Here is a 115,343-nt window from a genome sequence, read left to right on the forward strand (position 1 = left end):
GATGAAAATCAGGAGCACGCCGAGGAAGAACATCGGGGAGCTCAGCCGCTGGATCGCGGTGAGCCCGGTGACAGCGACGAGGAAGAGGGTCGCCCCGGCGAGGAGAAGCTGGGAGAGGAAGACGGAACGGTCGAGGCGCGACAGATTCGACCTCACCGCTCGGTCCATCCCGGTCTCACTCATGGACTGAGACTATCGGTCAGGTCGCCGGGGCTGCAGCAGGAGTCTCTGCTCCAACGGTTGGACCGATCGGGAGGTCGCCAGCGGGGACGACCGCTGCGGCCCCATAGCGCTCGAGACGGGACAGGGTCTTCTCAAAGCTCTCCGGAACGCCGTAGTGGAAGCCCTGGGCGCTGCGGATGCCGATGGCAGCGAGATGCCTGACCATCGCCTCGTTCTCCACGCCCTCGACGATCATCGAGTATTCGAGGTTGTCGCCGAAGCCCTGCAGCGCGGTGAGCACCTCACGCTGGCGGATGTCATCGAGGTCATCGACGAGGCTGCGATCGATCTTCAGGATGTCCATGGGCATCCGCACGAGCGCGTCCACCGAGGAGTCCTGGGACCCGTAGTCGTCGAGGGCGATCAGCAGCCCCAGGTCGCGCAGCCGGTCGGCCTGCGAGCGGATGGCGGGGGTCACCCGGGCGACGGAACGCTCGTTGAGTTCGAGGCACAGCGAGATTCCCGGATACCGTCCGGCGAGGTCTTCCATGAAGGTGCCGACCCGGTCGGGCACGATCTGCCCGGCCTCGACGTTGATGGCCATGCAGGTGACCCGGGGTTCGACGAGGCGGAAGTCGGCGGCCGCGGCCATGGCCTTCACGGCGACCTGCCGGGTGAGGGCGTCCATCCGGCCGAGTCCCTTGGCCTTCTCCACGATGGACGGCGGCGAAAGCGGGCCGAGAACGGGGTCGTTGTAGCGGACAAGTGCCTCGAACGCCCAGATCTGGCCCGTGACGAGGCTGACGATCGGCTGGAACGCGAGTTCGAGGAGGTCCTCGTCGATGGCGTGCGCGATGATGTCGTTGATCTGGGAGGAGCGGTGGCTCGAGATGTTGATGCTGCTCTCGTTGGCCGGTCCGCCGCGGCGCCGCGACTTCTTGATCGCGAGCATGGCCCGGTCGGCGTCCTGCACGAGCTGGGAGACATCCGTCTCCCGGTGGGCCGAATAGGCGAGGCCGATGCTGAGCGTCGGGGTGTAGCTGCTCGAGCCGAGGGTGAGCGGCTGCACGGAGGTCTCGAGGATGCGTTCGGCGATCTCCTTCGCCTCGCCGAGAGAGGCCAGGTGAGTGAGGATCACGACGAATTCGTCACCGCCGACGCGAGCGACGACGTCGCTCGGTCGCACGACCATGCGCAGCCTGCGGCCGAGTTCCCTGAGCAGGTCGTCTCCGCTCTGGTGCCCGTGCCGGTCATTGAGGCGCTTGAAGTCATCGAGGTCCAGGAACAGGACGGCGAGGGCCTCCGAGTAGTCACGGTGGTCGTTGATGTTCGCGAGCGCCGTCTGGAAGGCCCGGTAGTTCGGCAGGCCGGTGAGGGGGTCGGTGTTGGCGCGGGCGGTGAGGCCGCCGATGTTGTAGTGGGCGCTCATCGCGAGTTCGGCCGCGCGGGCGAGGGCGTTGAGTGCGCTCCTGTCGTCGGCGGTGAAGACGCCACCCATCGGCTCGCGGCCCGCGACGACGAACCGGGTGTCGGACTCGGACAGCAGGATGGGGGCGCTGATCTCCCCGACGCGCGCCGCGTGGTCGCGCACGGCGACGTACTCGACGCCGATGGTCGTCCGCACGGCCTCGTGAAGCAGTGCGAGGACCCGGGAGGTCGCCTCGGCATCGTCCTCAGGCCCGGACTGGACACGGCCGGCGGAGATGTCCTCGCGCCCGGCGGCGCCGAGCGCCGCAGCGCCCGTGATGAGACCGGTGAGCCGGCTGCGCATCGTGACGACGCGGCCGATGAGCTTGATCCCGACGCCGGCGAGAGTGAAGGCGAGCAGGGTTGCGATCACGAACACGATCGGGTCCCGACTGACGGCCAGGCCTGCGTCGTGGAAGACCACGACGAGCGCGGACAGGAGTGCGCAGCCGAGCACCATCAGCGCCAGCCGCGCCGGCGCGATCAGGGGGCCGGTGCGGTTCGCGATCGGCCGGACCAACACCATCCGCAGGTATTCGATGATCGCCACGAGCGCGACATACGCGGCGCCGGCGCAACCGGCGGCGAGATAACTGGGGAGGCCGAAGGCGGTCGCGCCTGCGAGGACGGCGACGGCCGCGGCACTGCCGGTTCCCGCGAGTCCGGCACTGTAGAGGGCGACGTCGACGCGTCGGGAGCGCACCAGGACGATGAGCAGCACTCCGAGGACGATGGCGCCGGCCGCGGCCAGCGGGCTGACGACGGTGTAGAGCACGGGCAGCACCAGGATGGGCAGGCTCACGACGGGGCTGCGATGCCGTTCAGGGCCCAGGCGCACCCAGCAGACGTTGAGCGCTGCGGCGCAGAAGACACCAGTGGCGGCGACCCACCAGGCGGACCCCGGCTGACCGGTCAGCGACAGGATCGCGGAGACCACGACGACGCCGGCGATGGTCGCGAAGAGTGCGATGATCACGCGCCGCACGCCCTCTGAAACGCGATACCCGCCCATGGTGTTCCACAGTAGTGCACGCGGTCCGGCGGTCGCCTCCGCGACCGGAAAAGTCACCGTCGGTCAGGACGCGAGCAGGTCCGCGGCGACGAGTTCGGCGATCTGGACGGCGTTGAGCGCGGCGCCCTTGCGCAGGTTGTCGTTGGTGATGAACAGGGCCAGTCCACGCCCATCCGGCACTCCGGGGTCCTGGCGGACCCGACCGACGAAGCTCGGGTCCTTGCCCGCGGCCTCGAGCGGAGTGGGGACGTCCGTGAGCACGACGCCCGGAGCATCCTTGAGCAGCTCGAGCGCACGGGCGACCGAGAGCGGGTTCGCGAATTCGGCGTTGATGGACAGGGAGTGGCCCGTGAAGACCGGCACCCGCACGCAGGTACCCGAGACAAGCAGGTCGGGCAGTTCGAGGATCTTGCGGCTCTCGTTGCGCAGCTTCTTTTCCTCGTCCGTCTCGAAGAGTCCGTCGTCGACGATCGAACCGGCGAGCGGAACGACGTCGAAGGCGATCGGGCGCACGTACAGCACGGGTTCGGGCATCGGGACGGCGGACCCGTCGTGGACGAGCTGGAGGAGGTTGTCGCTGTGCGCGGCGGCGCGGATCTGGCTCGCCAGTTCCTGGGCACCGGCGAGCCCGCTGCCGGACACGGCCTGGTAGGTGCTCACGATCAGGCGCTGCAGCCCGGCTTCGTCGTGCAGGACCTTGAGCACCGGCATCGCGGCCATCGTGGTGCAGTTCGGGTTCGCGATGATGCCCTTGACCGCGTGGTGAATGGCTTCGGGGTTGACCTCGCTGACGACGAGGGGAACGTCGGGGTCCATCCGCCAGCCGGACGAGTTGTCGATCACGGTGACGCCGGCAGCGGCGAACCGGGGGGCCTGGACCTTGGACAGGGTCGCCCCGGCGGAGAAGATCGCGATGTCGAGCCCGGTCGGGTCGGCCGTCGCGGCGTCTTCGACGACGATCCGGTCGTCCTTCCACGGCAGGGTGGTTCCGGCCGAACGGGCAGAGGCGAAGTAGCGGATGCCCGCAACCGGGAAGTCCCGCTGCTCGAGCAGGTGCCGGACGACGGCGCCCACCTGGCCGGTTGCCCCGACGACTCCGATGTGGATTCCTGCTGTGCTGCTCACGGTTTCTTCCCTAGTATCTGTCTGTCGTGCTGTCTGACGGTCTGACTGCGGGTGACGCGGTGTGTGGCTCGGTTCCCGGCGATGCCGGGGCGGCGCGGCTCAGCGGCCGGTGCCGCCGTGCACGACGGCCTCGGCGTCGTCGTCGAGGTCGAACGCGGTGTGCACGACCCGGAGCGCCTCGTTGATGGTGTCCGCGCGGGTGACGACCGAGATGCGGATCTCGCTCGTCGAGATCATCTCGATGTTGATCCCGGCCTCGTAGAGTGCGGCGAACAGCTTCGCGGAGACACCGGTGTTGGTGCGCATGCCCGCGCCGACGAGGGCGAGCTTGCCGATCTGGTCGTCGTACTGCAGGCTCGCGAACCCGACGTTTCCGCGTTCGTTCGTCAGCGCGGTCAGGACCCGCTGTCCTTCCGACTTCGGAAGGGTGAAGGAGATGTCGGTCAGCCCGGTCGAGGCGGCGGACACGTTCTGGACGATCATGTCGACGTTGGCGTTGGTGTTCGCGACGATCTTGAAGATCTGCGCGGCCTTGCCGGGGATGTCGGGAACGCCGACGACGGTCACCTTCGCCTCGCTGAGGTCGGCGGCGATCCCGGCGATGATGGGCTCTTCCACTTTTTCTCCGATCAGGGATTCGGTCGTACTGGTAACGGGAGGCGTGCCGACGGTTCCATCCGGGAGCGCGGTCGCCGGGTCGGTCGTGTCGGGGTTGTACACGATCGTGCCGAGATTGTTGTTGAACGATGAGCGCACGTGCAGGGTCACCCCGTGCCTGCGGGCGTATTCCACCGCCCGGATGTAGAGGACCTTGGCGCCGGCGGCGGCGAGCTCGAGCATTTCCTCGCTCGAGATGCGGTCGAGCTTGTGCGCCCGGGGAACGACGCGCGGGTCCGCGGTGAACACGCCGTCGACATCCGTGTAGATCTCGCAAATGTCGGCGTTCAGGGCGGCGGCGAGGGCGACGGCCGTGGTGTCCGAGCCGCCGCGACCGAGGGTCGTGATGTCCATGGTGTCGCGATTGAAGCCCTGGAAGCCTGCGACGATCGCGACGGCGCCCTCGTCGAGAGCCGAGCGGATGCGACCGGGCGTGACGTCGACGATGCGCGCGGCGCCGTGGTGCGCGTCGGTGATCATGCCGGCCTGGCTGCCGGTGAAGGAGCGCGCGTCGTAGCCCATGCTCTTGATCGCCATGGCGAGAAGGGCCATGGAGATGCGTTCGCCTGCGGTGAGGAGCATGTCGAGCTCGCGCGGCGCCGGGATCGGGGTGACCTGGTGGGCGAGGTCGAGGAGCTCGTCCGTGGAGTCGCCCATCGCGGAGACGGCGACGACGACCTCGTTGCCGGCCTTGCGGGTGTCGACGATGCGCTTGGCGACGCGCTTGATGCTTTCGGCGTCTGCGACGGATGATCCGCCGAACTTCTGCACGATCAAGCTCACGTGGCGCTCCTGGGGGTTCGGGTCTGCGGGCATGGCGGGCATAGCCCCGTCTTCCATCCTAAATGCTGATGTATTCGGCACCGGCAATGTGACGCCGCGCACGCGGGCGTGGAGCCGGGGTCAGCTCGAGACGGTGCGGCGACCCTCGAAGGCACGGCCGAGGGTGACCTCGTCGGCGTACTCGAGGTCGCCACCGACGGGCAGGCCGGAGGCGAGCCGGGTGACCGTGATCTCGAGGGTCGTCAGCAGGCGCGACAGGTAGGCCGCCGTCGCCTCGCCCTCGAGGTTCGGGTCGGTCGCGATGATGACCTCCTGGACGGTGTTGTCGGAGAGGCGCTGCAGCAGCTGGCGGATGCGGAGCTGGTCTGGCCCGATGCCGTCGATGGGGCTGATCGCGCCACCGAGCACGTGGTAGAGCCCCTTGAACTCGCGGGTGCGCTCGATCGCCACGACGTCTTTGGCCTCTTCGACGACGCAGATCATCGCGGGATTGCGGCGCGGGTCGCGGCAGATCATGCACGTCGGCTGCTCGGAGACATTGCCGCAGATCTCGCAGAAGCGCACCTTGTCGCGCACCTCGAGGAGGACATTGGCGAGGTGGGTGACGTCGAAGCTCTCGGTCTGCAGAATGTGGAACGCGATACGCTGCGCGGACTTCGGCCCGATTCCGGGCAGGCGGCCGAGTTCGTCGATCAGTTCCTGGACGATTCCTTCGTACATGGGTCAGTCGCCTCTGGTTCGGGGTGCCGGTTCGTACGGCTGTTCTTCGAGGAAGGTCGCACCGAGGACCTCGCGGACGACGGATTCCCCGTAGCGCTGCTTCTCCTCGAAGGCCGGGCTGCGCCTGCCGTTCGGGCCGATGGTGTTCGGCCCGGTGTGGGTGACGTTGCGATCGACCGGTGCCGGCTGCGCCTGGGGTGCGGGAGGCACCTGGCGCGCGGGCGACCGGTTCTGACCCTGTCTGGCCGAGCCCGCGTTGCGGTCCGGTGGGGTGTCCTCGTCCGGCGGCACGTCGCTGTCGTCGTACGGCGGCGGTTCGTCGTCGTATGGCGGTTCACCCTGTCGGGCAGCGGATGCCTTGGGGCCGGGCGCTGCCGGAGCCGAGGGTGCCGGTGTTGCCGCGTTCGGTGCAGCGGCGGCAGGGGCAGCGGTCGCGGCAGGTGCGGTCGCGGGGGCCGTCGCCCCGGTGGACGCGTCGCCCGCGCCCGGAATCGCGACGGTCGCCCAGGCGGTGACGGAGCCGGTCGGCTCGACGGGGGTGGACCGCGGTGCCGATGCCGGCTGAGCGGATGCCCGGGTCGGGGCGTTGGACCCTGCGGTGGCCGAGGGTCCGGTCGGTGATGCTGACGCGTCCGGGCGTCCGAACGGTGTGTCGGCTGCGCCGTCGCTCACCGCAGCGGCCGGCGGTGCGGCCTGCGACGCGGCGGCGGCAGGGCTCGATGTCTGTGGCTCTGGCGCGGGCGACGCACTGGGCACAGCTGACGGGCCGGCGACGGGGGTTGATGCCCCGGGCTCGGTGACCTTGGCGATGAGGCGCGGCGTGAAGCCGAGGACCGAATTGACCGCCCGTTTGAGGTAGTCGCCGACGCCCTCCCCCGGCGCGGCTGACTGCTTGAGGCCGGCGACGTCCTTCTGGCTCGGGAACGACAGCACGAGGAGGTCGCCGTCGCGGAATTCGAGCACGTTCGCCGTGTAGAGCACGAGCCACGCGCTCGTCTTGGCGGTCTGGACGGCCTCGAGGACCTCTGGCCAGGCGTCCTTGACCTGCTGGAACGTGACCGGCCCGATCGGGCGGGCCGCGGCAACGACGGCCGGCGCGACGGATGCCTGACCTGCCGGAGGGCTCGTGGGAACAGTGGAGACCGCGGGGGTCACGGGGGCTTCGGGCGCAGGCGCACCGCGATCGGCGACCGGCACGGGGCGTGCATCGGGGGCGTGCGAAGCATCCGTCGGAGACGAAACGGCGGGCGTCGCGGAGCTGGGAGCCACCGATGCGGCCGAGCTCGTATCGGCACCGCTTGTACCGACATCGCTTGCACCCACAGCGCTCGTACCAACACCGATGCGGCGCTCGAGCCGTTCCACGCGGGCGAGCGCGCCGCGGGTGGAGTCGTCGCTCGCGGGGATCAGCACGCGGGCGATCATGAGTTCGAGGTGCAGCCGGGGCGAGGTCGCGCCGGTCATCTCGGTGAGTGCGGTGTTGAGGATGTCGGCGGTGCGGGAGAGCTCGGCCGGGCCGAACTTGGCGGCCTGAACGGCCATCCGCTCGATCTCGTCTTGCGGAACCCCGCGGAGCACGGCGGACGCGCCCGCTGCGGAGGTTGCGGCGACGACGATGAGATCGCGCATGCGCTCGAGGAGGTCTTCGACGAAGCGGCGCGGGTCCTGGCCGGTCTGGATGACCCGGTCGACCGCGTCGAAGGCTGCGGCGGGGTCGCGGGCGGCGATCGCGTCGATCGACTCGTCGAGCAGGGACGCGCTCGTGTAGCCGAGGAGGGCGACCGCGCGGTCGTACTCCACGGAGTGGTCGTCGGAACCGGCCATGAGCTGGTCGAGGAGCGAGAGGGTGTCGCGGGGCGACCCGCCGCCGGCGCGGACGACGAGCGGAAGCACGCCGGGTGCGACGGCGACCTTCTCGCTCTCGCAGAGCGTCTGCACGTATTCGAGCATCGGGCCCGGCGGGACGAGCCGGAACGGGTAGTGGTGGGTGCGCGAGCGGATCGTGCCGATGACCTTCTCGGGCTCGGTCGTCGCGAAGATGAACTTCACGTGTTCCGGCGGCTCTTCGACGATCTTGAGCAGAGCGTTGAAGCCCTGCGGCGTGACCATGTGCGCCTCGTCGAGGATGAAGATCTTGTAGCGGTCGCGGGCGGGCGCGAAGATGGCGCGCTCCCGGATGTCGCGGGCGTCGTCGACGCCGTTGTGGCTCGCGGCATCGATCTCGACGACGTCGAGCGAGCCGCCACCGTCGCGGGAGAGCTCGACGCAGCTCGGGCAGACACCGCACGGGGTGTCGGTCGGGCCCTCTGCACAGTTGAGGCAGCGGGCGAGGATGCGCGCACTCGTGGTCTTGCCGCAGCCGCGGGGGCCGCTGAACAGGTACGCGTGGTTCACCCGATTCGTGCGCAGGGCCGTCATCAGGGGTTCGGTCACCTGGGACTGGCCGATCATCTCGGCAAAGGTCTCTGGCCGGTAGCGGCGATACAGGGCGGTAACCACGGATCAATCGTAGCCGGGACCGCTGACAGTCCCGCCCGGGGGCCGGGGTCCCGGGCGGAGACCGCTAGAAATCGGTGTGGCCGAGGTCGGGGCGGGAGACGAAGCGGGCCCGGGTGCTTCCGGTTCCGTGCAGGAACAGCACGAGGAGCTCATTGCGCTCCCGCAGCACCGGGCCCGGAACGTACAGGGTGGTCTGCGGTCCGCGGTCCCAGAACCGCCCGAGGTTGAACCCGTTGATCCAGGCCTGGCCCTTGCCCCAGCCTGCCGTGCTGAGGAAGAGGTCGCGTCCCTGCTCTGTGTCGAACGAGCCGCGCGCGAACGCGGGTCCGCTCAGCGAGCCGACCGGGGCCTCCACGGCGACCGTGTCCGCGGCGGGCTCGGCGGCCCGGAGCGAGTCGAAGGCGAATGTCAGATCGACGTCCAGGTCGGGATCGAGATCGCGCTCGCCGCCCCCGTCGGAGCATCGCGGATGCTGGGCGAAGAGCCGGCTACCGGCTGCGGCGAATCCGTCCAGGTCGAGGGGCAGCACCTGCCAGTTCCCGAGAGGCGCCCCGTCGAGGGTCGCCGGGCCGATCAGGCCCTTGTCCTCCCCGATTCTCGGGCCGTAGTTGACCCGGCCCTGGTCCTCGACGAGGAGGTCGAGCGTGGACCCCTTCGGCAGGCTGATCGACCGGTCGTGGTGGTCGCGCTGCAGAACGCCGACGGGATTGCCGTCGACGAACACCTGGGCGCGATCGCGGATCGCGCCGAAGGAGAGCAGATGTGCGCCGGGGGCCAGCCTGCTGCGGTACAGCGCGAATCCGGTGTACTGGCCGAGGGCATCCATGCTCGGCAGCCCCGGCACGGGTTCGGCGGCCGGGTCCGCCAGCTCGCGCAGAGCGTCCCAGAGCGTCACCGACTCATCGAGCTCGACCTCGAAGGCGGGCGCCGCCGGAACGGCTTCGGGCAGTTCGGCCGGCACCGGCCCGTACCGGGCGAGCACCTCGCGGAAGGCGAGGTATTTCTCCGTCACCTCCCCGCTCTCGGAGAGCGGAGCGTCGTAGTCGTAGGACGTGACCGTCGGCTGGAACACGCCCTTGTCGTTGGCGCCGTTGGTGAAGCCGAAATTGGTGCCGCCGGTGAACATGTAGAGCGACACGGAAGCGCCGGTGGCGAGCAGGGCGTCGAGCTCACGGGCCGAGTCCTCCGCGGAGGTGGTGTGGTGGTGGGCTCCCCAGTGGTCGAACCAGCCGTTCCAGAATTCGGCGCACATGAGCGGCCCCGTCGGCTGGTGGCGGCGCAGGGTCGCCAGTCGTTCGGTGGCCCGCGACCCGAACGAGCCGGTCTTGTGCAGGCCGGGAAGGCTGCCGTCGGTCAGCATCTGGTCGGTGGGCTGGTCGATCGTGGTGAGCGGCACCGTGATGCCGCCGGCCCGGTTGAGGTCGACGAGCGCACGCAGGTAGTCCTTGTCGGCGCCGTATGCGCCGTATTCGTTCTCGATCTGCACGAGGATGACGGGCCCGCCCCTGTCGATCTGACGGGAGGCCACGATCGGCAGCAGCTGCCCGAAGTATTCGGCGACCGCCGCGAGGTAGAGCGGTTCGTTGCGCCGCACGCCGACGGCCGGGTCGCGGAAAAGCCAGCCGGGCAGGCCGCCGTTGTCCCACTCGGCGCAGATGAAGGGGCCCGGCCGCACGATGGCGTACATCCCCTCCGCCGCGATGAGGTCGAGAAACCTGGCCAGGTCGAGCCCGGCATCGGTGCGGAACTGCCCGCGAACCGGCGAATGCGCGTTCCACGCCACGTAGGTCTCGATCGTGTTGAGCCCCATCAGCCAAGCCTTGTGGATCCGGTCCGCCCAGTGGTCCGGATGAACCCGGAAATAGTGGATGGCGCCGGCGAGCACCCGGAACGGCGTGCCGTCCAGGAGGAAGTCGGTCTCGCCGATCGCGAAGTCGGCCACGGTCACTCCCCCGCCCGCGGCCGGCTCAGCACGGCGACCCCGGTCGCCGGGAGGGTGAGCGAGCCGGCGGCCAGGGTGCTTCCTCCGAGATCGACGGCCGTGAGGCATCCATCGAACGGGGTGAGTGCCACCGTGACCGCATGCGCGGAATGGTTGATGTAGAAGAGGTACTCGAGGATGTCCGTCTCACGCATGGCGAGCTGGACAGTGCCGCGCACGTCGGAGGGCAGCGGTGAGGCGATGCCGGCATCCGCGGCGAAGCGACCGACGAGGGCGACGAGGGCTTCCCTGTCGAGTACCGTCCCGACGAAGCTGGCCCGTCCGGCACCGACGGCACGGCCGGTGATGGCCGGCACGCCGGGGAACGGGCCGTCGTCGAAGCGCGCGAGCACGTCGACGTCGTTCCGCACGGTGACGTCGTGGGTGAGCAGCGTCCCTGTCGAGCCCGCGGGCAGGTCGCCGGACAGTCCGACGGCCTGGCCGGCGAGCAGGCCGCCGAATTCCTCTGCGCGCACGCCGAGCAGCTCACGGAAGGCACCGGGGTAGCCGCCGGGGTGGATGTGGTCGTCGGCGTCGGCGATGCCGGAGAAGACGCCGACCGTGAGGTGGCCACCACCGGTCACATAGCCGGTGAGCGCTTCCGCGAGGTCTGCCGTGACCACGTAGAGCATCGGGGCGATCACGAGGTCATAGCCGTCGAGGCCGGGTCCGTGCAGCACCGATCGGGCGGGAATGATGTCGGCCTGGAGCCCGTTCGCGAGCGCCGCGGTGTACCAGGTCATCGCCTCGGCCTTGTAGCGCAGCAGCTCGGTGGGGTGCGAGTCGAGCTCGGAGGCCCACCACGAGTCCCAGTCGAAGAGGATGCCGATGCGGGCCTGCCGGGTCCGGCTTCCCGCGACCTCGGCGAGGCCGGCGAGGTCGCCGCCGAAGCGGGCGACCCTGCGGAAGACGGTGCTGTCTTCACCCGCGTGCGGGAGCATCGCGGAATGGAACTTCTCGGCGCCGGCCAGCGACTGTCGCCACTGGAAGAAGCAGACCGCGTCCGCGCCTTGCGCGACGTGCGTGAGGCTGTCGCGGCGCAGCTGGCCGGGCGACTTCGCCTGGTTGACCGGCTGCCAGTTCACGGCGCTGGTGGAATGCTCCATCAGGAACCAGGGCGCACGATGCGCGATCTGGCCGGTCAGGTTGGCCGAGAACGACAGTTCCTCGAAGGCCTCCGGGTCTGCGACGAGCAGGTAGTGATCGTTGGAGACGATGTCGACCTCGTCGGCCCAGTCCGCGTAGTCCATGCCGCGGGTCTCCCCCATCACCATGAAGTTGGTGGTGATCGGAACCTCGGGAGTCGCCTGCCGCAGGATCTCGCGCTCGGCGACCAGGTAGTCCTTGAGTGCGTCGCTGGAGAACCGGGCGAAGTCGAGTTGCTGGGTGGGGTTCGGGTGGGTGGCGGCGAGGCGCGGCGGCAGGATCTGGCTCCAGCTCGAGTAGTTCTGGGACCAGAACGCGGTGCCCCAGGCCCGGTTGAGTTCGACGAGCGAGCCGTACCGGCCTGCGAGCCAGCCGCGGAAGGCCGCAGCAGCGTCGTCAGAGTAGTCGTAGACGTTGTGGCAGCCGAGTTCGTTGCTGATGTGCCACATGGCGAGGGCGGGATGGCCGGCGTAGCGCATGGCCATCTTCTCGACGAGGGCCAGGGCGTAGCGGCGGAAGACCGGTGAGGTCGGACGCCACTGCTGGCGGCCGCCGGGCCAGATGGTCTCGCCGAGCCGGTTCACGGGCAGCACCTCGGGGTGCGCCTCGGTCAGCCAGGGTGGCGGGCTCGCGGTTGCGGTGGCGAGGTCGACGGCGATGCCGTTGGCGTGCAGCAGGTCGAGGGCGCGGTCGAGCCAGCCGAAATCCCAGCTGTCGATGGTGGGCTGCAGCAGCGCCCAGGAGAAGATGCCGACGCTGACGATGTTCACGCCGGCCTCGCGCATCAGCCGCATGTCGTCGGCCCAGACCGCCTCCGGCCACTGTTCGGGGTTGTAGTCGGCGCCGTATGCGATACGTGCGGTTCCGGACGCCAGGCTCTCCGTTCCGTCGGCGAGGGTGTGCGCATCCGGCCAGCGCACCCAGCGGGTCGCTGTCGATGTTGCCGCGATGGTCGCGCTCATGGTGCTCATGACGCGCTCCGGGCGGCCAGGCGGACGATGGACCAGGACAGTGCCGGCAGCACCGCGGTGAGGCGGGCGCAGTCTTCCGACAGCGTCAGGCCCGTGAGCTCGACGGGTGCCACCGTCTCCTGATGATCGAGGGCATTCGTGCTGAACCGGTCGCCGCCGTCCGGGGCGCGCACGCTCCGCGCGGACCGGATCGCTCCGGCGGGTGCCCCGGCCAGGTCCACGTCCAGGGTGAGCGGGGTGGTGCTCGACCGGTTCACGAGATACAGCACGACCTCGTCGTCGGTGGCCGTCGCGGCGGCATCCGCTACGTCGACGGTGCCGTGGGCGACGGTTTCGTAGGTGTCGGAGTGGATCGCGGTGGCCAGCACGTCGCCGCGGGCTGCGCCCGCGGTCAACGCGAAGGGGAAGAACGTGGTCTGTCGCCAGGCCGGTCCGCCGGGTTCGGACCTGATCGGGGCGATCACATTCACGAGTTGGGCGAGGTTGGCCATCGAGACCCGGTCGCTGTTGCGCAGCAGGGAGATCAGCAGGGAACCGACGACGACGGCGTCGCTGACGTTGTACTCGTCTTCGATCAGGCGGGGGTGGGCGTTCCAGTCGCCGGTGAGCAGGTCCGCCTTGTCCACCTCGTTGAAGCGGGTCTGGTACCAGACGTTCCACTCGTCGACGCTGATGCCGATGAAGCGGTCGACGCCCCGTTCGGCCGCCACCTCGTCGACGATCGCGGCGACGTCTCCGATGAAGCGGTCCAGGCCGACGCCGGAGGCCAGGAAGCTGCCGAGGTCGCCGGGCTTCTCCTCGTAGTAGGCGTGCAGGGAGATGTGGTCGACGAGGTCGATGGTGTGCCCGAGCACCGTGCGTTCCCAGCTGCCGAAGGTGGGCATTTCGGCGTTGGAGCTGCCGGCGACGACGAGTTCGATGGTGGGGTCGACCCATTTCATCACCCGGGCGGTCTCGGCGGCGAGGCGCCCGTATTCCTCGGCGGTCTTGTGGCCGATCTGCCAGGGGCCGTCCATTTCGTTGCCGAGGCACCAGACGCGGATGCCGAACGGTTCCGTGCGACCGTTGGCCCTGCGCTCCTCGGAGCGGGTGGTGCCCCCCGGGTGGTTGGCGTATTCGAGCAGGGCCGCGGCTTCCGCGACGCCCCGGGTGCCCAGGTTCACGGCCTGCATCACCTCGACGCCCGCGGTCTCCGCCCAGGCCGCGAATTCGTGCAGGCCGACCTCGTTGGTCTCGATGCTGTGCCACGCCACGTCGAGGCGCACGGGGCGCGTGTCGCGGGGGCCGACGCTGTCTTCCCAGCGGAAGCCGGAGACGAAGTTGCCTCCGGGATAGCGGACGAGGCTCGGGTTCAGTTCCCGCACCAGGTCGAGCACGTCCTGGCGGAATCCCTCCGCATTCGCGGCGGGATGACCGGGCTCGTAGATGCCCGTGTACACGGCGCGGCCCATGTGTTCGACGAAGGAGCCGAAGATCCGGGGCGAAACGGGTGCCACAACGTTGTCGCGGGTGATGCTGAGCCGGGCGTGCAACACGGGAGAAGATCCTCTTTGTTCGGTACGACGGTGGTGAAGGCGACGGAAAAGGGTGGGCCTGGTCCAGGCCCACCCTTCTCCGACGGTGGCGCAGGATGCTACTTGCTGGTGACGGTGAAGCCCTGCTGGTTGCCGTAGTCCGCGGTGGCCTTCTGCCACGCGGTCAACCCGGCATTGAGGTCGGACTTGGCGGCATACGCCTGGCCGACCGTGTCCTTGAAGATGCTGTTCGAGTAGACCTGGAACGGGAGGTAGCTCCAGCCGGGAACGACGTCCTTCGCGGACTGCACGAGGACCTGGTTGATCTTCTGGCCGCCGAAGTAGTCGCTCGTGGCGTTCAGGAACGCGTCGGAGTTCAGGTCGGCGACGGTCGACGGGAATCCGCCGGCGTCGATCGAGATCTGGGTGCCCGCGCCCTCGTTCATGTACTGGAGGAAACCAGCTGCGACGAGCTTGTTCTTGCTCTGCTCGAGGATGGCATCTCCACCGCCGCCGTTCTCGGCGCTTGCCTTGTCGCCTGCCGTGTACGTCGGCAGCGGTGCGACCCGCCAGTCACCGGCGGCTTCCTTCACACCGGACTCGAGGTTGCCGGGCATCCAGGCACCGATGTTGAGGGTGGCGATGGTGCCGTCGCCGAGGCCCTTGTACCATTCGTCGCTCCAGCTGGGCGTTGCGGCGAGGAGGTCGTTGCTGAGCAGCGTGTTCCAGGTGTCTGCGAACTTCTTCGAGCCCGCGTCCTGGAGGTTGATGCTGACCTTGGTGGAGTCCGTCGTGGTGTACGGCTGGCCGCCGGCCTGCCAGATCATGCTCGTGGTGAAGCCGGCGTCGCCGGTGTCGTTGGTGATGTAGGCGTTCGGGTTGGCCTCGTGCAGCTTCTTGGCCGTTGCGACGTACTCGTCCAAGGTGGTGGGAACGGTGAGGCCGTACTTGTCGAAGACGGCCTTGTTGTAGAACATGGCCATGGGGCCGGAGTCCTGCGGGAGGGCGTAGATGCCGTCGCCGAGCTTGACCGATCCCCAGGTGCTGTCGGTGTATTCGGACGCGTACGAGTCGAAGCCGTATGCGCTGAGGTCGGCGAGCGACTTGGACAACGCGAACTGCGGAAGCGCGTAATACTCGATCTGGGCGATGTCCGGCGCGCCGGACCCTGCCTTGATCGCGTTCTGGAGCTTGATGTACTGATCGTTGCCGGTTCCCGCGTTGACGACCTTGACGGTCACATTCGGGTGTTCCTTCTCGAACGCCGCGGCGATCTTCTCCACGGCCGGGGCCCACGCCCAGACGGTGATGGTCGACTTCTCGTTCAGGGCCGCGGTGATGTCCGCGGCGCTGGCAGTCGACGATGCTGTCGATCCGGTTCCGGATCCGGAACACGCGGCGAGGGACATGCTGAGCGCGAGTCCGGTGGCGACGACGACCGCGGTGCGACGCAGTGCCTTCCTGGTGCTGTGTGGTGCTTTCATGAAATGCCTTTCACTTCCTTGTAAATGGATGAACTGCGATGCGGGACAGGTGGTGCGGTCGAATGGGTCGGGGGGGGTCACGCCTTGACGCTGCCGGCGGCGAGGCCGGACTGCCAGTAGCGCTGCAGGAACAGGAACGCGACGACGATCGGGATGATTGTGAGCATCGAACCGGTGATCACGAGGTTGTAGATCACGTCGCCGCCGACGGTCTGGGCCTGATTGCTCCACTGCTTGAGTCCGACGGTGAGCGGGTACCAGGTCGGTTCGCTCAGCATGATCAGGGGCAGGAAGTAGTTGTTCCAGGTGGCCACGAGGGTGAACAGGAGCACGGTCACGAGGCCTGGGGCGAGGAGCTTGAGGGAGATGGTGAAGAAGGTGCGGAATTCGCCTGCCCCGTCCATGCGTGCGGCCTCGAGCACCTCGGTCGGCACGGCATCGAGGGCGTAGGTCCAGATCAGGTACAGGCCGAACGGGCTGATCAACGAGGGCAGGATGACCGCCCAGGGCGTGTTCGTGAGGCCCATCTGGCTGAACATGAGGAAGGTCGGGACCGCGAGGGCCGTGCCGGGGATCGCCACGGCACCGAGCACGACGGCGAAGACGGCCTTCTTGCCCGGGAAGTTGAATTTGGCCAGCCCGTAGCCGCCGAGTGCCGCGAGGAAGGTGGCCCCTCCCGCCCCGACGACGACGTACATCAGGGTGTTCCCGAACCAGCGGACGAAGACTCCGTCGTTGTAGGTGACGGTTGCGACGATGTTGTCCCAGAGGGCGTTCGGGCCGCTGAACCAGAGGCCGAAGGAGTTGAGCAGCTCGGCCTGGGTCTTGGTCGAGTTCACGAAGAGCCAGAACAAGGGCAGCAGGCTGTAGAGGACCAGCGCGCCCATGATGATGGTGAGCAGGATCGACTTTTTGGTGTGCAGGCCCTGGTTGGACTTGTTCGTCCGGGTGTAGCGGGACATCCGTGGGGCCCTGGCCTGGCTTGCGGGCACGTTCACTCTGGCCTGGTCAGTGGTGGACATCTCAGACCTCCTTCCGCGAACCGGAGTTCTGCACGATGTAGGCGATGACGGCAGTGAAGAGGCCGACGATGATCGCGATGGTGGCCGAATAGTTGTACTGCTGGCCCGCGAACGACAGGTTGTACGCGTACATGTTCGGGGAGAAGTAGGTCGAGATGGTGTTGGGCGCCAGGGACTGCAGGATGCTCGGCTCGTTGAAGAGCTGGAAGCTGCCGATGACCGAGAAGATGCCGCCGATCACGATCGCGGGACGCAGCGCCGGCATCTTGATGCTGCGGATGATGCGGAAGGCGCCGGCGCCGTCGAGGGAGGCCGCCTCATAGAGGTCGGTCGGGATCACCCGGAGCGCCGCATAGAACAGGATCATGTTGTAGCCGATGAATTCCCAGGTGACGATGTTGCCGATGCTCGCGAGCACCCAGCTGCTCCCGAGCGGGTCAGGAATGGCGAGGTGGAAGAAGTCGTTGAGGTTGCCGACCAGGCCGAACTTCGTGCCGTACATGAAGCCCCACATCAGGGTGGCGACCACCGCGGGAACGGCGTACGGCAGGAAGATCGCGATGCGGAAGAAGCTGGACAGGTGCAGGCGCGCACTGTCGATCGCGAGGGCGGCGAAGAGTGCGATGCCGAGCATGATCGGAACCTGCACGACGAAGAACAGGGTCACCCGCCCCATCGACTCCCAGAACTGGGGATCCGTGAGCGCCTGGCCGTAGTTCGCGAAGCCGACGAAGGAGTTGCCCCCGACGAGCTGTTCCTTGAAGAAGCTCAGGTAGATCGAATACAGTACCGGAGCGATCAGGACGAGGGTGAAGACGACCATGAACGGGGCGATGAACTTCCAGCCGGTCCAGTCGCGCTTCTGCACGTGCGGCTTCCGTGGGCCGGAAAGCGCCTGGCCACTGGGGGTGAGCGTTGACAGCGTCGTCATTCCTGTTTCTCTGACTCGATAGTGTGGTGCGGCGGTTGATGGAGTTCGAGGTTCCTGGTCATGTTTGCGTAAACATGACGTGTAAGCACGCTAGCATGTTTACGTAAACATACGGAAGCATTTTCCGGGACCCGGGAGGGAACGTGGCAAAGATCAGCCCCGCTGAAGGCGCCGGCACCTCCGCGCCCTCGACTCCCCCGAGTCACCCGACTCACCCGACTCCCCAGAGTCCCCTGACCCGCGGTGTGCAGCGCCTGCCGTCGATGGCGGATGTCGCGGCCCTGGCCGGCGTCTCGTCCCAGACCGTTTCCCGAGTGGTGAACGCCCGCAGCAATGTCGACTCCGACACCCGGGACCGCGTGCTCGCGGCCATGGATGAGATCGGCTACCGCCCGAACAGCGCCGCCCGCGCCCTCAAGTCGGGCCGGTTCAGCACCATCGGCGTGATCATGTTCACCCTGTCGAGCTTCGGCAACATGCGCACGCTCGACGCGGTGGCGATGGCGGCCGCGGAGGCCGGGTACTCGATCACCCTCATCCCGGTGACGAGACCCACCCAGGGTGCGGTCACCGGCGCCGTGACCCGGCTGGCCGAGCAGGCCGTCGACGGCATCGTGATCATCATGGAAGCCCACATGCTCGACCGGATCGACGTGACCGTGCCGACCGGGCTTCCCGTCGTCATCGTCGACTCCGACGCCGGTTCCCGGTACACGGTCGTCGACACCGACCAGACCGAGGGCGCCCGCCTGGCCACCCAGCACCTGCTCGACCTCGGTCACCGCACGGTCTGGCACATCGCCGGCCCGGAGTCCTCCTTCTCGGCCGGTCGCCGCACGGCGTCGTGGCGCAACACCCTGAAGGCGGCCGGTGCCCCGGTGCCCCCCGTGCTCGAAGGGGACTGGAGTGCGCAGAGCGGCTACGTGCACGGGGTGACCCTCGCCGCCGACCCGCTCGTCACGGCCATCTTCGCGTCCAACGACCAGATGGCCCTCGGTGTGATGCGCGCGATGCATGAGGCCGGCCGGGCCCTGCCCGCCGACGTGAGCGTCGTCGGCTTCGACGACATGCGCGAGTCCGGTGAATTCTGGCCCCCACTGACGACGGTGCACCAGGACTTCGCCCAGGTCGGCCGGCTCTGCATCGAGAAGCTCCTGCGGCAGATCGATTCCCCCGGTGCGTCCGTTCCTGGCACCACGATCGTGCCCACGCACCTCGTGGTGCGCGGAAGCACAGCCCCCAGAACCGCCTGAGGTATCCGCCACGCCCCGTTCGCGAGAGTGCACTTTTGGCCCTTAAACCGCCGTTTTAAGGGCCAAAAGTGCACTCTCGCGAGCAGTAGCGGGGTGCGTTAACGCACGCGACGGCCGCCCCCGAAGGGAGCGGCCGTCGACTTCGGTGCTGCTAGATGACGGCGAGGGTCTGGCGAGCGATCTCCAGCTCCTCGTTCGTCGGGATGACGAGCACGGTGACCTTCGAGTCATCGGTCGAGATGACGCGGGCGACCCGGGAGAACGGGTCGTTCTTCGCCGGGTCGATCTCGATGCCGAGGAATTCGAGTCCGGCGAGGGCGCCGGCCCGGATGATTCCCGAATTCTCGCCGATACCGGCGGTGAAGACGATCACGTCGAGTCCACCGAGCTGGGCGATGTAGTTGCCCACGTAACCGCGGATGCGGTGGTAGTAGACGTCGAGGGCAGCCTGGGCGACCGCGTCCCCGGCTATCGCGGCGTCCTCGACGTCGCGCATGTCACCGTTGCCGGTCAGTCCGAGCATGCCGCTCTTCTTGTTCAGCAGGGTGTCGAGCTCTTCGATCGACATACCGGCCTTGCGGTGCAGGTGGAACAGCACGGCGGGGTCGATGTCGCCGGAGCGGGTACCCATGACGAGTCCCTGCAGCGGGGTGAGGCCCATCGAGGTGTCGATGGACTTTCCACCGTCGACCGCGCACGCCGACGCCCCGTTTCCGAGGTGCAGCACGATGGTCTTGAGCTCGGCGAGCGGGCGGCCGAGGAACTCCGCAGCGGCTTCGGACACGAACTTGTGCGAGCTGCCGTGTGCTCCATAACGACGGATGCCGTACTCGGCGGCCAGCGCGGTGTCGATCGCGTAGGTGTACGCCGGTGCCGGCATCGTCTGGTGGAACGACGTGTCGAAGACGGCGACGTGGGGCACGTCCGGGAACTGTGCCCTGGCCGCGTTGATGCCCTGAACGTGTGCCGGGTTGTGCAGCGGCGCGAGGTCGGAGAGCGCGCTGATCTGGGCGAGCACCTCGTCATCGATCACGGTCGGACCCTGGAAGATGCTGCCACCCTGCACGACCCGGTGGCCGACGGCCACAAGGTTCGCCGTGCTGAGCTGCGGGCCGCTGGCGGCGAACGCGGCGAGCATCACGGCGAATCCGGCGGTGTGGTCCGGGATCGGCAGCGTCTGCTCGACGCGGTCGGAACCGGCGGCGGTGTGACGGGCGTGCCCGCTCGCCTCACCGATGCGCTCGACGAGGCCGCTCGCGAGCTCGGTCTCCGTCTGCATGTCGATCAGCTGGTACTTGAACGACGAGGAACCGGAGTTGATGACCAGGACGGCGCTCATGCTGAGACCGTCGCAGTCGCGGCAGCAGCGGCGGCAGCGGAGTCGAGTGACGCCGCCTGGATTGCGGTGATCGCAACGGTGTTGACGATGTCCTGCACAAGTGCTCCTCGGGAAAGGTCGTTGATCGGTTTGCGCAAGCCCTGCAGGACAGGGCCGAGCGCTAGGGCGCCAGCACTGCGCTGGACGGCCTTGTAGGTGTTGTTGCCGGTGTTGAGGTCCGGGAAGATGAAGACGGTGGCCCGGCCGGCCACGGCCGAAGCCGGCATCTTCACAGCGGCGACAGCAGCATCCGCTGCCGCGTCGTACTGGATCGGGCCCTCGATGAGAAGGTCGGGGCGACGCTCGCGGACGAGCGCGGTCGCGGCGCGGACCTTGTCGACGTCCGCCCCCTTGCCCGACTCGCCTGTCGAGTACGACAGCATCGCGATGCGCGGCTCGATGCCGAACTCGACGGCCGTCTCCGAGGCGGAGATGGCGATGTCGGCGAGCTGCTCTGCGGTCGGGTCGGGGTTCACGGCGCAGTCACCGTAGACGAGGACCTTGTCCGCGAGGGCCATCAGGAACACGCTCGACACGACGGACGTGTTCGGGCGGGTCTTGATGATCTCGAAGCTCGGGCGGATCGTGTGCGCCGTGGTGTGCGTCGCACCGGAGACCATGCCGTCGGCCAGTCCCATCTGCACCATCATCGTGCCGAAGTAGGACACGTCGGTGACGACGTCCCTGGCCTGGTCGATGGTGACGCCCTTGTGGGCGCGCAGGCGGGCGTACTCTGTGGCGAACTTGGTGCGGAGCTCCTCGTTGAAGGGGCTGATCACCTGGGCCTTCCCGATGTCGATGCCGAGCCCGATCGCGCGGGAGCGGACCTCGACCTCTTCCCCGAGAATGATGATGTCTGCGACATCGCGGGCCAGCAGGGTCGCGGCGGCGCGCAGCACGCGGTCGTCCTCCCCCTCGGGCATCACGATGCGCTTGCGGTTCTTCCGGGCACGTTCGAGCAGCGTGTACTCGAACATGAGCGGCGTCACGACGTCGGCGCGGCTCACCTTGAGGCGATCGAGCAGAACGGATGCCTCGACGTGGCCTTCGAAGAGGGCGAGCGCGGTGTCGAGCTTGCGCTGCGAATCCGCGGCCATCCGGCCGGGGGTGTGCGTGATGCGCACCGCGGCCTCGTAGGACGCGAGTTCGGTACGGATGATCGGCACCGAAGAAGCGAGCCCCTCGACTAGCTGTTCGATCTCCGTCGGGAGGTCGAAGCCGCCGACGAGGATGATGCCCGCGATCGAGGGGAACGTCGCAGAGGAGTTCGCCATCAGCACGGCGAGGAGCACATCGGGACGGTCGCTCGGGATGAGCACGACGGCCCCGTCGAACAGGCGGGGCAACACGTTCACCATCGACATCGCCGCGACGACGACTCCGAGGGCCTCACGGGACAGGAGCGCGGGGTCCCCCTTGACGAGGGTTCCCTTCACGGCCTTGAGGATGCTCTTCATGCTCGGTGCGACGATGTACGGGTCCTCGGGAAGCGCCCAGACCGGCACGTTCGCGAGTTCGCTTCCGGGGGCGTCGACGACGTCGCGGACGGCGCCGATCACGTCGTCCAGGCGCGTCGGATCTGCCCGGTTGACGATGACGCCGAGCAGCGAGACGTGCTCGTTGCGCAGTTCGGCGATGGTGACATCCGTCAACTGGCGGATGTCGTCCGGCGTGCGCGGGTCGCTCTGGCCGAGCCTGTCATCCTGGTTGAGCGTCTCGCCCTGGCCGGAGCCCACGCGTCCACCGAGAACCAGCAGCACAGGGACGCCCAGGTTGGCGGCGATGCGGAGGTTGAAGGCGAGCTCGGTGGGGCTGCCGACGTCGGTGTAATCGCTTCCGATGACGACGACCGCGTCACACTGGGCCTCGACGGCCTTGTAACGCTGCACGATACGGCCGAGTGCCGCATCGGGGTCGAGGTGGACTTCGTCATAATGTACGCCTACGCATTCGTCGTAGGTGAGCGGGGTGCTCGTTGCAGCGGTCGCACTTGCGGCCTTGCCTGCGGAGAGGTGCTCGAGCAGGAGCTCGAGCACGTAGTCGGGATGGTTGGAAGAACGGGCGACGGGACGGAAAACGCCGACCCGTTCGACCGAACGAAGCAGGGTGTCCAGAACACCCAGCGCGATCGTAGATTTGCCTGTATAACCCTCGGCGGAGGTGATGTAGATACTGTCAGCCACGATTAGACGTTATCCCCACCTGTGGAAAGTCCCACATCGACCGGGGTGGCGCCGATGCCGTTCGCATCCCACACCCACTCGGTGACCGCGGGAATGTCCTCACCGAATGCACGCGTGTAGTCGCGGGCGCGGAGGCGGGCATCCTGCATTTCCTGGCGGAGAACACCGGCGCGCGCGCCGAGTCCGGGGACGCGGTCGATAACGTCCATCACCAGGTGATACCGGTCGAGGTCGTTGAGCATGACCATGTCGAACGGTGTCGTCGTGGTGCCGTTTTCCTTGTACCCGCGGGCGTGCAGGTTCGCGTGTCCGTGGCGCTTGTAGGTCAGGCGGTGGATCAGCCACGGGTACCCGTGGTATGCGAACACGATCGGCTTGTTCGCGGTGAAGTAGGCGTCGAACTCGGCGTCGCTGAGTCCGTGCGGGTGGTCCGCCTCGGACTGCAGGCGCATCAGGTCGACGACGTTGACGACGCGGACCTTGAGGTCGGGCATCGCTTCGCGCAGGATCGCGGCGGCGGCGAGGATCTCGAGGGTCGGGACCTCTCCGGCTGCGGCGAGGACGACATCCGGTTCGGTGCCGGCGATTTCGGTGCCTGCCCAGTCGAAGATGCCGAGGCCGCGGTCGCAGTGTGCGACGGCCTGGTCCATGGTGAGCCAGTTCGGCGCGGGCTGCTTGCCTGCGACGACGACGTTCACGTAGTCGACGCTGCGCAGGCAGTGGTCGTAGATCGAGAGCAGCGTGTTCGCGTCGAAGGGCAGGTAGACGCGCACAACATCCGCGCTCTTGTTCACGACGTGGTCGATGAAGCCCGGGTCCTGGTGGGAGAAGCCGTTGTGGTCCTGGCGCCAGACGTGCGAGGAGAGCAGGTAGTTGAGGCTCGAGATCGAGCGGCGCCACGGGATCTCGCGGGTGACCTTGAGCCACTTCGCGTGCTGATTGAACATCGAGTCGACGATGTGAATGAAGGCCTCGTAGCAGTTGAAGAGGCCATGGCGACCGGTGAGCAGGTAGCCCTCGAGCCAGCCCTGGCACTGGTGCTCGCTGAGCATCTCCATGATGCGGCCGGCGCGTTCGAGGTTGGTGTCGCCCTCGTGGTATTCGGCGTTCCAGGTCTTCTCCGTCGCAGCGAACACGGCGGGGGCGAGACGGTTGGATGCTGTCTCATCCGGCCCGAAGATCCGGAAGTTGTCTGGGTTGTCCCTGATGACATCCGCGAGCCAGGTTCCGAGGACCTTCGTGGCCTCATCCGTCGTGGCTCCAGGGGAGGGAACATCGACGGCATAGTCGTGGAAGTCGGGAAGGCGCAGCTCCTTGCGGAGCAGGCCGCCGTTGGAGACGGGGTTCGCGCTCATCCGCAGCTCACCGTCCGGGGCGAGCCCGGTGATCTTCGCGACCGGCGCACCGGACTCGTCGAACAGTTCTTCGGGACGGTAGGAGGCGAGCCAGCCCTCGAGGAGGCGGGTGTGCGCCTCGGTGTCGCGGGCGTTGCTGAGCGGCACCTGGTGCGAACGCCAGGAGTCGACGACCTTGAGGCCGTCGATCGTGGTCGGGCAGGTCCAGCCCTTGGGGGTGCGCAGGATGATCATGGGCCAGCGCGGACGCTCGGTGTCGCCGGCGAGGGCGCGGGCCTTGATGTCGGCGATCTCGTTGAGCACCTCGTCGAGGGTCTCGGCCATGCGCTGGTGGACGAGGAGCGGGTCTTCCTCGTTGAATCCGCCGGAAACGATGTACGGCTTGTGGCCGTAACCGCGCATCAGGTCGAGGAGTTCCTCCTCGGGGATGCGGGCGAGGATGGTCGGGTTGGCAATCTTGTACCCGTTGAGGTGCAGGATCGGCAGCACGACGCCGTCGACGAGCGGGTCGACGAACTTGTTGGAGTGCCAGCTGGTGGCGAGCGGTCCGGTCTCGGCCTCGCCGTCGCCGACGACGGCCGCGACGAGCAGGTCGGGGTTGTCGAACGCGGCGCCGTAAGCGTGGCTGAGCGCGTAGCCGAGCTCGCCGCCCTCGTGGATCGAACCGGGGGTCTCCGGTGAAGCGTGGCTCGGGATTCCGCCCGGGAAGGAGAACTGGCGGAACAGGGCCTTGACGCCGCGTTCGCTCTGCTCGACACCGGGGTAGATCTCGGTGTACGTGCCGTCGAGGTAGGCGTTGGCGACCATGCCGGGCCCACCGTGGCCGGGGCCGGTGACGTAAAGGGTGCTGATCTTGCGTTCCTGGATCGCGCGGTTCAGGTGGGCATAAATGAAGTTGAGTCCGGGGGTCGTTCCCCAGTGCCCGAGCAGGCGGGGCTTAATGTGGTCGCGGGTCAACGGTTCCCGCAATAACGGATTGTCGAGCAGGTAGATCTGCCCCACCGAAAGATAATTCGCGGCTCGCCACCAGGCGTCTACGCTCGCGAGCGCTTCATCGCTCAGCGGACGTGGCTGCTGGGTGGGCCACAAGAAGGTTTTATCGGACGTGTTGACCATGGGTGCCTCCGGCACTGTCGGGGCGCGATCCGCGCATAGCCCAGTCTATGAGTAGATATGGAATCGTTATCACGGAATTGTGCGCAGTATGCGACGCGCGCGTAGTGACTAGTGCGCGGCATGCCCAGACCTCGGCCCGGGTGGGCGTCAGAGTGCCCTGCGGAATCCGCTTTTCGAGGCCGCGGGGGCATGAAAAAACTCCTCGCGCACCCACCAGAGCCCAGTTACCCTTGCTACGTTTCCGTCCTGGGGGAGTTGGCTGAGATAGCGCCACGCGAGGAGCCGCTCCCAGTTTATGCGCAAAGCCGCACCGAGCCAAAAGCTGGTCCCTGCGCAGCGCGTTCTCAAGTGCCTTCAGAAACAGGTAAGATTCTTCGAGGTTGTTACCTTCGGGAAATGACCGGCCAGGAGAATTCGCCTAGTGGCCTATGGCGCACGCTTGGAAAGCGTGTTGGGTGAGAGCCCTCGGGGGTTCGAATCCCCCATTCTCCGCCAGTAAAGATCAGTCAGCGCCCGTAGAGACTCGTCAGTCGGCGAACGGATGCCGGGGCGCACGCGGCGCCGGCGGCGGCGGCACTTCCTTCGCGGCCACGATCTCGGCAAGCACGATCGTGACGAGACCGCGTTTCGTCTCGACCACGCAGTCGGCCGGACCGCACGCGCGGAGGTAGCCGACGGCATCCGTCACGCCGCCCTCGATGGTGCGGCGCACGACGACGCGGGTCCCGATCGCGGCCTCTGTCACGAAGCGGGCGGCGGCCACTGCTGCACTACTCATAGGGCGAGCCTACGCGGCGCCAACCTCTGCGCCGGCCTTAGCGCAGCCTGCTGAACGCCTCGACCCGCTCGGTCTCCCCCGCGACGAGGATCACATCGCCCGCCTCGAGAACCGTCTCGAGGGTCGTGTAGCTCCAGCCGGCCCCCTCGTGGAAGAACGCGGTCACGGTCACGCCGTGCACCGGACGCACCCGGGACTCGCCGAGTGAGACCCCCACGATCACGCGAGGGGGCGCCATCTTGACGAGGGCGAAGTTCTCGCCGATCTCGAGATAGTCCTGCATCACCCCGCGCACGAGGTGCGCGACCCGCTTGCCCATGTCCTTCTCCGGATAGATCACGTGGGTCACGCCGAGCTGGTCGAGGATCGCGCCGTGCGGTTCGCTCACCGCCTTGGCCCATATGTTGCCGATCCCGAGCTTGAGCAGCAGCGACGCCGTGAGGATGTTCGCCTGGATGTCGCCGCCGATCGCGACGACCGCTGTGCTGAAGTCGGCGACCGCGAGCTGGCGGAGGGTCTCCTCTTTCGTCGAGTCTGCGCGCACGACGTGGGTGAGCAGGCCGTTGTGCGCCTGGACGATATCGGCATCGCCGTCGATCCCGAGCACCTCGGTGCCGCTTTTCATCAGCTCGAGGGCGAGGGAGCTGCCGAACCGGCCGAGGCCGATCACGACAACGGCGTCCTCCTGGGTGAGACGGGAGGACGAGCGACGCCCGAAGAGGGAGAACTTAGCCAATGATCGGCCTTTCTATGGGGAGTTCGAAGGCGCTGGGCCGCTGCCGTAGTGCGAGGGCGGACGCGAAGGCGATCGGGCCGAGCCTGCCGATGAACATGAGCAGCATCAGCACGACCTGCCCGCCGGGAGGAATGGCCGCGGTGATGCCGGTCGAGAGCCCCACGGTAGCAAAGGCAGAGATCACCTCGAAGAGCAGCGCGTCGAGGCTGAAATCGGTCAGGAGCATCAGGATGACGGTGGAGAAGGCGATCACGGCCACGGCGATCAGCACGATCGTGATGGCCTGGCGTTGCACCGAGCGGGCGAGTTGCTTGCCGAACACGGTGACCGTCCCTTCGCCGCGAATCTCCGCGACGAGGACGAAGAACAGGACGGCGAAGGTCGTGATCTTGATGCCGCCCGCGGTTCCGGCGGGGCCGCCGCCGATCAGCATGAGCACGTCGGTGCCGAGCAGGCTCGCCGAGTCCATCTGGCCCCAGTCGATGCTGTTGAAGCCCGCCGTGCGCGCCTGGACCGACTGGAAGAATCCGACCAGGATCTTGTCCGACCAGCCCAACGGCCCGAGGGTCGACGGGTTCGACCACTCGACTGCTGTGAGGTACACGGCGCCTGCAACGAGGAGCACTACGGTGCCCGCGAGCACGAGCCGGGTGTTCATCACCCATTTCCGGGGCAGGCGCGGGTACCGGCGCAGCTGCACGAGCACGGGGAAGCCGAGACCGCCGAGGATGACCGCCGCGGCGAGCGGGAGGCAGACCCACGGGTCGGTCGCGTAGGAGATCATGTTGTCGCTGAACAGGGCGAACCCCGCGTTGTTGAACGAGGACACCGCGTGGAACAGCCCGAGCCAGAGCGCCCTCCCGAGCGGCTCGCCGTAGCCGAAGAGGAACCGCAGGCTCAGCACCACGGCGACGCAGAGCTCGATCAGCACGGATGTCCCCACGACGCCGAGCACCAGACCGCGCACGTCCTCGAGTCCGACGCTCTTGACCTCGGCAGCGGCAGTGATCCGGGAGCGGAGGCTCATCTTCCGCAGCACCGAGAGCCCGACGACGGACGCGAACGTCATGATGCCGAGGCCGCCCACCTGGATCAGGAGCATGATCACGACCTGCCCGAAGGGCGTCCAGTGCGTCGCGGTGTCGACGACGACGAGCCCGGTGACGCAGACCGCGCTCGTCGCGGTGAAGATCGCCTCGAGCAGGCTCGACCCACCGGGACCCACCCGCGCGATCGGCAGCATCAACAGCGCTGTGCCGACGAGGACCGCCAGCGCGAAGGCCGCGACGCCGGCCTGGGCCGGGTGCGCCCGGAATCTCGGTGGCTGCGCGCGGCGGTGCGCGCTGGGAGAGTCTGGCACGAGCCCACTCTACGGATTCCAATCCGCCTCGACGAGGGCTCCGGACTACTTGTGCGGCCCGGGGAATACCCGAGGCCGGACCAGAACTACGAAATGGAGCTCTCATGAACACCATCACGAAGCGTCTCACCGCATTCGGAATCACCGGAGTCGCGGCATCCGCACTCATCGTCTGCGGCTTCGTCGCCCCGGCGCAGGCAGCGGAAACCGGTACGGTCTCCCCCTCGGGCAGTGACGGCAGCAGCCTGGCCAACACGGTCGACTTCGGCCTGCTGAACGACGCGCTGCGCGGCATCGACGCGAACGGGTCCGGCCTGAACGGGTCCGGCGCGAACGGAACCAGCACGGATGCCCTCGGCGGCGGAGTGCTGAACGCCCCGCTGGTTTCCGGCCCGGTCGTCTCGGGCAACTCCGTCGGCAACGGCGCCTCGATCGGCAACGGCACCTCCGTCCCGGTCGCGTCCGGCAACGACGTCCCGGTCGCCTCCGGCAACGACACGGCCGTCACTGCTCCGGTGACCGCCCCGGTCACGGCTCCCTTGACCGCTCCGCTCACCACCGACACGACCGCGCCCGTCACCGCTCCTGTCACCGCTCCGGCCGGCAACGGCACCTCGGCGTCGGTCGATGACATCGGTGCGAGCGTCAGCGACATCGTCGACGGTGCCCTCAGCGGCTCCGGCAGCACCGGCGCCACGAACGGCACCGGCACCGGAATCGACCTCGGCGGCATCCTCGGCCGCTGACCCGGCCCGCACGACCGGCTGCACCGCAGCCTCCACCCGGAACCGGGCGGCACGATCCCCTCGTGCCGCCCGGTTCCGGCGTCTGCCCGCACGCACCCGGGCACCGGGGTGCGGCGTGCTGTCCCCTTTAAGGTGGCTATCCGGCACGCTCTCTCATTCGCGATAATCTGGGTACACCGGCTAGGGGGAACGCTTAAGGTGAAAGTCACTGGGGGACCGCTCATTCGGGCGCACGCTCTGAGACCGCACGGCCGGTTGCTCCGGCAGTCCGGTCTGTCCGTGCTCGCCCTCGTCGCCCCGGTTTCCGCCGTGCTCTACTGGCTCACGATCCCGACAGATTCCTGGCGACCGGTTTTCGTCGGCCAGATCATCCTCGTCGCCATCTGCGTTCTCGCCGCGATCGCGTTCTTCCGCACCGTGATCTGGGTCGACAGGGACGGCGTCTCCGAACGCGGCTTCCTGGGCAGGGTCACGAGCTACGACAAGTCCGTGATCGGGACCATCGTGCTGCTCGACCTCTACGAAAGCGGCGCGCTCGACACGCACCCGCAGCTGTTCATCACGGGACTCGACGGCCGGCTGCTGCTGCGGATGCGCGGCCAGTTCTATTCGCGCGGGGCGATGGAGATGATCGTCGAACAGCTCGACGCGCCGATCGTGCGGGTCGCCGAACCGATGACGCTGCAGGACCTCAACCGGTCCCGGCCCGAGCTGCTCTACTGGTTCGAGCGCCGCTACACCTCCCACACAAGCTGAGCGGATGCCGGGCGGCGGCTCAGCGCCGGCGGCGGGTTCCGAAGATGCCGGCAACGACCCCGGTCAGGATCGACTTCGTCACGGACGACCCGAGCACCTCCTCGAGCACGCTCTTCTGCGGCTTCGCGCTCGTGCGGGTGCGCGCCGGGCCCGCGGTCTGCCGCATCAGCCGGTCGTATTCGGCCTGCGCCTTCCGGTCGGCCTGCTCCCCGGCCCGCGCATCCTTCGCCTCCTGCGCGGCGGCGGCCTTGTCCGCCTTCTCGCGCTCCGCGGCCGCCTTCGCCGCATCGAGCGCCGCCTGCTCTGCCGCCTGCTGCTCGGCCGCGGCCCGGTTCGCCGCCTCGAGCTTGGTCGCGAGGATCTCCCGCGCAGACTCCCGGTCGATCGCGGCGCCGTATGTCGCCAGGAGCGGCGAGGCCGCGACGGCCGACTCGATCGCGGCATCCGCAGTCGGAGACATCGACCCCTGCGGCGCGCGCAGCCGCGTCCAGGCCACGGGGCTCGGGGCGCCCTTCTCGTTCATCACCGTCACGATCGCCTCGCCGGTTCCGAGCCCGGTGAGCACCTCTTCGAGGTCGTAACCGGAGTTCGGGAACGTCGAGACGGTCGCCCGCAACGCCTTGGCGTCGTCCGGGGTGAAGGCCCGCAGCTGGTGCTGCACACGGGAGCCGAGCTGGGCGAGCACATCGCCGGGCACGTCCTTGGGGGTCTGGGTGACGAAGAAGATGCCGACTCCCTTCGAGCGGATGAGCCGAACGGTCTGGGTGATCGACGCGAGGAAGTCCTTGGAGGCGTTCGCGAAGAGCAGGTGCGCCTCGTCGAAGAAGAACACGAGCTTGGGCTTGTCGAGGTCGCCGACCTCTGGCAGGTCGTTGTAGAGGTCGGCGAGGAGCCACATCAGGAACGTCGAGAAGAGCGCTGGCTGGTTCTGCACGCCGGGCACCTCGAGCAGGCTGATCACGCCGCGGCCGTCCGGCGCGGTGCGGAGGAACTCCCGGGTGTCGATCTCGGGCTCGCCGAAGAACACGTCGGCGCCCTGGTCGGCGAAGGTGATCAGCTCGCGGAGGATCACGCCGACGGTCGCCGGGGACAGTCCGCCGAGCCCGGCGAGCTCGGCTTTGCCTGCCGGGCTCGTCAGGAAGCTCAGGACCGCGCGCAGGTCGGTGAGGTCGAGCAGCGGCAGGCCGGCCTGGTCGGCGTAGTGGAAGACGAGGCCGAGGCTGGACTCCTGGGTGTCGTTGAGGCCGAGGACCTTGCTGAGGAGCAGCGGGCCGAACCCGGCGACGGTCGCGCGCACCGGTACACCGCGGCCGGTGCCGCCGAGGGAGAAGTACTCGGTCGGGGCGGCCTGGCCGGCCCAGTCCTGCCCGATGCCGCGGGTGCGGGCGAGCAGCTTGTCGTTCGGCACGCCCGCGGTCGCGACCCCGGACAGGTCGCCCTTGATGTCGGCGGCGAACACGGGCACGCCGTGCGCGGAGAGCTGCTCGGCGAGCACCTGCAGGGTGCGGGTCTTGCCGGTTCCGGTGGCGCCGGCGACGAGGCCGTGCCGGTTGGTCATCGCGAGCGGGATCCGGATCGGCACGTCGGCGAGGGCGTCGCCGTTGACGAGGGCCCCCATCTCGAGCGCCGGCCCGCTGAAGGCGTAGCCGGCCCGGATCACGTCGACCTGGGCGGCCGTGAGCGGTGTTGCGTGTGCCGCGGGCGCCGCGGGTGCCGCGGGTGCCGGCACCGGTGCCGCCGGGCCGGACCCGGTCTGGGCGGTCGCCGTCGCGGCATCCGCCTGCTCCTGAACGGCCGCAGCCTGCACTCTCGCGAGGGCGGCTTCGGCGTCGGCCTGCGCCTGGCGGGCCGCGGCGACCGCGGCCTCGGCTGCGGCCTGGAGTTCGGACAGGTGATCGGCGGCGTCGCTCGGATTCATGGCGCGATCCTAGTCCCACACGCGATCCGTGCGCCAAAATCCCGGCCGCGAGAGCGCACTTGTGGCCCTTAAACCTCGGGTTTAAGGGCCACAAGTGCGCTCTCGCGGAACACACGCGCACGAAGGGCGGCGTGTCGGGGGGAGATAGGGCGGGGCGAGGCGGGTCAGGCGGGGTCTGCGGGGCGGGAGGTGAACACCCAGGAGTCGCCGGCGAGTTCGGGCCGGAGGCCGCGGGAGAAGGCCTCGGCGAACACGACGCGGGAGTCGGTGCGTTGCCGGGCCGCGGCATCCGGTGCGTCGTCGCGGAGTCGCTCGAAGTCAGGGTCGAGCCGCAGGGGTTCTGGGGCGGGCAGCCCGTCGCGGGTCGGTTCGGCGCTGCTCCACTGCGGCCGCGGGGAACCGGCGAGCGCCGCACGCACCCGACGCGAGTCGAGGCGCCAGCGCACCTCGAACCGGTCGCTGCGGTCGCTGCCGCTGATCGCGTCGTCGAGTCGCCCGTAGAAGTCGGGGTGGAAGTCGGTCACCTCTGCCCCGAGTTTCACGAGGTTGAAGTGCGCGTTGCGGCGGATCAGCGGGTCGAAGGTCCAGCGCATCTCGTCGACGCCGTGCTCGAGGCAGACCGCGCGCTGGAAGAGCTTGAGCGCGTAGCCGACCCCGCCGCCGCGCAGCCCGGGGGCGACGGCCGTCATGTGCGAGTGCAGGTGGATGCCGCCCGTCCAGCCGAGGAAGCCGAGTGCGGCCCCGACGAACGCGGGTGCAGCATCGGCGTCACTCGTGGCGACGAGCACCGTGTTACCGGCGTGGTCGAGGGCGCGCAGGAGGGAGGCGTCCGGGCTGCGTCCGGCACCCCAGGTGCGCTCGAAGAGCGCGACGACCGCGGGCAGGTCTTCGGGGCGCGCCGCACGCACGCTCACCGCGGCCGCGTCGGCCGCGGCCAGCGCGACCCGGTATGCGGCCACGAGGGTCTCGGCGGAAGTTTCGGCGGGAGCATCGGGCGCACGGGGCGCCGGCGGAACGTTCATGCCTCGAGTAGACCACATCCGCGGCCGGCCCGACCCAGGGCGTCCGCCGCGACCGCGCTCCCACGCGTTCGACACCCAAGAACTCCGTCGAATCGGTTCAGTGGCCTCGGCCCGAGACGCGATCGGCGATCGTCGCGAGCGGCGAGGTCGTCGTGCGGCGGCCGCCGTGCTCGGCGCGGTCCGCGATCCCGTACGCGCGATACAGCCCGGTCACCGCAAGCCAGCGCAGCGGCTCGGGCTCCCAGTTCCGCACCCGATGGTTGACCCAGGGCAGCTCACTCAGCGCGGCCGCAGCACCGGCCGCACCACCGGCCGCACCGCCCGGTGCGTTCCCGGCGGCCCGCGCGAGGATCAGCTCGGTCAGCGTGCGCCCGGCCAGGTTCGTGGTCGCGACCCCGGTTCCGACGTACCCGCCCGCCCAGGCGAGCCCGGTCGCCGGGTCGAGGCCGACCGTCGCGGCCCAGTCCCGAGGAACCCCGAGCACGCCGGACCAGGCGTGGTCGATCGTCACCCCTGTCGTCGCGGGGAAGAACCGGTTGAGGATGCCGCGCAGCGCGTCAACCGTGCCCGCAGGGGTGTGCCCGTCGGAGTCCGTCCGCGACCCGAACCGGTACGGCACCCCGCGGCCGCCGATCGCGATGCGGTCGTCGGCGGTGCGCTGGGCGTACATGTAGGCGTGCGCCATATCGCCGAGGGTCTCGCAAGCGTCCCAGCCGATGCTCTCCCAGACCGCCGGCGCGAGCGGCGCCGTCGCGATCAGCGACGAGTTCATCGGCAGCCAGGCCCGGTGCAGGCCGCGCAGTCCCGCGGTGAAGCCTTCGGTCGCCCGCACGACGACGTCGGCGGCGACGACCCCGCGCGCCGTGACCGCGCGGTGCGGCGTGATCTCGGTCACGGTGGTGTCCTCGTAGATCTCGACGCCGAGTGCCTCGACGACCCCGGCGAGTCCGGCGGCGAGTTTCGCCGGGTGGATGCGAGCGCAGTGCGGGTGCCACATCGCTCCCGTGGCTCCGACGACGTTCACGCGAGCGGATGCCTCCGCAGCCGTCAGGAGCTCGACATCCGTTTCCGCCCACTCCTGTTCGGCCCGGGCGCTCGCCTCGAGCCGCCGCTGCTGGGGCACGTCGCACGCAACGGTGAACTCGCCGCCCTTGACGATGTCGGCGTCGATGCCCTCGGCGGCGGCGACCCGGATCACCTCGTCGACGGTGTCGTTCATCGCGGTCTGGAACCGGGCCGCGGAGTCCCGCCCGTGGGTGGCGACATACTGCTCGCGTCCTCCCGTGATCGAGTTCGTCAGCCAGCCGCCGTTCCGCCCGGAGGCCCCGTAACCGGCGAAACGCTGCTCGAGGATCACGATGCGCAGGCCGGGCGCCGCCTTCTTCAGGTAGTAGGCGGTCCAGAGTCCGGTGTAGCCGGCGCCGACGATGCAGACGTCGGCGCGGAGAGCACCGGGTAGCGGCGGACGCTGCGTCGGCCGGCCGAGCTGGTTCCACCAGAACGAGACCTCGCCGTTGATCATGCCGGGTCGGCCGCGGAAGCGGGCCGCACCAGCCGGTCTTCCAGCCCCCAGGGCTCGCCATATCCACCGGATTCCTCGCTCGCGCTCATCAGGTCGAGGAACGGTTTCGCGTCGAACGCCTCGGGACCGAGCACACCGAGTCCGCTCCAGGCGCCGGTCGCGAGCAGTTCGAGGGCGATCACCGGGTTGAGGGCGGTCTGCCAGACCACGCACTGGGCGTCGTACTCGCGCATCGTCCACTCGTTGTCGCTTACGTGGTACAGGTACACCTCGCGCGGCTCCCCGTCGACCCCTGTGCCCGTGACCCAGACCCCGGCGCAGGTCTTCCCGGTCATCCGGGGTCCGATCGTGGCCGGGTCGGGCAGGCTCGCCGCGACGACGTCGCGGGGCGCGACCCAGACGGGCCCGGACTCACTGCGCACCCGCACCGGGGTCACGCTGTCGAGGCCGAGGCGGTGCAGGGTCTGCAACACGCCGATGAACTCCTCACCGAGCCCGTACTTGAAGGTGACCCGCTTCGCGTCGAGCCAGCGCGGCATCAGCAACACCTCTTCGTGCTCGACGTTCACGCACTCGACCGGGCCGATCCCCTCCGGGAAGTCGAAGATCTCCGGTTCGCTGAACGGCTGCGTCGTGAACCAGCCGCGGTCCTTCTCGAAGATCACCGGCGGGTTCAGGCATTCCTCGATCGTGGTCCAGATGCTGAACGAGGGCGCGAAGATCTCGGCACCGGACTCGTCGCGCACGACGAGATTGGCGCCGTCGCGGGTGCCGAGCTCGTCGATCTCGCTGAACAGGTGGTCTGCGGCGTACCGGGCGAACACGTCGGACAGCCCCGGCTCGACGCCCATCCCGACGAGGGCGAGCCGCCCGGCGGTCTCCCAGTCTGCGGCGAGCGCGAACTGGTCGTCGCCGAGCTTGACGCCGGTCTCGTGGTACGGGTCGGTCGGGTGCGGTTCGGAAAGGCTCGCCGCCATGTCGAGGTAGTCGCAGCCTGCGGCGAGCGCCCCGGCGAACACGCTCGGCACGAACTTCGGCTCGACCGCGTTCATCACGTGCGTCGCGCCGTGTTCCCGGGCGACGGATGCGACGCGGTCCGGATCCCCCGCATCGATCTGGGCCGCTGTGAACCGGGCCGCGCTCTCGTCACCGTACTTCGCTGCGACGGCGGCGATCGTCCGTTCCGCCCGGCCGATGTCGTAGTCGCTCACGATCACCCGCTCGAAGAACGACCGGCGGGCGATGATCTTCGCGAACGCGTCTCCGACGCCGCCCGCCCCGACAAGGAGGATTCTCATTCGATGACGCTACCGCGCTCATCCGCCGTTGTCTGCCCCGCATCCCGACCAATTCGACGGAATTTTCGCCTCAAACGGCCCGAAACACCCGTCCCGGGTACACAAGCCTCACAAGGGGTGCCGAACCGGTTCTGGGGCGGGCGGATGCCGGCGGGCCAGCCGGCGCTCGCCGTCCAGTTTCGCGGCGAGGGGCGCCCAGAGCAGCACGGCGACGCCGATGCCGAGCAGCAGGCCGCCGATGGTGTCGGTGAGCCAGTGCGCGCCGAGGTAGGTGCGGCTGACCATCATCGCGACGGCCCAGACCGCGCCGGCCACCCAGACCCACACTTTCGGGAAGATCAGGGCGAGGCAGACGACCATCGTCGCCGCATTCGCTACATGCCCGGAGGGGAATGAACCGAAATCGCTGGTGACCAGCATGTCCTGAGGGCGGGCGCGGCCGAACAGGTTTTTGAGAAGTTGCACGAGCCCGGAACTGACGACCGTTGCCACCAGGAAGTAGCCCGCCGCCCAGGGACGTTTCAGCAGGAGCAGTCCCACCAGGATCAGGATCGGGATGATCACGACCCCGGCGATTCCCGCGCCGAGGAAGTTCATCACGAGCGAGGCGTACTCCCAGATCGGCGCCCGGTGCTCGATGATCTCGGCCATCCACTCGGTGTCGATAACGAGCGGATTCCCGTTGTCGCGAAAGACGATCAGGGCGCCGAGGCCCGCGGCAAGGAGTACCGCCACGAGACCGCTGAGGAGAGGCCAGCGCCGGGCGACGCGTCGCGCCGCCGGGGCCGCCGCGGTTTCCGGGGCGACGGCGGGTGCAGGGTCTGGCTCGGGTGCGCGGGCGCTGTCATCGTCCATCAGGCCATGTTAGGCCGACCTCGGGGCGGACCCCCGCACCCGTTCCCGCCACGGACACCTGTTTCCCGTGCACGAGCCACAGTCGTCCGCACCGGCCGCAGTTGTCCGCACCGGCCGCAGCTGCCCGGCGGGCGCGCTCAGTGGGCGAGGCGCGGGACCGTCCGCGGGCGCAACACGAACCACAGGGAGCACACCGATGCGAGCGCGGTCCCGAGCATGACCGCGGCCATCGGCACCGCGGTCGAGACCCCGAGCATCCCGACGACCGGCGAGACGAGACCCGCGAGCCCGTAGTTGCCCGCCCCGAGGAGGGACGCCGCCGTGCCCGCTTCGTGCGGATGCGCGTTGAGCGCGATCACCTGCACGGAGGGGAAGGTGAATCCGCACGCCGCGATGAAGAACCAGAGCGGCACGATCACGCCCCAGAGCCCGGCGTCGACGAGGCCGAGCACGAGCATCAGGGTCGCGAACACGGCGAGCGCGGCGGTCGAGCAGGCCAGGATCCACTGCGGGGCGACGTTGTGGCGGTGCATCAGCCGGGAGCTCGTCTGCACCCCGACGACGATGCCGAGGGAGTTCGCCGCGAACAGCACCCCGTATTGCTGCGGCGTGAACGCGTAGACCTGCTGGAACAGGAACGACGATGCCGACAGGTAGGAGAACAGCCCGGTGAAGGTCATCGCGCCGACGATCGCGACCCCGACGAAGGTGCGGTCGCCGAGCACCGCCCGGTAACGCTGGCCGAGGGTGCTGTGCCCGGCGTGGTGGCGCTCGTTCACCGGCCGGGTCTCGACGATCCAAATGGCGACCGCGGCGATCACGACAGCGCCGTACCCGGCGAGAACGATGAAGATGCCGCGCCAGTTCATCACGAGCAGCAGCTGCGAGCCGAGAACAGGCGCGACCACGGGCGCGAGTCCGCTGATCAGGGCCAGTCGGGACAGCATCCGCACGAGCGGCTTGCCGCCGAACAGGTCGCGCACCATGGCGAGGGCGACGACGACGCCCGCCGCGGCGCCGAAGCCCATCAGCACGCGGAAGACACCGAGCCAGACGATGTCGGGCGAGAGCGCGGCGCCGACGCTGCTCGCAATGTGGAAGCCGGCCGCGAGCATGAGCGGCAGTCGGCGGCCGACCTTGTCGCTCCACGGCCCGACGATGAGCTGGCCGAGCCCGAACCCGACCATGGTGCCGGTCAGGGTGAGCTGGATGGCGGCCGCCGAGACGCCGAGCTCGCTCTGCAGTGTCGGGAACGCGGGAAGGTACAGGTCGATCGTGAACGGGCCGAGCGCCGTGAGCGCGCCGAGAATGAGTACGTAGACGAGCCGCTGCCCGCGGGACAGCGCATCACCCGGGTGCCTCCCGGTCGCCCGCAGGTCTGCGGCGGTGATCACGGTCAGTGATTCGGTGGTCAGGGCGGGGTCCTTTGCTCGGTTTCCCGCGAGTCAGGATGCCGCGGGCCGGGTCCGGCTGCATCGAGAGTCCCCAGGGTGCCAGGTCGCACCTGCGTCCAGCCTACGTCGCGCCCGGCGCGGGCCGCGCGGTTCAGGCCGCGTCGAGCGTCCCGAGCGACCGCGGCCGCACGAGGGTCCACAGCACGACGATCGAGACAACGGCCGTCACGCCCATGACCGCGGACATCGGCACGGCGGTGCCCACCCCGAGCAGTCCGACGATCGGGGAGATCAGCCCCGCGACCCCGAAGTTGGCCGCGCCGAGCAGCGACGCGGCGGTCCCGGCCTCGTGACCGTGCGCATCCAGCGCGATCACCTGCGCCGACGGGAAGGTAAAGCCGCACGCGGCGATGAACACCCAGAGCGGAACGAGGGTGCCCCAGAGGCCGGCGCCGGCGCGGTCGAGCACGAGGATCGCCATCGCCGCCGTGAGCAGCACGATCGTCGATACGGCGATGATCCACTGCGGGGCGACGTTGAAACGGTGCATCAGCACAGAGGAGAGCTGCACGCCCGCGACGATGCCGAGCGAGTTCACCGCGAACAGCACCCCGTACTGCTGCGGGCTGAACGCGTACACCTGCTGGAACAGGAAGGGCGAGGCGGAGAGGTAGGAGAACAGCCCGGTGAAGGTCATCGCTCCGATGATCGCGACCCCGACGAAGGTGCGGTCGCCGAGCACGGCCCGGTAGCGCTGGGCGAGTGTGTTGTTCCCGGAGGCGTGGCGTTCCAGCGTCGGGAGGGTTTCGACGATCAGGAACGCGACCGCCACCACGACGACGACGCCGTAGCCGGCGAGCACCCAGAAGATGCCGCGCCAGCTCATCACGAGGAGGAGCTGCGACCCGATCACCGGGGCGAGCACGGGGGCGAGCCCGCTGACCAGGGCGAGCCGGGACAGCATCCGCACGAGCGGCTTGCCGCCGAACAAGTCACGCACCATCGCGAGGGCGACGACCGCGCCCGCCGCCGCGCCGAAGCCCATCAGCACCCGGAAGACGCCGAGCCAGACGATGTCCTGGGACAGTGCGGCGCCGACGCTGGCAAGGATATGGAACCCGGTCGCGAGGAGCAGAGGCAGGCGCCGACCGACCCGGTCGCTCCACGGCCCGACGACGAGCTGGCCGAAGCCGAAGCCGATCATGGTCCCGGTCAGGGTGAGCTGGATGGCCGCAGCGGAGACGCCGAGTTCGCTCTCGAGCGTGGGGAACGCGGGCAGGTAGAGGTCGATCGTGAACGGGCCGAGCGCGGTGAGGGCTCCGAGCACGAGCACGTAGACCAGGCGCTGCGGCCGGGTCAGGGCATCTCCGGGATGCCGGACGACGGAAATGGGGGCGGTGGCGGTGCTCACGGCGGACGTGTCCTCACTGTGGGTGCTGGGGGCTGGCGCTGGGACGCATGCTGGGTGCAGGCCGGACGGTCACCGCGCCTGTCGTGCGCCCGGGTGCACACGACGAAAGACACTCTCGCCCACTGGTGCCAAGGCGGGCGCCCCTCCGGCTATTCCCGCCGGACCGCGACACGCCGGACGGATCAGTCGGAGACGCCGAACCCGTTCGGGTCGGCGAGGATGCCCTCGAAGGCGAGCTCCGCTGCACCGATCATCAACAGGTTCGATCCCAGTTCCGCCGCGGTGATCCGCACGCTCCCGAAGGAGGACGGCAGCGACCAGGTACCGACGGCCGCGCGGAGGCGTTCGGGATCCGCGTTGAAGAGCGCGCCGAGGAAGCCGCCGAGTACGACGAGCTGCGGGTTGAGGATGTTGATCGCCCCGCCGAGCGCGACCGCGAGGAAGTCGAGCTGGCGGTGCACCTCGGCCTGGACCTCGGCGGATTCCGTCGAGAGCAGGGCGCGTTCGAGTTCGTCGGCGTCCGCGCCGGAGCCGGAGAGTCCGAGCACCGCGAGCAGTTCCTCCCGGCTCACTTCGGCCTCGAGCGTTCCCGTGATCCCCGCGGAGTCGACGCGGGAGCTTCCGCTCACGCGGGTGTGGCCGAACTCGCCCGCATAGCCGGCGACGCCGCCGACGGGCAGGCCGCCGACGATCATGCCGCCGCCGATGCCGCTTGCCCCGCCGTTCAGGTAGATCAGGTCGGTGATGCCCTTGCCCGCGCCGAAGTAGCGTTCGGCGAGCGCCCCGAGGCTCGCGTCGTTCGCGGCCACGACGGGAAACCCGGTGGCCTGCTCGAGCATGTCCGTGAGCGGTTCGTCGATCCAGCCGAGGTGCGGGGCGAGCCGGACGAGCCCGTCGTGGGCGCGCACGAGGCCCGGAACGGCGACACCGATGCCGACGACCCGGAACCGGGCCTCGAGCTCGCCGCGCATCCCGTCGATGACGGCTGCGGCGATGTTGACGGCCTCCGTCGGGCTCGGGGTGTGCTCGGTCGGGTAGCGGATGCGGCGGTGCACGGTGCCGTCGAGGCCCACGATCCCGATCGTGACCGCGTCGATCTCGGGGTTCACGGCGAGGGCGACGACCGCGGCGGCCACGTGCACGATGGGGCTCGGCCGGCCGACCTGGTTCGTCGAGTCCGGGTCCCGCTCCCCCGCGAGGCCGAGCTGGGCGAGCTCGCCGACGAGGGCGGCGATGGTCGACCGGTTCAGCCCGGTGAGGCGGGTCAGCTGGGCGCGGGAGGTGGGCCCGTTGCGGTGGACGAGGCGCAGAATGACCGACAGGTTGTGCCGACGGATGTCGTCGTGGTTGTTTCCCTGCACCTGGTACTCCTCCGTCCGCGCGTGTTGCACAAGGCTACCGCCCGCGCCCCGGGGTCAGCGTCCTCCGCTGCGCCGCTTGTTGAAGATGTCGAACGCGACCGCGAGCAGGAGGACGAGACCCTTGATGGCCATCTGCCACGCGGCATCCACCGAGAGGATCGACAGTCCCATGTTCAGGACACCCATCACGAGGCCACCGACGATGGCTCCGACGACCGTTCCCACGCCGCCCTGAACGGCTGCGCCGCCGATGAAGACCGCGGCGATGGCGTCCAGTTCGTAGTTCTGCCCTGCCGAAGCCACGGCGCCGCCTGCGCGGGCCGTGCTGTCCACGCCGGCGAGTCCGGCGAGCACGCCCATGTTGACGAAGACGTAGAAGTTGACCCACTTGGTCTTCACGCCGCTCATCATGGCGGCGAAGAGGTTGCCGCCGATCGCGTAGACGTGACGGCCGAAGACCGTCTGGTTCAGCATGAACGTGTAGCCGAGAATCAGGACGGCGAGGATGATCAGGATGATCGGGGTGCCGCGGTAGCCGGAGAGAAGCCAGGCCAGCCACATGATCGCGACGACCGCAATGCCGGACTTGACGGCCATCTGCACGACGGATTCCATGGGCAGCTCGAGGCGCCGCAGGGTCGCACGGGTGCGCAGCTGCTGCGCGACGAGGGCGATGCAGGTGATGGCGCCGAGGGCGAGAGTCAGGGTGTCCCGTCCGCCGAGCTCACCCAGCACTCCGGGCAACCAACCTGCGCCGATCGCCGTGAAGGAGTCCGGCAGCCCGCTGATTGTGCCACCGGTCAGCAGGACGAGCGTGAGGCCGCGGAAGATCAGCATGCCGGCGAGGGTCACGATGAAGGCGGGGATGCCGACGAAGGCGATCCAGAAGCCCTGCCAGGCGCCCACGACCGCACCCACGACGAGGGCGAGCAACACGGCCGCCCACCACGGGAAGCCCCATTGGTTCGTCGCGATGGCCGAGACCGCACCGACCATGGCGACGACGGAGCCGACCGAGAGGTCGATGTGGCCGGCGATGATCACGACGACCATGCCGATCGCGAGGATCAACACGTAGGCGTTCTGCTGGATGAGGTTGTTCACGTTGCCGGGCAGCAGCAGCCGGCCCTTCGTGAGCACTTCGAACAGAACGATGATGACGACGAGCGCGGCGAGAATGCCGTACTGGCGGAAGTTGATGGCCAGCCGGGGCTTGCGCGTGGCTGGGGTGGTGGTGGTCATTGCGGTCTAGTCCTTTCCCGCAGTCATGAGGTGCATGAGGCTTTCCTGGGTGGCATCCTTCGCGGCGACTTCGCCGGTGATGCGACCCTCGGAGATCGCGTAGATGCGATCGGAGATGCCGAGAAGCTCCGGTAGTTCGGAGGAGATGACGACGACGGCCTTTCCTGCCGCGGCGAGCTCGTTGATGATGCCGTAGATCTCGTACTTGGCGCCGACGTCGATGCCTCTGGTCGGTTCGTCGAGGAAGAGCACGTCGGGGCCGGTGAAGACCCACTTCGACAGCACGACCTTCTGCTGGTTGCCGCCGGAGAGCTGGCCGGTGATCGACGAGACGCTCGGCGCCTTGATGTTCATCCGCCTGCGGTAGTCGTCCGCGACCTTGTACTCGCGGTGGCGGTCGATCACGCCGAACCGGGCGAGGGTCGCCAGCGCCGCCGCCGAGACGTTCACGGTGATGTCGCCGATCAGGTTGAGCCCGTATTTCTTGCGGTCCTCCGTCGCGTACGCGATTCCGTTGCGGATGGCTTCGTCGACCGTGCGCACCGAGATCTCGGTGCCGTTCTTGAAGACCCGGCCGGTGATGTTGGTGCCGTACGAGCGTCCGAAGATGCTCATGGCCAGTTCGGTGCGGCCCGCGCCCATCAGCCCGGCGAAGCCGACGACCTCGCCCGCGTGCACGGTGAACGAGGCGTTGTCGACGACCTTCCTGCCGGTGTCCACCGGGTGGTACGCGTTCCAGTCCTCGACCCGGAGGATCTCTGCGCCGATCTTCGGGTCCCTGGGCGGGAACATGCTGTTGAGGTCGCGGCCGACCATCGAGCGGATGATGCGGGCCTGGGTCGCGTCGGGACCGTGCATGTCGATCGTCTCGATCGTCTTGCCGTCCCGGATCACGGTCACCGTGTCCGCGATCCGGCGGATCTCCTTGAGCTTGTGGGAGATGATGATGCTCGTGATGCCCTGGCCCCGCAGGTGCTCGATCAGGTCGAGCAGGTGGTCGGAGTCTTCGTCGTTGAGAGCCGCGGTCGGCTCGTCGAGGATCAGGAGCTTGACCCGCTTCGACAACGCCTTGGCGATCTCCACGAGCTGCTGCTTGCCGACGCCCAGCTCGAGCACCTTCGTGGCCGGGTTCTCGTCGAGACCGACCCGGGCGAGCAGGCTCGCGGCCTCGAGGTTGGTCTTGTTCCAGTCGATGACGCCGCGGGTGGCGTTCTCGTTGCCGAGGAAGATGTTCTCCGCGATCGAGAGGTACGGGCTGAGCGCGAGTTCCTGGTGGATGATGACGATCCCGACCGCTTCGCTGTCGTTGATCGATCTGAACTGGGCCTCTTCCCCCTCGAATTCGATCGTGCCGTCGTAGCTGCCGTGCGGGTAGACGCCGCTCAGCACCTTCATCAGCGTCGACTTGCCTGCGCCGTTCTCACCGCAGATGCCGTGCACCTTGCCGCGCTCGACTTCGAGGGTGACTGAGTCGAGGGCTTTGACCCCGCTGAAGTCTTTCCCGATGTCGATCATCCGAAGAATCGGACCGTTCATGTGTGTCGCTCCTGTCAGCGAATACGTCGTTCGGGTGCGTACCGACCACGGTGGTGGCGAAGCCCAGGGCCCCGCCACCACCGCAGTCGGTACGGAATTCGGTTTCTTCGGTACGGCTTAGAGGCCGACGTCCGATGCCTTGATGAACCCGGAATCGATGAGCTTCGTCTGCACGAGGTCCTTCGTGACGACCTCAGGGGCCAGCAGGTAAGACGGGACGACCTTCTTGCCGTTGTCGTACGTCTTGGTGTCGTTCACCTCGACCGTTGTGCCGGCCGCGATCGACTGGATCATCGTGAAGACCTGGGCGCCCAGGGTACGGGTGTCCTTCCAGACGGTCATCGACTGGGTGCCCGCGAGGATGGCCTTGACGTTCGCCTTGTCCGCGTCCTGGCCCGTGATGATCGGGTAGTCGGTGCCTGCGGTGTAGCCGGCCGACTTCAGGGAGGCTTCGATGCCGACCGCGAGGCTGTCGTTCGGGGAGAGCACGACGTTGACCTTGGCGCCGTTGCCGTAGAACGAGGAGAGCCGGTTGTCCATCTCGGCCTGTGCCTTGTCGGACGCCCAGCCCTGGATTCCGATCGTGGTCCACGCGTCGTTCGTCTTCGGAGCCTTGCCGCTCGGGACGACCAGCTGGCCGCTCGTCACGTAGGGCAGGAGCACGTCCCATGCGCCGGAGAAGAAGAACTTGGCGTTGTTGTCGTCGGGGCTGCCGGCGAAGGGCTCGAGGTTGAACGGACCCTTGCCGTCCTTGAGGCCGAGTTCCTTCTCGATGAACTGCCCCTGGAGCTGGCCGACCTTGTAGTTGTCGAACGTCGCGTAGTAGTCGACGTCGGCGGTCCCGTTGATCAGGCGGTCGTAGGCGATGACCGTGGCGTCCTGCTTCTTCGCGTCGGCGAGTGCCGGTGCGAGTACCTTGCCGTCGATCGCTGCGACGACGAGGATCTTGGCCCCGCCGGCGACCTGGTTCTGGATCTGGCTGATCTGCTGGTCGGTCTTGTTGTCGGCGTACTGAAGGTCGACGGTGCAGCCGGCCCCTTCGAGCTTGGTCTTGAGGCCTTCGCCGTCGTTGATCCAGCGCTCGAGGCTTCTCGTGGGCATCGAGATGCCGACGTTGCAGTCCGCGATTGCTGCCGTGGTGCTTCCGGTCCCTGATGTGGTGGCCGTTGAACACGCCGCGAGCGAGAGCGCAACGGCCCCCGTAGCGACAATCGTGAACAGCCTCTTGGTTTTCGTCATGATCTGCTTTCTGCTCTGAATGCTGTGATCGCACGAGGAGGCGGCAGGAAAACCACCATTACCCCCTTGTAACGCTGTCATCAACATGGCGACACGCGCTTATGTTGACGCATCCAACATATAACAGGATTCGGCCCCGAGTCACCCCCTCTTTTGGGCCAGGGACGCAGATCTGGCAATTACAACGTGAGAATTCAGGGCCGGAACCGAATTTGTTGCACCAAACCGCAAAACCGTGCGCGTGCACGGTTTTCCCGGCGCGCCAGAGTGACCCTTCCGGTCGAGAGCGACCGCGGAAACGGGCACTCTCGACCGGAAAGGTAGCGGGATCAGGCGGCGGGATCAGCCTCCGGGGATCAGGCGGCGGGGATGATTCCCGTGGCGACGAGCTTCGCGTACCAGAGGGCACTGTCCTTGGGGGTGCGCACCTCGGTGTCGTAGTCCACGTAGACGATGCCGAACCGCATCGAGTAGCCATAGGCCCACTCGAAGTTGTCCATGAACGACCAGACCTGGTACCCGCGCAGGTCGACGCCGCGCGCGAGGGCCCGGTGTGCGGCGGTGAAGTGCCGCTGCAGGTAGTCGGTGCGCAGCGGGTCGTGCACGGCGGGGCCGTCCGCTTCCTGCACGAGGGTGTCCGGAAAGGCTGCGCCGTTCTCGGTGATCATGAGCGGCTGGTCCGGGAATTCCTCGCTGAGCGACACGAGCAGTTCCTCGAGGCCCGCGGGCTCGATGTTCCAGCCCATATCGGTGTACGGGCCGGCCAGCTGCACGAATTCGACCCGGTCGGCGCCGGGCCAGGGAGAGCCGGCGGCGTCCTTGTGGCCGTCGGCGCTCTGGCGCGGGGCCTCGCCGTCCCAGAGCCGCACTCGCGTGGTCGAGTAGTAGTTGACGCCGAGCACGTCGATCGGCTGGTGGATGATCTCGGTGTCGCCGGGCCGCACGAAGGACCAGTCGGTGATCGCTGCGGTGTCGGCGAGGACATCCGCCGGGTACTCGCCCTTCAGCAACGGGCCGAGGAAGACCCGGTTGCCGAGGCCGTCGATCTGCCGAACGGCCTCTGGCCCACCGGGGCCCTCGCCTCGCACGACGTGCAGGTTGAGCGTGATCGAGAAGTCCGGGTCGTTCGTGACGACCTTCCGGAGTTCCATGATCGCGAGCCCGTGCGCGAGGTTGAGGTGGTGGACCGCGGTCAACGCCTCCGCACCGTCGGTTCGACCGGGCGCGTGCGCCCCGGAGCCGTAGCCCAGGTACGCGGAGCACCACGGCTCGTTGAGCGTCGTCCAGGTGTCGATCCGGTCGCCGAGAGCCGCGCCCATGATCCGCGCGTACTCGGCGAACGCGTACGCGGTCTCGCGGTTGGTCCAGCCGCCCTCGTCCTCCAGGGCCTGCGGGAGGTCCCAGTGGTAGAGCGTCGCGATCGGACGAATGCCGCGCTCGAGCAGCCCGTCGACGAGCCGCTCGTAGAACGCGAGGCCCTTCTCGTTGACCGGGCCGCGGCCGGTGGGCTGGATCCGGGACCACGAGATCGAGAACCGGTACGCGTGCAGGCCCAGCCGCTGCATCAGGTCGAGGTCTTCCTCGAGGTGGTGATAGTGGTCGCTCGCCTTGTCGCCGGTGTCACCGTTCAGGATCGCGCCGGGCGTGTGGCTGAAGGTGTCCCAGATCGACGGGCCGCGGCCATCCTCATCGAAGGCACCCTCGATCTGGTACGCGGCCGTCGCCGAACCGAACACGAATCCGGCGGGGAACTCCAGCCCCGAGTCGCGGTAGTCCGGGTTGCCCTGGCGGGAATCGGTCATGAGAGGGTGGCCTTTCGATTCGCGGATGCTGAGGTGTCGCCTCCCGCGCGCCTGGCGCGGAACGCGGCGTCCGAGTCACTCTGCACCGTGACCCCGTCGCCGTCTTCCACAATCGTAAAGGTCACGACGGAATCGCCGAGCGGATCCGACACGAGCACGGTCCTGGTGGCGTCGCCGCCGGGATAGACCGTGATCAGGACGTCATCGGTGTAGTCGTAGTCCGGCCGGTCGTCCCTGGCGCCCGTCGCGAGCACAGCACCCTCCCGCACCCACAACGGAATGCTGTCGAACGTGTGGGTCTCGCGGCGCCAGGCCGGTCCGGCCGCGGTCTCGCCGGTCAGGTAGTTCGTCCACGTCCCGGCGGGGAGGTAGTACGACACGTCGCCGGCCTCGCTGAAGACGGGAGCGACGAGCAGGTCGTGGCCGAGCAGGTACTGGCGGTCGAGATAGTCGACCGCGGGGTCGCCGGCGAATTCGATCTGCATCGGTCGCATGAAGGGGATGCCGGTGCGGTGCGCCTCGAGGCCGACCTGGTACAGGTAGGGCATCAGCGAGAGCTTGAGCTTCGTGAAGCGACGGGTGACGTCGACGGCGCTCTGGCCCGGTTCCTCCGTGCCGTCGTCGAAGAGCCACGGCACCCGGTAGCTCGTGGAGCCGTGCAGGCGGGAGTGGCTCGACATCAGGCCGAAGGCGAGCCAGCGCTTGAGCACGGCCGCATTGGGCATGCCCTCGAAGCCGCCGATGTCGTGGCTCCAGAACCCGAAGCCCGAGAGGGCGAGCGAGAGCCCGCCGCGCAGCGTCTCCGCCATCGACTCGTAGCTCGAGGAGTTGTCCCCGCCCCAGTGCACCGGCTGCTTCTGGCCGCCGACGGTCGCGGAGCGCGCGAACAGAACGGCGTCGCCGACGCCGTGGTGCTCCTGGAGCACCTCGAACACGGCGGCGTTGTAGAGCTGGGTGTACCAGTTGTGCATCCGCTCCGGGCTTGAACCGTCGTGCCAGACCACGTCGAGCGGGATCCGCTCGCCGAAGTCGGTCTTGATGGCGTCGACGCCCTGGTCGAGCAGGTGCCGCAGCTTGCCCTGGAACCAGGTGACGGCATCCGGGTTGGTGAAGTCGACGAGGCCCATGCCTGCCTGCCAGAAGTCCCACTGCCAGACGGAGCCGTCAGCCCTCTTCACGAGGTAGCCGGCCGCCTGGGCCTCGGCGAAGATCGGGGCGCGCTGGGCGATGTACGGGTTGATCCAGGCGCTCACGTGCAGGTTCTTGCCGTGCAGGCGGGCGAGCATCCCCTCGGGGTCCGGGAACACCCGCGGGTCCCACTCGAAGTCGGTCCAGTTGAATTCGCGCATCCAGAAGCAGTCGAAGTGGAAGACCGAGAGCGGCAGGTCGCGTTCGGCCATGCCGTCGATGAAGGAGTTGACCGTCGCCTCGTCGTACTGGGTCGTGAACGAGGTCGACAACCAGAGGCCGTACGACCAGGCCGGCACCTGGGCCGGGCGCCCGGTCAGCTCCGTGTAGCGGCCGAGCACGTCCTTGGGCGTCGGCCCGTAGATCACGAAGTATTCGAGGTACTCTCCGGCGACGGAGAACTGCACCTGTTCGACCGACTCGGTGCCGACCTCGAAGGAGACGTGCTCTGCGTGGTTGACGAGCACGCCGTAGCCCCGGTTGGTGAGGTAGAACGGGATGTTCTTGTAGGACTGCTCGCTCGAGGTGCCGCCGTCGGCGTTCCAGATGTCGATGGTCTGGCCGTTCTTCACGAGAGGGCCGAAGCGTTCGCCGAGACCGTAGACGAGTTCGCCGACGCCGAGCCCGAGCCGCGCGTGCACGTAAGCGGATGCGGGGGCGAGCCCGGTCTCCGTGACGCCGGAGACCCCGGTGGGTTCCGCCGCGATCGGCGCGCCGTCGGCGAGCTGCAGGTAGCCGATCGATTTCGGCCCGCTCTCGGTCAGGGTGCGCCCGTCGGCCTCGAAGCGGAGGCTCCAGGGGCTCCCCCTGTCGATGCGCGCGGTCAGGGGGCCGCTCGTGACCGTCCCACCGTCCGCGTCGACGGACACGATGCCGCTGCCGGTGACGGCGCCGTCGAGCTCGAACCCGGGCTCCGTGGCTCCGCCGGTGTTCTTGGCCACCCGCACCCGGATCACGCCGGGCAGCGGGGAGGACAGCGTCACCGAGAGCAGGGCACGGTTGAGCACGTCGCCGCGGTGGGCGATGACCTTGGTGGGGGCGTCGATCCGCAGTGCGTCGCCGTCACCCGTCGCGCAGGGCACGACCTCGAGGTCGTACGCCTCCTGCGCATAGAGCGGCGTGACACCGGGTCGCACGTGCCAGAATCCATCGGTGAACTTCATTACTTGACTGCTCCTGCGGTAATGCCACGCGTCAGCGTGCGCTGGAAGATGAGGAAGAAGACGAGCGTCGGCAGCAGGCCGAGCAATGCGGATGCGCTCGTGGTGGTGACGTCCATCAGGCGATCGCCCTGCAGCACGCTGATCGCGACCGGGACCGTCTGGTTCGCGTTGCTGACCAGGAACGTCAACGGGATCAGGAATTCGTTCCAGGTCCAGATGAAGAAGAAGATCAGGAGCACCGCGAGGGTCGACCGGCTGATCGGGTAGACGACGCGCCAGAGGATCTGCCAGCGGCTCGCGCCGTCGAGGGAGGCCGCCTCGAGGAGTTCCTTCGGGAAGGTTCCGTAGACGCTCGACAGCAGGTAGGTGCCGAAGGCGCTCTGGATGACCGTGAAGATGATGATGACGGCCCAGATGTTGTCGTAGAGGCCGACCTGCTTGAACATGAAGTAGAGCGGGTAGAGCAGGGCCTCCTGCGGCACCATGTTGGCGAGCAGGATGAGGACGACGATCCAGGTCCGACCGCGGATGCGGCCGATCCCGATCGCGTAGGCGTTGAACATCGACAGCAGCACGGCGGCCACGGCGACGACACTCGAGATGACGACGCTGTTCCAGAGCTTCTCCGGGAAGTTGACCCTGGTCCAGAAGTTGATGATGCCGTCGAAGTAGAGGTTGCTCGGCAGGGCAAGGGGGCCGGAGCTGTTGTAGTCGGCCGGAGACTTGAAGGAGTTGATCACGATCATCACGAACGGGATCGCGATGAACAGGCCGATGATGATGGCGATGAACAGGATGACCCAGTCGCCGGTGGTCTTGCGGGTGTGCACCTTGGGCAGCTTGAGCGGCTTGGGTTCCGGGGCGCCGGAATCGCGGCGGGGACGGATCTTGTCGGTCAGGGTAGTCATGGCTAGCGCTCCTCGTCCTGGCGCTCGAGCCGGGTCTGGAAAGTGATGAAGATGATCGCGACGATGGCGACCACGACGGTCAGGGCGGTTGCGATCGTTGCGCCGTAGCCGACCTGCTGGTTCTGGAAGAACTCGCTGTAGGAGTAGTAGCTCGGCACCATGGTCGATGTGCCCGGCCCGCCGCGGGTCAGTGCGTAGATCGGGCCGAACACCTTGAGGGCTGCGATCGTGCAGGTCAGGGTCACGACGAAGATCTCCGGGCGGATGATGCCGACGGTGATGGCGCGGAACCGCTGGAACCAGTTGGCGCCGTCGAGCTCCGCAGCCTCGTAGAGTTCCGGGTCGACGCGCTGGAGGGCGGCCATGAAGATCACGATCGGGTAGCCGAGCTGGACCCAGATCATGATGACCATGATGCAGGCCATCGCGGTGTCCGGGCTGCCGAGCCAGTTGTGTTCGAGGCCGCTGAGTCCGATGGCGCCGAGCACCTGGTTGAGGGCACCGTTCTCCGGGCGGAGGATCCAGCCGATCACGATCGCCGCGATCACGGTCGGCAGGATCTGCGGGAGGTAGTAGGTGGCGCGGAGGAAGCTTGCGATCTTGCCGCCGAACTTCTTGCCGACGAGGTCGAAGAGCATGGCCGCGAGCACGAGGCCGAGCAGGGTTGGGACAACGACCATGGCCACGATCATGGCGATCGAGTTCCCGAACGAGGTCCAGAACACGTCGTCGCCGAAGAGCTTGGTCCAGTTGTCCAGGCCGATCCAGACCGGAGGCTTGATACCGCGGTACTTGGTGAAGGTCAGGAAGAAGTTCCAGCCCAGCGGAACCAGGACGATGATGGTGAGCAGGAGCAGGCCCGGCACCAGGTAGAGCCAGAAACCCTTGCCGCCCGCACCGGGGATGAGGCTCTGCACGGGTGCGCGGCGAACGCGCTTGCCCGCAGGCTTGCCCGGCCGGGGCGGGTGCGATTCGGTTGTCTCAGTGGCCAGCGGGGCTGTCATAACCATCGCCTTGCCTTTCTTCAGTTCAGGGGTCTGCCGCGCAGCCACGACGCCGGGCCTGCGCGGCAGGAAGAGGGGGGTGCGGGTCGCGCCGGGGAGGCGCGACCCGCGGCGGACTACTTCTTGATGTCCTTGATGCCGTCGTTGTATTCGGTGCCGAGTTCGGTCAGGACGTCCTTGGACGACTTGGTGCCGTTCATGAGCTCCTGCAGGCCGGCGTTCAGCTGGTCGTAGAAGGTCGGGGTGGGCCAGTCGGGGTAGAAGCCGATGCCGTCGCGCGCGGTGAGCGTGTTGAAGTTGGCAATCAGTTCCTGGCTCTTCGGGTCCGTGATGTCCGAGGCGTTCGCGGCGACGGGGACGCCACCGTTGTTGCCGATCAGGGCCTGGATCTCCGGGCGCATCGTGATGTCGATGAATGCGGCGGCGAGGTCCTTGTTCTTGGCCTTCTCGGGGACGACCCACATGTTTCCGCTGGATCCGGGAGACATCGTGGCGCCGGGGTAGAGGAAGGTGCCGAAATCGAAGCCCTTGATCTCTGTCGTGAAGCGGTTGTACCACCAGCTGCCGGAGAAGAAGATCGGGTTCGTCCCAGCGATGAACGCGGTGCCGGCATCCTCTGCCTTGGTCCCGGTGGCGTCTTTGGAGATGTAGCCCTTGTCGGTCCAGTCCTTGATGGTGTTGGTCGCGTAGGTCAGTTCCTTGCCCTGCCAGTCGACGTCACCGGTGTAGAGCTGGTAGTCGTTGACGAAGCTGCGGTCTGCCTTGGTCAGCGCAAGCTGGTACCAGAGCTGGCCGAGCGGGTACTCGGCTGCCGACTCCGCCAGCGGGGTGATCCCGGCGTCCTTGAAGGTTTTCAGTGCGGCTTCGAACTCGGCCTGCGTGGTCGGGATCGCGACGTTGTACTTCGCGAACATGTCCTTGTTGTAATAGGCCTCGACGAATTCGCCGTAGTTCGGAACGCCGTACCAGGAGCCGGAGCCCATGATGCCGTTTTCGTCATACTTGGCGGTGGTCTGCAGGGAGGGGGCGAGCTTCGCGTCCCAGCCGTACTGGCTGACGTAGTCGTCGAGGTTGCTGAGCAGCCCCTGGCTTGCGAGCAGGCCGGCGGTGGCGTTGCCCTTGTTGTACTCGAGGATGTCGGGGGCCTGGTCGGAGTTGAGGACCTGGCTCGCGGTCGAACGGATCTGCTCGAAGCTCTTCGCTTCGAACTTCACCTTCGCGCCGGTCTCCTTCTCGAAGACCTTGATCGCCTCGTTCCAGGCGATTCCCATCGCACTGGTATCGGACTCGAAGTCCCAGAGCGTCAGGGTCTTCCCCGTGCCGTCGACGGGGCCAGCCGAGCTGGCGCTCGTGGATCCGCCGGTTGAACCGCTTGCGCAGCCGGTCAAGAGTGCCGCTGCTGCCGTCATTGCGACGACAGCGAGGGCGCGCTTTCCTAATCTCACTTTCTACCTCCTTGTAGTGGCGACACCGATTCCTGTCGCCGATGACGACCCGAGCGCGAGCGAATCGAAACGCTTCGATAATTGCTGTGCTTATCGCCCGCCGAAACGCTTCGACAGTGGGTCGCTTTGAAGCATAGGGGCCTGCGGATGCGGGCACAAGTTGTTTGTTGATATTCGCAACATATCCGCGTCGCGCGAGCATCCGGCCCGGCCGCGATCCCCCGGATCCTCCACCTGGGGTGTCGCATATCGAGGTTCACACGCGGGTTGAACATCGATATGCGACACCTCAGGGACGTCATCGACGACCGACGGCGGCGCGGCGCACCCGCGCACGGAGAGCGCGCCGCGGGGTACCCGGCTTCATCCGGTACATGTCGGCGTCCGCCCGCGCGAACAGATCCTCCGCGCTCGCGCCGGGGGCCCCGATGGCCACGCCGATGCTGGCCCGGACGGCGAGCGTGAGGTCTCCGATCGGGAACACGGGGCGCATCCGCTCGGTGATGCGCTCGACGAGGGCGGACGCCTCGGGAATCCCGCCGGTGATCAGGATGACGAATTCATCTCCGCCGAGGCGCGCGACGAGGTCGCTGGGCCGGACTACGGCACCCAGTCGCTCGGCGACCAGGCAGAGCACGGTGTCGCCGACGGCGTGACCATGCCGGTCGTTGATGGACTTGAAGTCGTCGAGGTCGCAGTAGACCAGCGCCACCTCACCGGACTCCCGGCCGACGGCCTCCTCGAGGGCCGAAATGAACTGCCGGCGATTGGCCAGGCCGGTCAGGTCGTCGTGGTTCGCGGCCCTGTCGAGCTGGCGCTCTGCGTGGACGAGTCCCGTGATGTCGCGCGACACACTCAGGTATTGCGTGACGCGGCCCTCGACGTTGCGCTTGAACGGGGTGAGTCCGCGCTCGACCCACAGGCTGCGCCCGTCGGCGGTCACCATCCGGTGCCGGCAGTGCACGACCTCGTGATCGAGGGCCAGCCGCACTCGCTCCTGGGCAGCGCGGTAGATGCCCCGGTCTTCGCTTGGAACGGCGCGGTCCCGCTCCGCGGGATCCGACAGGCCCTCGACGCTGTAGCCGTAGGTCTCGCTCAGGGACTTCGAGGCCCAGAGAAGCTTCTCCTCGTCAAGGTCGAACACCGTGATCAGGTCGGGGGTGGTCTCGAGGACGGCGTTCTGGAATTCGAGCACTTCCCCGAGACGTTGCTGCGCCGCCATCCGCTCGGAGACGTCGGCAACCTGCACGAAGAAGCCTCCGGCGATGTCGGGCTGGTAGTCGACCTGCAGGTGGCGCGTCACGCCACCGGCGTCGACGAGGGTCCGGTCGAAATGCTGCGGGATTCCGTCGAGTGCACCACGCACCATGGGAAAGTTGCTCGCGTAGAGCTCGGCGCCGAGCACCTCGCTGATATGCCGGCCGCGCATTGCCGCGGCGTCGCCGCCGAGCAGCATGCCGTACGCGGTGTTGGCGAGGTCGCAACGGAGGTCGTTGTTCCAGTGCCCGATCAGGGCGGGGATCCGGTCGATTGCGGTTCGCAGGAGGTCCCGTTCTGCCACGAGTGCCTCGTAGTCGTCCATCGTCACCTTTGCCCGAGGAATGCGACCACGGGAACCCGTCGAAGCTCCCCCACTTGGAGGGTACAGGTCCCGGAGCGTTCCGCACCGTTCCCGGAGAAGATCCGGTGGTGGGACCCGGCTTCCCGGGTCGGGAGCGGGTCAGGATCGCGGGGAGGCCCCTGGCCGATCCGGCGGCGGTGCGATCGAGCCGCGCTCGTAGAAACGCGGAGGGACGAGCTCGATACGGGGTTCGATCGGACCGCTCACCTGCTCGATCGCGAGCGTGACCGCGCGCCAGCAGGAGTCGGCGGCGACGAGCGGAATCGTGTCGAGCGGAGGCTCGAAGTGATCGGTCTCGAAGCTCGCGCAGGCCGCAAGCACGGAGAGATCCCGCGGCACCCGCAGGCCGCGTTCCCGCAGCACGTCCAGAACCGCGGTGTGTATGCTCTCCTCGGCATGGAGGACGAGCGCCGTCATGTCCGGGCGCTCCGCGAAGAGCGCATCGAGGGCGATCCGGACGCTCGGGCCGTCCCGTTCGGGCATCACGAACGCCGTCTCGACCCCGTGGGCCGCAGCGGCCGCGAAGAAACCGTCGCGGAACCGGGGCGGGAAATTCGAGCCGCGGGCATAGACGCCGGGAGAGTGCCCGATCAGGCCGATCGACCGGTGCCCGGCTGCCACCAGCTTCTCGACCGCGAGCGCCGCAGCGGCCTCGAAATCGAGGTCGACGCAGACGAGACCGGCGGCATCCCGGGGAATCCCGATGAAGGTCGCCGGCACGCCGAGCTCGCGGATGACCGCGACCCTGTCGTCATCGCCCGCGACGTCGAGCACGATGATGCCGTCGACGAGGCTGCTCGACGCCACCCGGCGCAGTCCGCTCGTCGCCTCGTCCTGGGTGAGCAGCAGCACGTCGTAGTCGTGTTCGCGGGCGGCCTGCGCGACCGCGAGCACGAAGGCCATGTGGGCCGGCGCATAGGTGTCCGCGTGAAAAGGCGCCGTGAGGGCGAAGATGTTGGTGCGGGTGCCCGCGAGCATCCTGGCCCCCGCGTTCGGACGATAGCCGAGACTCTCCACGGCATCGAGGACGCGCACGCGCGTGGATGCCGCGATCGACCGCTTGCCGGACAGCGCGTAGGACACCGTGCTGATCGAGACACCGGCAACCCGCGCAACATCGTGGATGCTCGCCATGGCGCCGACCTCGCTTCCCGATAATAAATGTCTTGTCGCACAGTCTGACCCATGAACCAACGGACCAGAACCACCCCGTCCCGGATTTGTTGTGAGAATCGACTTAAACGGGTCAGGGGTCACGGATGCCGGCGGTCCGGTCACTAGGGTGGTCAAGCATGACGGTCTTCGCGAATCCGGTCCTGCCCGGAATGTACCCCGATCCCTCGGTCTGCCGGGTCGGCGACACCTTCTACCTCGCCAATTCGTCGTTCGAGTACTTCCCCGGTCTCCCACTGCACTCGAGCACCGACCTCGTCACCTGGACACCCCTCGGCCACGCGATCGACCGCACCGGGCAGGCCGGCCTGCTCGACCTCGCCGGGGTGCCGGACTCCGGCGGCCTCTACGCGCCGACCCTGCGCCATCACGACGGTCTTTTCTTCCTCGCCTGCACCGTCGTCGGCGGCGCGGCGGACGCGTCGTTCTTCCTCACCACGACCGACCCGGCCGGGCCCTGGTCCGATCCGGTGTTCCTCGAGGGCGCGCGCGGCATCGATCCGACGGTCTTCTTCCACGAGGGCAGGGTCTGGTGGGCCGGCTGCCGCCTCGTCGAACCCGGCGCATACCCCGGCCAGACCGAGATTTGGCTCCGCGAGCTCGACCCGGTCGCCGGGCGACTCTTCGGCCAGGAGCACATCCTCTGGAATGGCGCGGTTGCCGGGGCGGTGTGGGCGGAGGGCCCGCACCTCTTCGCGCACGACGGGTGGATCTACCTCCTCGCCGCCGAGGGCGGCACCGAACGGAACCACGCCGTCTCGGTCGCCCGCTCCCGGTCCGTCACGGGCCCATACGTCGGGAACCCCGGCAACCCGGTCCTCAGCCACCGCCAGCTGGGAGCCACCGCGAGCGTGCAGAACGTCGGGCACGCCGACCTCGTCGAGGCAGGGGACGGCTCCTGGTGGGCCCTCGCCCTCGGCGTGCGCAGCCGCGCGGGCGGGCACGTGCTCGGACGGGAGACCTTCCTCGCGCCCGTCGCCTGGGAGTCCGGCTGGCCCGTGGTCAACCCGGGTGCAGGCCGGCTCGGCGAGCGCGGAAACACACCGTTCACGAGCGCGGATGCGCCGACCCCGGCCGAACTGCATGACACATTCCCGGTCGGGCCGCTCGCGGCGCACTGGCTCGGCGTGCGCGGGCCGGTGCCGGGAGCGCACACCTCTGCGGCAGGGTTGCACCTCGAGCCTCCTGCGCCGCCGGCCCTGGACCCGGCCGGGTCGACATCGGCGCCACGACCCGCGACGAGGACGCCGGCCGCGTTCCTGGGGTACCGGTTGCGGCATCCCGACGTGCGGGCCGGTCTCCGCCTGGTGCTGCCGTACCCCGGGGTCACGGCCGGGCTCGCCCTGCGGCAGAGCGAGAACTTCGGCCTGCGCATCGAGCTCGCGCACGCGCCGGCCGGCTGGACTGCGACCGCGATCGCGCGCGCGGACGGGGCTGACACGGTCCTCGGCAGCGTGCCGCTCGACCCCGTCGCACCGGGCTCCCTGCTCGGCCTCACCGCGGAGCTGTCTGCGGCGGGGGTCGCTTTCACGGTCACGGTCGCCGGCGAGACGCGCGTCGTCGCCGTGACGGATGCCGCCCTCCTGACGACCGAGCGCGCCGGCGGCTTCGTGGGCACCGTCGTCGGGCCCTTCGTGAGCGGCGAGCCCGGCCACCCGGTCACGGTCACCGGCTTCGACTACGTGCCGACGGCATCCGCCACGCCCTGACCGAACCGATTCGACGGGGATTCTGCCCGGAAAGCCCTTCACACCCGCTCCCCCGCGAAATGGACCAGAAGAGTCCGTCGAATGGGTTGGGAGTCAGGCGAGAGGGGCCGTGCTGTGCCGCGTGACGAGGCTCGTCGCAAGATCCATCCGCTGCACGGTGCCGCCAGGGGAATGCCGCATGCTGACCGCGAGATTCGCCGCGGCCTCCGCCATCTCGGTGAGCGGCTGCCGGATCGTCGTGAGCGGCGGCCCGACCCACCGGGCGAGGGGGAGGTCGTCGTAGCCGACGACCGAGAGGTCGGCGGGGATGAGCAGCCCCAGCGCCCTGGCCGCCTCGTACACGCCCATGGCCTGGAGGTCGCTCCCCGCGAAAATGGCGGTCGGCCGGTCCGGCCGGTCGAGCAGCTCGACCGCGCGCACCCGGGCCCCCTCCGGGTGGAAGTCACCGTCGAGCACGAGGGAGGAGTCGTAGGCGATTCCGGCCGCTTCGAGCGCGGCACGGTACCCGCCGATCCGCGCGACCGAACACAGCATGTCGACCGGACCCCCGATCATGCCGATCCGGGTGTGCCCGAGGTCGATGAGGTGCCGGGTCGCCGCGAGGCCGCCCGACCAGTTCGCCGAGCCGATCGAGGGAACGTCCGGGGTCGGCTCCCCCGCCGGGTCGACGACCACGAAGGGGATACCGCGGGTCGCGAGCTTCTGCTTCTGCTCCCCTGAGAGGTCCGAGAAGACCAGGATCACGCCGACCGGATTGCGGGCGATCACGCCGTCGATCCATTCCACGGACGGCGCGTGCCTGTCGCCGCTCTCGGTGAGGACGATGCTGAGCCCGTTCGCCCGCGCGACGCGCTCCACCCCGCGGATGATCTCGATCGCCCAGACGCTCTCGAGCTCGTGGAAGACGAGCTCGAGCAACGGCGCGGAGGCTGCGGCGTCGCCGCGACGGCTGTACCCGTTGCGGGAGAGCAGCTCTTCGACCCGGGTGCGCGTCGCAGGGGCGACGTCGCCGCGGCCGTTGAGCACCTTGGACACGGTGGAGAGCGACACGGCCGCGAGCGCGGCGATCGCCGACAGGGTCACGCGGTCCGGACTCTCCCGGCTTTCTTCGACGATCGACATGGCCTCATTCTTCCCCGAAGCCTCGGCTCCGTGCATCCGTTTGGTTTGTCGCTTGACGCAACAAACCCTGCGCCATAGACTCCAGTCATCCTAATCACTTTCGGCAACTTCGCCGAAACTTTCGAGAGGCGTTCAATGTCGAACACGAGCAGGTGGCTCAAACGAGCCGTCGCCGCATCCGCAGTAATCGCGTTGGGAGTCACGCTCTCCGCGTGCTCCGGCACATCAGGCAGCACAGCCAACAGCAACCGTCCGGAGAATGTCATCCACGTCGCCGTCTACGGAGACGCGGGTAACACCGTCGAGCAGGCCATGGTCGACAAATTCAACGCCACCTCCAAGGTCCAGGTCATCCTCGACCGGATCCCCGGCGCCAATTACCAGCAGAAGCTCCAGACGATCATCAGCACCGACGCGGCGCCCGACGTCTTCTTCAACTGGGGCGGCGGCAGCATCCAGCCGTTCGTGAAGGCCAACCTCCTCCTCCCCCTCACCGACATGATCAAGTCGGACCCGGCCCTCGAGTCGAGCTTCCTGCCCTCGGTCTTCAACGCCGCCGCGATCGACGGCGTGCCGTACGGCATCCCGATGCGCGGCACCCAGCCGGTCATCCTGTTCAACAACAAGCAGGTCCTGACGGATGCGGGAATCACCGCCCCGAAGACGTGGGACGACCTGCTCGCCGACGTCAAGGTCCTCACGGCGAAGGGCATCACCCCGATCGCCCTCGGCGGCGCCGACCAGTGGCCGACCCTGATGTGGTTCGAGTACCTCTTCGACCGTGTCGCCGGCCCCGACCTCCTCACGAAGGCCATCGGCGGCGACACCACCGTCTGGGACTCCGCCGACGGCAAGGCAGCACTCACCAAGCTCAAGTCCCTCATCGACGCGGGCGCCTTCGGCACCAACTTCGACTCCGTGAGCTTCGTCGACGGCGGCTCGCCCGCTCTGCTCCGCACCGGCAAGGCCGCCTTCGAGCTCATGGGCTCGTGGGAGTACTCCACCCAGCAGACCGCGGACAAGGCGTGGACCGAAGCCAACCTCGGCTACACCGGCTTCCCGTCGATCGCCGATGGCAAGGGTGACGGCGCCGACCTCGTCGGCAACACGAACAACTACTACTCGGTCATCAAGGCCACCCGCTACCCGGACACCGCCCGCGACTTCCTGAAGCTGATGTACTCCGACGAGTTCGTCCAGGCCCAGCTCGGCATCGGCAACCTCCCCACGACGACCACGACCGAGAAGTTCCTCGACCAGGCCGCCGACCCGGCATACGCGACCTTCCAGTTCAACCTGGTCAAGGACGCACCCGCGTTCCAGCTCTCCTGGGACCAGGCTTACCCCCAGTCGGCATCCGCCGACATGAAGACCGCGGTCTCGCAGTTCTTCACCGGCAAGCTCGACGTCGCCGGCTTCATCTCCGCGATGCAGGCACTCTAGGTAACTGACCATGAAGCGTCCAACCACCGGGCGCTCACGGCACTCGGGCGGCCCCAACGTGGGCCGCCCGGGCTTCGCCTGGGCCCTCCCCGCCACAATCTTCTTCGCCCTCTTCGCGATCGTCCCCCTCATCGGCGTCGCGGTGATGTCCTTCACGAGCTGGAGCGGCCTCGGCTCTCCCGAGTTCAACGGGCTCGACAACTGGAACAAGCTCCTCGGCGACAAGGTCATGATGCAGAGCCTCTGGCTGAGCGCCCTGCTCACCCTGCTCGGCGTCGTCATCCAGACCCCGCTCAGCATCCTGCTCGGCGTCTGGGCCGCGGGACAGCAGAAGAACCGCGCCGTCCTCTCCGCGATCTACTTCATCCCGCTGCTGCTCTCCTCCGCGGCCGTCTCGGTGCTCTGGCGGGCCCTGCTCGACCCGAACTTCGGCATCCCCGGCCAGCTGGCCGGGATCTTCGGCGGCGACGGCAACCTGCTCGGCAGCCAGGCCGGCGCGATCGCCGTGCTGACCTTCGTCGGCGCGTGGCAGTTCACCCCGCTGCACACCCTGCTCTACCAGGGCGCTGCCCGGTCGGTCCCGCCCGTGCTCTACCAGGCCGCCGAGATCGACGGCGCAGGCACGATGCGCAAGTTCTTCAGCATCACCCTGCCGCAGCTGCGCAACACCATCGTGACCTCCGGCATCCTGATGGTCGTCGGCGGCCTCACCACCTTCGACACCGTGCTCATCCTGACCAAGGGCGGGCCGGGCACCGACACCACCATCACGCCGTACTACATGTACCGGAAGGCGTTCCAGTCCTTCGACTTCGGCGTCGGCAGCGCGATCGCGCTCGTCCTCGTGGTCATCGCGACGGCCATCTCGCTCATCATGGTCAGGGCGACCGGCTACGACAAGATGAACAGCGCCCAGGAAGGCATCTGATGAAGCCCAGACCGAATTACTTCGCCGGGGCCGGCAGCATCATCTGGCTCCTGATCGTCCTCGTCCCGATCTACGTCATGGTCACGGCGACGATCCAGACGCAGCAGGGCTACGCATCCGCCGGCCCGTTGTCTCTGCCGAGCTCGTTCACCCTCGACAATTTCGGCGCCCTCGTCACGGGCGGGTTCCTCACCTACGTGTGGAACACCGTCATCGTCACGGTGAGCGTCGTCGCGATCGTCGTGCTCGTCGTCCCACCGCTCTCCTACGCGGTCGTCCGCAGCCGCAGCCGGGGCATCTCGCTGATCTTCCGCACCTTCCTGCTCGGACTCGCGATCCCGGCCCAGGCCGTCATCGTGCCGATCTTCTACCTGATCTCGGTCGCCGGGCTCTACGACAGCCTGATCGGCATCATCCTGCCGACGGCGGCGTTCTGCCTGCCGATCTGCACCCTGATCCTGACCGGCAGCATGCGCGACATCACCCCGGAGCTCTACGAGGCCATGGCCATGGACGGTGCGACGCCGATGCGCAGCTTCTTCCAGCTCGTGCTTCCCCTCTCCAAGAGCGGCATCTCGACGATCATCGTCTTCTCCGCGCTGCAGGCCTGGAACGGCTTCCTGTTCCCCCTGATCCTGACCCAGTCGGCCTCGACCAAGGTGATCACCCTCGGACTGTTCGACTTCCAGTCGCAGTACGGTGTCAACATTCCGGGGCTGATGGCGGCCGTGCTGCTCTCGATGCTCCCGGTTCTCTTCGTGTACCTATTCGCCCGGCGCGCCCTCGTTCAGGGCCTCATGGGCGTCGGAGGCAAGTAATCATGACCGACATACTCTCCCCAGCCCCTTCCCCCGTGGATGCCGCGCCGCACGCCTGGCAGGACACCGCACGCTCCCCCGCCGAGCGCGTCGACACCCTCCTCGCCGCGATGACCCTGCGCGAGAAGGTCGCCCAGCTCTACGGAGTCTGGGTCGGCGCCTCAAACGACGGCGGCGGCGTCGCCCCGTACCAGCACGACATGGAGGACGTCCTCGACCTCGACGCCCTCCTGCCGCACGGCCTCGGCCAGCTGACCCGGCCGTTCGGCTCCGGGCCCGTCGACGCCGCCGTCGGCGTCGTCTCCCTCGCGCGCAGCCAGCGTCGCATCGTCGCGGCCGGCCGCTTCGGCATCCCCGCCCTCGCCCACGAGGAGTGCCTCGCCGGCTTCACCGCGTGGGGCGCGACCGCATACCCGGTGCCGCTGGCCTGGGGCGCGACCTTCGACCCCGGCCTCGTGCAGGAGATGTCGGGCCGGATCGGCGCGAGCATGCGCTCCGTCGGAGTGCACCAGGGCCTCGCTCCCGTTCTCGACGTCGTACGCGACGCCCGCTGGGGCCGCGTCGAGGAGACCATCGGAGAGGACCCGATCCTCGTCGGCACCATCGCGACCGCCTATGTGCGCGGTCTCGAGTCCGCCGGCATCGTCGCGACCCTCAAACACTTCATCGGTTACTCCGCATCGAAGGCCGGCCGCAACCTCGCCCCCGTCTCGATCGGCCGCCGCGAATTCAACGACGTGCTCGTCCCGCCGTTCGAAATGGCGGTGCGCGAGAGCGGGGTCCGCTCCGTGATGCACGCGTACACCGACATCGACGGCGTGCCGACCGCCGCAGACCCGACCCTGCTCACCGGGCTCCTCCGCGACACCTGGGGCTTCACCGGAACGGTCGTCGCCGACTACTTCGGCATCGCCTTCCTGAAGACCCTGCACGCGATCGCCGAGACCTGGGGGGATGCCGCGGTGCAGGCCCTCCGCGCCGGCGTCGACGTGGAGCTGCCGACCGTCAAGACCTTCGCGGAACCGCTCCTCGCCGAGATCGAGGCCGGCCGGCTCCCGACCGACTACATCGACCGCGCAGCCCGGCGTGTGCTGCTGCAGAAGCTCGACCTCGGCCTGCTCGACGCCGACTGGTCGCCGCTCCCGGCCGGCTGGACCGAGACCGACCTCGCCGACGTCGAGGCCGTGCGCGGGCGGGTCGATCTTGATCCCGCCGCGAGCCGGAGCGTCGCGCGCCGGATCGCCGAACAATCGGTTGTGCTGCTGACGAACGACGGCCTGCTGCCGCTCGCGCCGGCATCCACCGGCTCACCGCTGCGGATCGCGGTCGTCGGCCCCAATGCCGACGACGCGCTCAACCTGCTCGGCTGCTATTCGTTCCCCGGCCACGTCGGCACCCTGCACCCCGAGGTGCCGATCGGAATCGAAATCCGCACCGTGCTCGAAGCAGTTCGCGCTGAGTACCCCCTGGCGACCGTGACATACTCGCCCGGCGTCACCGTCGATGGGACCGACGAGACCGGCATCGCGCCGGCGGCACGTGCCGCAGCCGACGCCGACCTCGTGATCATCGTGCTCGGCGACCGGCCCGGACTGTTCGGGCGCGGGACCAGCGGGGAGGGCTGCGACGCCGAGTCGCTCGAACTGCCCGGCCGGCAGTGGCGGCTGCTCGACGCGGTCCTCGCGAGCGGAACCCCCGTCGTGACCGTGCTCGTCGCCGGACGCCCCTACTTCCTGCGCGATGCACCCGAACGGTCCGCGGCCGTGTTGCAGTCGTTCTTCCCCGGCGAGGAGGGCGCCGGGGCGCTCGCCGGCGTGATCAGCGGCCGGGTCAACCCGTCCGGCCGGCTGCCCGTGAGCGTGCCGAACCACGCGGGCGGCCAGCCCGGCGGGTACCTCGCCGCGCCGCTCGGAAGCCGGAACGAGGTCTCCAACCTCGACCCGACCGCACGCTTCCCCTTCGGCCACGGTCTCGGCTACAGCCGATTCGAGTGGACCGATGCCGCGATCGGCGCGGCCTCGATGACCACGGATGCCGCAACGACGGTCACGCTCACGGTCACGAACGCGGGTGCCCTCGCAGGGGCAGACGTGGTGCAGCTCTACCTGCACGACCCGGTCGCCTCGGTCGTGCGCCCGGTGAACCGGCTGATCGGGTACGCGCGGGTCGAGCTGGATGCCGGTGCGAGCGCACGCGTCGAGTTCACGGTGCACGCCGACCTGTCCGCGTTCACGGGCAGGGACGGCGACCGCATCGTCGAACCCGGTGCTCTCGAGCTGCGGCTCGGGCACTCGAGCGCGCTCGTCGCCGCACCCCTCAACCTGCGGCTCACCGGGCCCGTGCGCACCGTCGACCACACCCGCGCCCTCGTGGCCGCGGCGACCGTCGCCCCGCGCTGAAGCCCCGCCCGACCGGCCCGTTCCGGTCGCACCGATTGCCGGATGACGGTAGCGCGGCATCCGCTTTTCCCCTAATATGTTTATAGATACAACAAATCATCAACGTCGCTGACAGACAAGGAACCTCATGGCCATCACGCCCACCCCCGCAGACAAATTCTCCTTTGGCCTCTGGACCATCGGCTACAACGGCGCTGACCCCTTCGGTGGGCCGACTCGTCCGCCGCTCGACGTCGTCGACGCCGTGGAGAACCTGGCGAAAATCGGGGCGTACGGCCTGACCTTCCACGACAACGACCTGTTCCCGTTCGGCTGCACGGAAGAGAAGCGCCAGTCGCAGATCGACCGCGTCAAGCAGGCGTGTGCAGACACCGGCCTGATCATTCCGATGATCACGACGAACCTGTTCAGCGAGCCCGTCTTCAAGGACGGCGGCTTCACCTCGAACGACCGCAGCGTCCGCCGCTTCGCCCTCCGCAAGGTGCTGCGCAACCTCGACCTCGCGGCCGAACTCGGCGCGAAGACCTTCGTAATGTGGGGCGGGCGCGAAGGCGCGGAGTACGACTCGGCCAAGGACATCCGCTCGGCCCTCTCCCGCTACCGCGAAGCCGTCAACCTGCTCGGCGACTACGTCACCGACAAGGGCTACGACATCCGCTTCGCGATCGAGCCCAAGCCGAACGAACCCCGCGGCGACATCCTGCTGCCGACGATCGGTCACGCGATGGCGTTCATCACGACCCTCGAGCGCCCCGAATTGGTCGGCGTGAACCCCGAGGTCGGCCACGAGCAGATGGCCGGGCTCAACTTCGCCGCCGGCATCGCCCAGGCGCTGTACCAGGGCAAGCTCTTCCACATCGACCTCAACGGCCAGCGCGGCATCAAGTACGACCAGGACCTCGTCTTCGGCCACGGCGACCTGCACAACGCCTTCGCTCTCGTCGACCTGCTCGAAAACGGCGGCCCGAACGGTGGCCAGACCTACGAGGGCCCTCGCCACTTCGACTACAAGCCGAGCCGCACCGAGGACATCACGGGCGTCTGGGACTCCGCCAGGGCCAACATCCAGACGTACCTGCTGCTCAAGGAACGCGCCGCGTCCTTCCGCGCCGACCCCGAGGTGCAGCAGATGCTCGCCGCGGCCAAGGTGCCCGACCTCGCGCTGCCGACCCTCGGCGAAGGCGAGACCTACGACGACCTGCTCGCCGACCGCGCCTCCTACGAAGACTTCGACACCGACGCGTACTTCGGCGGCAAGGGCTTCGGCTTCGTTCGCCTGCAGCAGCTGGCCCTCGAGCACCTGCTCGGCGCCCGCAACTAGCACAGCATCACCTGCGCGCCCCGGCCGGCGTGTCACGCTCATCTGGGGGGCGGGACAAACCGGCCGGGGCGCGTTCGCGCACGCCGCGCCCGCACGTCCTCACTCGCACCCCACCCCCTCTCGAAGCGGAGAATGTAGTCATGTCACTGGTTGCCGGAGTCGATTCCTCGACCCAAAGTTGCAAGGTCGTCGTTCGTGACACGGAAACCGGTGCGCTCGTTCGCAGCGGTCGCGCCGTGCATCCGGAGGGGACCGAGGTCGACCCACAGAAGTGGTGGGAGGCCCTGCAGGCCGCCGTCGCCGACGCCGGCGGACTGGGCGATGTCGCAGCGATCTCGATCGCGGCCCAGCAGCACGGCATGGTCGTCCTCGACATCGACGGCCGCGTTATCCGCCCGGCCCTGCTCTGGAACGACACCCGTAGCGCCCCCGCAGCCGCAGAGCTGATCGACGAGGTCGGCGCCGCCGAATACGCCCAGCGCACCGGCCTCGTGCCGGTCGCGTCGTTCACAGCGACGAAGCTGCGCTGGCTGCGCGACGCCGAACCGGGCAACGCCGCGCGCGTCGCCGCGGTCGCGCTCCCCCATGACTGGCTCACCTGGCGGCTGCGCGGCTTCGGCCCGGCCGACGAGAGCCCTCTCGGCCCCGACCTGACGGCGCTGACCACGGACCGCTCCGATGTGAGCGGCACCGGCTACTGGTCGCCGATCACGGGCGAGTACGACCTCGACCTCTTCGAGCGCGCCCTCGGGCACGCGGCCGTGCTGCCGCGCGTGCTCGGCCCGGGTGAGATCGCCGGAGAGACGGTCGCACTCAGCCTCGCCTCCCCTGACGAATTCGACGGAGATCGTGCCGATTCGACACCTGAGACGACCAGTGCATCGTTCACCGACCTGGAATCCCCGTCGAATTGGGTACCCGCCGGCATCGTCGTCGGCGTCGGCGCCGGCGACAACGCGGGCGCCGCCCTCGGCCTCGGAGCGGGCGACGGCGACGTCATCGTATCGATCGGCACGAGCGGCACCGTCTTCGCGGTGACCGCGACCCCGGCAACGGATGCCACGGGCACGGTCGCGGGGTTCGCCGACGCGAGCGGGCTCTTCCTTCCGCTCGTCGCGACGCTCAACGCCGCGCGCGTGCTCGACGCGGTGCGCGGACTCCTCGGCGTGGACCACGACGAGCTCGGCCGACTCGCCCTCGAGGCGGAGGCCGGCGCGAACGGCCTCGTGCTCCAGCCCTATTTCGAAGGCGAGCGCACCCCGAACCTGCCCAACGCGACCGCGACCCTCTTCGGGCTCACCCTCGCCTCGACCACCCGGCCGAACCTCGCCCGCGCGGCGATCGAAGGCCTGCTCTGCGGGCTCGCCGACGGCCTCGAGGCCGTGCGCGGCCAGGGTGTCGTCGTCTCCCGGGTGCTCCTGATCGGCGGCGCGGCGCAGAACCCGGCCGTCCGCGGCATCGCGGCGGAGCTCTTCGACAACCCCGTCGTCGTTCCGGCCCCTGGCGAGTATGTCGCCGACGGCGCAGCCGTGCAGGCGGCGTGGGCGCTGACGGGAGCGCGACCGGAGTGGCGCATCTCGCTCGCGGCGGAGCCGGCGATCGACTTCCGCCCCGTGATCCGCTCGCAGTACGCCGCCCACCGCGTCTGACCCACCTGCTCCGACCCACCCCCGCCTGCCGGGTCAGAGCGCGCTGATCCGCCAGCTCGCCTCGTGGGTGTCTCCTGGCGCCAGACGAACGAGGTCGATGCCGGAGTTGAACGCGTCAGGAGGGCACGTCATCGGCTCCACCGCGAGGCCGAGCCGGGTGACCCCTGGCAGCGGCAGGTCCGCGGTGTGCACTTGCAGCCACGGGCATTCCGGCCCGAAGCTCATGGCCACACCGCGTCCGTCGGCCTCCCGCAGTTCGAGTGTCGCGCGCCCGCCGGAGTCCTGGATGATGCCCGTGAACGCGTGATCGATCTCCGTCGCACCCAGCACCCGGGGCTCCCGGAAGTCGAAGGCACCGTCGCCGGCCGCGACGTCGACGACTCCGACCGGCAGCAGCCGGTCCGGTGTGACCTCGAGGAACCGGTCGGCCGGAAGCCTGAGCGTCCAGCTGTCCAGCGGGGAATCCCCCGCGCGCAGGTACGGATGCGGGCACACGCCATACGGCGCCGTGCCCGCTCCGGAGTTGCACACCTCGATCGTGGTCGTCAGTCCATCCGCGGCGAGCGCGTACCGGGCCGTGAAGTCGAGCTGGAAGGGATAGCCGGGACCGGCGGGCAGCCTGAGTCCGAGCACGACCTCGCCGGGAGCCTGCGCGAGCAGCCGCCAGGCCCGGTCGAACACGAGCCCGTGCAGCGCGCAGTCCCGCGACGGCTCGTTGACCGGCACGTGCACGGCCACTCCGTCTACCGGGTAGCGACCGTCCGCGATCCGGTTGGGCCAGGGTGCCGCGAGAGCGCCCCGGAAGCCGACCATGGCCTCGTCCCGGTCAAAGCTCACGACCAGGTCGCGCCCCTCGTACTGCAGCAGGCGGAGGCACGCGCCGATCTCGGTCACGACCGCGCGGTAGCCGTGTCCCGCGATCTCGTACTGCTCGCCGCTCGGCGCGGGGTTGGGTCCCGCCGTCGTGGTCTCGCTCGTCATGATTCCTGTCCTCGCTCTTCGGATGCCCCGGGCACGGTCACCGGTTCGCGCGATTCCGAGGACTCACGCTCGATCACCCGGAAGTCGGCCAGGAACTCTCTCGGCGCCTCCGGGGCGGTGGCATTGATCCGTTCGAGCAGCACCCGCACGGCGGTCTCGGCGATCTCTGCCCTCCCGGGATCGACCGTCGAGAGCGTCGGAAGGCTGTACCGGGTCTCGTCGAGATCGTCGAAGCCCATCAGCGCCACGTCCTCCGGGATGCGCAGCCCAGCCTGCTGGAGCACGCGCATGGCGCCGAGGGCCAGGGTGTCGTTGAGTCCGAACACGGCGTCGAACTCCACGCCGGAGGCGAGCAGCTCCCGCGTCGCTGTGGCGCCGTTCGAGCGGTGCCACAGGGTCGTGAACCCGATCAGGGCGGGGTCGAAGGGAATTCCGGCGGCCTCGAGGGCCTCCCGGTACCCGCGCAGGCGCAGGCCGGCCGAGCCGATCACTTCGCCCTCGTGCGCACCGACCACCGCGATCCGGCGCCGTCCCCGCCGGATCAGGTGTTCGGTCGCCGCCCTCGCGGCATCGACGTTGCGCATCGTGACGTGGTCGGTCGGCCCGTTGAAGATCCGCTCCCCGAGCAGCACGAGCGGGTAGCCGACCCGCAGGAAGTCCGCGTCGTCGTTGCCCATGCCGAGAGGGCTGAAGATCAGGCCGTCGGTGAGCTGGCGCCGGGGGCTCGAGAGCAGGCCGATCTCCCGGTCCCGGTCTCCCCCGGTCTGTTCGATCAGGACGGTGACGCCATGGCGCTCCGCCGAGCGGATCACGGCATCCGCGAGCTCGGCGAAGTAGCTCAGGGACAACTCGGGGAGGGCGAGGCCGATCATGCCCGTCCGTCCGGAACGCAGGCTGCGTGCCGAGAGATTGGGGTGGTAGTCGAGCTCGGCGATGGCCTCGAGCACCCGCTGTTTGGTGGCGGGGCGGATGTGGGGGTGATCGTTGATCACGTTGGAGACGGTCTTGATCGAGACTCCGGCGATTTGTGCCACATCGTGCAGTGTTGCCGCCATGGAGCCCCTTCCGATTCGGGCGACGTTCGCAGCAGCGTTCGTCTCCTCGCATAGTACAACGTTGTATGGCAGGCGGTGGGCGGGATCCGGCCTGATCACGGCAGCCTGTGACGATCTGGGTCAGACCGCTTGACAAATCGATGTCCGCCTCGACAGAATCTAGTTACATCGTTTACTTACAACGATGTAAACGATGCGATCGGCTCAGCGGATCCCGTCGCCAATACCGAGACAAGGGTGTCTGCACACCGGGAATGGACCAACACAAGTGAAAAAGATTCTGGCAACGGGGGGCGTCGCCATCATGCTCGCCGCAACGCTCAGCGGCTGCTCAACCGGGGCGGCCGAAGCAAGCTGTCAAAACAAGATCGTCAACTCGGCCGCAACCGTGGTCAACGTCTGGGCGTGGTATCCCGAATTCGAATCGGTCGTCGACCTGTTCAACAACACGCATGACAAGGTGCAGGTCTGCTGGACCAACGTCGGTGCGGGCAATGACGAGTACACCAAGTTCTCGACGGCCATCGAGGCCGGCTCGGGTGCTCCCGATGTCATCATGCTCGAGACCGAGGTCGTGCAGAGCTACATCCCGCGGGACGCCCTCGCCGACCTGACGAGTTACACGGCCGACATCAAGCAGAACTACTCCGAGGGCGCCTGGGCCGACGAGTCCAGCGGGGCAGGCGTCTACGCCATCCCCGTCGACGGCGGACCGGTCGGCATGCTCTATCGCAAGGACATCTTCGACAAGTACGGCATCGCGGTTCCGACGACCTGGGAAGAATACGCGGCCGCCGCGCAGGCCCTCAAGGATGCCGGATCGACCTCGATGATCACCGACTTCGCCGGCAATGGCCGGGCATACCAGCAGGCGCTCTTCGCGCAGGCCGGCTCGATTCCCTATACCGTCGACGGAACGAACGTCACGGTCGACCTGAACGACGCCGCGAGCCTCAAGGTCCTCACCTACTGGCAGGACCTGGTCTCCAAGGGCCTTGTCGGCACAGAGGACGCGTCGACGACCGACTACAACACGCACCTCGTCGACGGCACATACGCTTCGACGATCGCGGCGGCCTGGCTGCCCGGCTACCTCGCCGGGTTCACCGGCGCCGAGAGCGGTGCCGTCTGGCAGGCTGCCCCGATCCCGCAGTGGGCAGGCGAAACGCCCAAGCAGGTCAACATCGGCGGATCGGCCTTCTCGGTGACGAGCCAGGCCAAGGACAAGGATGCCGCCGCGACCGTCGCGAAGGACATCTTCGGAACCGAAGAGGCCTGGAAGCTCGGCATTGAAAAGGCCGCACTCTTCCCGCTCTGGAAGCCGATCCTGACCTCCTCGTACTTCACCGATCGCGCCTACGACTTCTTCGGCGGCCAGCAGATCAACAAGGACGTCTTCCTCGCCGCCGCGAACGACTACAGCGGCTTCCAGGTCAGCCCGTTCCAGAACCTCGCGTACGACAAGCTCACCGAGGCCGTCAACTCGGTCTCGAGCGGTGCCGCCACGCCGGCGGATGCCCTCGCGACGTACCAGAAGGCCGTCACGGAGTACGCGACCTCACAGGGGTACACGGTCAAATAACCCGGACCCACGGTGGTCGGCCGGGCTCACGCACCGGCCGACCACCCGGCCCCTGGAAAGGAACAATGTTGTCCTCAACCATCGAGAGACGCTCCGTCACCACGGACCGTGCTTTCCTGAAAAAACCCGGCCGGCTCGGATCGGGCGTCAGCGCCCGGCGTGCACGCTGGGGGTGGCTCTTCGTGGCCCCCTTCGCCGTCTTCCTGGTGCTCTTCCTCCTCACGCCCCTCGTCTACGCCTTCATCCTCAGTCTGCAGAACAAGACCGTGGCAACGGGCACGCACTGGGTCGGCCTCGACAACTACGCCAAGGCCTTCACCGATCCTCTCTTCCTCGAGGGTGTCTGGCTCGTCGTGCGGTTTTCGATCATCCTGATCCCGATCCAGATGCTCGTCTCGCTCGGCGCTGCCCTGCTGCTCGACTCGATCACGAGCCGGTTCTCCAAGTTCTCACGGCTGATGATCTTCGTTCCCTACGCGGTTCCCGCCGTGATCGGCGCCCTGATGTGGGGCTTCCTCTACAGCCCGAGCTTCGGCCCCGCCGCAGAGGTCGCCGGCTGGTTCGGCCTCAACGCGCCGCAGTTGCTGTCGCCGGACAACATCTTCGGCAGCCTCGTGAACGTCGTGACCTGGCAGTGGGCCGGCTACTACATGATCATCATCTACGCGGCGCTCCAGGGCATCGACACCTCGATCTATGAGGCGGCCAAGATCGACGGCGCCAACGCCTGGCAGACCGCGCTCCGGATCAAGATCCCGATGATCTCGTCCTCGCTCGTCCTGATCCTGGTCTTCGCCCTGATCGGAACCCTACAGTTCTTCACGGAGCCCCAGATCCTGCGGAGCATGGCGTCGGGATCGATCACCGCCTCGTACACGCCGAACATCTACGCATACACGCTCGCGTTCTCCTATTCGCAATTCAACTACGCCTCGGCGATCTCGTTCGCCCTCGGGCTCGTCGTCTTCGTGGGCTCCTATATCTTCCTGCACTTCACCCGTAAAAAGAGCGGACTGAACTCATGACCGTGCTCGTTTCGACCACCTCACCGCGACCGGAGAAGCGGCGGTCCCATGCCTCCCGCGAGGCCAGCCGGGCCGGCGGGCGTCGCGTCCTGCCGCACCTCGTCCTCGTCGGCCTCATCCTCTATTTCGCGCTTCCGTTCTGGTGGCTCATCGTCGCGAGCACCAAGGACCAGGCGACGCTCTTCAGCGGCGACACGAGCCCGCTCTGGTTCGGGAAGTTCAACCTGATCGACAACATCCAGCAGTTGTTCACGTACTCGAACGGGCTGTACTGGCACTGGCTCGGCAACTCGTTCCTCTACGCCCTCACCGGCGGCATCGGCGCGACCGTCATCTCGGTGCTCGCCGGCTACGGCTTCGCGCAGTACCGCTTCGCCGGGCGCACCCCGTTCTTCGCCCTGGTGCTCGGTTCGGTCATGGTCCCCGCGACGGCCCTCGTCATCCCGATGTTCGTGATGTTCAGCGCGACCCACCTGACGAACACGATGTGGGCGGTGATCCTGCCGTCCATGCTCAATCCCTTCGGCGTTTACCTGATGCGGGTCTACACCCAGGATGCGATCCCGGACGAGATGATCGACGCCGCAAGGATGGACGGGGCCGGCGAGTTGCGGATCTTCTTCCGCGTCGCACTCCCCCTGCTCCGCCCGGCCCTCGTCACCGTGCTGCTGCTCAGCGTCGTCGGCACCTGGAACAACTATTTCCTGCCGCTCGTGATGTTCTCCAACCCGAACCTGTTCCCCGTCACGGTCGGGCTCGGCGCCCTGCAGACCCAGGCCGGCGTCAACACCGGCGGGCAGTCGCTCTGGACCATCGTCATCGTCGGAGCACTGGTCTCCGTGATCCCGCTCATCATCGCCTTCCTCACGCTGCAGAAGTACTGGCAGGGCGGGCTCTCCCTCGGCAGCGTCAAGTAAGCATCCGCACCTCTTCCACCCATCTCGATTCCAAAGGACTTTCCTCGCGTGACACAGGCAACAATCGTCATCGACCGCTCAGCCGTCGTGGCACCCATCAACCGCCGGATCTTCGGTTCCTTCGTCGAACATCTCGGCCGGTGCGTGTATGACGGCATCTATGAACCCGGCCACCCGACCGCCAACGCCGACGGGTTCCGGCTCGACGTCGTCGACCTCGTCAAGGAGCTCGGCTCGACGACCATCCGCTACCCCGGCGGCAACTTCGTCTCCGGGTACAAGTGGGAGGACGGCGTCGGACCGCGCGCGGACCGACCGGTGCGCCGAGACCTCGCCTGGCACTCGCTCGAGAGCAACCAGGTCGGCCTCGAGGAGTTCGCCCGCTGGTGCGCCCTGACGGACTCCGAGCTGATGATGGCCGTCAACCTCGGCACCCGCGGCATCGACGCCGCCCTCGACCTTCTCGAATACGCCAACCAGCCCGACGGGACCGCGCTCAGCGAGCAACGAATCCGGAACGGCGCGGTCGAGCCGTACGACATCCGGATGTGGTGCCTCGGCAACGAGATGGACGGACCCTGGCAGATCGGCCATATGTCTGCCGACGACTACGGGAAGATCGCGGCTCGCACCGCATCCGCCATGAAGACCGCGGACAAGAGCCTCGAGCTCGTCGTCTGCGGCTCCTCCGGTTCTGCGATGCCGACCTTCGGGGAGTGGGAGCGGGTCGTGCTCGAGCACAGCTACGAGTACGTCGACTACGTCTCCTGCCACGCCTATTACCAGGAGCGCAAGGGAGACCTCGCTTCGTACCTCGCGTCCTCCCTCGAGATGACCTATTTCATCGAGACGGTGAAGGCCACGGCGGACCACGTCAAGTACAAGCTCCGCAGCGAGAAGACCATCCAGCTCTCCTTCGACGAGTGGAACATCTGGTACCTCGACGAGCACCAGGCCTCGGAGGAGGTCAACGAGGAGTGGCGCCACGCGCCGCGGCAGCTCGAGGACGTCTACTCCGTCGCCGACGCCGTCGTGCTCGGCAACCTGCTGATCACGCTCCTGCAGAACCACGACAGGGTCGGATCCGCTTCTCTCGCGCAGCTCGTCAACGTCATCGCGCCGATCATGACCGAGCCGGGCGGGGCGAGCTGGCGCCAGACCACGTTCTTCCCGTTTTCGGTGACCTCGAGGCTCGCCCGCGGCGTCGTGCTGAAGCCCCGGATCGATGCCGGGACCTATGACACGGCCCTCTACGGTGCAGCGCCCCTCGTCGACGCCGTCGCGACCTTCGATGCCGAGACGGGCGCATCCGCCGTCTTCCTCGTGAACCGCAGCCAGACGGAGTCGATCGAGGTGTCGATCGACGTCTCCGGCCTCGACGCGACGCTCCTCACCGAAGCGGTCACCCTGCACGATGCGGATGTCTACGCCAGGAACACACTCGCCGACCAGAATCGGGTCGGCCTGAAGCCCCTCGACGGCGTGCTGCTCACCGAAGGGGTCCTCACCGTCATCCTGCCGCCGGTCTCGTGGTCGGCACTCGCGCTGAACTAGGTTCCGAACGCCCGGCAGCCACTGCCGGCAGGCAGAATTCCCCCCGGTCGCCCCGCAACCGGGGGGAATTCCCGGTTCCGCAGGAGAGTCTCAGGCCCGCACACGCCTTCCCCGTGCCCGGCGTGCCACAATGACAAGCACCTGCCGAACCGCGACCCGAACCGCGAACCGGCCCGCCAGTCCCCAGGAAGGGGATGGACCGATGAGTCCGTCATCCAGGCTACCCACCCTGCTCGACGTGGCCACCGCGGCTGGCGTGTCCCTCGCCACCGCGTCGCGCGCCCTGAACGGCAGCACCCGCACCGTCAACGGGGACTACCGCGACCGGGTCTTCACGGCCGCTGCCCAGCTCGGCTACACTCCCAACCTCTCGGCGCAGGCCGTTGCCACGGGAAGCACCCGGACGGTCGCCCTTGTCGTCACCGACATCGCGGACCCGCGCGACGCATTCCTGGCATCCGGCGTGATCGACGCGGCAGCGGATGCCGGACTCACCGTCACGGTGACCGTCACGGCCGGCGATCCCGACCGTGAACTCGCACTCGTCCGATCCCTGCGCGGGCAGCGCCCCCGGATCCTGATCCTCGCCGGACCGCCGTCCCCCGATGACACGGACGGCACTCCGCTCACGGACGAGCTGCGCTCCTTCGAGGCCGGCGGCGGCCGGGTGATCGTACTCGGCGAGCGTTCCCTCGGCTTCGCGACCGTGCCACGCGGCGAGATCGGCTCCGAGGCGGGGCCGGAGTCCCTCGCCGCCATCGGCCGCGCGGCCGTCGCACGAGCGCTCGTCCCTCCGGTCCCCGGGCCCGGGACGCCAGCCGCGACCGTCGCGAGCTGACTCCGGCCGGTCCCCGGCCAGTACAGTAGGGCCGTGAACGACTACACGGCACCCGACTTCGCACGCACGCCCATCGACGAGGAATCGGCGGCCGTGCTCGCGATCGGCGGCCTCGAACTGCGCCTGATCGACGCCGCAGACACCGAGGCCCGGCGACACTGGCACCGCGCGACAGCGCGCGGCTTCCACGAGGGCGCGCCCGACGACAACGAACTTGTCCGCCGCCTGGCGAACACCGCAGGGGATCGCGTGACGGCCGTCCTCGACGCGACCGCTGCCGATCCGCTCACCCCGGTCGCGACGGTGCGGTCCTGGCCGATGGGCCTGAGCGTCCCCGGCGGCGGCACGCTGCCCGCCTGGGCGATCAGCTCGGTCACCGTCTCGCCGACGCACCGCCGCAGAGGCCTCGCCCGCGCCCTGCTCACCGCCGAGCTCCGCACCGCGCACGGGCTCGGCCTGCCACTCGCCATGCTCACCGTGTCGGAGGCCACTATCTACGCGCGATACGGGTTCGGGCCGGCCGCGCACCAGGCAAGCATCACCATCACCACCGGCGACGCCCGGCCGGCCCCGGCAGCCCCGACGGACATGGGGCGGCTGCACTTCGTCTCCCCCGAATCGCTGCGCCACGACGCCCCGGCGATCTTCGAAGCCGCCAGAAGGCGCGGCGCCGGTGACGTCGACCGTCGCGACAGCCTCTGGGACCAGATCCTCGGACTCACGACCCCCGCGTTGGCCGAGCCGTCCGAGGCGGCAGCCCCGACCCCGACGACCGCCGCCACCCCGACGCGGCAGACGGTGCGCTTCGACGACCCGACCGGCCGACCGAAGGGATTCGCGGTCTACAGCGTCACGCTCGAGGGCGACGCCTACCCTGGTCGGCTCGACGTCGTCGACCTGGTCGCGGCGACCGACGCGGCATACACAGCACTCTGGCGCTTCCTGCTCGACCTCGACCTCATCGGAGAGGTCTCCGCCCCGCTCCGGAGTACCGCGGAGCCCCTCGTCTGGCAGCTCGAGAACCCGCGGGCCGTGCGCGCCTCCGCCGAACGCGACCACCTCTGGCTGCGCCTCCTCGACGTGCCTGCCGCACTCGAGCACCGCCGATACGCCGCACCCGGCGTCTTCCTCCTCGATGTCTCCGACGACCTCGGCATCGCAGGGGGCGAGTTCCTGCTCACTGTCTCTCCAGACGGTGCCGGCTCGGCGCATCCGCTCGCCGCGGGCGAGGCCACCCCGGCGGGAGCGGCCCACCTCAGCCTCTCGGTCGCCGCCCTCTCCGCCCTGTACCTGGGCGGCCCGAGCGCCGTCGTGCTGAGCCGCGCCGGCAGAGTCACCGAGCACACGGAGGATGCCGCGACGCAGGTCGACGCCGCATTCCGCTCAGGGCAGCCGCCGCACCTCAGCACCTGGTTCTAACCCTCCTCACAGCTGGCTCCCAGCCCGATGGCACGGGGCGTGGAGGTGGACGGCCTAACCTAGATTCGATAAGTCACTCGCGACGAAACGGTGTACAGGGTCTATGAACAGCAACCTCCCCGGCAAAGGCACGCCCCCGAAGAAGGACCGCCGCGATGCGGCACGGGAGAGCGCCCGCTTGATGCGTGAAGCCCAGCAGAAGAAGGACAAGCGAAACAAGCTGTTCCTGCGAGGCGGCATCGGTGCCGGACTGGTTGCGATCGCCGTCGTCGTCGCCCTCGTCATCGTGAACAGCAACGGCCCCGCGGCCGCCGGCCCGCTGAACATGGCCAGCGATGGGGTCCTGCTCACCGGCGACGGAACGACCATCACCGCCGTCCCGACGGCCGCCCTCGCCGCGGACGCCACGCCGGTCGCGACCGACCAGACCAAGCTCACGAGCACTGCGAACATCGTCGTCTACGCCGATTACCTGTGCCCCTATTGCGGCCAGTTCGAGACCACCAACGGCACCGCGATCAACTCCTGGGTCACCGCGGGCAACGCGACGCTCGAGTACCACCCGATCTCCATCCTCGACGCCAACTCGGCCGGGACGAAGTACTCGACCCGGGCAGCGAACGCCGCCGTGTGCGTGGCCAACTACCAGCCCGCCGCATTCCCGGCCGTCAACGCCGCCCTGTTCGCCCAGCAACCCGCTGAGAGCACCGCCGGCCTGACGGATCAGGAACTTGTGAGCCTGGTCACGACCGCGGGAGCCACGGACGCCGGCATCACGAAGTGCATCACTGACGGTGCCTTCAAGTCCTGGGTCGGCAATGCGACCAAGCGCGCCCTCGCCGGCCCGCTGCCCAACTCGACGACCCTCACCAAGGTCGCCGGAACCCCGACCGTGCTCGTCAACGGCGTCGCCTACACCGGCTCCCTGACCGACGCGACGGTGTTCTCCACCTTCGTCCAGGACCAGGTCACCGCAGCCGCCAAGAAGTAGGCGGCCGCTGGTGCAGCCACCGGGCCGAAAACAGCTGGGCACGACCGACCTCGAGGTGTTCGGCGAGACGGTCGACGACGAGACGCGGTGCGTTCACTACAACACGGCGGCGGATGTCGTCGCGATCCGGTTCTACTGCTGCCGCCGGTTCTACCCCTGCCACCTCTGCCACGCCGCCGCGGCCGATCATGCCGCGCGGCAGTGGCCGGTCGCGCTCTGGGCGGAGCAGGCGATCCTCTGCGGAGCCTGCCTCCGCACCCTGAGCATCACCGACTACCGTGCCGCGACACGCTGCCCGCACTGCGCGGCGCCCTTCAACGACGGATGCCGGGCGCACGCCCACCTCTACTTCGAGGCGCCCAGCCCCTGACCCCGCCGCCTCGCCCGCCCGGCGCGGTCCCGTCCCGTCCTTCCGCGAGAGCGCACTTTTGGCCCCTAAACCCGTGGTTTAAGGGCCAAAAGTGCACTCTCGCGGAACTTCACGGGCGGCGCGAAGGTGGGGCTCAGCGGGCGAGGGTCAGCGGGTGAGGCCGGCGGGCAGCGCGGAGTTCAGGTCGGCGACGAGGTAGAGGCGTTGCGTCGCGCGGGTCATGGCGACGTACAGCGATCCGGCCCCGCGCTCCGAGGCGGCCACGATGCCTGCAGGATCCACGACGATCACGGCGTCGAACTCGAGGCCCTTCGCGTCGCGAGGCCCAAGGAGTGCGATCTCCCTGCCGAGCCCGAGGGCGCCGAGACCTACACGGTCCCCGAACTCCGCCGAGAGCTCCGCCCCGACGGCCTCAAGCGCCGCATCGGCAGCGATCACGGCGAGGGTACCGCCCGCACGCAGCGCGCGCTCGCGGTGAACCGCTGCCGCGACATCCGCTTCGACGGTTATCGGCCACTCACTCGCGCGAACCGCCCGCGAGGGCGTCACCGGCAGCCCGTGCGCGATCGCCATCTCCTCGGCGGCGGTCGCGATCTGGCGGGGTGTGCGATAGTTCACGGTCAGTTCCTCGAGGCGCCAGCGCCCGGCCTCGAGGGAGGCGTCGAGGATGGGCGCGAGCGCCTCCTTCCAGCTGCCGGATGCTGAGGCGGATGCGGCCTGCGCGATATCGCCGACGACCGTGAACGACCGGCGCGGCCCCCGGCGCAGCAGCAGCCGCCACTGCATCGGCGAGAGTTCCTGCGCCTCGTCGACGACGACGTGGCCGTATGTCCAGGTGCGGTCGACGGCCGCACGCTCGGCGGTCGTGGCCCGGTCGCCGAGCTCGGCGAAGTTGTCTGCCAGGGCGCGCGCGTTGATGAGACCCTTCACGTCCATGTTCGCGATTGCGAGTTCGGCATTCTCGATGTCGCGTTTGCGCTGTTCCTTCTGCTCGCGCTTCTGGGCGGCGTCGACGACGTTGTACTCGCCGAGGTGCTCGGCCGCCTCATCGAGCAGCGGGATATCGGCGATCGTGAACTCGGCGTCCCTGGCCCGGTGCAGGAGCGCCCTCTGCTCCGCACTCCAGCCCGGGGTGAGCTCGGCGAGCCATTGCGGGCGTGCGTAGAGATCCTGCACGAGCTTCTCGGGGGTGAGCGGCAGCCACGCGGTGTTGAGCGCGACGCGCACGTCCTGGGCGAGCCGCAGGTCTTCGCGCAGCATCGGCAGGTCGGACTCGTCCATCGAGGCGCCGCCCTGCTGCAGCTGGCGCAGCCAGTCGCGCGCGAGCGCGCCGATCGCGGTCTTCACGAAGGTGACCCTCGCGAGGTTGTGCGGCTTGCCGCCCTCGCGCGCCTTGGCGATCGCGTTCGCCACGAGCTGCGGGGCCAGGGTGATCTTGTCGCCGTTGACCTCGAGCTGACGGGTCCCCACCGGGATCCGCTGCCTGGAGCGCACCGCATGGGCGATGAGCGCGGCCATGAAAGCCTGGCCCTTGAGCGCCGCGACGGCGGGGACGTCCTCGCGGGTCGCCTCGACGCCCGAATACAGCTGTCCAACGCTTGAGAGAACCACCCCGGTCTCGCCGAGCGACGGCAGCACCGCCTCGATGTACTGCAGGAACGAGCGGGACGGCCCCACGATGAGCACCCCGTTGTGCTTCAGGCGATCGCGATGCGTGTAGAGCAGGTACGCCGCACGGTGCAGCGCGACGGCGGTCTTCCCCGTGCCCGGCCCGCCCTGGACGACGAGCACTCCGGCGAGGTCAGAGCGGATGATCCGGTCCTGTTCCGCCTGGATGGTCGCGACGATGTCGGGCATGTGCCCGGTGCGCTGGGCGGTCAGCGCGGAGAGCAACGCTCCCTCCCCCTGATGTTCTGAGGGTTCTCCGCCGAGGCGTTCGGCGTCGAGGATCTCGTCCTCGATCCGGATGATGGTCCGCCCCCTGGACTGCAGGTGGCGCCTGGCCCTGGCTCCCAGCGGGGTCGCGGCCGTCGCCTGGTAGAACGCGCTCGCCTGCGGCACCCGCCAGTCGAGCAGCATCGGCTGCAAGTCTTCGTCGCGCAGCCCGACCCTGCCGATGTAGCGGAACACGGAGTCGCCGCTCGCGTCGTCCGCGGCCAGTTCGAGCCGGCCGAACGCCAGCCGGTCGTCGATCTCCCGCAACTGCACGATCCGGTCCTCGTAGAGGCGCGCAAAGGTGTCCCGCTCGGAGCGGGTCTGATGATTTCCGCCGACGTCGAGCAACCGCACCGCCGTCAGCTGGTCCTCGGCCTCCCGTTGCAGCGCGTCCAGACGCGCGTACAGCGTTGCCACGTAGTTCTGTTCCCGTTCAAGCTCCAGGTCGACCACCGAAACACCCCTCAAATCCGACATTCGAGTTTACCCGACACGGATGGGTGCTCCTTCCGGCCAGGCCCCCCGAACGCGGAGGCTAGGCTGGCCCTGTGTGAAAACGCTTCAAATATTGCGGTCTCATACAGGCACACCCGTCGAAAGGCGGGGTCGCAAAGGCACGGGACCTTCGGGTTCGCCGGCCTACACACTGACAGGACCCGGCCTCGCATGACCGCGATACAACAACATCACTTCTTCACCGCGCTGTGGAATCCGTTCCGCCGCCCGGATTGCATGACGGAGGGCACCCGGTGGCTCTTCACGTGGTTCGCGGTGGCCTCAGTTCTGCTCACCGTTCCGATCATCGTCGCCTCGGACACCAACGGAGTTCTCCTGGTCGCGCTCACGGCCGCGGTCGCCCTGATCGCCTCGTGGTGTTCCGCGTTCATCCTCAGAAGGATTCCGCTCGCACTCGACCTGATCGACTTCGTCGCGTTCGTGGCGCTCGCACTGACACTGCCCGACCCGATGATCGTCCTCGGGGTCATGTTCGGGGCCATCTGGTTGCGCGGACTCTACGGTTCCACGGCGAGGTCATTCATCCGCTGCTCGCTGTATTCGCTTGCACTCGTCATCACGGTCGTGCTGTGGGTTCCGGTCAACGGGTCCGCAGCGATGACGCCACCGGTGGTGGTGCTCGGCACTATTCCGACCCTGTTCCTCACCGTCGTGATCGTGCGGCAACTGAGCATGGTGCTGGTCTCCCGCGAACAGTCGATGCGACGCGACCGTGAGCTTTCGGCGACTGGAACCCTGCTCCTCGGAGTCATCGACGAGGCGGATATCTTGGTCATCGGCTGGGCTGCGACGCAGGAACTCTGCCTCGCCACCCCCGGACTGCGCGTCCTGCGGGTCATGCGCGACGGCCCTGTCCTGCGCGTCGACGGCGCGACCGGCCAGTTCGACTCGCTGCCTGCGCAACTGCCCGGCACCGTCATCACGTCTGCCTCCAATGGAAAAGACGCCAGCGCGACCGACGTCGACTCCCTCCCACTCGATGCAGCCGTCGGCACCCCCCTGGCGTGGGCCTGCCTCGCCTCGAATGCCCAGGCGAATACGTGGATTCTTGTGGGAGCCCCCGGCACGATCCCGGCGGAGGCCCTCGTTTCGGTCCGGGCGCTCTCCAACCAGGTCTCGCTCGCCCTCCGCAACAGTACGGTCCAGGGGGAGCTCACGGTCCAGGTCAGTTCGGACCCGCTTACCGGTCTCAACAACCGTGCGTCGTTCATGGCCAAGCTCACCGCGATCCTGGGCACGGTAGACGATGCCAGCGGCGTCCACATCTTCTTCCTCGATCTCGACGATTTCAAGGACGTCAACGACCTTCTCGGACACCGGGCCGGAAACGAACTCCTCATCGAGGTCGCCGAGCGGATGCGGTCAAACACCGGGAGCAATGCCATCTGCGCCAGGCTCGGTGGCGACGAGTTCGCCATCATCCTGGCCGGCAAGAGTGATTCCGATGCCCTCTGCATCGCCACAGCCCTGGGCAGGTCGATCGCCGAACCGGTGACCCTCGAGCGGAACACCGCGCAGGTCGGCGTCAGCATCGGCATCGCCACAGCAGCAGCAGGGATCGACATCGAGGATCTGGTGCACCAGGCGGACGTGGCGATGTACGCGGCGAAGGCCAATGGCAAGAACCGCGTCCAGGTCTTCGAGCCTGGCCTCCTCCGCGTGGACAATCCCAGGGTCACCTTCGAATGGCAGCTCGCGGCCGCGGCGGCCGCCGACGAGCTCGTCGTGCACTACCAGCCCATCCTCGATCTCCCCGGGCTGCAGTGCACCGCCGTCGAGGCCCTCGTCCGCTGGCAACACCCGGAACGCGGCCTGCTCTTCCCCGGTGACTTCATCGACATCGCCGAGCGGACCGGAGCGATCATCGGTATCGGCGCTTTCGTGATGCGACGCGCCTGCCTCGACGCCGCGGCATGGCGGACGGCCAATCCTGGAGCGCCGATGGCCGTGCACGTGAACGTTTCGGCCCACGAGCTCGACCGCGAGGGGTTCGTCGACTCGATCATCGGCTGCCTGGCCGACACCGGGACCCTCGCGAAGGATCTCATCATCGAACTCACCGAGACCGTCGTACTGGACTCCCCCGCCGCGATCGGTCGCCTCCGCGCGATCGGAGCGCTCGGCGTCGGGATCGCAATCGACGACTTCGGCACGGGCTATGCCTCCCTGACGTCATTGCGCGCGCTCCCCGTCGACATCGTGAAGATCGACATGAGTTTCGTCGCCGGCGCGGTGTCCAATCCCTTCGACCGCTCCGTCATCGAGGCGATCGTTCGGCTGTGCGCCCAGCTCGGCGTCGCGACGGTCGCAGAGGGCGTTGAGCGGCTTGACCAGCAACGTCTCCTCGAGGCCCTCGGCACGGGTGGGGTGCAGGGCTACCTCTATTCGCGTCCCCTGTCCGCCGCCGACCTGACCGCCTGGCTGGAGGCCAATCGCGCCGCAGCGGGCGGGGCGGAAACGGATGTCGGGGGTTTGCTCCGCACGAGCGTCTGAGACCAGCGCGCACGGTCTCAGGACACGAAGACGGCCCCCGGGCGGAGCACTGCGAGTGTCTGCAGTGCGCCGCCAGGGGGCTGCTTCGTTTGATTCCCGGAGCGTCCGACCGGCGGGTCAGTCGCCCTCGACCCTGACCGTCTGGATGGTTCCGGTGAGCACACCGATCAGGCGATCCCCGTCGAATTCCGAGGTGGGGGCATCCATGACGATCTTGCCGAGCCGCAGCACGACGACCCGGTCGGTGACCTCGAGCACATGAGGCAGGGTGTGCGAGATGAAGATCACGCCGAGCCCCTTCGCCTTCGCGGCCTTGATGACATGCAGCACCTCGCCGGCCTGCCGTGCACCGAGGTGGTTGGTCGGCTCGTCGAGGATGATCACGCGGCGCGCCCACGCCACGGCGCGGCCGATCGCCACGGCCTGGCGCTGACCGCCGGAAAGCTGGGACACCGGGCGGTCGGATGCCGGAACGGCGATCCCGACGCGCTCGAGGTCCTCGTGGGCGTCGTGCTCCATCTCCTTGCGGGCCAGGAAGCCCATCGTGCCGAAGATTCCCTTGACGGTCTTCTCCCGGCCGAGGAACACGTTCTGCGACACCGTCAGGTGCGGGGCGAGCCCCGAGTCCTGGTAGAGGGTTTCGACGCCGGCCTCGAGCGCCTCCCGGGGCGAACCCCAGGTGCGCTCGACGCCGTCGAGGTAGATCTTCCCGCCGTTGGGCTGGTGAGCCCCCGAGAGGACCTTGACGAGCGTCGACTTGCCCGCGCCGTTGTCGCCGACCAGGCCGAGCACCTCGCCGGCGTGCAGCTTGAGGCTCGCACCATCGAGGGCGACGACCGACCCGTAGCGCTTGGAGACGTTCTTGACTTCGTAGATCACTTCGCCGGTCATTATTTTCTTCCGTTCTTGCTCTGCAGCGTCTGCGCAGCGACGGCCGCGGCGATCAGGATGGCCACGACGACCTTCTTCCAGTCGGGTGCGACGCCGACCATGATCAGGCCGGACTGCACCGTGAAGAGGATGAGCGCACCGAGCACGGTGCCCCAGATCCGGCCGATGCCCCCCATCAGGGATGCGCCGCCGATGACGACCGCGGCGATGGCGTCGAGTTCACGCCCCGTTCCCGATGACGGCGAGCCGGCACCGAGGCGCAGGTAGACGTACATCCCGGCGAGGCCCGCCAGGGCCCCGGAGAGCGCGTAGACCAACGTCAGGTGTCGTTCGACGTTGATGCCCGCGCCGCGGGCAGCGAAGGTGTTCGAGCCGATCGCGTAGGTGTAGAGGCCGAACCGCGCCTTGTGCAGGAACAGGCCGGCGATGGTCACCACGACGATCACGACGATCAAGGCCCACGACAACGGGTTCACCTTCGGGTCCATCGCGGCGATGAGGTCGAAGTTGTTGGCCGAGCCGATGGGCTGCCCGCTCGAGATGATCACGGAGAGCCCGAGGGCGGCCCCCATCGTCGACAGGGTCGCGATGAACGGGACGATCCGGAGCTTGTTGATCAGGAAGGCGTTGGTCAGGCCCACGAGGAGCCCCACTCCCACCGACACCAGGGTGCCGATGAGGAGCGGGCCCGACGCGTCCGCGCCGGACACCGTCTGGTCGACCTTGAGGACGTTCGCCATCGTCCAGGCCGACACGACTCCGCTGAGACCGATGACGGCCCCGACCGAGAGGTCGATTCCACCGCTGATCACGACGAAGGTCTGGCCAACTGCAATCAGGACGACCGATCCCCAGTCTGTGAGGATGTTGCTGGCGGTCAGTGCGGAGAAGAACTTGGGCTCCAGCACCGAGAAGACGACGACGAGGAGGACCATCACGCCGATCAGGATGGTGCTCTGGTTCGACGCGAGGGTGCTGATCCGCGCCGTGAGAGCGAGCGGAACCGGCTTCTGTTCCGCCGGAACGCCCGGTTTCCGCGCAGTGGTTTGATTGCTGTTGGTCATGATGACTCCCTGGCTCTTTTCGTGAAGTACGGGAAGCGTCAGTTACTTGACGTAGGTGTACTTGGCGAAGTCAGCGTCAGAGGTCTTGGAGTCGAGGACGACGTTGGGGATGACGACCTCGTGCTCGGTCGCCGTCTTGCCGGTGTTGATGAATTCGACGAGGGTCTTGATGGCCAGGCGAGCCTCGGCGGCCGGGTCCTGGGCGACGAGGGCAGTGAAGATGCCCGACTTGATCTTGGCGACGTTGTCCGGGTATGCGTCGTAGCCGACGAGGCCGATCTTGCCGCTGAGGCCCTTCGACTCGAGCGCGGCGGCCGCGCCGGAGGCGTTCGTGCCGTCGATCGCGAAGATGCCGTTCAGGTCCGGGTACTTGGTCAGCCAGTTGCTCACGTTCGTGGCAGCCGTCTCCGGGTTGGACTCGGAGTAGGCGACGTCGACGATTTCCACGCCGGGGTACTTCGCGGCGACCTGGGCCTTGAAGCCGTCGAGGCGGCTCACGTTGGTCGTGGCGGTGGCACTGGTGAGTCCGACGACGACCTTGTACGAGCCGCCGGACTTGTAGCCGATCTGGGTCGCGAGCGCGTCGGCGGCCTTGGAACCGCCGTCGGCGTTGTCGCCGGTGATGAAGCTGACGACGTCCTTGAGGTCGGAGACGTGGGTGTCGACGTTGACGACGGGGATGCCGGCCGCTGTGGCCTTGGCAACCGAGGCCTGCAGGGCCTTCGGGTCGGTCGGGATGAGCACGAGGCCGGTGGGCTGCTGGGCGAGCACGGCGTCGACGATCGGGATCTGCGTTTCGGCGGAGTACTTGGCCGGGTCGCCCTGCCAGATGAGCTTGACGCCCTGGGCCTTGGCCTCCTCCTCGGCGCCGACCTTCATGGCCTGGAAGAACGGGTCGGACTCTGCGCCCATCACGAAGGCGATGGTGATGTCCTTCTTTTCGGTCGCCGTGGTCGCGCTTCCCGTGCTCGCGGTTGTCGAGCACGCGGCCAATGACATGGCGAATGCGGCTACGACGCCGACGGTGGTGATCGCTCGGAACGAACGCTTCATGGAGGTCTCCTTTGACACATAGGTGCACTGCAATTGCGACTGCACACGCCGTTTGCGAGATCGTTCTCGCAAACTTGTATAAGATTGCAGCACACAGCACCGCGGCGCAAGCCTGTTCGGTAACGTTTCGATTACGAGGATTGTTCATGGTTGAACGACGAAGTCACGCTCCGACGATCATCGACGTCGCAGAGCACGCCGGCGTCTCCCGCGCCACCGCCTCCCGGGCCCTCTCCGGGTATGGGCGCACGTCCGCAGCCACCGTGGAACGCGTCCGTCGCGCAGCAGACGAGATCGGCTACCGCCCCAATGAACTCGCCAGGGCCATGCGCGCCGGGTCGACCAGCACGATCGGACTCGTGGTCATCGCAGACTTCACGAACGCATTCTTCGACCGCGCCACCAAGTCCATCGTCGATGCCGCGCGAAAACGCGGGTACCAGGTCCTGATCAGCAACACCGACGAGGACCCGGACGTAGAGCGAGGGGCCATCGAAACCCTGCTCGAGAAGCAGGTCGACGGCCTCATCGTGTTCCCCTCCGCAATCGGCCACAGCGAGCACCTCGAGGCCGGAAACCTGGGCGGACGCCCGCTCGTGCTCGCCGACCGTCGCCTGGACGATCTCGGCGTCACCACGGTCACGACTGACGACTTCACCGGCACGCGGGAGGCGGTCCGCAATGCCGTCGGCCTCGGGCACGCCCGGCTCGGCTTCCTGATCACGGCCGCGAACATCGCAGGCCAGACCACCGCACGGCCCCCCGCACTGATCTCGAGCGTCAGGGACCGTGCCGATGGTTTCGCCGCCGGAGCGGCCGACGCGGGCATCCCTCCCGAAGACCAGGTCTGGCATTTCAGCGAAGACGTCCCCGAGTCATCGGAGGCCGCGGTCGCAGAGATGCTCGACCTGGCCTCCCCACCCACGGTCATCTTCACCTCCAACAACGACATGGCGCTGTCCGTGCTCAAGGTCGCGGGTTCGCGGGGGCTCGCGATCGGACGCGAAGTGTCTCTGGTCACGGTCGACGACAGCCCGTGGGCGGCATACATGGTCCCGGGGATCACCGTCGTCGCGCGCCCGGTCGAGCAACTCGGAGAGCTCGCCGTCGAACGGCTCGTGGCCGAGATCGAGTCACCGGGTCAGCCGGTCGAGGACATCCAACTCCCGACGGAACTCATCCCCCGGGCGTCGGTCGCCGACCTCAGGAGCCCCGCGGCCGGACGCTAGGGGCCGCTCAGGCCGGTACGCCGGGCCGCACCACGAGCACAGGGCAGTCCGCGTGTCGCACACACTGTTCACTGACCGACCCGAGCAGCATCCCGGCGAGGCCGCCGCGCCCGCGGGAGCCGACCACCAGCATCCGTGCGCCGCGGGAAACGCTGATCAGGCAGCTGAGCGGCGTCGCGTACGCCGCCCGGCACTCGACGGGCACTCCCGGATGCTGCGCCGCGATCGGCCCGGCATCGGCCTCGAGCTTCTCCCGTACCGCGCCGGCGTAGTCGGTGAGGGGCGAAACATAGCCGAACTTCCAGTCGGCCGGGCGTGGGGCCGTGTCGATCGACCAGGCCCGGACGACGACGACGGATGCGCCGAGCGGCCCGGCGAGGTCGAGGGCGACCGCGAGCGCGTGGTTCGCATAGTCGGAGCCGTCGTGCCCGACGACGATACTGCCGGTGGGAGCTGGAGACTGGTCTGCATCGATGCCTGACATGCTCCCACGCTACTCCCGGCAAAGGGGGCGCGACGGAAAACACCCCCGACCGCGAGAAAAACCGTCGCGGCCACCCCACACCGTCAGCCCCGCGTCAGCCCTGGCGCTGGCACCTCTCCGGCCCCGATCGTTTGCCGGGCCCGGTTAGGGTGGAGTCATGCCTCTCCGCGCCTCCCAGCGACGAATCCTCATCGCCGTCGCGACGGTCGCCGCGATCGTGGCCGGCGGCTTCCTCGTGCGCTCGGTCGTCGTGCCGCGGACGGCGCCCTCCGATCCCGCCGTCTTCGACGCCGGCGCCCTGATCAGTGACTACAACTTCTTCAACCCCAATGCGATGACGACCGACGAGGTGCAGTCCTTCCTGGAAGGCCGGAACTGTGTGCGACGGGACGAGTCGCCGTGCCTCTGGGAGTACCGCGAGTCGACCGTGTCCGAACCCGCGCAGGGCCCCGGACACTGCGCTGCGTACGCGGGCGAGCCGAACGAGCGTGCGAGCACGATCATCGAGAAGGTCGCCGAGGCCTGCACGATCAGCCCGCGGGTACTCCTCGTGCTGCTGCAGAAGGAACAGTCCCTGCTGACCCGGCCCAGCGCATCCGGCTACCTGCGGGCGACGGGCTACGGCTGCCCGGATACCGCCGACTGCGTCGCGGAGTACTTCGGCTTCTTCAACCAGGTCTACCGGGCCGCGTGGCAGTTCCGGCAGTACACCCAGGAGCCCGAACGCGCCTACAAGGTCGGCGCGGTCAGCGTCGCGTACAACCCAGACGCCGCGTGCGGCGCGGCGACGGTTCAGATCCGCAACCAGGCCACGGCGAACCTGTACAACTACACCCCGTACCAGCCGGATGCCGCGGCACTCGCCGACACGAACGGCGACGGCGGCGGATGCTCGACGCACGGAAACCTGAATTTCTGGCTGTTCTACAACACCTGGTTCGGATCCTCGCTGAGTGAACCGTACCCCTCTGTATTCGCGTCCTGCCTCAATCTCGTCGGCGGGCAGCCGTGCCCCCGCACCGAGCTGATCCCGACGGCGTGAGCGGCGCCGGGAGGTCAATCCCCCGCAGCGGCAGCGCCGCGGGAACGCCGGAACGCCGACCGCTTCGGACGTGACCGCAGCTGCGCGCGCACCTCGCCGAGGATCTCGGTGACCGTCGCGAGTTCCTCCGGCCCGATGCGGTCGAAGAGCATCTCACGCACGAGCGTGACGTAACCAGGTCCGCCGGCGGCGAGTGCCGCCCGACCCGCTGCGGTGATGTGCGCGATGACGGAACGTTCGTCGCCGGGTGACGGGCGTCGCTCCACGAGCCCGAGGGCCTCGAGCCGGGCGACCTGGTAAGTGAGTCCGCTGCGGGACACCGTCAGCGCGTCCGCGATGTCGGTCATCCGCAACCGCCCCTCTGGCGCCTCGAGGAGCCGGAGCAGGATCTCGAACTGGGCAAGGGTCAGGCCCACGGCATCCCGCAACTGACGGTCTGCGGCGAACTGCACGATGTTCGCGGTCTCGACGATGGCCGCCCAGGCGCGCATCTCCGAGGGCGACACACTCGGGGCCGCGCCGATCCGCTCAGGATCGCCCGGATTCGCACCGCCCGATGGGGGAATACTCACGACTCGCTCCTAGTTGTTTCGAATACGAAGCACTTCCACAAGGGCCACCCCCAGTCTGCCCCGGCCCACCACGAAAGAAGACACAATGAGCACCGCCGTCTACACCGCATCCGCCACTTCCTGGGGCGGACGAACGGGCAAGGTCGTCACGAGCGACAACAAGCTCGACCTCGACCTGTCCATTCCGGCCGAAATGGGCGGCGACGGCGGCGCGGGCACGAACCCCGAGCAGCTCTTCGCGAGCGGCTGGGCGGCGTGCTTCCACAACGCGCTCAAGGGCGTCGCCCGCCAGCGCAAGGTCAACGTCACCGACTCCGCCGTCTCGCTCGAGGTGCACCTCGTCGGCGGAATGGCCACCGGCTTCGACTTCGAGGTCACGATCGAGGCCCAGCTGCCCGGCGTCGACCCCGTCGTCGCCCAGGAGATGCTCGAGGCGGCCCACCAGGTCTGCCCGTACTCCCGCGCCACGCGCGGAAACATCCCGGTGACTCTCGTCGTCATCCCCGACGAGGACTGACCCCCGCCGCGCCCCCGCGCCCCGAGCGCATCGCCGAGCGCGGGTCTTCCGCCGTTGCGCGGGTGGTCGACCACCCGCGTGGCGGCGGAACGCCCGCGCTCGGTCCGGCGGGCGAGCGGATGCGCGCGTCAGCGCCGGTGGTGGATCCGAACCTTCGCCGGCGCCGGCGTGGGAGTCGGAGTCGGGGTGAGAGTGGCCGTCGGCGTCGGCGCAGGCGCCACGACCACGGGCGCCACGGGCGCCGTGGCACCGAGGCCGAGGAAGGTCGCGTCGAACGAGTTCAGGTCGACGAGGACGCCGTTCAGGTTGTGCTCGAACTTCTGCTGCACGCCGATCCGCGGATTCGCGGCGGTGTTCCAGCCGCCGTATGACACCGCAGCGGGCGCGCCCGTGTCGGCGAGCCAGCCGCTGTAGTTCACTGCACCGGCATTGGTGTCCCAGAGCGGCACGTCGGCGAAGGCGCCGCTGTTGTTCATGATGCTCGGCCACATCCCCGAACCGCTGTAGATCACCGGCCGCACACCCATCGCACGCACCCCGTCGACCATCGCGCGGGTGACCGGCGAGCTGCCGGTCTCGACGTCGAGGGCGAAGAACTGCAGTTGCGACTGGTACGGGCCGGCCGCGGCGATCCCGCCCTGCCAGCACGTCGCATCCCGGGTGTAGACGGCGATCTTGAGGCCGGCGTCGAGCGCCATCTTCAGCTGGGCCTGTGTGTGCTCCCAGGGGGCGCAGCTGCCCCACGCGGTCGAGTGCATCACGTAGAGACGGATACCCTCGTTGTACGCCTGTGTGAACCAGGCCGGGTCCGTGATGATGTTCGCGGAGTCGACGACCTTGACGGACGACGGCGTCGCCGCCTGGGCGGAAGAAACGTTCGTGGGGGCGATGAGGCCGAGTATAGCCAGCGAAAGCGCAAGCGCTGCCGCCAGGTGATTCTTGTTCATTTAAGGGGACTCCGAAGTACCAGATCGTGGTGCTGAACCCGGTAACTCCAGTGTCAAATCACTTCAGTGTCGCGCGTACGTCGCCGGAGCTGGCTGTTCGTCAGACTCAACGGGTGGAACCAGGTAATGAGATATTCTGTCTATGGTGACACATCCTCACGTTGAGCACTAGTCCCCCAACGAGGGACACGCTGCGGCCGCCGACTCAGCCGAGAGCGTAATTCCTGCACCGCCGGGACCGGACCCGGTGTCGCCATCCACGGAGAGTCGCGCGCTTGGACCGGCCCCGGAAACGCCCGGTGAGAGCGGCAACCTGACCCTGGATGCCTGCCGGACGACGGCCGGCATCGGGCGGGAAGTCCTGGCAGCACTCATCCGTCTCCCGGGCCGGGCACCCAGCAGACACGGAGGGTCTGGCCGACCCGGCTGCCTAGACTCGCCACGTGCTGCCGGCATCGGTTCGCCATCCGGGCCCGCCCTGGATTGCACCCACCGTCGGCCGCACGCAATCGAAAGGAATAACTGTGACCCAGAACAAGAACTCCTCGGCTACCGCCACCTCTCGAAAGAAGCGCCTCACGATCGGCGCCGCCTCCGTGCTCGCCGCGGGTGCCCTGCTCGGCACCGGCATGCAGGGAGCAACGGCCAGCCCGTTGGGCGGAACCGCCGAACCGGGCACCCCGTCGACCCCGTCGGCATCCGCCCCCGCTACCCCGGGCGCCTCGTTCTTCAGCTCCGTCGCGCACGAGCTGCGCGGGGACCTCGCGCACGGACAGGACTTCGGCGAGAAGGCCCAGAAGGTCGCCGCGACGATCTCCGATCACGCCGAGCTCTTTGCGAGCCTGCCTGCGAATCTGCAGGCCGACCTGACCACCCTCACGCAGGCCTCGGACGGGGACCGCACCGCCGCCGCCGAATTCATCGCCACGTCGGCTCTCGCCGGGAACTATGGCGAGCAGGCGCAGGCGCTCGCCGTTGCGATCCAGGCTGACCCGGAGCATCCGCTGCGCGCCGCCCTGCACGCAGCGCTCGAGGGCAGCCTCGACGCCGGCACCCCCGGCGCCGGCGCCGACACCGCGACGGACGCCACGGACGCGGGTCCCGCCGTCACCAAGCTCGCCCTGAGCCTTGTCGACAACCCCGCCCTGTTCGACAAGCTCCCGGTCGAGCTGCAGAGCGCCCTGACCGCGCTCAAGGCACTGCCGGCGGAGCAGCAGGATGCCGCTGCCCAGCAGATCGCCACCGACGCCGGGACCGGGACCTACGGCCCGGAGATCCAGAAGATCGCCGAGCACCTGGCACACGGCGCAGCGCAGGACACGGGGCACGACGCTTCGGGCCACGCCAACGCCACGGCCGCCCACTAGCCGGCCGGAACGAACGAGGAAGGCCGGGGGCGCAGTGCGCTCCCGGCCTTCCGCCGTCCTACCGGTCCAGGGCTAGAAGTCCCAGTCGGCGTCTTCCGTGTTGACGGCCTTGCCGATCACGTACGAGGAGCCCGACCCGGAGAAGAAGTCGTGGTTCTCGTCGGCGTTCGGCGAGAGCGCGGACAGGATCGCCGGGTTCACGTCGCACACCTCCTTGGGGAAGATGGCCTCGTAGCCGAGGTTCATCAGGGCCTTGTTGGCGTTGTAGTGCAGGAACTTCTTGACGTCCTCGGTCAGGCCGACGGTGTCGTAGAGGTCCTGGGTGTACTGCACCTCGTTCTCGTAGAGCTCGAAGACGAGGTTGAACGCGTAGTCCTTGATCTCGTCGCGACGCTCCTGCGTCGCCGCCTCGAGGCCCTTCTGGAACTTGTAGCCGATGTAGTAGCCGTGCACCGCTTCGTCACGGATGATCAGGCGGATGAGGTCGGCCGTGTTGGTCAGGCGGGCGCGGCTGGAGAACCACATCGGCAGGTAGAAGCCCGAGTAGAACAGGAACGACTCGAGCAGCACCGAGGCGACCTTGCGCTTGAGCGGGTCGTCGCCCTGGTAGTAGTCCATCACGATCGAGGCCTTGCGCTGCAGGTTGACGTTCTCCGTCGACCAGCGGAACGCCTCGTCGATGTCCTTGGTGTTGCTCAGGGTGGAGAAGATCGACGAGTAGCTCTTGGCGTGCACGGACTCCATGAACGCGATGTTCGTGTAGACGGCCTCTTCGTGCGGGGTGATCGAGTCGGGGATCAGCGAGACGGCGCCGACGGTGCCCTGGATCGTGTCGAGCAGGGTCAGGCCGGTGAACACGCGCAGGGTGAGCTGTTGCTCGACCGGGGTGAGCTGGTTCCAGGACTGCACGTCGTTCGACAGCGGGATCTTCTCCGGCAGCCAGAAGTTGTTGGTCAGCCGGTTCCAGACGTCGACGTCTTTCTCATCTTCGATCTTGTTCCAGTTGATCGCATCGACATGCGAGATGAGCTTGAGCTTGTCAATCATTTCGTGTTCCTTTTTCGGCCGGTCTCAGTCTTCGGCCGGTATCGGACGAGTCAGCGTGCACTGTGATTACAGCATCCACAGTAGATGAAGCGGGTGCTGTGCCTAGAGCATGCACGAGACGCAGCCGTCGACCTCGGTCCCCTCGAGGGCCATCTGGCGGAGACGGATGTAGTAGATGGTCTTGATGCCCTTGCGCCACGCGTAGATCTGCGCCTTGTTGATGTCGCGGGTCGTCGCGGTGTCCTTGAAGAAGAGCGTGAGCGAGAGACCCTGGTCGACGTGCTGCGTTGCCGCGGCGTAGGTGTCGATGATCTTCTCCGCACCGATCTCGTAGGCGTCCTGGTAGAAGTCCAGGTTGTCATTCGTCATGAACGGGGCCGGGTAGTAGACGCGGCCGAGCTTGCCTTCCTTGCGGATCTCGATCTTCGAGGCGATCGGGTGGATCGACGAGGTCGAGTTGTTGATGTAGGAGATCGACCCGGTCGGCGGCACGGCCTGCAGGTTCTGGTTGTAGATGCCGTGTTCGACGACGGATGCCTTGAGCTCGGCCCAGTCGGCCTGGGTCGGGATGCGCACCCCGGCCTTCTCGAACAGTTCGGCGCCGCGGGCTGTGGACGGGACCCACGCCTGGTCGGTGTACTTGTCGAAGAATGCGCCGGAGGCATACGTCGAGTCCTCGAAGCCGGCGAACGCGTGGCCGCGTTCGATGGCGAGGGTGTTCGAGGCGCGGAGGGCGTGGAACAGCACCGTGTAGAAGTAGATGTTCGTGAAGTCGATCGCTTCTTCGCTGCCGTAGTACACCCGCTCGCGGGCGAGGTAGCCGTGCAGGTTCATCTGGCCGAGGCCGATCGCGTGCGACTTGTCGTTGCCGTCTTCGATCGAGCGAACCGAGGCGATGTGGCTCTGCTCGGAGACCGAGTTGAGGCCGCGGATCGCGGTTTCGACGGTCTTGCCGAAGTCCGGCGAGTCCATCGACAGGGCGATGTTCATCGACCCGAGGTTGCAGGAGATGTCCTTGCCGATGGTGTCGTAGGACAGGTCTTCGTTGTACGTGGTCGGTGTGTTGACCTGGAGGATCTCCGAGCACAGGTTCGACATGTTGATGCGGCCCTTGATCGGGTTCGCCGCGTTGACGGTGTCCTCGAACATGATGTACGGGTAGCCGGACTCGAACTGGATCTCCGCGAGGGTCTGGAAGAAGTCGCGCGCCTTCATCTTGGACTTCTTGATCCGCGGGTCGTCGACCATCTCGTGGTACTTCTCGCTCACGGAGATGTCGGCGAAGGGCACACCGTAGACGCGCTCGACGTCGTAGGGCGAGAACAGGTACATGTCCTCGTCCTTCTTGGCGAGCTCGAAGGTGATGTCGGGGATGACGACGCCGAGCGACAGGGTCTTGATCCGCACCTTCTCGTCGGCGTTCTCACGCTTGGTGTCGAGGAAGCGCATGATGTCGGGGTGGTGCGCGTGCAGGTACACGGCGCCGGCACCCTGGCGGGCACCGAGCTGGTTCGCGTAGCTGAAGGAGTCTTCGAGGAGCTTCATCACGGGGATGATGCCGCTCGACTGGTTCTCGATCTGCTTGATCGGGGCGCCGGACTCACGGATGTTGCTGAGCAGCAGCGCGACGCCGCCGCCGCGCTTGGAGAGCTGGAGCGAGGAGTTGATGCCGCGGGCGATCGACTCCATGTTGTCTTCGATGCGGAGCAGGAAGCAGGAGACGAGTTCGCCGCGCTGCGCCTTGCCCGAGTTCAGGAACGTCGGCGTTGCGGGCTGGAAACGGCCGGCGATGATCTCCTCGACGAGGCCGGTCGCGAGCTTCTCGTCGCCCTGGGCGAGGCCGAGTGCGGTCATGACGACGCGGTCTTCGAAACGCTCGAGGTACCGGTTGCCGTCGAAGGTCTTGAGCGTGTACGACGTGTAGTACTTGAACGCACCGAGGAAGGTCTGGAAGCGGAACTTCTTCGAGTACGCGAGGTCGTTGAGCCTCGTGATGAATTCGAAGGAGTACTGGTCGAGCACGGCCTGCTCGTAGTATTCCTTCTCGACCAGGTAGTCGAGGCGTTCCCGGAGGGAGTGGAAGAACACCGTGTTCTGGTTGACGTGCTGCAGGAAGAACTCCCGGGCCGCCTCCCTGTCCTTATCGAACTGGATTTCCCCGTTCGGCCCATAGAGGTTGAGCATGGCATTGAGGGAGTGATAGTCCATCGCCAGCGCGACCTGCGCGTGCGGGGCTACTTTCACGGCTGTTGCTTCCAAAATGATTCCAATCCGTCGTGAACGATGCGCACATCATCCGGAGTTCCCAATACTTCAAATCGATACATATGCGGCACGTTGCACTTGGCCGCGATGATGTCCCCCGCGATGCAGAATGCCGTGCCGAAGTTCATGTTGCCCGCGCCGATCACGCCGCGGATGAGCGAACGGTTGTGCTCGTCGTTCAGGAAGCGGATGACCTGCTTCGGCACAGCTCCCCTGGCCTCGCCGCCGCCATAGGTCGGCACGACGAGCACATAGGGCTCCGTCGCCCGGAGCGGCTCGTCGCGCGCGTACAACGGGATGCGTGCGGCAGGCCGGCCGAGTTTCTCCACGAACCTCTGGGTGTTCCCCGAGGTGCTGGAGAAATAGACGATCTCAGCCATTGGATGCCGGCCTCACTCTCGAACCGCGTGCTTCAGTCCCGTAGCGCAGACCGCTCAGGCGAGACGTGCGGCGAGTTCGTTGATCTTGTCCGGGCGGAAGCCGGACCAGTGGTCCTCGTCGGTGATGACGACGGGCGCCTGCAGGTAGCCGAGTGCCTTGACGGCCTCGAGGGCGTTCTCGTCGACGGAGAGGTCGAGCACTTCGTACTCGATGCCCTTGTTGTCGAGGGCCCGGTAGGTGGCTGTGCACTGCACGCAGGAGGGCTTGGTGTAAACCGTGATTGCCATGTGGAAGGCCTTTCTCGTGGTTCAGAAGAGTAGTGGTTCAGAAGTGAGTGCGCCAGTACGACTGTGCAAGTGCGATGCGGCCCTGCGAAACGCGGGATGTCACGGGTGTTGCGGCGTTGCTGTGCTGGAGATCAATACTACATGTAGTGCCTCCCAATGGGAATGGCCACTACATGCGGTAATTACAATTATGTAGTTATCCACCGACATTCGTGATGTTGTCAACAGGCTGGCGCATTCGGAGGCCCGCTTTCCCGCGGAAATCGCCGGGTTATCCACATCCTGCAGAATCAGCATTCGCACCTCTGTGGATAACTCACCGCGGGCGTGTCGCCGCCGGGAGCGGCTAGGCGCGCGGGGCGGACGACTCGCGGACGACGAGTTCAGGGACCGAGCTCGGCAGGTCGGGCGCCTCCTCGTCCTCGAGCACGGCGAGGAGGGTGCTCAGGATGTTGCGGCCGAGTTCGTCGAAGTCCTGGCGCATGGTCGTCAGTGTCGGGGAGAAGAACGCGGCCTCGGGGATATCGTCGAACCCGATGACGCTCACGCGGTCCGGCACGGCGAGTCCGTTGCGGACGAGGGCGTGGATGAGTCCGAGTGCCATCTGGTCGTTGCCGGCGAACACGGCCGTGAAGTCGCCATAGGCGCCGGATTCGATCAGGTCCATGCCGAGGCGGAACCCGCTCGCAGGCGACCAGTCGCCGATCAGCGGTTCCCTCGCGATGAGGCCGCGGTCGCCCAGTTCGTCACGCCAGCCCCTGGCTCGTTCGATGGCGTCGACGGAGTCGGCCGGTCCGGCGAGGTGCACGATATTGGTGTGGCCGAGTTCGGCGAGGTGCGTGACGGCGATCCGCGCACCGCGGTAGTTGTCGACGCCGACCCGGTGGAATCCGCCGCGGCCGCTCGACTCCACCGCGATGAGGGGCACCCCGAGTTCGATGCCCCTGACGGCCTCGAGGGCGCTGCGGTGCGCCGCGATCAGCACGATCGCCTCGACGTTCTGCCGCAGGAGGAGCTCAACGGCGGAACGCAACGACTCCGGGTCCGACTCGAGCATGCTCGCCATGCTCACCGCGTACCGGGCGTCCCTCGCCGCCTCGTTGAACCGCAGGACGGTGCTCGAGGGTCCGTAGTCCGGTCCTCCTGTTGTGATCAGGCCGATCGTCCGGGAGCGGCGGGTGACGAGGGCGCGCGCAGCGGGTGACGGCCGGTAGCGGAGCTGCTTGATCGCGTTCTCGACACGTTCCCGTGTCGCGGGGCGCACATTGGGAAGGTCGTTGAGCACCCGGGAGACCGTCTGGTGCGAGACGCCGGCCAGCCGCGCGACGTCGAAGATGTTGGCGACGCGCGCCTTCTCATCGTCCTTGCTCACCAGGCTCATTGGCTCCCACCGATGCGTGTTCAACGCATCGTCTCTCTGTCCCCTTATTCTGGCTCACGCGCGGGTGCCGTGGCCGACACGCTCTCGCCGGACGCGTTATCGACGGCGTGCCGTCAGGACCTTCTGAAGGACGATGAAGACGAGGAGGAGCCCGCCGATGAAGATCCGGGTCCACCACGAGCTGAGGGTGCCTTCGAAGGTGATGATCGTCTGGATCGTGCCGAGCACGAGCACGCCGAGCACAGAGCCGAGCACGAAGCCGTACCCACCCGTGAGCAGGGTCCCGCCGATCACGACCGCGGCGATCGCGTCGAGTTCGGTGCCGACCGCCGTGAGGCTGTATCCCGAAAGCGTATAGAAGGTGAAGAGCACCCCGGCAAGGCCGGAGCAGAATCCGCTGATCACGTAGACGAGCACCTTGGTCCTGGCCACCGGCAGTCCCATCAGCATGCCCGACTGTTCCCCGCCGCCGATCGCGTAGACGGTGCGGCCCAGCCGGGAGTAGTGCAGCACGAGGAACGCGACCAGGACCACAAGGAGGGCGATCACGACGCTCGCCGTGATGCTCATGCGACCGCCGAACGAGATCCTGGTCTGCGCGAGGCTGACGAAGACCGGGTCGGTGATCGAGATCGAGTCCTTGCTGATCACGTAGCAGAGTCCCCTGGCGAGGAACATCGCGGCGAGGGTCGCGATGAACGGCTGGATCTTGAAGATGTGGATCATGAGTCCGACCAGGAGTCCGAGCACCGATGTCAGCACCAGGATGAGCGGGATCACGACCGAGGCAGACCAGCCGGACTGGAGCAGGCTCGCGGCGATCATGGTCGACAGGGCGAGGACGGCCCCGACCGACAGGTCGATGCCCCCGGTCAGGATCACGAACGTCATCCCGACCGCCAGCACGATCAGGTAGGCGTTGTCGACGAACAGGTTGAGGATCACCGGCCCGGAAACGAAGCCACGATAGCGGCTGCCACCGATCGCGAAGATGGCGATGAGCAGCACGAGGGTCACGAGGACGGGGCCGTACTTCGGGCTCGTGAACGCGGACGAGACCCGGCCGAGCAGTCGGCGGCCCGCGTCGACGGGCGCGGAGGAGGTGTCGATGCTCATGAGACGGACGCCCTTTCGGCGGTTCGGGTGCCCGGACGTCCCCGGCCGAGTGACCGGCGCCAGCGGCCGAACGTGGCGTTCGTCGTTGGCGACTGCAGCAGGCAGACGGCCGTCACGACCGCGGCCTTGAAGACCATCGTCGCGATGGGTGGGATGCCGACCGTGTACACCGTTGTGACGAGGGTCTGGATGACGAGGGCGCCGACGAGGGTGCCGAGGAGTGAGTACCGGCCGCCTGCGAGAGAGGTTCCTCCGATCACCACCGCGAGGATCGCATCCAGTTCGATGAAGAGGCCGGTGTTGTTGGCATCGGCCGCCGTCTGGTTCGAGGTCAGGATGAGGCCGGCGATGACGGCCGCGAATGCCGAGAAGGTGTACACGGTGATCAAGAGGCCCCGCGACCGGACGCCGGCCTGCCTGCTCGCCTCCGGATTGATTCCGACCGATTCGATCAGGAGCCCGAGGGCCGTGCGCCGGGTGAGCAGGGCGGCTGCGGCAAAGATGACGGCCGCGATGACGACGGAAACCGGGATGCCGAGGACGAATCCGGACCCGATGACCTTGAAGGGAGGACTGTTCACGGTGAGGATCTGGCCCTCCGTGATGAGCATCGCCGCGCCGCGCCCGGCGGTCATCAGGATCAGGGTCGCGATGATGGGCTGGATCCCGAGCACGGCGACCAGGAACCCGTTCCACAGGCCGAGGACGAGGGCGATCAGGAGCGCGGCGATCACGGCGACCGCGACCGTGCCGATGCTGCCCGGTTCCGGGGAACCGAGGATGATCGAGCAGGCCACGGCACCGGCGATCGCGCACACGGCGCCCACGGAGAGGTCGATCCCACGCGTCGCGATGACGAGAGTCATTCCGACCGCGATGATGAGGGTCGGCGCGCCGTTGCGGGCGATGTCCACGAGGCTGCCGAAAAGGTGCCCGTTCTTGACCTCGAGGCTGAAGAAGCCGGGGAAGGCGACGAGGTTGATGGTGAACAGGACGAGCAGCATCACCACCGGCCAGAACAACCGGCTCGAGAACATCCGGTTCATCGTTCCACCGCCGTCAGTTCGCCGTCGGCGATGATGGCCAGGAGGCTGTCAACGGTCAGGTCGTCATTGACGATGTCGGCGACGAGCCTGCGGTCCCTCATGATCGCGATCCTGCTGCTGAGGCGCAGCACCTCCTCGAGTTCCGCCGAGATGAACAGCACCGACATCCCGTTTTCGGCGAGGTTGACCACGAGTTTCTGGATCTCGGCCTTCGCGCCCACATCGATGCCCCTTGTCGGTTCATCGAGGATCAGCAGCCGCGGCGCGACGGCGAGCCACCTGGCCAGCAACACCTTTTGCTGGTTGCCTCCGGAGAGGTTCCTGACGATGGCGTCTGGGTTGGCCGGCCGGATGTTCAGGGCCTGGATGTAGCTGACCGCGAGCTCGTCGCGGCGCTTCCGAGAGATCGGATGGAACCAGCCGCGGTCAGCCTGCAGCGCGAGCACGATGTTGTCCCGCACGGTGAGGTCCTCGACGATGCCCTCGGCGCGGCGGTTCTCCGAGGAGTAGGCGACTCCCCGCGCGAGGGCCGAACGAGGCGTTCGGAACCGGTGCGGCGTGCCGTCGATCACCAGTTCCCCGGAGTCCGGTCGGTCGATTCCGGAGAGGATCCTGGCGAGCTCGGTGCGCCCGGAGCCCAGGAGACCGGCGAGCCCGACGACCTCGCCGGTGTAGACCCGGAGGTCGACCGGCGCGATGGACCCCTTGCGCCCGAGCGCCGTCGCGGCCAGAAGGGGCACTTCGTCGTCTTCCCCGCCGCCCGGCTCGACGATCCGCCGCTCGAGGGCGTCGAGGATCGCGAGTTCCTTCCCGATCATCTTCTGCACGAGGTCGAGGCGCAGGATCTCTGCCGTGCGGTATTCACCGACGAGTTTGCCGTTCCGAAGGACCGTGAGGCGGTCCGAGATCTCATAGACCTGGTCGAGGAAGTGGGAGACGAAGAGGATCGCGACGCCCTCGGCCTTGAGCTCGCGGATCACCCGGAAGAGTTCGGCGACTTCGTCGGCGTCGAGGCTCGACGTCGGCTCGTCGAGGATCAGGACCTTCGCGTTGACGTCGATGGCCCTGGCGATCGCGACGAGCTGCTGGACAGCGAGCGAGTGCGAACCGAGCAGTGAACCGGGATCGATGTCGAGGTGCAGGCCGCGGAGGAGTTCCACAGCCCGACGCCGGGTGGCCCGCCAATCGATGCCGCCGAACCGGCGGGGTTCCCGACCGAGCATGATGTTCTCGGCGACGCTCAGGTTTCCGAGCAGGTTCACCTCCTGATAGACGGTGCTGATCCCGGCATTCTGGGCCTGGGCGGGGCCCGCGAACGAGACCCGGTTGCCGGCGAGCAGGATCTCGCCGCTGTCGGCCGGGCCGCTGTCGATCGCATAGACACCGGTCAGCGCCTTGATCAGGGTCGACTTGCCTGCACCGTTCTCCCCGAGCAGCGAGTGCACCTCGCCGGGGAACATCCGGAAGTTCACCCCGTCGAGGGCCTTGACGCCGGGGAAGGAGATCGAGATGTTCGTCATCTCGACGACGGGGGCCTGTGCGTTCATTCACGTTCTCTCTTCATCGTCGTGCGAGCGGATGCCGGTTCCCGGCGGCAGGGACCGGCCGGCCGGATGGCCTGCCGATTCGAGCCGCCGGAGACCGGCGAAGCGGTACCGGATCCGCTCAGTACTGACGGGTGGGAAGTGCGGCAGTCGCCTGCTCCTGGGTGAAGGTCGTCTCCTCCGTCAGGATGCGCTTCTCGACGCTCTCCCCCGCGACGACCTTCTTGACGATGTCGACCAGCTGCTTGCCGAGAAGCGGAGAGCACTCGACGATGAAGTTGATCTTGCCGTCGGAGAGCGCCTGCATGCCGTCCTTCACCGCGTCGATGGTGACGATCTTGATGTCCTTCCCCGGCACCTTGCCCGCCGCTTCGACGGCCTCGATCGCGCCGAGGCCCATGTCGTCGTTGTGGGCGAAGATCAGGGTGGCGTCCGGGTTGGACTTCAGGAGCGCCTCGGTGACCTGCTTTCCGCCCGCCCTCGTGAAGTCGCCGGTCTGCGATGCGACGATCTGGAACTTCGGATCGGCCTTGATGACGTCCGCGAAGCCCTCCGCACGGTCGATGGCGGGAGCCGCGCCCGTCGTGCCCTCGAGCTGGATGATCTTGACGGGATCTGTCTGGTTCTTGTACTCGTCGACGACCCACTGGCCGGCCTTCTCGCCTTCCTTGATGAAGTCGGAACCGAGGAAGCTCACGTAGAGGCTGTCGTCCTTCGAGTCGACGGCACGGTCCGTGAGGACGACCGGAATCCCGGCGTCCTTTGCTTCCTTCAGGACCGCGTCCCAGCCGGTCTCTACGACGGGAGAGAACGCGATGACGTCGACGCCCTGGGTGATGTACGAGCGGATGGCCTTGATCTGGTTCTCCTGCTTCTGTTGCGCATCCGAGAACTTGAGCTGCATTCCGGACGCGGCGAACGCATCCTGGATGTCCTTCGTGTTCGCGGTCCGCCAGCCGCTCTCCGCGCCGACCTGGGCGAAGCCGACGACGATGTCGCCCGGCGCCTTCGCAGCGCCCGTCGAGCTGGTGTCTGCGGCAGTGGAACATCCCGTGAGGGCCAGGAGAAAGGCGCCGACGGCGACCGCTCCGATCATCTTCCTGATCATGTGACTAAACCTCCTTGTTTAGCGTCCCGGCGGAACATTCTGCTGCGTGTCTCGGTGCCGGGCGACCAGGTCGTTCTGGTCGATGTCGAAATGTTAGCGCTCACAAGCGCGCGTTCACAAGCCCTCCCGATATCTTTTCTATCTCCTGTTAAGCGGGGATCCCCGGCATCCGTTCGGCGATTGTGAACGCTCATAACCGAGGCCCCTCATGCAAGCGGAGCCGACCCCTGGCCGGGGCCGGCTCCGCCGGATGATGCGATATCTGTTACTTGGTGAGCGGCGAGAGCTTGGGATCGTTCGCGTAGGCCTCTGCCGCGTTGGCCTTCGTCACGATGACCGGAGGCAACAGGTAGGCGGGAACGATCTTGACGCCATTGTCGTACGACTTGGTGTCGTTCACGTCGACGGCCTCGCCCTTCTGCAACGCCTGCGCCATCTTGATGGCCTGGGCGACGAGCAGGCGGGTGTCCTTGTTGATCGTGGAGTACTGCTCACCGGCCATGATCGACTTGACCGACTCCACCTCGGAGTCCTGGCCGGTCACGATCGGGATGGGCTTGCCTGCTGCCTTCACCGAGGTGATGATCGCCCGCGCCAGGGTGTCGTTCGGGGAGAGCACGCCGTCGAGGGCCTTGTCCCCGTAGGTGCTGGTCAGGAGCGAGTCCATCCGGCTCTGCGCGTTCTCGGCCTTCCAGCCGGCGGTCGCCGTCTGCTTGATGTCGGTCTGGCCGGAGGCGACGACGAGGGTGCCGTCGTCGATCTTCGGCTGGAGGATGCTCATCGCGCCGTTGAAGAAGACCGCGGAGTTGGCATCGTCGGAGGAACCGGAGAAGAGCTCGATGTTGTACGGCCCGGCTGCCTTCCGGGAAGCGAGCCCATCGAGGAGGGCCTGGCCCTGGAGCTCACCGACCTTGAAGTTGTCGTACGCCACGTAGTAGTCCACGTCCGGCGTGTTGAGGATCAGCCGGTCGTAGGCGATGACCGTCGCACCCGCGTCCTTCGCCGCCTTCACCTGGGTGCCGAGCTGGCCGCCGTCTGCCGCGCCGATGATGATGACCTTGGCGCCGTTGGTGACCATCGCCGAGATCTGGTCCTGCTGGTCTTTGACCGTCGTCGAGGCGCCGGCGTACTGCACGTCGCCCTTGAACCCGGCCGTCTTGAGGCCGTCTTCGAAGAGGCCTCCGGCGAGGACCCAGTTCTCAGAGGTCTTCGAGGGAAGCGCGACGCCGATCACCGAGTCCGCCGGGAATCCGGCGGCCGCTGTGGAACCGCCCGTGGTGTCGGTGCGGGTGGAACACCCGGAGAGTGCCATCAGGGCTACGGCGGCGAGCGCTGTAGTCGCAAGGAGTTTTCGCATGTTCGATCGCTTTCTACTCAATGTGGTGGAGCAGGGATTGTGCTGTGCAGGGTGTGGAGCGAGATCGGGAGAGGTCATGCGGATGCCGCGGATCAGGAGGGCATGCTCGCCGGCGGTCTGGCCGTGTCCGGCGTCCCGGAGTCGGGGACGACCATCGGCGCTTCGTCCGGAGCCGGGGTGGTCTTCCGGTTCCGGGTCATGAACCCGAGGATCGACGGCCGGCCCTGTTTCTTGTTCCAGACATCCACCCCCACGGCGAGGAGAAGCACGAGACCCTTGATGATCTGCACCCGGTCGCTTCCGACACCGAGGAGCTGGAGCCCGTTGTTGAGCACGGCCATCACGAGACCGCCGATGATGGAGCCCGTGACCGTGCCGATTCCGCCGGAGACCGCCGCACCGCCGATGAAGACGGCGGCGATGGCGTCGAGCTCCCAGCTCAGCCCGTCCTGCGGTCCGGAAGCGACCGAGCGGGCGACGAAGATCATGCCGGCGAGGGCGGCCAGGATCGACATGTTCATCATCACGAGGAAGTTGATCCGGCGGGACTTGACGCCGGAGAGTTCGGCGGCGAGCTTGTTTCCGCCGACCGCGTAGACGTGACGGCCGAAGATCGTGTTCCGGGTGACGAACGAGTACACGAGCACGAGCACCCCGAGGATGATCCCGGAGACCGGGAAGCTCGTTCCGGTGCGGCCGCCCGCGAAGAGGAAGGACGCGTAGACGACGACCGCATTGAGCAGCACGACCTTGACGACGCTCGCCCAGAGCGGGGACGGCGTCGAACCCATGATCCGCTGCACGCGGCGCGCCCGGATCTCCCGCCAGATCACGGCGATCACAATGATGAGCCCGAGCAGGAGGGTGAGGTTGTTGTACCCGGTGTACGGCCCCACCTCCGGAAGATACCCGGAGCCGATGGTGGTGAAGCCAGGGGGGACGGGCACCGTGTTCGCGTTGCCGATCAGCTGGTTGCCGCCGCGGAAGATGAGCATGCCGGCGAGGGTGACGATGAAGGCCGGCACTCCGACGAAGGCGACCCACCAACCCTGCCACGCCCCGATCAGCATGCCCACGAAGAGGCCGAAGAGGATGGCGAGAGGCCAGGGCAGGTTCCAGTCCTTCATCGAGGTTGCGACGACGATGCCCACGAACGCGGCGACGGACCCGACGGACAGGTCGATGTGCCCGGCGATGATCACGATCACCATCCCGATGGCGAGGATCAGGATGTACGAGTACTGGCTGACGAGGTTGATCAGGTTGCCTGAGGACAGGGTCAGGCCGTTGGTGAGGTACTGGAAGAGCAGGATGATCGCGATCAGGCTGAAGAGGATGCCGAACTGACGCAGGTTTCCCCCGCCGAACAGCTTCCGCGCGCTGCGCGCCTCGCTCGTGGTCGTGGTCTCGGTAGTCATCAGCTGCGAACCTTCTTTCTGGCGCTCGTCATGCTCTTCATCAGGGTCTCCGGGTCGGCCTCCGCCGCGGGGATGCAGTCCGTGATCGCACCCTCGAAGACCGTGTAGATGCGGTCGGCGAGCCCCAGGAGCTCAGGGAGTTCCGAGGAGATCAGGATGACGCCCTTCCCCTGCGCCGCGAGGTTCTGGATGATGCCGTAGATCTCGTACTTGGCGCCGACGTCGATGCCCCGGGTGGGTTCGTCGAGGATGAGCAGGTCGGGGTCCGTGAACATCCACTTGGCGAGGACGACCTTCTGCTGGTTGCCGCCGGAGAGCTTGCTGACCCCGGAATCGACCGTCGGCGTCTTGATCCGGAGGCTCGTGCGGTAGCCCTCCGCGATCGAGTACTCCTTGCCGTCGTTGACGACGGGACCGGCCGAGATCTTGGAGAGCTTCGCGGACACGATCGAACGCTTCACGTCGTCGAGCAGGTTGAGGCCGAGCGCCTTGCGGTCTTCACTCACATAGGCGAGTCCGTGGTCGATGGCCTCTGCCACGTTCCTCAGTTCGATCTCCTTGCCGTCCTTGAACATCCGTCCGGAGAGGAAGGTGCCGTAGGACCGGCCGAAAATACTCATCGCGAGTTCGGTGCGGCCGGCTCCCATGAGCCCGGCGATGCCGACGATCTCCCCGCGCCGCACGGTGAGGCTCGAGTTCTTGACCACCATCCGCTCCGTGACCTGCGGATGCTGCACGTTCCAGTCCCTGACCTCGAAGAACACCTCTCCGATCCTCGGGACATGGTCGGGGAAGCGGCTCTCGAGGCTCCTGCCGACCATGCCGCGGATGATGCGGTCCTCGTTGACCCCGTCCCGCACGACGTCGAGGGTCTCGATCGTCTTCCCGTCACGGATGATCGTGATGGAGTCGGCGACCTGTTCGATCTCGTTGAGCTTGTGGGAGATCATGATCGACGTGATCCCCTTGCCTTTGAGACCCCGGATCAGGTCGAGCAGGTGCTGCGAGTCTGCCTCGTTGAGCGCCGCGGTCGGCTCGTCGAGGATCAGGAGCTTGACCGACTTACTGAGCGCCTTGGCGATCTCCACGAGTTGCTGCTTGCCCACGCCGATGTTCTTGATCAGGGTGTCCGGATCTTCGCGGAGCCCGACCCGCGCGAGCAGTTCGAGGGCGGTCTTCTTGGCCGTGATCCAGTCGATCGCGCCCCACCGGGTCGGCTCGTTGCCGAGGAAGATGTTCTCGGTGATGGACAGCTCGGGGATCAGCGCGAGTTCCTGGTGGATGATCGCGATCCCGGCTTCCTCGCTCGAGCGGATGTCCCGGAAATGCACGGTCCTGCCCTGGTAGACGATGTCGCCGTCATAGGTCCCGTACGGGTACACCCCGGAGAGCACTTTCATGAGGGTGGATTTGCCTGCGCCGTTCTCACCGCAGATGGCGTGGATCTCCCCGGCCTTCACGGTGAGGGACACGTCGGACAGGGCCTTGACCCCGGGGAACTCCTTCGTGATCGATCGCATTTCCAGAATGACCGGCCCGTCCGCGCGGACGGGCTCGTCGTTCATGACGTGCTGGGTGGACATCATTGTGCTCCTTGCGCCAGATGCCACAGATAGTAACCGGCAGTGGCCGCGAGCAACAGGCTCCCTGCTGCCGCGACGTGTCACGCTTGGGTAACGGCTGATCGGATACACAAAAGGCAGATCGCAGGCGCAAAAAAGCGGGCCGGTCGTCCGAAGACGACCGGCCCGCTCTCGCGTGTTTGTGCGGGTCAGCGACCGCCGGAGCGACGCTTGTTGTACACGTCGAACGCGACGGCACCGAGCAGCACCAGGCCCTTGATGAGCTGCTGGTACTCCGTTCCGACACCGAGGATCGACATGCCGTTGTTCAGCAGCCCGATGATGAAACCACCGATGATGGCGCCGGTGACGGTACCGATACCACCGGTGACCGCGGCGCCACCGATGAAGACGGCGGCGATGGCGTCGAGTTCGAAGCCGTCACCGGCCTTCGGGTTGGCGAGGTTGAGCTGGGCGGTGAAGACGAGCCCGGCGAGTGCCGAGATGACGCCCATGTTCACGAAGAGCATGAAGGTGACGCGCTTGGTCTTGATGCCCGACAGTGCAGCGGCGTTCAGGTTGCCACCGATGGCGTAGATGTGGCGGCCGAAGACGCTGTTCGACATCACGGATGCGTAGACGACGATCAGGACGCCGAGGACGATCAGGACGATGGGCGTGCCACGGTAGCTCGCGAGCAGGTACGTGATGCCGAGGATCATCGCTGCGGTGAACACCAGCTTGGTGAGGAACCAGGCGAACGGCTCGTCTTCGACGTCGTACTTCGCGCGGGCACGGCGCTGGCGGATGCCCTGGAGCACCAGGAAGAGCGTCGCAATGATGCCGATACCGAGGGTCAGCGGTTCGACAGCACTGGTTCCGCCGCCGAGGTCGGGGAGGAATCCGCTGCCGAGGGCGCGGAATTCGTCGGGGAACGGCGAGATCTGCTTGTTCTGCAGTGCGATCTGGGTGAGCCCACGGAAGGTGAGCATACCGGCCAAGGTCACGATGAAGGCCGGTATCCCGAAGTAGGCGATCCAGAAGCCCTGCCACATTCCCACGAGGGCGCCGACACCGAGGCACAGGATGATCGCGAGCCACCACGGCACATTCCACTGCGTGATCATCACGCCGGACATGGCGCCGACGAAGGCGACGACCGAACCGACCGAGAGGTCGATGTGGCCGGCGATGATGACCATGACCATGCCGACGGCGAGGATCAGGATGTAGCTGTTCTGCACGATCAGGTTCGTGACGTTGATCGGCTTCAGGGTGATGCCGTTGGTGGCCACCTGGAAGAAGATCACGATCGCGATCAGGGCGATGAACAGGCCGATTTGCCGCAGCTGGCCGGCGAGGTAATTAAGTGAAGATCTGAACACGCTCATCGCTTGTCCTTGTCCCTTTCCTGGGTCATGTTTTGCATAAGGAATTCGGCCGTCGTCTGCCCGCGGGCGACGTCCGCCGTGATCCGGCCTTCGAAGATGGTGTAGATCCGGTCGCAGATGCCGATCAGTTCCGGCAGTTCGGACGAGATCACGATGACGCCCTTGCCTGCGTCGGCGAGGCGGTTGATGATTCCGTAGATCTCATACTTGGCGCCGACGTCGATGCCGCGGGTGGGCTCGTCGAGGATGAGGACATCCGGGTCGGAGAACATCCACTTGGACAGCACGACCTTCTGCTGGTTTCCGCCGGAGAGCTTCCCGGCGAGGGCCTCAACCGTCGGAGCCTTGATGTTCATGCTCTTGCGGTAGCCCTCTGCGACGACGATCTCCTGGTTGGAGTCCACCCAGCCGCGCTTGGCGATCTTGTGCATGCCCACCGTGGAGATGTTGCGCTTGATGTCCTCGATCAGGTTGAGGCCGTACCGCTTGCGATCCTCGGTTGCGTACGCCAGGCCGTGATCGATGGCGTTCGATACCGTGCTCGTGTTGATCTTGACGCCGTTCTTGTACACGGTGCCGGAGATGTTGTGCCCGTAGCTGTGGCCGAAGACGCTCATCGCGAGCTCGGTCCTGCCCGCGCCCATCAGCCCGGCGATGCCGACGATCTCGCCGGCCCTGACGGTGATGTTCGCGTCCTTGACAACCCGGCGCTGGTGGTCGAGCGGGTGGTAGACGTTCCAGTCTTCGACCCGGAGGAGTTCCTCACCGATGTTCGGCGTGTGGTCGGGGTAGCGGCTGCCGAGGTCGCGGCCGACCATGCCCTTGATGATGCGCTCCTCGGAGATGTCATCGGTGTGCATGTCGAGCGTCTCGATGAGCTTGCCGTCACGGATGATGGTGACCTCGTCGGCGATGGCCTTGATCTCGTTCAGCTTGTGGCTGATCATGATCGAGGTGACGCCCTGGCCCTTGAGGTGCTTCATCAGGTCGAGCAGGTGCGCGGAGTCCTCGTCGTTGAGTGCTGCGGTCGGCTCGTCCAGGATCAGGAGTTTGACCTCCTTGGACAGGGCCTTCGCGATTTCCACGAGCTGCTGCTTGCCGACGCCGATGTCGCGGATCTTGGTGATCGGGTTGTCCTTGAGACCGACCCTGGCGAGCAGCTTGGCTGCCTCCATGTTGGTCTTGTTCCAGTCGATCCAGCCGTTGTTCTGCTGCTCGTTGCCGAGGAAGATGTTCTCGGCAATGGAGAGGAATGGGCTCAGCGCCAGCTCCTGGTGGATGATGACGACGCCTGAGGCCTCGGAGTCATTGATGGATTTAAAGGCGACCGGCTCATTTTCGAAGACGATCTCGCCCTCGTAGGTGCCGTGCGGGTAGACGCCGGAGAGCACCTTCATCAAGGTGGACTTTCCTGCACCGTTTTCACCGCAAATCGCGTGGATGTGGCCTCGCTTCACCGCGAGGGAAACGTCCTGGAGGGCTTTCACTCCGGGAAAGGTTTTCGTGATGCTGCGCATCTCGAGAATATTCGTTGTCACCGTTACTTCTTCTTCCGGTGGAGAGAGGGTGGGTGGTGGTTGTGGTGCTGGTACTTTCGGTGCTGGCAGTGGCGGCGGGGTGACCCGCCGCCACTGCCGGTGGAGCGAAGAACCTACTTGAGGTCGGCCTCGGTGTAGTAACCGGTGTCGACGAGCAGGGCCTTGTAGTTGTCCTTGGTAACGACCTGCGGAGCGAACAGGAAGGTCGGGACGACCTTGACCTTGTTGTTGTAGCTCTTCGTGTCGTTGACCTCGGGGGTCTTGCCGTTGAGCAGGTCGTCAGCCATCTTCACGGCCTCGTCGCCGAGCTGGCGCGTGTCCTTGTAGATGGAGGAGTACTGCTGGCCGGCGATGATCGACTTGACCGAAGCGGCCTCGGAGTCCTGACCGGTGATGATCGGGAGCTTGTCGGTGGCGTATCCCGAGCTCGTCAGAGCCGAGATGATGCCGATGGAGAGACCGTCATACGGGGAGAGCACGCCGTCGACCTTGGAGCCGTCGGAGTAGGTGCTCGCGATGAGGTTCTGCATCCGCTTCTGGGCGGTCGCCGGGTCCCAACGCAGGGTGGCGACCTGGGTGAAGCTGACCTGGCCGCTCTTGACGACGATGACGCCCTTGTCGATGTACGGCTGCAGGACGGAGATGGCGCCGTTGAAGAAGAACGTGGCGTTGTTGTCGTCGGGGCTGCCGCCGAAGAGTTCGACGTTGAACGGGCCGGTCTTGCCGGTGTCCTTGCCGTCCTTGTCCAGCACGCCGAGTCCGGTGAGCAGGCTCGTGGCCTGCAGCACGCCGACCTCGTTGTTGTCGAACGTGGTGTAGTAGTCGACGTTCTTGTTGCCGTTGATCAGGCGGTCGTACGCGATGACCTTGACGCCGGCCGCTGCGGCCTGGTCAAGCTGGTCGCTGAGCGCGGTGCCGTCGATCGACGCGATGATGAGGATCTTCGCGCCCTTCGTCAGCATGTTGCTGATCTGCTGGACCTGGGTGGGGATCTTGTCTTCGCCGTATTCGAGGTCGACCTTGTAGCCGAGCTTCTCGAGGGAGGCCTTGACAGCGTCGCCGTCCTTGATCCAGCGCTCGCTGGACTTGGTGGGCATTGCGACGCCGACAAGTGCACCGGCGTTGGCGCCCGCTGCAGCGGTGGTGGTGGCTGTGTCGCCACGTCCGCCGGAGCAGGCAGCGAGGGAGAGTGCGAGTCCAATGGCAGCGATGCCTGCGAGGACCTTACTTGTCTTCACTGAATTACCTTTCGTGGATCTGTTATCAACTCTGATGGCAGTTGTATTGGTGCTGCTATGTGATTACAGGCCTTGTGCCAGTCGGTAGTAGGCCTGGTTCCAACGCACCTAGCGGGTGAAATCCCGAAGGGTGGTGGTCTTATCGGTCACGAGAAGCTCGGTGCGAGCAATCGCGGCGAAATCGTGGGGGTCGAGAGTGGTGGAGAGAGCGGGCATCACTTCAGTGCTCCTTGCGGCGCTTGTCCGTAGACGTTCTGATAGCGGTTGTAGAGGGAGTCGATCGCGGCCTGCGGGATCGGGATGAGTGCTCCGCCCTGGCGGGCGATGTGCACGGTGCGGGCGACGTCTTCGACCATGACCGCGGCCTTGACCGCGTCCCTGGCGTCCTTGCCGATCGTGAAGGGGCCGTGGTTCTGCATCAGGACGGCCCGGGACCGGTGTCCCGTGAGGGCCGCGACGATGCCGCGGCCGATCGTGTCGTCACCGATGATCGCGAAGGTGCCGATCGGGATCGGGCCGCCGAACTCGTCGGCCATGGCCGTGATCACGCAGGGGATCTCCTCACCGCGGGCGGCCCAGGCGGTCGCGTAGGTGGAGTGCGTGTGCACGACACCGCCGATCTCGGGCATGTTGCGGTAGACGTAGGCGTGGGCGGCGGTGTCGCTCGACGGGGAACGGTCAGAGCCGGGGGTGCCGGGGATCACTGCGCCGTCGAGGTCGCACAGGATCATGTTCTCCGGGGCGAGGTCGGCGTAGTCGACGCCGCTCGGCTTGATCACGAAGAGGTCTGCGCCCGGGACGCGGCCGGAGACGTTGCCGCCGGTCCAGACCACGAGGCCGTTGCGGGTGAGTTCGGCGTGGAGGTCGGCGACATCGGCGCGGATGCGAGCGATCGCGACCTCGATCTGGGGTCCGTAGGTGCTCATGCGAACGCCACCGTACCGGTGGAGATACCCGCACCGCGCGTGAGGGCGTTCGGTCGGCGATCGCCTCCGATGACAGAGATCTCGGCGGATGCGTCGGCTGCGGGCGCGGCCTGTGCGTTCTCGATCACGAAATTCGACTCCTTTGTCATGCGGTGCTGAGGCCATGGCCGTCTGCGTACTCACGTGCGTACTTACATTGTCACGAAATGTGAACGGTCACAATCGCTGTGCTCACACTACGCCCGCAGTGGGCGTCCTTGTCAAGTCAGGGCGAAAAAGTGGCTGGTTGCGTTTTGGTAACCACCCGAAACGCGCCGGATTCAGAAGGCAGGGGGCCCTGTGGAGCCACGGACGATGAGCTCGGGAATGATCGGTGCGCGGAACTTGTCCGGGTCGTCACCGGCGATGGTGCCGAGCAGGAGGGCGATGCACCGGCGGCCCAGTTCCGCGAAGTCCTGGCGCACGGTCGTGAGCGGCGGCCAGAAGTGTGGCGCCTCCGGAATATCGTCGAACCCGACGATGCTCACATCCCGTGGGATGTCGAGCCCCGCATCCCTGACCGCGTGCATGATCCCGAGCGCCATCTGGTCGTTCGAGGAGAAAATGGCGGTGAAGTCGCGTTGCCGCAACAGTTCGCGCCCGGCGTGATAGCCGAAGTCCGCCGTCCAGTCCCCGAGGATCGGGGCGGTCGTCGGCACGTCCATCGCCCCCATTTCCTCCAGGAACCCGCGCATCCGCGCCTCGGCCTCGATCCAGTCCTGCGGCCCGGCGAGGTGGAAGATGCGCCGGTGCCCGAGGTCGATGAGATGCCGCGTGGCCAGTCGTGCACCGTGGATCTGGTCGACGGAGAGTGCGTGGTCATTGGGCCGGCCCGTCGACTGGAGTGTGACATACGGCACCTCGATCGAGAGCTGTTCGAGGACGTCGAAGACGCGGACCTGGGGGGCGATGACCACGATCCCCTCGACCGACTGGTACATCAGGTGGTCGAGTGCCGCTTCGATCGAGACAGTGTCGACCGAGGTCAGGTTCGCGGTGTTGACGTAATAGCCCGCCTCCCGCGCCGCATCCTGGATCGCGGCGATGCTGCTCGCGGGGCCGTACTGGGCCCCGGAGGCCGACAGCACGCCGATCGTGCGCGATCGCCCCCTCGACAGCGCCCTGGCCGCCCGGTTGGGTCGGTATTGGAGCTCCTCGATCACCTGCAGCACGCGGGCCTTGGTGGAATCTCGGATGCTCGGGTGATTGTTGAGTACTCGCGACACCGTCTGATGCGAGACTCCGGCGAGGCGTGCAACGTCCCGGATGCTGGGAGCCCGACCAGTGGGCAGTTCAGCAGTCATCGGGGCCTCGTCTATGAGCACGGTCACAAAAGAATTACGCACCCCCAGTATGCACCGCCGGGGAGGCGCGATGTGACCGTCACATAGCGGGAATCCGGCCTCAGCCGACCGGGCCGGGTACCCGCGCGAATGCCCGCACCGGGAAAGTGCCGAAGCCCTCGATCTTCGGAGGTACCGCCGAGAACGTCCCGCCGGAGGCCGGTACGTCCCCCAGCCCGGTGAGGTGCTCGACGACGTGGATGCCGGCAGCGAGCAGGGCCGAATGGGCGGGCCTCTCCCCACTCCCCTCGGTGTCGTCGATGTTGAGCGAGTCGATCCCGACGAGGGCGACGCCGGCACCGACGAGGAACCCGACGGCGTCTTCGGCCAGGAAGGGAGCCCCCGCCCTGTACTCCGGGGTGCCGAAGTGGCGGTCCCAGCCGGTGTGGATCAACACGGCCGAACCGGCCAGGCCGGAGCCTCGCTCGGCGAATGCCGCTGCGGGAATGCCACGGGCCGCAGCATCCGTCAGATGGAATACCTCGGCGGGGAGGTCGACGAGGGTATCGAGGTCGAGGCCGGCGAGATCCGTTCCACCCTCGTACCGGTGGTACGGACTGTCGAGATACGTGCCCGTGTTGCCGATCAGGGTGATCACGTCCATGGTGAATTCGGTGCCGGGCGCGTAGGCCGAGCGCGAGGCGGCACGGGTGAGGAAGGGCTCGATCACGGGAGCCGGCAGCCCCGGGTACGTCACGAGGCCCGCCCGGATGGTGTGGCTGAGATCGATCAGGCGGGCACGGGCGACGGTCATGTGTTCTCCTGGGCGGTTCGGGTTGGGCGGGGACGTGTTGAGCGAGCGCTTCCGGGCGAATGTTCGGGTGTACGGGAGCGCAGGGGGTTCGTCCGGCGCTTCTTGACCCGGCCGATGACGACGGCGACGAGGGCGAGCACGGCGGGAACGAGGAGGTTCGGGCCCGCGAGCACGAGCAGCGCGCCGGTGAGGGCCACGCTGACCGCTGCGAGCCACCAGCCGAGGCTGTAGCGGTCCAGGAGGCGCACGGCGGCGATCATGCCGAGAGTGTAGATCGCGACCATGGAGCTCGTGTGGATCAGGATGAAGACCGACAGGGGCAGGTGCTGCGTCACCATGATCGTGAAGTACCCACCGGTGAGCACGGCGACCACGGAGAGGCTGCGGCGCGGGACGCCGCCCGATTCGACGCCGCGGGCGAGCCAGAGCGGGAGATCGCCGTCGCGACCGAGCGAGGCGCCGAGCTTGGCGAACGCGCCCAGGTACACGTTGAGCACCCCGAGGGCGACGATCGCTGCGATCACCGCGACCGAGACCGGGCCGACGCCGCCGGGCGCCTGGGCGACGAGGGCGAGCAGGGGGACGGCGCCCGTTCCCGCAGCGCCGCCGAGGACGGCGACCGTCACGTACTGCAGCGCGAGGTAGGCCGCGCCCACGACCACGAGCGCGATCGCCGTCGCCGCCGGGATGACGCGGCGGGGATTGCGGAACTCCCCCGCGATGTGGGTGCCGACCTCCCAGCCGGCGAAGGCCCAGACGAACAGGCTGACGGCGGCGCCGACGCCGGTCCAGCCGTGAGTCAGGAACGGCTGGAAGTTTCCGGGCTCTGCGGCGGGGAAGGCGACGGTGACGACCCCGATGACGATGACGAGCAGCGCTCCGGTGAGGATGAGCTGAACGGCTCCGGAGACCCGGACACCGAGGTAGTTGGACACGAACGGTGGAACAAGGATCAGGAGGGCGACGATCGGTGCGGCGGCCTGCTCCACCCCGAGGATCGCGACGACGTATTCCGCGCCGAGCATGGCGACGACCGGGGCGCCGAACCCGACGCCGAAGAAGAACCAGTAGCCGGTCATCCGCGCCCACGTCTGGCCGAGGGCCGTGCGGACGTAGCTCGCCACGCCGCCGGGGTCCGGGTATCGGGCGGCGAGGGCGGCGAACGTGCCCGCGAGCGGGATGGACAGCACGAAGACGATCAGAACCGCGAGCAGGGAGGCCGGCCCTGCCGCAGCGGCCGCGAGTCCGGGCAGCACCAGGATCCCGGTGCCGAGGACCGCGGCGATGTACAGCGCGGTGCCCTGCAGAAGGCCCAGACTCCCGGAGCCGGTGGGGGCGGGGCTCACGGGGGCATCCGTCGGCTGGGTCATGGTCCTATGCTGCCGGACGACCATGCCCCGGCGAAATGGCAGACGTGACACACTCCGTCGAATTCCTGCCAACTTGCGGCCCGCACCGGCCGCAGCCGAATCCGTTAGGGGCGGGTGAGGTGGGCGACGGCGGCGAGGGCAGCGTCGAGGTCGGCGATCAGGTCGGCCTTGTCCTCGATACCGACGGAGAGGCGGATGATGTTGTCTGCGACCTCGAGTTCCGTTCCACGCACCGAGGCGTGCGTCATCTCGGCGGGGTAGTTCACGAGGGACTCGACGCCACCGAGGGACTCGGCGAGCTGGAAGAGCTTCGTGGACTCGGCGAAGGCACGGGCAGCGGCGGCCCCGCCGGCGAACGCGATCGAGAGCATACCGCCGAAGCCGCTCATCTGGCGTTTGGCGAGCTCGTGGCCGGGGTGGTTCGGCAGGCCGGGGTAGTAGACGGCTTCGAGGGCTGGATGGCCGTCGAGGTGTTCGGCGATCGCCTGCGCGTTGGAGCAGTGCCGGTCCATCCGCACCGAGAGGGTCTTGATGCCGCGCACGGTGAGCCAGGCGTCGAGGGGTGCGGAGACGGGTCCTGTGGCGAACTGCAGGAACTGCGCCTTCTGGTAGAGCGCATCGTCATTGATCACGAGGGCCCCGCCGAGCACGTCGGAGTGACCGCCGAGGTACTTGGTGGTCGAGTGCACGACGACGTCGGCGCCGAACGCCAGCGGATGCTGCAGGGCGGGGCTCGCAAACGTGTTGTCGACGATCACGGTGACGCCGAAACGGTGCCCGAGCGTGGCGAGCGCCTCGATGTCGCTGATCTTCATGAGGGGGTTGCTCGGCGTCTCGACCCAGAGGATCTTCGTTTCACCGGGAATGATCGCGGCCTCGACGGCGGCGAGATCGGACAGGTCGACGGTCGTGTTGCGGATGCCGACCGCGCCGTGCACCGTGTTGATCAGGCGGTGCGTTCCGCCGTAGACGTCGTTGCCGAGCACGATGTGATCGCCGGGTGCGAGCAGGGCACGCAGGATGGTGTCCTCCGCGGCGAGGCCGCTCGCGAACGACAGGCCGTGCGCGCCACCCTCGAGGGCGGCGAGCAGGGTCTCGAGCACGGTGCGCGTCGGGTTCCCGCCGCGGCTGTATTCGTAGCCGCCGCGCAGGTGGCCGATGCTCTCCTGCACATAGGTCGAGGTCAGGTAGATCGGCGGAATGACGGCTCCGGTCGTCGGGTCGAATTCCTGTCCGGCGTGGATGGCGAGGGTGTCGAAGTTCGGGGTGCTGGGCATCCGTGGGTCCTTTGGTGGTGGGCGCTCAGGCGCTGAGGTAGGTGAGGAGGTCGTGGCGGGTGATGACGCCGAGGGGCTTGCCATCGGCGGTGACGAGGAGGGCATCGTCGTGGGCGAAGGCGGCACGGGCGGACGCGACGGGTTCGTTGACGCCGATCATCGGCAGGGAATCGCCGACGTAGGCGCTGATCTTGTCGGTGAGTTTCGCCTCGCCGGAGAAGACGAGCTCCATCAAGTGGCGCTCGTCGATCGCGCCGAGCACCTCGCCCATCACGACCGGCGGCTTGGCGGTCAACACGAGCAGCTGGGAGACGCTCGACACCGTCATGGCCTCGATCGCGTCGCGCACGGTGTCGATCGGGTGCACGTAGACGAAGGCAGGCAGGGTGCCGGTCTTGCTCTCGAGGAGGTCTGCCACGGTGTGCCCGGCCGGGGCGTTGCTGAAGCCGTAGCTGCGCATCCACTTGTCGTTGAAGATCTTGCCGAG

Annotated in this window: 91 protein-coding genes, 1 tRNA gene, 1 other RNA gene and 1 riboswitch (2 of these 94 only partly in view); of the genes, 24 read left to right on the plus strand and 69 right to left on the minus strand. The window is 67.6% G+C overall.

All coding sequences use genetic code 11. From position 1 onward, the window contains the following. From E3O50_RS10945 to E3O50_RS11000, 12 genes are all read right to left on the minus strand, one after another. Positions 1-183, minus strand: the 5' end (the start) of a protein-coding gene (locus E3O50_RS10945; protein ID WP_134449859.1) for an ATP-binding protein. It extends 1,470 nt beyond the left edge of the window; the window shows 183 of its 1,653 coding nt (coding positions 1-183); it begins with the start codon at positions 181-183; the stop codon falls past the left edge of the window. A 16-nt stretch (positions 184-199) separates the two neighbouring features. After that, positions 200-2,641: an EAL domain-containing protein gene (locus E3O50_RS10950; RefSeq protein ID WP_134449858.1), complete on the minus strand. Its 2,442-nt coding sequence runs from the start codon at positions 2,639-2,641 to the stop codon at positions 200-202. Between the two features lie 63 nt (positions 2,642-2,704). Next, positions 2,705-3,766 carry an aspartate-semialdehyde dehydrogenase gene (locus E3O50_RS10955; RefSeq protein ID WP_134449857.1) on the minus strand — a complete coding sequence of 354 codons (1,062 nt, stop codon included), beginning with the start codon at positions 3,764-3,766 and terminating at the stop codon, positions 2,705-2,707. 99 nt (positions 3,767-3,865) lie between these two features. After that, entirely contained in the window at positions 3,866-5,206 is a 1,341-nt protein-coding gene (locus tag E3O50_RS10960; protein ID WP_134450073.1) for an aspartate kinase, read from the minus strand. Between the two features lie 120 nt (positions 5,207-5,326). Then, a complete protein-coding gene (gene recR, locus E3O50_RS10965; RefSeq protein WP_134449856.1) occupies positions 5,327-5,926 on the minus strand; it encodes a recombination mediator RecR in 600 nt (199 codons plus the stop codon). Positions 5,927-5,929: 3 nt separating this feature from the next. Next, positions 5,930-8,425, minus strand: a complete 2,496-nt coding sequence (locus E3O50_RS10970; RefSeq protein ID WP_134558022.1) for a DNA polymerase III subunit gamma and tau — start codon at positions 8,423-8,425, stop codon at positions 5,930-5,932. 64 nt (positions 8,426-8,489) lie between these two features. Beyond that, a complete protein-coding gene (locus E3O50_RS10975) occupies positions 8,490-10,367 on the minus strand; it encodes a beta-galactosidase (RefSeq protein WP_241975169.1) in 1,878 nt (625 codons plus the stop codon). 2 nt (positions 10,368-10,369) lie between these two features. Beyond that, entirely contained in the window at positions 10,370-12,523 is a 2,154-nt protein-coding gene (locus E3O50_RS10980) for a beta-galactosidase (protein WP_241975170.1), read from the minus strand. Further along, positions 12,520-14,058, minus strand: coding sequence for an alpha-L-arabinofuranosidase C-terminal domain-containing protein (locus E3O50_RS10985; RefSeq protein ID WP_198413581.1), 1,539 nt, complete (start codon positions 14,056-14,058; stop codon positions 12,520-12,522). The genes E3O50_RS10980 and E3O50_RS10985 overlap by 4 nt, the downstream gene beginning before the upstream one ends. Positions 14,059-14,156: 98 nt before the next feature. After that, entirely contained in the window at positions 14,157-15,521 is a 1,365-nt protein-coding gene (locus E3O50_RS10990) for a sugar ABC transporter substrate-binding protein (protein WP_134558024.1), read from the minus strand. Between the two features lie 77 nt (positions 15,522-15,598). Continuing rightward, complete coding sequence (locus E3O50_RS10995) at positions 15,599-16,483, minus strand: carbohydrate ABC transporter permease (RefSeq protein WP_241975181.1); 885 nt, start codon at positions 16,481-16,483, stop codon at positions 15,599-15,601. Positions 16,484-16,544: 61 nt separating this feature from the next. After that, positions 16,545-17,474, minus strand: a complete 930-nt coding sequence (locus tag E3O50_RS11000; RefSeq protein WP_134449850.1) for a sugar ABC transporter permease — start codon at positions 17,472-17,474, stop codon at positions 16,545-16,547. 263 nt (positions 17,475-17,737) lie between these two features. On the opposite strand from E3O50_RS11000, the gene E3O50_RS11005 reads away from it, so the two are divergent. Continuing rightward, positions 17,738-18,727, plus strand: a complete 990-nt coding sequence (locus E3O50_RS11005; RefSeq protein WP_134450071.1) for a LacI family DNA-binding transcriptional regulator — start codon at positions 17,738-17,740, stop codon at positions 18,725-18,727. A gap of 151 nt (positions 18,728-18,878) precedes the next feature. On the opposite strand, the gene E3O50_RS11010 is transcribed toward E3O50_RS11005, so the two are convergent. From E3O50_RS11010 to ffs, 4 genes are all read right to left on the minus strand, one after another. Next, entirely contained in the window at positions 18,879-20,066 is a 1,188-nt protein-coding gene (locus tag E3O50_RS11010; protein WP_134449849.1) for an acetate kinase, read from the minus strand. Next, complete coding sequence (gene pta / locus E3O50_RS11015; RefSeq protein ID WP_134449848.1) at positions 20,063-22,288, minus strand: phosphate acetyltransferase; 2,226 nt, start codon at positions 22,286-22,288, stop codon at positions 20,063-20,065. Before pta ends, E3O50_RS11010 begins: the two co-directional genes overlap by 4 nt. Before the next feature lie 2 nt (positions 22,289-22,290). Continuing rightward, positions 22,291-24,759 (minus strand): phosphoketolase family protein, encoded by a 2,469-nt coding sequence (locus E3O50_RS11020; protein ID WP_134558025.1) that lies wholly within the window; start codon positions 24,757-24,759, stop codon positions 22,291-22,293. Between the two features lie 190 nt (positions 24,760-24,949). Beyond that, positions 24,950-25,046, minus strand: an RNA gene (ffs, locus tag E3O50_RS11025) — signal recognition particle sRNA small type. A gap of 120 nt (positions 25,047-25,166) precedes the next feature. Between ffs and E3O50_RS11030 the strand changes: the two genes are divergently transcribed. Continuing rightward, positions 25,167-25,254 (plus strand) — tRNA-Ser (locus E3O50_RS11030). A 31-nt stretch (positions 25,255-25,285) separates the two neighbouring features. Here E3O50_RS11030 and E3O50_RS11035 read toward each other — a convergent pair. The 3 genes from E3O50_RS11035 to E3O50_RS11045 are packed head-to-tail and all read right to left on the minus strand — an operon-like array spanning position 25,286 to position 27,633. Then, positions 25,286-25,537, minus strand: a complete 252-nt coding sequence (locus tag E3O50_RS11035) for a ferrous iron transport protein A (RefSeq protein ID WP_134446880.1) — start codon at positions 25,535-25,537, stop codon at positions 25,286-25,288. A gap of 37 nt (positions 25,538-25,574) precedes the next feature. Further along, on the minus strand, positions 25,575-26,273 hold the full coding sequence (locus E3O50_RS11040) for a TrkA family potassium uptake protein (protein WP_134558026.1): 699 nt from the start codon (positions 26,271-26,273) through the stop codon (positions 25,575-25,577). After that, positions 26,266-27,633 (minus strand): potassium transporter TrkG, encoded by a 1,368-nt coding sequence (locus E3O50_RS11045; RefSeq protein WP_241975171.1) that lies wholly within the window; start codon positions 27,631-27,633, stop codon positions 26,266-26,268. The genes E3O50_RS11040 and E3O50_RS11045 overlap by 8 nt, the downstream gene beginning before the upstream one ends. Before the next feature lie 104 nt (positions 27,634-27,737). Here E3O50_RS11045 and E3O50_RS11050 point away from each other — a divergent pair, with 104 nt between their 5' ends. Beyond that, positions 27,738-28,379, plus strand: coding sequence for a hypothetical protein (locus tag E3O50_RS11050; protein WP_134558027.1), 642 nt, complete (start codon positions 27,738-27,740; stop codon positions 28,377-28,379). 279 nt (positions 28,380-28,658) lie between these two features. After that, positions 28,659-29,135, plus strand: coding sequence for a hypothetical protein (locus tag E3O50_RS11055; RefSeq protein WP_134558028.1), 477 nt, complete (start codon positions 28,659-28,661; stop codon positions 29,133-29,135). 19 nt (positions 29,136-29,154) lie between these two features. On the opposite strand, the gene E3O50_RS11060 is transcribed toward E3O50_RS11055, so the two are convergent. From E3O50_RS11060 to E3O50_RS11145, 18 genes are all read right to left on the minus strand, one after another. Next, entirely contained in the window at positions 29,155-31,053 is a 1,899-nt protein-coding gene (locus E3O50_RS11060; RefSeq protein WP_134558029.1) for a helicase HerA-like domain-containing protein, read from the minus strand. A 164-nt stretch (positions 31,054-31,217) separates the two neighbouring features. Further along, the gene (locus tag E3O50_RS11065) at positions 31,218-32,075 is read right to left on the minus strand and encodes a GNAT family N-acetyltransferase (protein ID WP_134558030.1); all 858 of its coding nucleotides are present in this window, start codon (positions 32,073-32,075) and stop codon (positions 31,218-31,220) included. A gap of 97 nt (positions 32,076-32,172) precedes the next feature. Further along, a complete protein-coding gene (locus tag E3O50_RS11070) occupies positions 32,173-33,597 on the minus strand; it encodes an FAD-dependent oxidoreductase (RefSeq protein ID WP_134558031.1) in 1,425 nt (474 codons plus the stop codon). After that, the gene (locus E3O50_RS11075; RefSeq protein ID WP_134446866.1) at positions 33,594-34,895 is read right to left on the minus strand and encodes a saccharopine dehydrogenase C-terminal domain-containing protein; all 1,302 of its coding nucleotides are present in this window, start codon (positions 34,893-34,895) and stop codon (positions 33,594-33,596) included. The genes E3O50_RS11070 and E3O50_RS11075 overlap by 4 nt, the downstream gene beginning before the upstream one ends. Before the next feature lie 108 nt (positions 34,896-35,003). Next, positions 35,004-35,750 (minus strand): phosphatase PAP2 family protein, encoded by a 747-nt coding sequence (locus E3O50_RS11080; protein WP_134558032.1) that lies wholly within the window; start codon positions 35,748-35,750, stop codon positions 35,004-35,006. Positions 35,751-35,887: 137 nt separating this feature from the next. Then, entirely contained in the window at positions 35,888-37,144 is a 1,257-nt protein-coding gene (locus E3O50_RS11085; protein ID WP_241975172.1) for a multidrug effflux MFS transporter, read from the minus strand. A 151-nt stretch (positions 37,145-37,295) separates the two neighbouring features. Beyond that, the gene (locus E3O50_RS11090; protein ID WP_241975173.1) at positions 37,296-38,555 is read right to left on the minus strand and encodes a multidrug effflux MFS transporter; all 1,260 of its coding nucleotides are present in this window, start codon (positions 38,553-38,555) and stop codon (positions 37,296-37,298) included. Positions 38,556-38,737: 182 nt separating this feature from the next. Continuing rightward, positions 38,738-39,916 carry an ROK family transcriptional regulator gene (locus E3O50_RS11095; protein WP_134446862.1) on the minus strand — a complete coding sequence of 393 codons (1,179 nt, stop codon included), beginning with the start codon at positions 39,914-39,916 and terminating at the stop codon, positions 38,738-38,740. Positions 39,917-39,970: 54 nt separating this feature from the next. Beyond that, the gene (mmsB, locus tag E3O50_RS11100; protein WP_134558033.1) at positions 39,971-41,158 is read right to left on the minus strand and encodes a multiple monosaccharide ABC transporter permease; all 1,188 of its coding nucleotides are present in this window, start codon (positions 41,156-41,158) and stop codon (positions 39,971-39,973) included. Positions 41,159-41,164: 6 nt separating this feature from the next. Continuing rightward, complete coding sequence (gene mmsA, locus E3O50_RS11105) at positions 41,165-42,694, minus strand: multiple monosaccharide ABC transporter ATP-binding protein (RefSeq protein WP_134558034.1); 1,530 nt, start codon at positions 42,692-42,694, stop codon at positions 41,165-41,167. 117 nt (positions 42,695-42,811) lie between these two features. Then, the gene (gene chvE / locus E3O50_RS11110; RefSeq protein ID WP_134446856.1) at positions 42,812-43,933 is read right to left on the minus strand and encodes a multiple monosaccharide ABC transporter substrate-binding protein; all 1,122 of its coding nucleotides are present in this window, start codon (positions 43,931-43,933) and stop codon (positions 42,812-42,814) included. A 356-nt stretch (positions 43,934-44,289) separates the two neighbouring features. Next, positions 44,290-45,735: a GH1 family beta-glucosidase gene (locus E3O50_RS11115; RefSeq protein ID WP_134558035.1), complete on the minus strand. Its 1,446-nt coding sequence runs from the start codon at positions 45,733-45,735 to the stop codon at positions 44,290-44,292. Further along, on the minus strand, positions 45,732-48,086 hold the full coding sequence (yicI, locus tag E3O50_RS11120) for an alpha-xylosidase (protein WP_134558036.1): 2,355 nt from the start codon (positions 48,084-48,086) through the stop codon (positions 45,732-45,734). The genes E3O50_RS11115 and yicI overlap by 4 nt, the downstream gene beginning before the upstream one ends. Then, positions 48,086-48,994, minus strand: a complete 909-nt coding sequence (locus E3O50_RS11125) for a carbohydrate ABC transporter permease (RefSeq protein WP_134446850.1) — start codon at positions 48,992-48,994, stop codon at positions 48,086-48,088. Before E3O50_RS11125 ends, yicI begins: the two co-directional genes overlap by 1 nt. 2 nt (positions 48,995-48,996) lie before the next feature. Then, a complete protein-coding gene (locus E3O50_RS11130) occupies positions 48,997-49,998 on the minus strand; it encodes a sugar ABC transporter permease (RefSeq protein WP_134446848.1) in 1,002 nt (333 codons plus the stop codon). A gap of 116 nt (positions 49,999-50,114) precedes the next feature. Further along, on the minus strand, positions 50,115-51,443 hold the full coding sequence (locus E3O50_RS11135) for an extracellular solute-binding protein (protein WP_322137118.1): 1,329 nt from the start codon (positions 51,441-51,443) through the stop codon (positions 50,115-50,117). 298 nt (positions 51,444-51,741) lie between these two features. Continuing rightward, a complete protein-coding gene (locus tag E3O50_RS11140) occupies positions 51,742-53,025 on the minus strand; it encodes a sensor domain-containing diguanylate cyclase (RefSeq protein WP_134558037.1) in 1,284 nt (427 codons plus the stop codon). Positions 53,026-53,163: 138 nt separating this feature from the next. Next, a complete protein-coding gene (locus E3O50_RS11145; RefSeq protein ID WP_134446845.1) occupies positions 53,164-54,198 on the minus strand; it encodes a LacI family DNA-binding transcriptional regulator in 1,035 nt (344 codons plus the stop codon). Between the two features lie 158 nt (positions 54,199-54,356). On the opposite strand from E3O50_RS11145, the gene E3O50_RS11150 reads away from it, so the two are divergent. Beyond that, a complete protein-coding gene (locus tag E3O50_RS11150) occupies positions 54,357-55,946 on the plus strand; it encodes a glycoside hydrolase family 43 protein (RefSeq protein WP_241975174.1) in 1,590 nt (529 codons plus the stop codon). Between the two features lie 93 nt (positions 55,947-56,039). On the opposite strand, the gene E3O50_RS11155 is transcribed toward E3O50_RS11150, so the two are convergent. Further along, complete coding sequence (locus E3O50_RS11155; protein ID WP_134446841.1) at positions 56,040-57,068, minus strand: LacI family DNA-binding transcriptional regulator; 1,029 nt, start codon at positions 57,066-57,068, stop codon at positions 56,040-56,042. A gap of 135 nt (positions 57,069-57,203) precedes the next feature. Here E3O50_RS11155 and E3O50_RS11160 point away from each other — a divergent pair, with 135 nt between their 5' ends. The 6 genes from E3O50_RS11160 (at position 57,204) to E3O50_RS11185 (ending at position 65,626) form a co-directional block, all read left to right on the plus strand. Continuing rightward, positions 57,204-58,511: an extracellular solute-binding protein gene (locus E3O50_RS11160; protein WP_134446839.1), complete on the plus strand. Its 1,308-nt coding sequence runs from the start codon at positions 57,204-57,206 to the stop codon at positions 58,509-58,511. A gap of 10 nt (positions 58,512-58,521) precedes the next feature. Beyond that, entirely contained in the window at positions 58,522-59,439 is a 918-nt protein-coding gene (locus E3O50_RS11165) for a sugar ABC transporter permease (protein WP_134558039.1), read from the plus strand. Further along, on the plus strand, positions 59,439-60,257 hold the full coding sequence (locus tag E3O50_RS11170) for a carbohydrate ABC transporter permease (protein WP_134446835.1): 819 nt from the start codon (positions 59,439-59,441) through the stop codon (positions 60,255-60,257). The genes E3O50_RS11165 and E3O50_RS11170 overlap by 1 nt, the downstream gene beginning before the upstream one ends. A gap of 2 nt (positions 60,258-60,259) precedes the next feature. Continuing rightward, positions 60,260-62,656, plus strand: coding sequence for a glycoside hydrolase family 3 N-terminal domain-containing protein (locus E3O50_RS11175; protein WP_134558040.1), 2,397 nt, complete (start codon positions 60,260-60,262; stop codon positions 62,654-62,656). 127 nt (positions 62,657-62,783) lie between these two features. Next, positions 62,784-63,977 carry a xylose isomerase gene (gene xylA / locus E3O50_RS11180; RefSeq protein ID WP_134446831.1) on the plus strand — a complete coding sequence of 398 codons (1,194 nt, stop codon included), beginning with the start codon at positions 62,784-62,786 and terminating at the stop codon, positions 63,975-63,977. Between the two features lie 140 nt (positions 63,978-64,117). Further along, the gene (locus E3O50_RS11185; RefSeq protein ID WP_134558041.1) at positions 64,118-65,626 is read left to right on the plus strand and encodes an FGGY family carbohydrate kinase; all 1,509 of its coding nucleotides are present in this window, start codon (positions 64,118-64,120) and stop codon (positions 65,624-65,626) included. 33 nt (positions 65,627-65,659) lie between these two features. On the opposite strand, the gene E3O50_RS11190 is transcribed toward E3O50_RS11185, so the two are convergent. Both E3O50_RS11190 and E3O50_RS11195 read right to left on the minus strand, forming a co-directional pair. After that, entirely contained in the window at positions 65,660-66,607 is a 948-nt protein-coding gene (locus E3O50_RS11190) for an aldose 1-epimerase family protein (protein WP_134558042.1), read from the minus strand. Next, on the minus strand, positions 66,604-67,662 hold the full coding sequence (locus E3O50_RS11195) for a LacI family DNA-binding transcriptional regulator (RefSeq protein ID WP_134446825.1): 1,059 nt from the start codon (positions 67,660-67,662) through the stop codon (positions 66,604-66,606). Before E3O50_RS11195 ends, E3O50_RS11190 begins: the two co-directional genes overlap by 4 nt. Positions 67,663-67,930: 268 nt before the next feature. Here E3O50_RS11195 and E3O50_RS11200 point away from each other — a divergent pair, with 268 nt between their 5' ends. The 8 genes from E3O50_RS11200 to E3O50_RS11235 all read left to right on the plus strand — a co-directional run bounded on the left by E3O50_RS11200 (position 67,931) and on the right by E3O50_RS11235 (position 76,358). Then, on the plus strand, positions 67,931-69,244 hold the full coding sequence (locus tag E3O50_RS11200; RefSeq protein ID WP_166787286.1) for an extracellular solute-binding protein: 1,314 nt from the start codon (positions 67,931-67,933) through the stop codon (positions 69,242-69,244). A gap of 65 nt (positions 69,245-69,309) precedes the next feature. After that, entirely contained in the window at positions 69,310-70,269 is a 960-nt protein-coding gene (locus tag E3O50_RS11205; protein WP_134558043.1) for a sugar ABC transporter permease, read from the plus strand. Continuing rightward, positions 70,266-71,186, plus strand: coding sequence for a carbohydrate ABC transporter permease (locus E3O50_RS11210; protein ID WP_134558044.1), 921 nt, complete (start codon positions 70,266-70,268; stop codon positions 71,184-71,186). The genes E3O50_RS11205 and E3O50_RS11210 overlap by 4 nt, the downstream gene beginning before the upstream one ends. Positions 71,187-71,234: 48 nt before the next feature. Further along, on the plus strand, positions 71,235-72,740 hold the full coding sequence (locus E3O50_RS11215; RefSeq protein WP_134446817.1) for an alpha-N-arabinofuranosidase: 1,506 nt from the start codon (positions 71,235-71,237) through the stop codon (positions 72,738-72,740). 202 nt (positions 72,741-72,942) lie between these two features. Next, entirely contained in the window at positions 72,943-73,578 is a 636-nt protein-coding gene (locus tag E3O50_RS11220; RefSeq protein ID WP_134446815.1) for a LacI family DNA-binding transcriptional regulator, read from the plus strand. A 33-nt stretch (positions 73,579-73,611) separates the two neighbouring features. Further along, positions 73,612-74,997, plus strand: a complete 1,386-nt coding sequence (locus E3O50_RS11225) for a GNAT family N-acetyltransferase (RefSeq protein ID WP_134558045.1) — start codon at positions 73,612-73,614, stop codon at positions 74,995-74,997. Between the two features lie 103 nt (positions 74,998-75,100). Next, positions 75,101-75,988, plus strand: coding sequence for a thioredoxin domain-containing protein (locus E3O50_RS11230; protein ID WP_134446811.1), 888 nt, complete (start codon positions 75,101-75,103; stop codon positions 75,986-75,988). 10 nt (positions 75,989-75,998) lie between these two features. Next, a complete protein-coding gene (locus E3O50_RS11235; protein WP_241975175.1) occupies positions 75,999-76,358 on the plus strand; it encodes a CHY zinc finger protein in 360 nt (119 codons plus the stop codon). Between the two features lie 147 nt (positions 76,359-76,505). On the opposite strand, the gene E3O50_RS11240 is transcribed toward E3O50_RS11235, so the two are convergent. Beyond that, entirely contained in the window at positions 76,506-78,746 is a 2,241-nt protein-coding gene (locus E3O50_RS11240) for a UvrD-helicase domain-containing protein (protein WP_198413582.1), read from the minus strand. Between the two features lie 120 nt (positions 78,747-78,866). After that, positions 78,867-78,940: riboswitch (cyclic di-GMP riboswitch) on the plus strand. A 19-nt stretch (positions 78,941-78,959) separates the two neighbouring features. On the opposite strand from E3O50_RS11240, the gene E3O50_RS11245 reads away from it, so the two are divergent. Continuing rightward, on the plus strand, positions 78,960-81,302 hold the full coding sequence (locus E3O50_RS11245) for an EAL domain-containing protein (RefSeq protein WP_134446807.1): 2,343 nt from the start codon (positions 78,960-78,962) through the stop codon (positions 81,300-81,302). 117 nt (positions 81,303-81,419) lie between these two features. Here E3O50_RS11245 and E3O50_RS11250 read toward each other — a convergent pair whose 3' ends face one another. The 3 genes from E3O50_RS11250 to E3O50_RS11260 are packed head-to-tail and all read right to left on the minus strand — an operon-like array spanning position 81,420 to position 84,310. Continuing rightward, the gene (locus E3O50_RS11250; RefSeq protein ID WP_134446805.1) at positions 81,420-82,193 is read right to left on the minus strand and encodes an ATP-binding cassette domain-containing protein; all 774 of its coding nucleotides are present in this window, start codon (positions 82,191-82,193) and stop codon (positions 81,420-81,422) included. After that, positions 82,193-83,257 (minus strand): ABC transporter permease, encoded by a 1,065-nt coding sequence (locus E3O50_RS11255; protein ID WP_134446803.1) that lies wholly within the window; start codon positions 83,255-83,257, stop codon positions 82,193-82,195. The genes E3O50_RS11250 and E3O50_RS11255 overlap by 1 nt, the downstream gene beginning before the upstream one ends. A gap of 42 nt (positions 83,258-83,299) precedes the next feature. Continuing rightward, positions 83,300-84,310, minus strand: coding sequence for a substrate-binding domain-containing protein (locus E3O50_RS11260; RefSeq protein ID WP_134446801.1), 1,011 nt, complete (start codon positions 84,308-84,310; stop codon positions 83,300-83,302). 146 nt (positions 84,311-84,456) lie between these two features. On the opposite strand from E3O50_RS11260, the gene E3O50_RS11265 reads away from it, so the two are divergent. Beyond that, a complete protein-coding gene (locus E3O50_RS11265) occupies positions 84,457-85,539 on the plus strand; it encodes a LacI family DNA-binding transcriptional regulator (RefSeq protein WP_134446799.1) in 1,083 nt (360 codons plus the stop codon). Positions 85,540-85,546: 7 nt separating this feature from the next. Here E3O50_RS11265 and E3O50_RS11270 read toward each other — a convergent pair whose 3' ends face one another. Next, on the minus strand, positions 85,547-86,023 hold the full coding sequence (locus E3O50_RS11270; RefSeq protein ID WP_134558047.1) for a universal stress protein: 477 nt from the start codon (positions 86,021-86,023) through the stop codon (positions 85,547-85,549). A gap of 157 nt (positions 86,024-86,180) precedes the next feature. Between E3O50_RS11270 and E3O50_RS11275 the strand changes: the two genes are divergently transcribed. Continuing rightward, positions 86,181-87,065: a hypothetical protein gene (locus tag E3O50_RS11275; RefSeq protein WP_134558048.1), complete on the plus strand. Its 885-nt coding sequence runs from the start codon at positions 86,181-86,183 to the stop codon at positions 87,063-87,065. A 14-nt stretch (positions 87,066-87,079) separates the two neighbouring features. Here E3O50_RS11275 and E3O50_RS11280 read toward each other — a convergent pair whose 3' ends face one another. Then, on the minus strand, positions 87,080-87,637 hold the full coding sequence (locus E3O50_RS11280) for a MarR family transcriptional regulator (RefSeq protein WP_134558049.1): 558 nt from the start codon (positions 87,635-87,637) through the stop codon (positions 87,080-87,082). A gap of 85 nt (positions 87,638-87,722) precedes the next feature. Between E3O50_RS11280 and E3O50_RS11285 the strand changes: the two genes are divergently transcribed. Then, positions 87,723-88,154: an organic hydroperoxide resistance protein gene (locus E3O50_RS11285; protein ID WP_134446791.1), complete on the plus strand. Its 432-nt coding sequence runs from the start codon at positions 87,723-87,725 to the stop codon at positions 88,152-88,154. 128 nt (positions 88,155-88,282) lie between these two features. Here E3O50_RS11285 and E3O50_RS11290 read toward each other — a convergent pair whose 3' ends face one another. Next, complete coding sequence (locus E3O50_RS11290; protein ID WP_134558050.1) at positions 88,283-89,101, minus strand: hypothetical protein; 819 nt, start codon at positions 89,099-89,101, stop codon at positions 88,283-88,285. A 524-nt stretch (positions 89,102-89,625) separates the two neighbouring features. On the opposite strand from E3O50_RS11290, the gene E3O50_RS11295 reads away from it, so the two are divergent. Further along, positions 89,626-90,468 carry a hypothetical protein gene (locus tag E3O50_RS11295; protein WP_134558051.1) on the plus strand — a complete coding sequence of 281 codons (843 nt, stop codon included), beginning with the start codon at positions 89,626-89,628 and terminating at the stop codon, positions 90,466-90,468. 72 nt (positions 90,469-90,540) lie between these two features. Here the strand turns inward: E3O50_RS11295 and nrdF are convergent, their stop codons facing one another. From nrdF to E3O50_RS11400, 22 genes are all read right to left on the minus strand, one after another. Then, positions 90,541-91,515, minus strand: a complete 975-nt coding sequence (gene nrdF / locus E3O50_RS11300) for a class 1b ribonucleoside-diphosphate reductase subunit beta (protein WP_134446785.1) — start codon at positions 91,513-91,515, stop codon at positions 90,541-90,543. Between the two features lie 102 nt (positions 91,516-91,617). Next, positions 91,618-93,723 (minus strand): class 1b ribonucleoside-diphosphate reductase subunit alpha, encoded by a 2,106-nt coding sequence (gene nrdE / locus E3O50_RS11305; protein ID WP_134558084.1) that lies wholly within the window; start codon positions 93,721-93,723, stop codon positions 91,618-91,620. Positions 93,724-93,755: 32 nt separating this feature from the next. Further along, positions 93,756-94,160, minus strand: coding sequence for a class Ib ribonucleoside-diphosphate reductase assembly flavoprotein NrdI (gene nrdI / locus E3O50_RS11310; RefSeq protein WP_134446783.1), 405 nt, complete (start codon positions 94,158-94,160; stop codon positions 93,756-93,758). Between the two features lie 54 nt (positions 94,161-94,214). Further along, the gene (gene nrdH, locus E3O50_RS11315; RefSeq protein ID WP_134446781.1) at positions 94,215-94,448 is read right to left on the minus strand and encodes a glutaredoxin-like protein NrdH; all 234 of its coding nucleotides are present in this window, start codon (positions 94,446-94,448) and stop codon (positions 94,215-94,217) included. Positions 94,449-94,794: 346 nt separating this feature from the next. Further along, positions 94,795-95,829, minus strand: a complete 1,035-nt coding sequence (locus E3O50_RS11320; protein ID WP_134446777.1) for a LacI family DNA-binding transcriptional regulator — start codon at positions 95,827-95,829, stop codon at positions 94,795-94,797. 96 nt (positions 95,830-95,925) lie between these two features. After that, on the minus strand, positions 95,926-96,945 hold the full coding sequence (gene yjfF, locus E3O50_RS11325; protein WP_134446775.1) for a galactofuranose ABC transporter, permease protein YjfF: 1,020 nt from the start codon (positions 96,943-96,945) through the stop codon (positions 95,926-95,928). After that, the gene (locus E3O50_RS11330; protein WP_134558052.1) at positions 96,942-97,991 is read right to left on the minus strand and encodes an ABC transporter permease; all 1,050 of its coding nucleotides are present in this window, start codon (positions 97,989-97,991) and stop codon (positions 96,942-96,944) included. Before E3O50_RS11330 ends, yjfF begins: the two co-directional genes overlap by 4 nt. Next, entirely contained in the window at positions 97,988-99,538 is a 1,551-nt protein-coding gene (locus tag E3O50_RS11335; protein ID WP_134446773.1) for a sugar ABC transporter ATP-binding protein, read from the minus strand. Before E3O50_RS11335 ends, E3O50_RS11330 begins: the two co-directional genes overlap by 4 nt. 118 nt (positions 99,539-99,656) lie before the next feature. Continuing rightward, positions 99,657-100,643, minus strand: coding sequence for an ABC transporter substrate-binding protein (locus E3O50_RS11340; protein WP_134446772.1), 987 nt, complete (start codon positions 100,641-100,643; stop codon positions 99,657-99,659). A 265-nt stretch (positions 100,644-100,908) separates the two neighbouring features. Further along, positions 100,909-102,000: a sugar-binding protein gene (locus E3O50_RS11345; protein ID WP_134558053.1), complete on the minus strand. Its 1,092-nt coding sequence runs from the start codon at positions 101,998-102,000 to the stop codon at positions 100,909-100,911. Between the two features lie 92 nt (positions 102,001-102,092). Next, complete coding sequence (gene mmsB, locus E3O50_RS11350) at positions 102,093-103,418, minus strand: multiple monosaccharide ABC transporter permease (protein ID WP_134558054.1); 1,326 nt, start codon at positions 103,416-103,418, stop codon at positions 102,093-102,095. Continuing rightward, entirely contained in the window at positions 103,418-105,004 is a 1,587-nt protein-coding gene (mmsA, locus tag E3O50_RS11355; protein WP_277870821.1) for a multiple monosaccharide ABC transporter ATP-binding protein, read from the minus strand. Before mmsA (E3O50_RS11355) ends, mmsB (E3O50_RS11350) begins: the two co-directional genes overlap by 1 nt. Before the next feature lie 185 nt (positions 105,005-105,189). Further along, positions 105,190-106,371 carry a multiple monosaccharide ABC transporter permease gene (gene mmsB, locus E3O50_RS11360; protein ID WP_134446766.1) on the minus strand — a complete coding sequence of 394 codons (1,182 nt, stop codon included), beginning with the start codon at positions 106,369-106,371 and terminating at the stop codon, positions 105,190-105,192. Next, entirely contained in the window at positions 106,368-107,909 is a 1,542-nt protein-coding gene (gene mmsA, locus E3O50_RS11365; RefSeq protein ID WP_134558055.1) for a multiple monosaccharide ABC transporter ATP-binding protein, read from the minus strand. Before mmsA (E3O50_RS11365) ends, mmsB (E3O50_RS11360) begins: the two co-directional genes overlap by 4 nt. Positions 107,910-108,022: 113 nt before the next feature. Next, positions 108,023-109,147 carry a multiple monosaccharide ABC transporter substrate-binding protein gene (gene chvE, locus E3O50_RS11370; protein ID WP_134446762.1) on the minus strand — a complete coding sequence of 375 codons (1,125 nt, stop codon included), beginning with the start codon at positions 109,145-109,147 and terminating at the stop codon, positions 108,023-108,025. A 215-nt stretch (positions 109,148-109,362) separates the two neighbouring features. After that, on the minus strand, positions 109,363-110,073 hold the full coding sequence (locus E3O50_RS11375) for an L-ribulose-5-phosphate 4-epimerase (protein WP_134446760.1): 711 nt from the start codon (positions 110,071-110,073) through the stop codon (positions 109,363-109,365). After that, complete coding sequence (locus E3O50_RS19835; protein WP_255454105.1) at positions 110,070-110,201, minus strand: hypothetical protein; 132 nt, start codon at positions 110,199-110,201, stop codon at positions 110,070-110,072. The genes E3O50_RS11375 and E3O50_RS19835 overlap by 4 nt, the downstream gene beginning before the upstream one ends. 192 nt (positions 110,202-110,393) lie before the next feature. Next, the gene (locus E3O50_RS11380) at positions 110,394-111,416 is read right to left on the minus strand and encodes a LacI family DNA-binding transcriptional regulator (RefSeq protein WP_134446758.1); all 1,023 of its coding nucleotides are present in this window, start codon (positions 111,414-111,416) and stop codon (positions 110,394-110,396) included. A 100-nt stretch (positions 111,417-111,516) separates the two neighbouring features. Further along, positions 111,517-112,209, minus strand: coding sequence for a cyclase family protein (locus E3O50_RS11385; RefSeq protein WP_134446756.1), 693 nt, complete (start codon positions 112,207-112,209; stop codon positions 111,517-111,519). Then, the gene (locus tag E3O50_RS11390) at positions 112,206-113,579 is read right to left on the minus strand and encodes an amino acid permease (RefSeq protein ID WP_134558056.1); all 1,374 of its coding nucleotides are present in this window, start codon (positions 113,577-113,579) and stop codon (positions 112,206-112,208) included. The genes E3O50_RS11385 and E3O50_RS11390 overlap by 4 nt, the downstream gene beginning before the upstream one ends. A 104-nt stretch (positions 113,580-113,683) precedes the next feature. Further along, positions 113,684-114,856, minus strand: a complete 1,173-nt coding sequence (locus E3O50_RS11395; RefSeq protein ID WP_134446752.1) for a cystathionine gamma-synthase — start codon at positions 114,854-114,856, stop codon at positions 113,684-113,686. 25 nt (positions 114,857-114,881) lie between these two features. After that, on the minus strand, positions 114,882-115,343 hold the 3' end of the coding sequence (locus E3O50_RS11400; protein WP_134446750.1) for a cystathionine beta-synthase. Its footprint extends 903 nt past the window's final position; the window shows 462 of its 1,365 coding nt (coding positions 904-1,365); its start codon lies beyond the right edge, outside the window; it ends in the stop codon at positions 114,882-114,884.

The organism is Cryobacterium sp. MDB1-18-1 (genome assembly GCF_004402735.1).
Classification (GTDB): domain Bacteria; phylum Actinomycetota; class Actinomycetes; order Actinomycetales; family Microbacteriaceae; genus Cryobacterium; species Cryobacterium glucosi.

Excerpts from the sequence above, each read along its gene's own strand:
- E3O50_RS10950 (WP_134449858.1), bottom strand. The coding sequence starts at position 2,641 with ATGGGCGGGTATCGCGTTTCAGAGGGCGTGCGGCGCGTGATCATCGCA.
- recR (WP_134449856.1), bottom strand. The coding sequence starts at position 5,926 with ATGTACGAAGGAATCGTCCAGGAACTGATCGACGAACTCGGCCGCCTG.
- E3O50_RS10980 (WP_241975170.1), bottom strand. The coding sequence starts at position 12,523 with ATGAGCACCATGAGCGCGACCATCGCGGCAACATCGACAGCGACCCGC.
- E3O50_RS10990 (WP_134558024.1), bottom strand. The coding sequence starts at position 15,521 with ATGAAAGCACCACACAGCACCAGGAAGGCACTGCGTCGCACCGCGGTC.
- E3O50_RS10995 (WP_241975181.1), bottom strand. The coding sequence starts at position 16,483 with ATGTCCCGCTACACCCGGACGAACAAGTCCAACCAGGGCCTGCACACC.
- E3O50_RS11000 (WP_134449850.1), bottom strand. The coding sequence starts at position 17,474 with ATGACGACGCTGTCAACGCTCACCCCCAGTGGCCAGGCGCTTTCCGGC.
- E3O50_RS11005 (WP_134450071.1), top strand. The coding sequence starts at position 17,738 with ATGGCGGATGTCGCGGCCCTGGCCGGCGTCTCGTCCCAGACCGTTTCC.
- E3O50_RS11010 (WP_134449849.1), bottom strand. The coding sequence starts at position 20,066 with ATGAGCGCCGTCCTGGTCATCAACTCCGGTTCCTCGTCGTTCAAGTAC.
- E3O50_RS11020 (WP_134558025.1), bottom strand. The coding sequence starts at position 24,759 with ATGGTCAACACGTCCGATAAAACCTTCTTGTGGCCCACCCAGCAGCCA.
- E3O50_RS11035 (WP_134446880.1), bottom strand. The coding sequence starts at position 25,537 with ATGAGTAGTGCAGCAGTGGCCGCCGCCCGCTTCGTGACAGAGGCCGCG.
- E3O50_RS11050 (WP_134558027.1), top strand. The coding sequence starts at position 27,738 with ATGAACACCATCACGAAGCGTCTCACCGCATTCGGAATCACCGGAGTC.
- E3O50_RS11060 (WP_134558029.1), bottom strand. The coding sequence starts at position 31,053 with ATGAATCCGAGCGACGCCGCCGATCACCTGTCCGAACTCCAGGCCGCA.
- E3O50_RS11065 (WP_134558030.1), bottom strand. The coding sequence starts at position 32,075 with ATGAACGTTCCGCCGGCGCCCCGTGCGCCCGATGCTCCCGCCGAAACT.
- E3O50_RS11070 (WP_134558031.1), bottom strand. The coding sequence starts at position 33,597 with ATGATCAACGGCGAGGTCTCGTTCTGGTGGAACCAGCTCGGCCGGCCG.
- E3O50_RS11075 (WP_134446866.1), bottom strand. The coding sequence starts at position 34,895 with ATGAGAATCCTCCTTGTCGGGGCGGGCGGCGTCGGAGACGCGTTCGCG.
- E3O50_RS11080 (WP_134558032.1), bottom strand. The coding sequence starts at position 35,750 with ATGGACGATGACAGCGCCCGCGCACCCGAGCCAGACCCTGCACCCGCC.
- mmsB (WP_134558033.1), bottom strand. The coding sequence starts at position 41,158 with ATGACCACCACCACCCCAGCCACGCGCAAGCCCCGGCTGGCCATCAAC.
- mmsA (WP_134558034.1), bottom strand. The coding sequence starts at position 42,694 with ATGAACGGTCCGATTCTTCGGATGATCGACATCGGGAAAGACTTCAGC.
- chvE (WP_134446856.1), bottom strand. The coding sequence starts at position 43,933 with ATGACGAAAACCAAGAGGCTGTTCACGATTGTCGCTACGGGGGCCGTT.
- E3O50_RS11115 (WP_134558035.1), bottom strand. The coding sequence starts at position 45,735 with ATGACCGATTCCCGCCAGGGCAACCCGGACTACCGCGACTCGGGGCTG.
- yicI (WP_134558036.1), bottom strand. The coding sequence starts at position 48,086 with ATGAAGTTCACCGATGGATTCTGGCACGTGCGACCCGGTGTCACGCCG.
- E3O50_RS11125 (WP_134446850.1), bottom strand. The coding sequence starts at position 48,994 with ATGACTACCCTGACCGACAAGATCCGTCCCCGCCGCGATTCCGGCGCC.
- E3O50_RS11130 (WP_134446848.1), bottom strand. The coding sequence starts at position 49,998 with ATGACAGCCCCGCTGGCCACTGAGACAACCGAATCGCACCCGCCCCGG.
- E3O50_RS11140 (WP_134558037.1), bottom strand. The coding sequence starts at position 53,025 with ATGGACGACTACGAGGCACTCGTGGCAGAACGGGACCTCCTGCGAACC.
- E3O50_RS11145 (WP_134446845.1), bottom strand. The coding sequence starts at position 54,198 with ATGGCGAGCATCCACGATGTTGCGCGGGTTGCCGGTGTCTCGATCAGC.
- E3O50_RS11150 (WP_241975174.1), top strand. The coding sequence starts at position 54,357 with ATGACGGTCTTCGCGAATCCGGTCCTGCCCGGAATGTACCCCGATCCC.
- E3O50_RS11155 (WP_134446841.1), bottom strand. The coding sequence starts at position 57,068 with ATGTCGATCGTCGAAGAAAGCCGGGAGAGTCCGGACCGCGTGACCCTG.
- E3O50_RS11160 (WP_134446839.1), top strand. The coding sequence starts at position 57,204 with ATGTCGAACACGAGCAGGTGGCTCAAACGAGCCGTCGCCGCATCCGCA.
- E3O50_RS11165 (WP_134558039.1), top strand. The coding sequence starts at position 58,522 with ATGAAGCGTCCAACCACCGGGCGCTCACGGCACTCGGGCGGCCCCAAC.
- E3O50_RS11170 (WP_134446835.1), top strand. The coding sequence starts at position 59,439 with ATGAAGCCCAGACCGAATTACTTCGCCGGGGCCGGCAGCATCATCTGG.
- E3O50_RS11175 (WP_134558040.1), top strand. The coding sequence starts at position 60,260 with ATGACCGACATACTCTCCCCAGCCCCTTCCCCCGTGGATGCCGCGCCG.
- xylA (WP_134446831.1), top strand. The coding sequence starts at position 62,784 with ATGGCCATCACGCCCACCCCCGCAGACAAATTCTCCTTTGGCCTCTGG.
- E3O50_RS11185 (WP_134558041.1), top strand. The coding sequence starts at position 64,118 with ATGTCACTGGTTGCCGGAGTCGATTCCTCGACCCAAAGTTGCAAGGTC.
- E3O50_RS11190 (WP_134558042.1), bottom strand. The coding sequence starts at position 66,607 with ATGACGAGCGAGACCACGACGGCGGGACCCAACCCCGCGCCGAGCGGC.
- E3O50_RS11195 (WP_134446825.1), bottom strand. The coding sequence starts at position 67,662 with ATGGCGGCAACACTGCACGATGTGGCACAAATCGCCGGAGTCTCGATC.
- E3O50_RS11205 (WP_134558043.1), top strand. The coding sequence starts at position 69,310 with ATGTTGTCCTCAACCATCGAGAGACGCTCCGTCACCACGGACCGTGCT.
- E3O50_RS11210 (WP_134558044.1), top strand. The coding sequence starts at position 70,266 with ATGACCGTGCTCGTTTCGACCACCTCACCGCGACCGGAGAAGCGGCGG.
- E3O50_RS11220 (WP_134446815.1), top strand. The coding sequence starts at position 72,943 with ATGAGTCCGTCATCCAGGCTACCCACCCTGCTCGACGTGGCCACCGCG.
- E3O50_RS11230 (WP_134446811.1), top strand. The coding sequence starts at position 75,101 with ATGAACAGCAACCTCCCCGGCAAAGGCACGCCCCCGAAGAAGGACCGC.
- E3O50_RS11245 (WP_134446807.1), top strand. The coding sequence starts at position 78,960 with ATGACCGCGATACAACAACATCACTTCTTCACCGCGCTGTGGAATCCG.
- E3O50_RS11250 (WP_134446805.1), bottom strand. The coding sequence starts at position 82,193 with ATGACCGGCGAAGTGATCTACGAAGTCAAGAACGTCTCCAAGCGCTAC.
- E3O50_RS11255 (WP_134446803.1), bottom strand. The coding sequence starts at position 83,257 with ATGACCAACAGCAATCAAACCACTGCGCGGAAACCGGGCGTTCCGGCG.
- E3O50_RS11260 (WP_134446801.1), bottom strand. The coding sequence starts at position 84,310 with ATGAAGCGTTCGTTCCGAGCGATCACCACCGTCGGCGTCGTAGCCGCA.
- E3O50_RS11265 (WP_134446799.1), top strand. The coding sequence starts at position 84,457 with ATGGTTGAACGACGAAGTCACGCTCCGACGATCATCGACGTCGCAGAG.
- E3O50_RS11270 (WP_134558047.1), bottom strand. The coding sequence starts at position 86,023 with ATGTCAGGCATCGATGCAGACCAGTCTCCAGCTCCCACCGGCAGTATC.
- E3O50_RS11275 (WP_134558048.1), top strand. The coding sequence starts at position 86,181 with ATGCCTCTCCGCGCCTCCCAGCGACGAATCCTCATCGCCGTCGCGACG.
- E3O50_RS11285 (WP_134446791.1), top strand. The coding sequence starts at position 87,723 with ATGAGCACCGCCGTCTACACCGCATCCGCCACTTCCTGGGGCGGACGA.
- E3O50_RS11290 (WP_134558050.1), bottom strand. The coding sequence starts at position 89,101 with ATGAACAAGAATCACCTGGCGGCAGCGCTTGCGCTTTCGCTGGCTATA.
- nrdF (WP_134446785.1), bottom strand. The coding sequence starts at position 91,515 with ATGATTGACAAGCTCAAGCTCATCTCGCATGTCGATGCGATCAACTGG.
- nrdE (WP_134558084.1), bottom strand. The coding sequence starts at position 93,723 with ATGGACTATCACTCCCTCAATGCCATGCTCAACCTCTATGGGCCGAAC.
- nrdI (WP_134446783.1), bottom strand. The coding sequence starts at position 94,160 with ATGGCTGAGATCGTCTATTTCTCCAGCACCTCGGGGAACACCCAGAGG.
- nrdH (WP_134446781.1), bottom strand. The coding sequence starts at position 94,448 with ATGGCAATCACGGTTTACACCAAGCCCTCCTGCGTGCAGTGCACAGCC.
- E3O50_RS11320 (WP_134446777.1), bottom strand. The coding sequence starts at position 95,829 with ATGAGCCTGGTGAGCAAGGACGATGAGAAGGCGCGCGTCGCCAACATC.
- yjfF (WP_134446775.1), bottom strand. The coding sequence starts at position 96,945 with ATGAGCATCGACACCTCCTCCGCGCCCGTCGACGCGGGCCGCCGACTG.
- E3O50_RS11330 (WP_134558052.1), bottom strand. The coding sequence starts at position 97,991 with ATGAACCGGATGTTCTCGAGCCGGTTGTTCTGGCCGGTGGTGATGCTG.
- E3O50_RS11335 (WP_134446773.1), bottom strand. The coding sequence starts at position 99,538 with ATGAACGCACAGGCCCCCGTCGTCGAGATGACGAACATCTCGATCTCC.
- E3O50_RS11340 (WP_134446772.1), bottom strand. The coding sequence starts at position 100,643 with ATGATCAGGAAGATGATCGGAGCGGTCGCCGTCGGCGCCTTTCTCCTG.
- E3O50_RS11345 (WP_134558053.1), bottom strand. The coding sequence starts at position 102,000 with ATGCGAAAACTCCTTGCGACTACAGCGCTCGCCGCCGTAGCCCTGATG.
- mmsB (WP_134558054.1), bottom strand. The coding sequence starts at position 103,418 with ATGACTACCGAGACCACGACCACGAGCGAGGCGCGCAGCGCGCGGAAG.
- mmsA (WP_277870821.1), bottom strand. The coding sequence starts at position 105,004 with ATGATGTCCACCCAGCACGTCATGAACGACGAGCCCGTCCGCGCGGAC.
- mmsB (WP_134446766.1), bottom strand. The coding sequence starts at position 106,371 with ATGAGCGTGTTCAGATCTTCACTTAATTACCTCGCCGGCCAGCTGCGG.
- E3O50_RS11375 (WP_134446760.1), bottom strand. The coding sequence starts at position 110,073 with ATGAGCACCTACGGACCCCAGATCGAGGTCGCGATCGCTCGCATCCGC.
- E3O50_RS11380 (WP_134446758.1), bottom strand. The coding sequence starts at position 111,416 with ATGACTGCTGAACTGCCCACTGGTCGGGCTCCCAGCATCCGGGACGTT.
- E3O50_RS11385 (WP_134446756.1), bottom strand. The coding sequence starts at position 112,209 with ATGACCGTCGCCCGTGCCCGCCTGATCGATCTCAGCCACACCATCCGG.
- E3O50_RS11390 (WP_134558056.1), bottom strand. The coding sequence starts at position 113,579 with ATGACCCAGCCGACGGATGCCCCCGTGAGCCCCGCCCCCACCGGCTCC.
- E3O50_RS11395 (WP_134446752.1), bottom strand. The coding sequence starts at position 114,856 with ATGCCCAGCACCCCGAACTTCGACACCCTCGCCATCCACGCCGGACAG.